Source organism: Streptomyces sp. NPDC085481, from assembly GCF_044541845.1.
GTDB lineage: Bacteria > Actinomycetota > Actinomycetes > Streptomycetales > Streptomycetaceae > Streptomyces.
Map to the genome: position 1 here is coordinate 221,664 of NZ_JBITTJ010000009.1, position 94,099 is coordinate 315,762.

Genomic DNA, 94,099 nt, shown 5'->3' on the forward strand with positions numbered 1-94,099 from the left:
CACCGCTCTGGCTCACCCCCGGCCAGACCACGGGACCGCCACGCCCACACGGCACCCGCGCCCCCTCACCGGCGCACCACGGCCCCGCGCCTCGCTTCCCCCCACAACGGCACCACCGCACAGCCGCCCCCCAAGCCGGCCCGTGCGCCACGGCCGCTCACGACCGACCCACCCACGGAAGCACCAGGGGAAAATTCATGACCACCCGCCGCAACTTCATCGGCACCGCGACCGCGATCGGCGCCGGAACTCTCCTCGCCACCGCGACCGCCACCTCGGCCTCCGCCGAAACCGCGCCCACGACCGACGGCGCTGCCCCCGCCATGACGAAGGACGAGGCGCGCATCGCGATCCTGAACGTCAACGCCGGGATGCGAACCCGCTACAAGTCCCTCAAGGACGAACTCCAGAACAAGCTCTCCCCGGTCATCGTCGTGACCAACGGTCCCGAGGGGGGCACGTACTACCTGGTCGAGAACGGTGTCGTGGCCGAGCAGACCGCGCCGATCGACCAGATCTTCCAGCTGGCGAAGTCGATCGCCCACACCCCGCTCGGCACGTTCTCCGTCCTCGCCCGCTACCTCAACAAGCGCGTCCCCGACTGGCACCTCAAGGCCGGCGACATGGACGCCCACGACCTCGAATCCGTCGCCATGGTCGGCCCCGAGTCCACCGCCTGGGTCGACCCGCTGCGCCAGTGGCGCGACGTCCTGATCAGCGGCCGGAACGCCCTCAAGCCCGCCGGCCTGCCCGATAAGCTGGAGAAGTCCTCCCGCGCGATCCTCAACTCGCTGATCGACTTCTGCTCCAACGCCATCGACAACCGGTCGTTCACGATGAAGCAGTTCGAGGACGCCACCGGCGCCGTCTACGGCGACATACGCACGAACATGTCCTACGCCGCGAAGGTCCAGATCGACGCCGTCAACGCCCTCATGACCCGCTGGAAGAACCAGCTCGGCGCCCGCTGGAACGACGTCTACATAGCCGTTTTCTCCATGTGGACCACGTCGGTCGACAACCAGAACACCATCATCATCCGCCCCCACATGAACCCCGACCGCGCGGCGACGCACCTGATCGACATCATCAGCGACCAGCTGCCCGTCACCGACCCCGTGAACGTGGCGCTGGAGAACATCGCGCGCATCGTCCAGGACAACATCGCCGCGGAGATGGTGTTCTCCGCAGACCAGAAGGTCGCCTCCAGCCTGAAGGGCAAGCAGGACCTGCTGTCCGAGGAGATCTTCGGCCAACTCGGCGGCACCGCCGCCGCCCCCTCTGACACCGGCAGCACCGCGACCGCCGCCGCGTTCCTCACCGGCACCGCCGCCAAGACCGGCGGCTGCCCCCTCGGCCACGACACGGTCAGCCTCTAACCCAAGGACACCGTGTGCGGGCCGGGGACGGCCGGCCCGCACACGGCCCGTGAGACGGCGCCCTCCACACGGCCCACCCCACCCGGGGCAAGGCCCCCTGACGGAGGGCGCCGTCTCCTCGTTTCCGGCCCGTGCCACGACCCTGCACCCGGGCCACCACATGCTTCACACCGGGGGAACACCCGCTATGCCCACCACCACGACCAGACGCCACGCCACCCGCATATGGGTACTGCTCGGCCTCATCCTGCTCACCGTGAACCTTCGGGCCGCGATCACCTGCACCGGCCCGCTGCTCACCGACATCCAGCACACCCGCCACCTCACCGGCCTCCAGCTCAGCATCCTGACCACCCTGCCCGTGCTGTGCCTCGGCGCGTTCGCCGCATGGGTGCCGGCTGTCGCACGGCGTACCGGCACCGAGCCCGCGATCACCGGCGCGCTGCTGCTGATCGCCGTCGGCATCACCCTGCGCGGCCTGCCCTACACCACCGCCCTTTTCGCCGGGACGATCATCGCCGGCGCGGGGATCGCCACCGGCAACGTTCTCGTCCCCGCCGTCGTCAAGGAACGCTTCGCCCACCAGATCGGGCGGGCGACCGGCCTGGCGATGACCCTCATGGCGTCAAGCGGCGCAGTAGCCGCAGGCATAGCCGTGCCCGTCGGACGCCTCGCCGGATGGCAAGCGGCAATGGCCGTCTGGGCGGCGCCCGCCGCCGCCGGTGCCGCACTGTGGGCCGTCCTGGCCACACGCCACCACGGCCCCGGCTCCGGCACCCAGCGCCCCGCAGCGGGCCGCCACGAAGGCAGCCTGCTGCGGTCCCCGCTGGCGTGGGCGGTCGCCACCTTCCTCGGGATCGTCTCCCTCATGTTCTACGCGCTCGCCGCATGGCTGCCCGAGATCATGCAGGCCGACGGCTATAGCAAGACCACCGCCGGCGCGATGGTCTCCGTGATGCTCACCCTCGGCATCCCCATGGGCTACGTCATGCCGGTGATCGCCGCCCGCCTCCCACAACAGCAGCCCCTCGTCCTCGCACTGGCCGCCATCAAGATCACCAGCCTCGCCGGGATCCTCACCATGCCCTCGCTCGCGTGGATGTGGGTATGCATCCTCGGCCTCGCCACCGGCAGCGCCTTCCCCCTCGCCATGACCCTCCTCACCCTGCGCTCACCCAACCCGGCCGTCGCCGCACGCCTGTCGGGCATGGCGCAGACCTTCGGCTACCTCCTCGCCGGCACCGGCCCCGCCACCCTCGGACTCCTCCACACCCTCACCGACACCTGGCAGATCCCCCTCCTGCTGCTCCTCGCGCTCGTCGTCCCCGAAACCGCGGCCGGCCTGGTCGCGGCCCGACCACTCCTCGTCGACGAGCCCACGCCCGCAGCAGCAGAACCGGCCCGGGAGAAGACCCGCGTCAGCTGAACCGACCGCGTACCGGCCGTCGCCGAAGGTCTTGTCGGTGGCGGCCGGTACGGTCGGCGCCACACCCGCCCCACCACACCGTCCGGGTGTCGAGCATGCTGGAGTATGACAAGGTGGAGGGGTACGAGCGCGGTCTTCCGCCCATCTGACGAGACGCGACGCGGCGCCCGGAGAACCGGGCGCCGCGTCGGCGTTTGCGCTGCTCCCCAAGAGATCGACAGCCGCAGGCGGCCTTCGGTTGATCGGACCCTCGATTCGCGGGTGTCAGTTTCTGGAGACTGCTTGGCCTGGTGAGCGGGTGAATCAGGGGCTGTTTCCTGGGCAGCATCGAGGGAGACGGGAATGGCCCGTAATGCTGTGGCGAGCAAGCAGCTCGGCCAGGGCGGAACGACCGGCTGAGCGGTCTCGGCTGCGGGCACGCTGCCACCCCGCTGGGCTTCACCCTTGCCTCTCCGCCCGCCGTCCGATGCCGCGGAGGCTGCGACGCCGGGTCCGGGGCAACGTAGGCTCGGGGTTGTCCTAGCGGAGGTTGGTGGACACCAACAAGGACAACCCGCAGCGGCAGGTGCGGTTGTCGTTCCTGGGATAGCCCCGATGTGGTCAGGACTGTAGGACTGATTTCCGGCCGCACCCAACGGCCCCTGAGGCGGGCGGTACCGGCTGTGACCCACCATGAGCGGGGAGGGCCGCTCGCGCCGCAGCCACGGGGGCTAGGGCGAGGAGGCCCTTGTTGCCGTCGCCGTTCTGGTCGCCGACGGCGAGGTTGGCCCTGGATCCACGACATCTCGACCGCCGTCGACCGGCTCGTCCACCTACCGAACCCGGGCTGACCAGCAGCTCTCCCCGTACACGCGACAGCGCCACGCGGCCCGGAGCAGTGGAACCCGGCTCCCACCCCCCGACGCGACAGACGGGCCACCAGCCTGCCCACCACCAACCACAGAACGTGAAACGGCCCGCCGACTCCGTCGGCAGACCGAAACGAAAGACCGAGGCTAGCGGCCGATCTTGTAGACCGGCGGCTGCGGGGCGGGACGGGTCCGGGAAAGCTTCGCGGCCGTGCCGCGGGCCGTTTCGAAGGCCATGACCGGGTTCCCGTCCTTGCGCCAGGGCTGGGCGCCGCACCACGGTCCGATCAGGCGGAACTGCTCCAAGGCGGGCGCGTACATCATCGACCGGAGCATGTAGTGGGCCAGCAGGTGGCGCAGGACCGGCAGCCGCTCGTCGTCGGGGGCGACCCGATCGAACGAGGCGGCAATCTGCTTCAGCACGCTCCTCGCCATCGGCGTGACGGCCAGCGCGCCGGTGGCGGACCGCTCGGTGAGCTCGTTCAGCGCGTGGAGATAGATCCCGGCCAGCGGGCTGCCGGGCGGGGCCTTGCGGACCGCTTGGCGGGCAAACCGCATCATCCGCCGGTCGCTGCCGAACCACTTTGCGCACCAGTACTGGAGGGCCTGCCAGTGCCCCTCATAGTGGTGGGGAGCGCGGGCGATGAGCCCTTCCCACAGCGGCTTGAACTGTGCGCGGGGGTACTGCGCTCCGCGCGCCGCCGTGACCATCACGACCCAGGGGCTCGGGTTCGCGGGGTCGAGCAGCGCGGCCTGCCGCGCCTCCTCGATCGCGGCCGGGAGCATGGCGCGGAAGCGGTTCATGTCCGAGGTCATGACCTCGTGGGCATACCCACTGCCCCGGATCTCCCAGGCGCGATGGACCATGATGCTCGCGTGGAGGGTGGCTGCGTCGCAGTTCCGGGGCTCGGCCGCGCGCCAGGCGTCGAGCCAGGCGTCGTCCTCCCAGGCGATCTGTTGCAGGAGCTCCAGCCGGTTCCAGCGCTCGTCCCAGTCCTCGCCCGCCGCCCGGACGTACCGCTCGGCGGACTGCCAATCCCCTCCCCACGCAGCGTCGGCGACGGCCTGCCGCTCCTCCGTGCGGTGTGCCGGCGGGGGCGGGCCGGGGCGCCGCGAGTCGAGCTGCTCGCGGGGCGGAAGGCCGTAGTCGGACGCCACGAAGTGCTCTCCGACGCGGCGGGGGGTGATGAAGAGCCGGTAGAGCACGACGAGGAACACGCCGAATACGACGGTGAGGAAGATGGTCACACCGGTGGATCATTCCCGAACCCGTTACCCTCCGCAACAGTCAAGGCCAACGATAAGGCGAGGTCAAGGGGAGCACGGGGCCACGCCATGGTCGGGCTCGCGGACCGGTGACCGTCAGCGATTGGACCGGCAACGGACACGGGACCGGGCGCCGTGCCACGGAGCTCCCACGAACCCCGGCATGGTCCGGGGGACGCGGAGGTTGCACACCACGGCTGCGGGGGCAGCGGTGTCTCGTGGGAGCGGCTGGACATCGGTGCCGGCGCTCCGGGTGCCGGCCATGGCCGGATCGGCAGCGAGTGCACTGCAATCGATCGGTGACGGGCGTGTGGGCGTCGGCGATGTTGATCGCAATGGTGCTTGTGGCTGGTGGATGCGGCGGCAGGGGAACGGCTCCGTCAGGCAGGAGGCATGACACTCCCGCGGCGACTCCTGACCTTGCGGCGCCGCCCAGCGTGTCCCCACTCAAAGTCGGTTCTGGACCTGGAGAGCATGCCCGCGGGCTGGAAGGTCGGCGCGACACCGCTCGGCGGCCGGGACGTGCTGATGGACGCAGGTGCCGCATGCCTCCAGGTGATACGCAGGGATGCAGAGCAGCGCGCGGGCCCAGCTCTGCCGGATCCAGAACGCCAAGACGACGCCGGCCTCGACCGACATCGTCACCTGGTGCCGCGTCTGCAAGACCGCCGGCCTCGTCACCCTCTCCCGCGACGGGAAACCATGCACCAGGAGTCACGCAGGCGCGCCCGCACGGGTCTGCTCCCGACTTCAGTCCAGCTACCTCCCCCTTTCCAGGCGACCAGCCTGTTCCGGGTCTACTCGCCCACCCTCCTCGCGGAACTCTCCTGGCTGGCGGCGGGACGGAGCGGGGAACCACCCGCGCAACCGGGCCCGGTTCATCCTGTCCGGAATGGCGGTCGGCGTGGGGCCGGCCTGCGCCGACACACTCCTCAGCACCGCCGGCATCGCGCCGACCGCAGACGTGGTGGCCCATGGCACAAGCGTCCCGCTGGGTTTCCTCGGCGCCGGCCACCTCGTCTGGATCGGGCGCGCGGCCAGGCGGCACTAAGCGGATGTGCGGATGTCAGTCGCGCGTGATAGTCACTACCTCCACGAGGGGGGTGATCACTTGCCTCCCTGTGAGAGACACCAAGGGGTGGGGAGAATGGCGTTGCTCCGTGATTGGGGGCTCGCGCTGGGACGATGGACCGGCCGGCCCGGGGCGCGGCTGGAGAAGGACTCCAACGATGCGGACGTGGCGCGGGTGCGGGAGGCGGCCGCCGCGACGGACTGGGCCACCGTGCGGGGCCTGTTGGAGGCGCGACCGGAGAGCCAGGACCGTACGGGGCTCCTGTGGGCCGTCGGCGACACGGCCGGCGTCGAGCGGTGGATCGGCGACGTGCTGAAGACGGAGCCCGAGTCGGCGCTGGCGCTGACCGTCGCGGGCATCCGCTACGTCAGCTGGGGCTGGGAGGCCCGGACCTCGGCGCGCGCGAAGGACGTCTCGCGCGAGCAGTTCGAGGTCTTCCACTCCCGGCTGCGCCAGGCCGAAGAGTGGCTGTACGAGGCCGCCGAGCTCGAGCCGGGCTGGACCTCGCCCTGGTACGTCCTCCAGGTCACCGGCCGCGGTCTGCAGATCGGGCAGGTCACGGCACGCCGCCGGTTCGAGGCGACCATGCGCCGGGACCCGTACCACCTGGGGGCGCACACGCAGCAGTTGCAGCAGATCTGCAAGAAGTGGGGTGGGTCGCACGAGGAGATGCACGCGTTCGCCCACGAGTCCGTATTCAGGGCTCCCGGCGGCACGCCGCTGGGCCGGCTGGTGCCGGACGCGCACATCGAGGAGTGGCTGTCGCTCGACCCGGGCCCTGACGCCGCGTACATGCGCCGGCCCGAGGTGACGGAGTCGCTGCGGCAGGCGGCGGACCACTCGTACCGGCATCCGGACTTCGTGCACGAGGGCTCATGGCTGGGGCAGCTGAACAGCTTCGCGATGGCGTTCTCGCTGGCCGGGGACCGAGCCTCCGCGCGGGAGTGCTTCCAGCTCACGCAGGGGCGTGTCACGGAGTCCCCGTGGGACTACCTGAACGGCTCCGACCCCGTCGCGGCGTACCGCAAGCACCGCGCGGCCGCCGGGCGCTGACCCGCAAGGCGTGCACGCCGAGACGTGCGCCGCGCCCGCCCCTGCTCCCATTCGCCCGTCTTTCCGTCCATGCCGTCCGCCGGCGCGGACGCGCCAGTGAAGGATTCCGTTCGGTGTCCCCTTCCGAGACCGCCCACACCTTCCAGGTCGACCTACGCGGCCTGGTCGACCTGCTCTCCCACCACCTCTACTCGAGTCCCCGCGTCTATCTGCGCGAGCTGCTGCAGAACGCCGTGGATGCCATCACCGCCCGTCAGGCCGTCGCCCCGGACGCGCCCGGCACGATCACCGTGCGCACCGGTGACACGCTCACCGTCACGGACACCGGCATCGGACTGACCGAGGCCGACGTCCACCGTTTCCTCGCCACCATCGGCCGCAGCTCCAAGCGGACCGCCGAAGGCGCCCTGGACGGCGCCGGTCTCGAGTCCGCCCGCGGCGAGTTCATCGGCCAGTTCGGCATCGGTCTGCTGGCGTGCTTCGTCGTCGCCGACGAGATCACCGTGCTCAGCCGGTCCGCGGCCGACCCTGCGGCGCCCGCGGTCGAATGGCGCGGCCACTCCGACGGCCGGTACACGATCCGTACGCTGCCGTCCTCGACCGTGCCGGAGCCGGGCACCACCGTGCGGCTCGTCCCCCGGGCCGACAACGCCGAGTGGACCAGCCCGCGGCAGGTCGTCGACCTGGCCCGGCACTACGGCAGCCTGCTGCGGCACGAGGTCACCGTCGTGGACCCGCACGGCGGGAAGGAGCGGGTCAACGACACACCGCCGTGGGAGCGGACCCACCGCTCCCCGCTCGCCCGCCGCGAGGCGCTGAGCGCGTACTGCCGCGACCGGTTCGACTTCACCCCGCTCGACACCATCGAGCTTGACCTTCCGGCGGCCGGGCTGCGCGGAGTCGCGTACGTGCTTCCGACGTCCGTGAGCCCGGCGCAGCGCGCCGGTCACCGGGTGCACCTGAAGGGCATGCTGCTCACCGACCAGGCGCCCGAACTGCTGCCGGACTGGGCGTTCTTCGTGCGGTGCGTGGTCGACACCACGAGCCTGCGGCCGACGGCGTCGCGCGAGTCGCTGTACGAGGACGGCACGCTGTCCGCCGTACGGGACGCCCTGGGTGACCGGATCCGGGACTGGCTCACCGGGCTCGCGGCCAGCGACCCGGCGCTGCTGCACCGGTTCATCGACACCCACCACCTCGCGGTGAAGGCGCTGGCGCGCTACGACGACGAGCTGCTGCGGGTGGTGCTGCCGTGGCTGCCGTTCGAGACCACCGACGGTAACGTCACGCTGGAGGAGTTCGCACGCACGCACCCGACGCTGCTGGTCACCCGCAGTGTGGAGGAGTTCCGGCAGGTCGCCCCGATCGCCGCGGCGGCCGGCCTGGGCGTGGTCAACGGCGGCTACACGTACGACCGCGATCTCGTGCACCGGCTGCCGGAGATCCGTCCCGGCACCGCCGTGAGCGACCTCGACCCGGCCACCGTCACCGCCCACCTGGACGCGGTGGACCCGACGGCCGAACTGCGAGCGGCGGCATTCCTGGCCGTCGCCCGGGAGACGATCGGCGTGCACGACTGCGACGTCGTGCTGCGCGACTTCCAGCCGGTGACCGCCCCGGCCTTGCTGCTCGACAACCGGGAGGCGCGCCACGAGCGGACCCGGTCGAGCCTGGCCGCCGAGAGCGATGGTCTGTGGGCCGACATCCTGGGCTCTCTGCGGCACGAGACGCCGCGCGCCCAGCTGGTCCTGAACCACCTCAACCCGCTGGTGCGCCAGGCGATCACGATCCCCGAGCGCGGTCTGGCCGTCACCACCGCCGAGGCGCTGTACGGGCAGGCTCTGCTGCTCAGCCGCCGCCCGCTGAAGGCGAGCGAGAGCGCCCTGCTGAACCGGGCCTTCATCGGCCTGCTCACCCACGCCATGCACAACCCCGGCACGGACGCGGACGGCTCCGGGCCCCGGAAGGACATCTGATGCTGGACACCCCCGAGGCCGTGATCGGTGCACTGCGTGAGAACCACGACCGCCCGCACGGTCCGCAGCGCACCGTCACCGCCGAAGAACTCGTCGAAGTGGCCGGTCAGTTCGAGAAGCCGGACGTGCTGGTCACCGCTCTGCTGGAGCTCATGTCGGCGTACGAGTTCACCGGCGAGTACCGCAAGTCGCCGGTCGTCTTCGGCCGACTGCTGAAGCTGTGGGACGAGTCCCCCGAGGAGTTCAGCGAGTGGGAGGCCCACCAGGTCTACTGGAGGTTCAAGTGGGTGGCGACCTCGCTGCTCGACGTGCCCGAGGTATCGCTGGCCTCGATCCGCGGCTGGATCGACGAGATGCGGCGCCGGTACGAGAAGGCCGGGCACGGCATGCAGCCCGTGGCGGCGATGCGCTACCACGTCGCGGCCCACACGGGCGCGGGGGTCGCCGACGCCTACGACCTGTGGGTCACCCGGCCGCGTACCGAGCTGAGCGACTGCGAGGCGTGCGAGACCCGGCACCTGGCCGCGCACCGGATGAACGGGGGCGACGACGCCGGGGCGCTCGACACGCTGCGGCCGGTGCTCGACGAGGCGATCGGCTGCGACGAGGAGCCGCAGATGAGCCAGGCGCTGGCGCTCGCGGCGCTCCTGCGCTCCGGCCGCCTCGACGAGGCCCGCTCGCACCACCTGACCGGCTACCGCCGGGTCCGCGGCAACACCGGAATGCAGGCATGGGTCGGCCGGCACCTGGAGTTCTGCGTGCTGTCCCGCAACGAGGGCCGCGGCCTGGAGATCCTCGCCGAGAACCGGCCGCTGTTCGAGGCGACCGGCGCTCCGCTGGCCCATCTGGACTTCCTGACCGGCGTCGAACTGCTCCTCGCCCGGATCGTCGAGGACGGGCACGCCGACACGGTCGTCGCGGGCCCGCCGGGACGGAACTGGACGGCGGACGAGCTGCTCGCGCACGTCCGCGCCGAGGCGGACCGGCTGACAGCGGCGTTCGACGCCCGCAACGGCACGACGGGGGTCGGGGACCGTCGTCGGGAGCGTCTGGCGCAGCGTCCGCTGCTCGACGCGCCGCTGCCGCTGGGCCTGCGGACGTCCGTCGCCCGCCCGGCGACGGCCGCGGCCGCGCCGGTGACGGCGCCCGCCACCGCGGCTCCCGCCGTCGTCGCGATCCCCGAGGACTTCGTGACCCTGGTGCGCGCGGCACGGCGGATGGCGAACGCGGGTCACCCCGGGGACACCCGGCTGTGGACCCGGATCACCGAGCGCCTGGCCGACGGCAGCGCGGTGCACGACGACGTGCTCGGCCCGGAGGAGCTGCTGCGGGCCGAGCTCGCCGAGCAGCGGGCGGGCGAGCTGGCGATGGCGGACCATGACGACAAGGCAGGCGCGGAGATGCGCCGGGCCGCAGAGCTGTACGAGCGGCTCGGTATGCCGTGGCAGGCGCTGGCCACGAGGGCCCGCGCCCTCGCCTGGACGAGCCCCTCGGCTGACGGGACGAGCCCCTCGGCCGACGGGAACGCGGAGCCGGACGGGGGCGCGGAGCCGGACGGGGGAGCCGAGCGGCTGGACTCCGACGGACTCCGGGACGCCCTCGACGAACTCCTGCGCGAGGCCGAACGACTCTGCACCGAGGCCCCGTTCACGGGCGAGGCCCTCGGGGCTGCGGAGGCGGCGGCCTGCGACGACCTGGAGCAGGAGCGCAAACTGGCGTATCTCACGGTGTACTACGCGCGCACGTACGCGGCCTACCGGGAGCTGGGCCGCGGCGGTCCGGAGGCCTCCCCAGGAACCGTCGAGCGCTTCGAAGAGTGCGTCCAGGCCCTGCACGCCGAGGCGGAACGGCTGTCCGTCCCTCACCAGGTCGCCAGCGCACGGCAGTTCGCCGCCGACGTGGCTGCCCGCCACGGCGACCTCGCGCGCGCCGAGGAGGGGCTGCGCGCCGCGCTGAAGGACCTCGAGGCCGCCGACCGGCCGTGGCGCGGTTCGCGCCCGCGCGCCCTGCTCGCCCAGATCCTGATGGCACAGGAGCGACGGCAGGAGGCGGTAGAGCTGCTGCACCAGGCGATCGCGGACGCGGTGCGGTACGACGACGCGGACTTCCCGATGGCGCAGACGTACGCGATGCTCGGCCACGCGGCCTCGCACCTGGGCGACCACGCGGGCGCGGTGCGCCACCTGTCGGAGGCGGCCGCGCGGTTCGATCAGTCCGGAGTGTCCGAGGAGGCGGCGGACGTGCGGCTGCAGCTGGTCGACGTCCTGATGCGGACGGGCCAGCAGGCCGACGCGGTCGCGGTCCTGGAGTCACTGGTCGCCGACGAGGCGGCGGCCGCGCTCGACAAGCGGACGGTCGCGCAGGCTCGGCTGATGCTGGCGCGCGGGTTGCGGGAACTGGAGGAGTTCCTGCCGTCGGCCGAGGAGTTTCTGCGGCTGGCGGACGCCGTCTCCGGCTGGGAAGACGACGCCCCTATCCAGACCATGGTGACCGCTGACACGGCCATCGCGCTGGCTCTGGCGGACCGCTGGGACGCGGCGGGCACGGCGTACGAGCGGGCCTTGGCGGCGCACGCGCAGGCGCCGAACCCGTCCCTGCTCATGCACATGATGTGCGAGTTCGCGCGTCTGGTCATGAACGCGCAGGGCTTGCAGGGCCTGGAGACGGCGCTGAAGCATCTCGCCGAGGCGGACGCGCTGGCGGCATCGGTGCCGGAGGGTACGGAGGGCTTCGTGCCCTGGTTCGAGCGGGGTACCGTGCACTACCGCCGGGGCCGCGTCCTGGCGGACGCGGAGCGGTTCGAGGATGCCCTGGCCGAGGTGGAGGCCGCCGTCGCCGCCTACGAACAGGGCGGCGAGGAGGGCGAGTCGGCGCGTGCCGAGGCGGTCCGGATCGCCGCGCTGATCGAGGGCAACGCGCTGCGCCGGTTCAAGGAGGCCATCGCCCGGCTGACGGCGGCGGCGGCACGCTGCCAGAAGGCTGGCCTCTCGGAGGCAGCGCAGATCCTCGACGCGCTGCGGCAGGACTACATGTCGCGGCTGACGGAAGGCCGTTGAGTCGGCGTCGCCAATCGCTCCCGGGCCCGGGAGCGATTGCGGCAGATGTCAGAGCCCCCGGACAGCGTGCCTTATCCGGTGGATCGATCGCAAACGATCACGAGAGAGATCTGAAGTTCAGATATGGTCTAAATTCTAGACAGGGTCGGAGAAGCAGCCATGGTCGCGCTAGAGTGGCCCACGACCCGATGAATGAAACCTACGGAGGTCGGGCTATGCCTCCCCGCAGGAAGCGGCCCACGCTCGCCCGCTCTACTCGCCGCCCCTACGTGGATGACGCCACGTGGGACAGCGCCGACGACATCGCCGCCGGCGATGCCCTGACCGTCGGCCACCTGCTCACCGTCCTCCTGGACCGGTATGCCGCCGGCGTCGTCGATGTCCCCCTTCCGAAGGAGGACGTTCGCGCGGGTGGACGCAGCGGTCACCTTGCCGCCATCGGAGACGCCGCATGGGCCCGCGCCGACGAGCGCCGGGAACGGGAGGGCATCCAGTCCATGAGCGTCCTGTGCGAACTGCTGCTGCGCGAGACCGTGGCCGGACGCGTCTCGGCCGGACTCGACGCCGCGCCGTGCGCCCGGCAGCAGACCGAACCTCGCGAGGAAGCCGCAGGGGTCGTCACCCCGTCCCTGCTCCACTCCGCCGCCTGAGACCATACGGAGTCCGCCATGACCGAGCGTGCCGCAGAGCCCACCGGCCCCCTCATCCCGATGCCCGAGAAGACCCCTGCCGCACTCCGCGTCGCCGTCGGACGCCTGGACCCGAGTGCCCTCGCCGTGTTCGATCAGCAGTGGGACGCGGCGATGCGCCAGGCCCGCGATGAGTACACCCTCACGCCGCCCCGCGCTTTTGTCGAGCACTGGTGGTCATGGGTCGGGGTCGCACGCTATCCGCAGCGCCTGGCCCGATTCCGTGAGTGCGAGCGCATCGTCAGCGAGTCGGACGACCGCGCCGAGCGCCGCGCGGCCGCGACAGAGCTGGCGTCCATCCTCGCCGAGGCTGTCACTGCGTGAGCGACTGGACCTGGGAGTACGAACCGGACGCCGAGAACGTCGTCGGCGGCCTGGACATGGCTCAGCGGCTGGAGGTCGAAGCGATCGCGCAGCGGATCGCCGATGCCGTGGGAGTCCGTCGCATCGGTAAGCCCTTCGACATCACCGAGTCGGCATCCGGCGTCAGGACGTTTGCCGAGGGCTCCGTGATGGTCTGGTACCAGGAGGACTACCGCGACGACGTCGTCCTGATCCTCCGCGCACAGCACTTCGGAGCGCAGCATCTCGACACCTGACCCCGCACGGAGGGACGCCGCCCGGACGAGCCGGCGCACACACGCTGAGCGTCTCGCTCGACCGCTGCTGTCTGCAGCACCACGACCGCCATCGCGCAGCCGACCCTGGGCGGCCAAGCCTGAGAGGCGCTTGGATCGTGGGAGTCGAGCCCCCGTGAACTATCTTGATCAGGAGGCGGGAAGAGAGGGAGGCATCCGTGCCATCGGATCAGCAGGCGCGTGCGCAGGCGGCCGCGATCACGCCGGGGAGGCGTTCGGCGGAGGTGGACGCGGGGTCTCCCGCCGAGCGGGTGCGGGCGCTTTTCGGTGGGCACCGGCTCTCGCCCGGGCAGCGGCGGATCGCGCAGTTCCTGATCGACCACCTCACCGAGGCCGCGTTCCTGTCGATCACCGAGCTCGCGGAACGGGTGGGGGTCAGTCAGCCGTCCGTGACCCGGTTCGCCGCGTCGCTGGGGTTCAGCGGTTATCCCGCGCTCCGGGAGGCCCTCCAGCCGATCGCGCTCAGCGCCGTCGCCGGCGCGCCCGACGAGGGGGAGGAGCGTGACGGCAACGAGCTGCAGTCGGCGGTGGACGCCGAGATCGAGAACCTGGCGGCCCTGCGGCGCGTCTTCGCCGACCCCGGCGCGATCCTCGACGTCGGCCGTGAGCTGGCCAGGTCCGTGCCCCTGACCGTGCTCGGCCTGCGGATCTCCGTCGCGCTCGCGGAGTACTTCGCGTACGCCGCGCGGCGCATCCACCCCGACGTACGGGTGGTGACGCGCGGCGGCAGCGTGGCGTACGACGCGCTGCTCCAGGCGCGTGAGGCGGGCGGGTCGTGGGTGCTGGCCTTCGCGATGCCGCGGCACGCCAACGAAACCCTGGCCGTCCTGCGCGCCGCGCGCAGCGCCGGGCTGCGCGTCGCGCTGGTCACCGACCTCACGCTCGGGCCGCTCGTCGACGAGGCGGACGCCGTGTTCACGGCGGGCACGGGCTCGCGGCTCGTCTTCGACTCGTACGCGGCGCCCGGGGTGGTGTCGGCCGCGCTCCTCCAGGCCATGGCCGACGCCGATCCGGAGCGCACGCAGACCCGGCTGGAGAAGTACGAGCAGGCGGCCGAACAGCACGACTTCTTCCTGGACGACTGACGGCTTTCAGGACAGCTGGCGCATGTAAATTTTCATGCTCTTGCGTACTCGGCGGTATATATATTTACTGAAGGTGCCCCCACGGGCCCGAACAGAACACCGAAGGTCGCCCCCTCCTCCTCAGACGGCCCTCGTGTGTCTGGCGGCTCCGGTCTACCCCTGGGCCGGAGCCGCCCCACGGATTTCACGGTTCCCCGGAGGTTTCTGTTATCCCCCGCACGTCCTACGGTCTCCCATGCGTTGGGCACCGGCGACAGGCGGGACGAGCAGGATGAATCAGGGCACGGGCGAACCGAACGGCACGGAGCTGGTACGGGCGGCGCAGAGCGGGGACCTGTGGGCGCAGGACCGGCTCATCGTCGCCTACCTGCCCCTGGTCTACAACATCGTGGGCCGGGCCATGAACGGCCACCACGACGTCGACGACGTCGTCCAGGAGACGATGCTGCGGGCCCTCGACGGGCTGCCCGGCCTGCGCTCCCCGGACAGCTTCCGGTCCTGGCTGGTCGCCATCGCCATGAACGGGATCCGCAACCACTGGCACAAGCAGCACTCCGGTCTCCCCACCGGCGTCCTGGACGACGCGCGTGACCTCGCCCACCCCGGCGCGGACTTCGTGGACCTGGCCGTGATCCAGCTGCACCTCTCCGGGCAGCGGCGCGAGACCGCCGAGGCGACCCGCTGGCTCGAGCCGGACGACAGCGCCCTGCTGTCCCTGTGGTGGCTGGAGTGCGCCGGCGAGCTGACCCGCTACGAGGTGGCGGCGGCCCTGGAGCTCTCGCCCCAGCACACCGCCGTCCGGGTGCAGCGGATGAAGGCACAGCTCGACACCGCCCGGGTCGTCGTCCGGGCCCTGACCGGGAACCCCCTCTGCGCCACCCTGCGCTCCGAGCTCGGCACCTGGGACGGACGCCCCTCGGCCCTCTGGCGCAAGCGCATAGCCCGGCACGCCCGCGACTGCGCCCACTGCGCCGGTCTGTGGAGCAACCTCGTCCCCCCGGAGGGGCTGCTCGCCGGGCTGCTCCTGGTTCCCCCGTCCGCGCTGCTGTTCGCGGCCGTCCGCGACGGCGCCGGCTTCGGCCTCACCGCCGCCGCGACCGCCACGCTCCCGGCGCAGCAGTACGGGACCCAGGGCTGGTACGAGCCCGAGCCCGCGGGAACGTACGGGACGCCGTACGGGACCCAGCCCTCGTCCTACGAGACGCCCGGCCACTACGAGACGAACGGGGCGTACGGGCAGTCCGGGGCGCAGGGGGAGTACGGGGCGTACGGCACCCCCGCGCCGTACGAGGCGACAGCCCCGTACGGGATACCGGCGCAGACGCCGTACGGGACGGCGGACCCCTACGGGAGCGGTTCGGTCACCTACGGGAACGGTTCGGACCCATACGGGAACGGTTCGGGCCCCCACGGAACCACCGCGGCCCCCTACGGCACCCCGGCCCCGCACGAGGCCCCGGCCCCTTACGACACCTCCGCCCCTTACGACACCTCCACCCCCTACGACACCTCCGCCCCCTACGACACCTCCGCCCCCTACGAGCCGGAGGCCTCCCCGGAGACCCTGCCGGCCGGCAGCGGTTCCCGCGGGGCCCGGCGGCGCCGGGAGCAGGAGCGGCGCCGCGGGCGGCGCAGGGCCGTCGTCGCCGCGGGCATGGCGGTCGTGGCGGTCACCGGAGGGTCGTTCTACCTCGGCGGCGGATCCGACGGGGACGGGGACGCGCTGGACGCGAACCGCGCCGCCGCCCCCGGCCCGGACCTGCCCCTCGCCCAGGAGCCGAACACGCTCCTGGAGACCCCCTCCGCCTCCGCCTCGACCTCCGCCTCGGCGTCGGCGAGCACCGGTCCGCGTGCCTCCGCCACCCCGAGCCGCACGGCGAAGACGACGGCCACCCCCAGCAGGACCACCGCGCCGCGCACCCCGTCGCCCGCGCCCAAGCCGAAGCAGACCACCGCGAGCCCCGGTCCGGGCACGGGATCCAGGGCCGGATCGGGCTCGGACCCGGCCGTCGACCAGGTGATCGGTCTGGTCAACGCCGAACGGGCCAAGGCGGGTTGCGGCCCCCTCACGGCGAACGCGCAGCTCAACCGGGCGGCGCAGGGCCACTCCGACGACATGGCGGCGCGGGACTTCTTCGACCACACCAACCCCGACGGCAAGGGCCCCGGCGAGCGCGTCACTGCCGCCGGGTACCCCTGGTCGACGTACGGCGAGAACATCGCGATGGGGCAGCGCACCCCCGAGCAGGTGATGGAGTCCTGGATGAACAGCCCCGGCCACCGGGCCAACATCCTGAACTGCGACTTCAAGGAGATCGGCGTCGGCATCAACGACGACGGCGGCCCCTACTGGACGCAGGTCTTCGGCGCGCGCTGACGTGAGTCGCCACGGCCCGCGTCTTACGGTGGGCTGATGCGAGCCGTTCCCGGTTGGGCCCTGCTGTCGTCGGGGTGCGCCCCTGTCGTGCTCGTCGCGGGCTGGGCGACCGCGGCGCATCTCGAGGGGCCCACCTACGACGCCGCCAGGCAGACCATCAGTGTCCTGGCGGCCTACGGGGCCGCGGGCTTCTGGGTGATGACCAGCGCGTTCCTCGCCCTGGGCGTGTGCCACCTGCTCACCGCCTGGGGCCTGCGCCCGGCCGCGCGCGCCGGGCGCGTGGCGCTGGCCGCCGGCGGGGTGACCGCGCTGGTGGTGGCCCTGTTGCCGGCGCCGAGCAGCGGCGGGTCCCTGCGGCACGGGGCCGTCGCCGCCGTCGGCTTCATCCTTCTGGCGGCCTGGCCGGTCCTCGCCGCGGTACGCCGTGGCAGCGCGCCCTGGGCGCTGCGGCCGGTGCCCTCGCTCGCGGCGACCGCCCTGATGGGCGTCGCCGCGGTCTGGTTCGTGATCGAGATCAACCGGCACGGTCCCGCAGGCGTCGCCGAACGCCTGGTGACCTGCCTGCAGTCACTGTGGCCCCTGGTGGTCGTCGTCTCCTGCCTGGCGCATCCCGGACCCGGCGAAGGCGCGAAGGAACCGCGGGCCTGACGGCTCAGCCCCGCGGTGTCCGCGGTTCCATTCGGAAGTCGAAGCCCAGGGTGCCCGGGTCGAGGGCGGTCACGCCGCCGTCGACGGTGAGCACCGCGCCGTTGACGAAGGACGCGGCGGGCGAGAGCAGCCAGGCGATCGCCTCGGCCACCTCGCGCGGCTCACCCGGACGCCCGACCGGCAGCACCCGGGTCACCTCCTCGTACGCCGCGTCGACACCGCCCTCGCCGAGGCCCGCCTCGTCGGCGAACCGGCTCATCCGGCGGTCCGCCATGTCGGTACGCACCCAGCTCGGGCACACGGTGTTCGCGCGCAGGCCCGCCGGGCCGTAGTCGACCGCGAGCGAACGGCAGAGCTGGAGCAGCGCCGCCTTGGAGGTGGCGTAGGCGGCATTGCCCACGCCGTTGCGCAGCGCCGACACCGAGGCGACCGCGACCACCGCGCCACGGGCGTCGAGCAGGTGCGGGAGCGCCGCGCGCAGGAGATGGAACGGCCCGGTGAGGTTGGTCCGCATGACCTCCTCCCAGTCCTCGAGGGTCACCTCGCCGACCCCGCCGCCGCGCCCGATCCCGGCGTTGAGGACGAGCCCGTCGAGCCGCCCGTACGCGTCGACGGCCGCGTCCACGAGCGCCCGTACGGCATCGGGGTCCGTCACGTCGGAGGGCACGGCGAGCGCGCCGGTCTCCTCCGCGACGAGCCGCAGCGGCTCGGGCCGGCGCCCGGAGACCACCACGTGATGCCCCGCCTCCCGCAAGAGCCGCGCGGTCGCGGCCCCGATGCCCGTCCCGCCACCGGTCACGAGGTACACCCGCTGATCCGCCATGCCCGTCGAGCCTCCGTCGTGGTCCGTCGCCGCCGTCGTTTTTCTCGTTCTCGTGGATGTCGTCCGGCTGCGCACACGTCTGGTCCCCGTGATCATATGCGCGGCCAGGAAGGCCCGTTCGGCCCGCTGCCACGAGCCGGGCCCGGGGCCGAGCGCCCCGGCTGTCGCCAGCGCGCCCCGGCTATCGCCCGAGCGCCCCGGCTATCGCCCGAGCGCCCCGGCTATCGCCCGAGCGCGCCGGCGATCGCCCGGGCGATCGGCTGGCCCGTGTGCGATTCGAAGAACGTGAAGGCCGGGCTCGGATTGACTTCGAAGCAGTACGTCTCGCCCTCCTCGGTCAGCATCAGGTCGATGCCCGCGAGGGCGAGCCCGAGCCCGTCGGCGAGGTCCAGACACCGCTGGGCCAGTTCGTCCGGCAGGTCCCAGGGAGCCATCTCCAGCTCTCCGCCGAAGCCGGCGGCGTAGCGGTAGTCGACCTGGTCGGCGCGGATCCGGGTGGCGAAGAGCTCCCCTGCCACGGCGTGCACCCTGACGTTGACACCCTGGATACGGCGCTGGAACTGCACCGGGCACGAGCGGATGAGCGGAAGCCGCTCCATGGTGGCGTCGTCGAGGAGCCGGACGATGGACCGCACCGCGCTGATCGACTTGTAGACGACCTGGCCGTGCTGGTCGCGGAACGCGCGTACGAGATCGGGGTCGTCGGTGACCAGGGTCTCCGGGACCAGGAAGCCGGCCCGGCTGATCAACTGGGCCTGGTACGGCTTGGACTGGTTCGACGCCGTCGCCGCGGAACGGTTCATCACGCAACCGGGCGCGACCTCGATCCAGCTCCCGAGCACCTCGTGCCACCACGCGCACCGCCGCACCGTCTCCTCCGGAGCTCCGGTCGTCTCCGGCAGCATGCGCCAGTCCATGAGCCGGGTGTAGACGCCGGTCACGGTGGCACAGTCGATCGCGCGCCGGTCGTCGAGCAGGCGTCCGTGGACGCCGGTGCCGTCGATCTCGAAGTCCAGGGCGATGTCCTGGAACCGCCGCTGATGCAGCACGGTGTAGGGCAGCCCCAGATCCTGGAGGGCGCCGGTGACGCGCGCGATGGGCGGCTCGCTCGCGATGCCGCAGACGACGATCATCACCGGCTCCCCGGCATCCGGCTGAGGTGCTCGTGGAGCCGCTCGACGAGGGCGCCGCCCCCGATGCGCAGATCGGGAAGCGGGGTCGCGCCGGCGAAGCGGGGCCGGTCCCGGTCGTCGGGTTCCAGGTCGATGCCCAGGAGATCGGCGTCGGCCAGCCGCGCCAGCCGTCCGCAGGCCGGGGCGAGGCCGTCGACCGGCTCACGGCCGAAGACGTGCTCGCCGAGGACGACGACGCTGCGCGCACCAGGCGCCGTGGGAGGCACGGGCGACGCCTCCGGGTGCGGCTGTGCGCCGAGCTCACTGGAGAGCGGCAGGGGCGACACCGGCAGTCCCGCCCTGGCCGCGAGCACGGTCCACTCCGCGGCCGAGCGCCACGCCCCGCACAGCCCGCGTGGGCTGGGGCGGTTGATCATGACCGGTGCGAGGCATTCGAGCCAGCTGAGGACGAGCGCGCTCAGCTCCTCCCGGGCGTACAGGCTGTCGTCCGGCGAGGCGAAGACGAGATGCCCGAGGGGCGTGTAGCACAGCCGGTTGAGGACACCGTCGATGTCGTCGCTGACGAGTGTCCGGCCGTCGGGCAGGCCGATCTCGAAGCGGGCACGGCCGTCCCCGACGCGGTGCGCCGAGCGCGTGGCGCGGGTCAGCGACTCCGGGTCGACGAGCTCGACCGGAGCGAGACCGCGGTCCCGCAGGCGATCGCAGGCCCACAGCGCCGAATCGTCCTCGGGCGCGCACAGTACGAGCCACATGGCGGCCGCTACCGTTCACAAGGCTTGTCGAAGTCCTTGGTCGCCTTCTCGACCACGTCCTTGGGCACCTTGCCCTCGTTGGCTTCCTTGCCCTCCTTGACTTCCTTCTCCGGCTTCTCCAGCATCTCCTTCGCTTCCTTGGTGTGCTTGCCGTCCTGGTGCCCCTGGTCCTCGTACGCCAGGGCACTGGTCGCCAGGTCGGGCCGCAGGTCCGGGCGGATGAAGTGGACGAGCTCCGACACCGTCCGTTCGAGCCCGGCCAGACGCTCGGAGACACTGCCCGGCTCGTCACCCTGGATCCGGCCGAAGGGCGGCGGGAAGGTGTCAACGGGCTTCATGACTTCGAGCGGACCGTCCTTGTGGCCCTTTTCCGCACCGTCCTTCTCCTTGTCCTTGTTGTCCTTCTCCTTCTCCTTCGCGGTCTTCTGATAGCGGCCGAGGCTGATCGTCTTGTCCTTCGCGTCGACCACGTCGCACTTCAGCACGTACTCGGTCTCGTATCGGGCGGGCCAGCTGACCGAGGCCCCGATCGGGTCGACCCTGATCTCGATGCTTCCGCAGGCGTTCGGCCGGATGCTCTCCGGCACGCGCACCAGGGTGAAGCCGTTCCCCATGTCCGTGCCCGGGCGGTCCCTGAACTTCATCGTCTTCGTCCCGATGTTCGCGATCGGGGCCACGATGTTCTCGATCGGCTCCCCCAGTCGCGCGGTACGGCCGAGGCCCCGTTGCATGGAGATGCGTGGCTGGCGGGCGTCGTCCGCGTCCTCCGACGTCACCCACACGAAGCCGAGCTCCTCCGGGTCGTTGTTCGTGATCCGCAGCCGCCACAGCCGGGTGTTCTTCTTGCCGATGGTCAGCTCCACCATGAAGATGTCGTCGACCTCGCGGGTCCAGGTGGCGGTGGCCACCTCCGTCTGCGTCTCGTCCCGGATCGTGCCCTCGTCAGGGGAGCGCGGCACGTTCGCGAGCTCGCCCGTACCCGCCCGCAGTTCGATGATCGGGGCCGCCCCGCCGGGCGGCTCACAGCCGCTCCCCAGGGCGATGATGCGGATGAACATCCTCGACGCGTCGTCCGGTACGTCGAACGGAACCTGGCCGCTCGTCGCCCCTGCGGTCCCCCGAGGGCTGAGCCGGAGTGGCTTGTCCGGGGGGTACATGTCGAATACCGGCTCCATGTCCTCATCCTCTCGGCCAGGTCCCCAGGGGGACGATGTCCGCGTAGACCAGCCGCCCCGGCTGCTCGGTGGCCGTGCCCACGTCGTTGGTGGCGGACGGGTGCTTCTCGAATTCCTGGACGACCACGCGCAGCGGGCGGGCTCCCGTGTCGGGAATGTCGAAGTCGCGGACCTGGCCGAGGAGGGCGGTGGTGTGGAAGACGGTGGTCCAGCCGGCGTCCGCGATGTCGCCGGCCCCGGCCGCCCCGGCCGTGTCCCGCACCTGCAGTTCGCTCTCCACGGTGGTGGACCGGGGCCCGGACGGGCCGAGGCCGTCCACGAGCACGGTGCCGTGGCCGGGGGTGCGGCTGACGGTCAGCCGCCGGTGGGGCGGGAGTTGGACGGGCTCGGTGCGGATCGACGGAGACAGGCGGGGCACGCCGTCGATGGTGTGGGGCTGGTAGCGGGCCAGTGCCAGCCGGACGAACGGGAAGTAGGAGCCGGTGACGAGCGGGGACAGGTCGATGTCGGCGTACCAGCGGTCGCCCTCCTCGTCGAAGTGGACGGGGAACGCGAGGGCGCCGAGTGCGCGCTGCAGCTCGGGGAGGTCCTCCCGCAGTGCGGCCCCCGGGGCGTTGACATGGTCGTCGGTGAGGATCGCGGGCGGGGCGCCGGTGTTCCAGATCGGGTCGCGCCCGGCGACGCTGACGTACGCGAGCGTGTCCGCCGGGGCGGAGGGGGAGGGCCAGGTGAGCACCGCGAGCGCCTCGCCGTCCCCGGAGACGTACCAGGGGCGTTCCATGAAGACGCGCAGGCCGCCGCCGTGCCGCCACCGGGTGATCGAGCGCTGGCCGTCGGTCGTCTGCGTCCAGTGGAAGGTCGGCACGGTGTAGAGGAGTTTCGGGGCCGGCGGCCGGGCGGAGCTCGGTACGTCGGTGGTCCGCAGGACCCCCTCGGCGAGGCAGGCGGCGGGGTCCGCGGCGGTGGCCCGGGGGAAGCAGTCCTGGAAGCGGGACACCCCGGTCACCCGGTAGGTGACATGACGACGCCGGGTGTCGCCGAACTCCTGACGGATCGTCGGCAGCGCCTGGTACAGGGGCAGGTGCTGGACGTCGTACGAGCCCACGAACGCCTGCCGCTCGCGCACGACCGGCGCGGCCGGCGGAAGGTCCTCGTGGTCGGTCCACCGGGCCCGTACGTCGATCCGCCCGGTGCTGGGCACGTCGAGCTCAAGCTCCTCGGTGCGCAGGACCGCGCTGGTGTCCCCGCTGGTCCGGGTGGCGTTGAAGACGCCGCCGGGGTCGGACAGCGGCCGCTGGACGGCGTGGACGAGGGTGACCGTACGGGGCGGGGTGATGAGGCGGTTGCGCCCCTGGGCGATCGACGGCGGCGGGTTGGAGGGGTCGATGCCCAGCCAGGCGGCGATGCCGAAGATCTGGACGTCGCGGGTCTTGGGACAGGACGGGATGTCGAAGGTGACCTGCTCGGCGGGGCCGAGCGCGACCGTGACGAGACGGTGGTCCGTGGACCTGGTCACCTTGCAGCCGGAGGGAGCGGCCTCGAGGCGGAACGCGACCGACCTGGTCTCGGGCCAGTCGCCACGCCAGACGGCGATCTTGGGCAGGCCCTCGATGGTGCCGGCATCGCCGGTGTCCGGATCGACCGGCCGGTGCCTGGCGATCAGGCTGATGTGGGTGCTGCCCGGGTCCGGCAGCCAGGGCACGACGACATCGGCCTCGGGCAGGACGACGTACGGGGCGGCCTGGGTGCCGGAGCCGGGTCCGCCCTCGGCGACGACCGCGCCGGGGATGTCGTGGATGTCGCGGTCCGCTCGTCTGGCGGTCTCGAAGAGCCGCTTCACGTCGGCGGTCGGGGCTTCCGGGCCGAGCGCGGCGTCGAACCTGCCCTCGTGCTGGATCGCGAGTTCGAGCGCGCAGTTGGGGGCGAGGAGGTGGCGCAGGTCGTACGCGCGGTGTCCGTGCGCCGCCGCGTAGGCGGTCACCGTCGTGTCGCGGTCGCTGCGGATGACCATCCGGTCCAGTGTCTCGCCGTCGGCCAGTTTCCGGGTCGGTACGAGTTCGGGCGGCAGCAGCGGTTCGTAGCGGTGGTGGGTGAAGACCTCCGTCTGTTCCTCGGCGGGGCCGGCCTCCTCGGAGCGCAGCCCGCCGCCCGCCAGGTCGGCGATCCTGACGCGCAGGCGGTAGTCGCGGCCGAACCGCAGCCGCGGCAGCGAACCGGGATCGCACTCGACCACCGCGTCGAAGGGCATGGCGTCCGTGTCCGGCAGAAACGTCTCGTCGCCGGTGTCGACCACCCGCTCGGGCCGCTGCGCCACCTGATTCCACCCGGTCCAGCGCACCACCGCCTGGTGGATGAACAGCGCGTCGTCGGCGCCGGCGCCCGTGGTGACCGGGTCGGGGCGTACGTACCCCTCCTCGAGGTGCCCGCGCGGCCCGGCAGCGGTGGCCTCCTGCCCGATCGGCACCCCGCCGATCGTGTACCGCACCCGCCGCCGGCAGAGCGAATACCACTGCTTGGTCTGCTCGTCGAAGATGTCCACCCGGTAGCCGCCGAGGAGGGAGTCGGCCGTCAGCGGGACGGAGGTGAGCCCCGCGGGCGTCGCCCGCTCCCGGGCCCGCTGGAGCTGCCTGGCGTGTTCCGCCGCGCGATCGCGCTCGACGAGGGCGAATCCGGTGGAGCGCAGGGCGGGCAGGGCGCCGGTGTCGGCATCGGACTGGGGTCGCGTACGGTCCGATTGGGCGGCGCCGACCATCCGCAGCGCGGCTCCGTCCACGTCGAAGGGCATCACCTCGTAGCGAGCGCTGCCGGACGGGCCCACGCCGACGCCCGTGAGGGGGAGCAGACCCTTGGTGAACAGGGTCGCCGCGGGCCGCTGGACGGACGCGGCCACGAACCGCGTTCCCTCCAGGACGTACGCCGTCCGCGGGGAGAGGTCCTCCTGAACGGCGTTGCCCCAGCCGGAGGTCGCGCCGGTGTCCGGATTCGGCCAGACGGGCACGACCCGCAGGTCCTTCGCGTCGCCCTGGGTGAGCTGGGAGGCCGGTACGGCCAGATCGACCAGCAGCCCGAGCGCCCGAAGGAGCAGGGGATGGTCGGCGAGGCGGGCGACGGTCTCGTGGAACTCGCGCTCCACGGCGGCCGCCGGCGGCTCCGCCAGGGGAGTGAAGTCGGCGGAGTCGCGCCGGTAGTAGGCGTACGCACGGGCCAGCGCGGATCCGGAGGCCGCCGCGCCGTCCGCGCCGGAGGCCGCCGCGCCCGTACCGCCGGCGCCGTAGGCCGCTCCGTCCGTCCCGCCGTAGGCCGCCCCGACCGCCCCGCCCCCGCCCCCGTCGTCGCCGTCGAGCGGCCACAGGCCGGTCTGCCATCCCTCCGTGATGCGCCGGAGTTCCGCGCGGAGCGCGGAGCCGTCCGGGGCGTCCTCGGACGCCTCCGCGTGCCTCAGGTGGGCGAGGGCGGTCGCCGTGTACGCCTGGCGTATCTCCGCCGCGGCTTCGGTGGCCGGGAACTCGCGGGACTCGCGGCCGTCGTAGGTGTTCGCCGTGTAGCCGCGCACCAGCGTGTCGGCCGGGAACAGGGCCCGCCAGGCGTTCAGCCGCTGGGCGACCGTGAAGTCGACCTTCTTGCCCTCGGCGGTGACATAGGGCACCCGGAGCGAGGTGAGCGGCTGCGGCTGCTGGGCACGGCGGACGTCGAGCCGCACCGCGTCGAGCCGCTGGGGCCAGCTCTGCATGCCGAAGTCCGCGACGGTGAGCCTGCCGCTCGAGGGGCCGAGCAGGCGGGGGGTCAGCAGGAGCGACAGCAGGGCCATCGGTTCGGATCCGCCGGTGACCGTCCCGACCCTCCCGGCCGGGAGAACGGTCCAGACGAACTGACGTCGCGCGCCGGTCGCGGCCATGAGCTACTCCCTTGCGAAGGCCTGGCAATAGGTCTGCCACGGGAACGATTCGCCCTGCGGCCCGAGCGCGGTCTCGACCGACGAGGCCCGCAGCCTCTCCGCCTCGGCCGACAGCGACCGCTGTTCGGCGAAGCCGAGGGACGGCCCCTTGAAGCTCTTGTGGCACTCGAGGGTGACGGACGTGGACCAGAAGGTGAGGTCCACGGTGATGACGAGCTTGGCCGAGCCGTGCAGGACGTTGGTCCCGGGGTCGTACGTAAGGCTGATCGTCAGCTCGACGGAGACCCTGATCAGGCCCAGGACGGACACGCTGCCGCCGATCCGCAGATACCCGGTGATCTCGATGGATCCGCCCTGCTTGACGAACACGACGCCGCCGAAGACGTGCACCTCGCCCGAGGCGACGCCGAAGTTCATGGCGACGCTCGCCCCGAACTCGATGCCGCCCACGAACCGTTGCAGGCCGCCGTCGGATCCTCCGGCGCTGATGCCGAGCTCCAGATAGCCGCCTCCGCCGAATCCGGAGACCGTCACGAGGAACGGCTTCTCCCGCGTGGCGAAGGCGAAGTCGATCACGACCGGCCGGTTCTCGAGCGAAAGGGTGAGGCCGATCTCCAGGGCGAGGTTCTGGACGGTGAAGACGCCCATGCCGACGGTGGGTACGGCGATGACGTACGACGCCTTGATCCGCAGCGCCGACACGTCGATGCGCGGTCCGCCGCTCCCCGTCTTCGGGATCTTGTCCGCCAGCGTCCGCACGAAGTTGAGCTTCCCGGCGAGCTCGGCGTCCGCCAGGTCGAAGGTGAGGCTGGGCCGCTCACCGGAGTGGGCGGTGAACGTCACCTTGCGGAAGGTGAGGATGACCAGCGCGGAGCTCCGCTGGGGAATCTCCAGGGTGAAGTCCGTGATCTCCCCCGTGGTGCGCAGCGTGGGCGTGTTGCCGGCCGCCGTCGACACGACTTCCAGGAACACCCACGACGCGGCGCCCGGATGGAAGGGCTCGACGACGCTCGACAGCTTCTCCTTCCAGGTCAGCTTCGCCGAGGCCACGTCGGCCAGCTGCGACCAGGTGATCTCGGGCCGGGTGGTGATCACGGAGATGATCCTGCGCAACGGCACGACGCCGAATATCTTGGCGTCCTCGTCGAACATGTCCTGGGGGCGGGGCGGGAACGGGCCGCCGACGACCGGCCCCATCTTCCGCGAGATCTCGGTGACCGTCATGTTCGGGGCCGCCAGCATCCCGGTGCGCGCTCCGGCCGCGCCGAAGTCCAGCGCCTTCTTCTCCAGCAGCTTGAGCATCGTCTCCGGCGGCTGGGCGCCCGGTCCCGTCGCGAGGAAGGCCTTCGTGAACTCGGCGGGCACCGTCGGGGTCGACCCGAGCAGCTGGCGTACGGCGGGCAGCGCCACCTGGAGCCGGGTCACCTGAGGGTGGAATCCGACGCCGTTGGCGGCCGCTGCCGCTCCGACGGCGCCGAAGGCCATCGACCGCACCTCCTGCACCGCACCGTCCAAAGCCTGCGTCGGCGACTGCATGGCGAGCGCGATCCGGCGTCCGACGTCCGCCGCCGGCCGCCCCGCGTCGGCGCGTATCCCGGAGCGCGGGCCCCGTGCGTAGTCCGCGTCGAGCGCGGCCGCGGCGGACGTGCCCGTCGCCGCGTCGTCCACGAACAGCAGGGGCAGCCGGAGTTCCACCACCTCACGGTCCGCCCGGGCGTGCACGGTGAACTCGACGGTCGTCCCGCCCTGCTCGGGCCAGAACGCCTTGCTGGGCAGCCAGTGGGGCTCGTCGAGGTCCGTGAGCTGGCGTGGCTCGATCGCCACGTGCTGGAAGGGGAACGCCCGCTCGTGCGTGCCGCCTTCGCCGATCCCGTACGAACGGGCCGGCTCGGTCACGATGAGGACGCGCTTCCTGCGCAGGGCGGCCACGGAGTCCGCTGGGTCGAAGCGGCGTTCGGTCGTCTCGACGTATGCCGCGCGGTGCCCGAAGGGGAACAGCGCACCGCGCTTGAGCACCCGGACGTAGAAGTCGCGCCCCATCGAGGCGTCGTGGGTCCACTCCAGCGTCGGCCAGGTCGCCGTCGCCGAGAACCACGCTCCGTACGCGCTCAGGATGAGCCGGTCGACGTCCACCTGCTTCTCGGGGTACTGCGCCCCGAGCGCGGCGATCGACGCCACGTGCGCGCCCAGCGGGGTGTCGAGGCCCGCCTCGACGGGCAGGGCCTTGTGCGGTCGGACCTTGAGGGCCTTGGCGCCGTGGGGGCCGGTGATCCGGCTGTGCCACAGCTCGGTGGTGCCCTCTCCGCTGTCCAGCGGCAGTGTCCGGTGCGCGCAGCCGGCGTCCTGGGGCAGCGCGAGCAGCAGCCGCGACGGCAGTTCGAGTCTGGTCCCGGCGAGTCCGGTGGCGTCCGGGGTGACGACCAGGGGCAGCCGTGTCATCGCCGTCAGCACGCCCTCCACGGTGAGCGGGACGGGTTCCTGGTCGACGGCGAAGTGCAGTCGGGTGGGGCCCGCGATCCGTGCCTGGCTGGACGTGCCGGTGGTCAGGACCGTCTCGGTGACGTGCTGCGGCGGCAGCTCCACGACCAGCCGGGCGCCGGTGCTCTCGGCGAGGACCTCGACCACCCCGTCGGCGCGCACGCGTTCCCGGAGGCCGATGCCCCGGACGCGGAGCGCGGCGAGGTCGGCGGGCCGCACGAGCCGGCGCTCCTGGGGAGCCGCCCAGACGTCGATGAGCCGCCAGTCGGACCACTCCCGTCCGTACGCGTACCAACGGTGCATCAGGGCCACGCCGGCCCACACGGCGATGACGTCGGTACGTCCGTCGCCGGAGGAGACCGCGGCCAGTCGGGTGGGGGTCTCGCCGCCGGGGGTGAGGTCGCCGCCCAGGTCCGTCCAACCCGGCTGCCGGGTCCAGGCGTTGTGCCACAGACCCCTGCCGCCGACGGTGAACAGGTCACGGCCGGTCGCGGCGAAGGCCGGGGACGGGGAGTTCCCGGGCCGCGAGTCCGCGGGCTGCGGGTCCCCGGGCTCTCCGGGCCGGCCGGCGAGCTCGTCCCAGTCGTCCGACCATCCGTAGGCGAAGCGGCGGCGCAGGAAGCGGCGCCGCCGTACGTCGGAGACGAGCAGGTCGAAGCCCTCGTCGCCCCCGGCCACGGCCCGGACCGGGCCGGAGGCGCGCAGCCCGGGGCTGAGCGGGGCGTCGTCGCCGTTCAGCCGCCAGTGCAGGATCTCGCTGTCGCCGTCGTGGAAGAAGACGTGGACGTCGTCCGCGCCGGTCGCGGTCGCGGTGCAACCGTAGGAGGCGGAGCTCCTGGCCAGCGGCCCGTGCGAGGTCCACTCGCCCCAGCAGTCCTCGGCGAAGTGCCGGTGCCGCAGCTCGCGGCCACCGGCGACGGCGAACAGCTCCATGCGGCCGGGACCGGACGAGGTGACGGTCAGCCAGTCGGCGCCGAGCGGGGGCCCGGCGGCGGACGGCCAGGGGCTGCCGAGCGCCTGCCAGGGGCTCCACGCCCCGTCGAACGTGCCGTGCCACACCCCGCCTTCGTCGTCGCCGACGAAGACGTCGAGCCGACCGGGGCGGGAGGAGCAGGCGGCGAGCGCGGTGACAGCGTTGCTCTTCATCGTGCGTGACCTCCGAACGCATGCCGTTCGGCTATGGTCGGATCGCAGGAGGCAGGAAGGGGCGCCGCGCGGCGGCGCTGTTCCCGATGAGGATGTCTCTGCTTCCATCGTCGTACGTCACCCCGCCGGGCTCAACTTCTACGGCCGCTACGGCGCTCCCACCGCGCGCGGCGGCGCCCCCGCTCCCTGCAGCAGCACGCGGGGCGTGCCGGTGCCGTCGGCGGGGACGGTCCAGACGTCGTCGGTGCTCGCGCCGACCTCGGCGGGCAGCGCGTAGGCGACGGTGCGGTCGTCGAGCCAGACGGCCTGGTCGTCGACGCTGCGGCGCTCGGCGAGCGCGGTCGACTTCAGGGTGCGCAGGTCGAGGACGTGCTCGCGCCACAGGGCGGCCTTGCCGAGGACGCGCTTCTTGTAGACGACGCGGGTGCCGTCGGGGGAGAGCGAGGGGCACTCCACGTTCCGCGTCAGCGTGGTGACGGTACGGGCCGCGAGGGAGCCGCGGACCAGGTAGGTCTGGTCGCGGGTGCTGAGGGTGGCGTAGAAGGTGTCGTCGTCGGTCGCGAAGGTGACGCCCCAGAAGTTGACGTCGGCGTTGCGGTAGGGGGAGCCGTCGAGGACGACCTTGAACTCCTCGAGGTTCGCGCTGAGTTGCCAGCCCCGGGTGTCGAGGATCGCGGTGCGGGTGGAGAAGAACGCGGAGCCGTACGACTCGCCCTTCACGAACACGGTCCAGGCGGCGAGACGGCCGCTGGGCGAGACGCGGGCGCGGCTCGGGAGGCCCGCGAGGGGGTAGGTCCTCAGGGCCCGGAGGTTCGCGTCGAGGACCTGGGCGCGATAGGCGGGGCGGCCGAGCGCGGTCGTGGACTGGAGGCAGACGCCGGTGCCGCCCGCCGCGTGGAAGCGCAGGCAGGAGAGGCCGGACGCGGTGCGGGTGGCGCCCGTCGGGGCGTCCGCCGGGACCGAGACGAGGTGGTCGCGGTACGGGCCCGCGGCCATGTTGCGGAAGACCAGCCGGCCCGGCTGCTTCAGATCCACCTTTCCGCCCGCGAACGCCGGGCCGCCCGCGCGGGGCTTGTTCTCCTCGGCCGCCCGGCCGGCGGCGGACAGGACCGACCAGGCGCCGACGCCCGCGAGGAGAAGCACCCCGACGGCGAGGATCAGCAGGCGGCGCAGTGGAGTGAGGGTCATCGGGCGTCTCCCGTCGGGCGCAGCGCGACACCGGCGACGGCCGCGCAGCAGGCGAGGCCGACGGCGGCCGCGGCGAGCGCGGGGCCGTCGCCCCACGCGGCCCACGCGGCGCCGAAGGCCAGGGAACAGCACAGGCGGGCCAGCGCCTGACCGGTGCCGACCAGGGCGATACCGCTGGCCCGCAGCCGCTCCGGCACCACCGCGGCGACGGCCGCGGGCAGTACCCCGTCCGTGGCGGCGTAGAACGCGCCGTGCAGCGCGAGCACCAGGTACGGCAGCGCCGGTACCTGGGGCGCCCAGAGCAGCAGGGCGTACGCGAGGAGCAGCCCGGCGTGCCCGCCGAGGAACACCCAGCGCCGCCCGATCCGGTCCGCGAGCCGCCCGGCCGGCAGCGCGAGCAGCAGGAAGACGGCGGCCGTGCCCAGCGGAAGCAGCGGGAAGAACTGCTCCGCCACCCCCGTACGCCTTTGCACCAGCAGATACAGAAAGGCGTCGCTCACCGTGGTCAGGCCGAGCAGCACCGCGCAGCCGAACAGCATCCGCAGCCGCCGGGCCCGCAGCAGACCGAACGCGGCCCGCAGATCGGCCCGCCCCTCCTGGGGCGGAACCGGGGCGTTCCTCCCGCCCGGTACGAAGAGCAGCAGGACCAGCACGCCGAGCGCCGCCACGCACCCGCTGACGGCGAACACCGCGTCGTAACCCCCGGCCGCCACGCCCAGGATGAGGAACGCGACGATCGGGCCGAGTAGCGCGCCCGTGGTGTCCATCGCCCGGTGCAGGCCGAAGGCCCGGCCCTGCCGCTCGGGCGGTACGGACAGCGAGATCAGCGCGTCGCGCGGCGCGGTGCGCAGGCCCTTTCCGGTGCGGTCGAGGGCCAGGGCGGCGCCCAGGGCGCCGAGGTTGCCGACCAGGAGCAGTGGTTTGACGAGCGCCGACAGGCCGTAACCGATGCCGGCGATCAGCTTGTGGTCGCGCACCCGGTCCGCCAGGTGGCCGCCGGTGAGCTGCACCAGGGCGCTCACCCCGTTCTGCACCCCGTCGAGCATGCCGAAGCCCAGCGGGCTCAGGCCGAGACCCATGACGAGGTAGAGCGGCAGCACGGCCGTGACCATCTCCGTGGAGACGTCGGTGACCAGGCTGACCGTGCCGAGCGCGAGGACGGTCGGGGAGACCGCGCGGGCCGTGCCGCGCAGGCGCTCCTGCGCCGTGGTCGTCCCCTGCGGTGCGGAGCGGTCGGCCAGATACACGGTCAAGGACTCCCATGAGCGGTCAAGGACGCCAACTGCCGTAAGCGGGTGGGGCCGCGCGATCACTCTAACCGCAGCGCCCCGCGCGAAGGGCACGATCGGTGCGGCTTAGCGACTGCTTGCCACCAATTCCTCGAAAGGCCTCATCGTCACCGTGTTGTGCGCCTATCTTCCCGTTGTACGCTGCGAGTTGAGCACAGCGTTCGCGCTGTGCGCTGGGGGTGTTCGTGGGGGGTTTCACCGGCAGGAGGCCGAAGCGCCGTCGCTTCGACGCCGACTGTCCTTCTCGTCGTGCCCGGGACCGCCAGGCCCGGGTCAGGTCGCGCGCCGGTAGGGGACCGGCCGCATAGACGCGCCGACGCGCAGGAGCAGCGTCCCCCGGTGTTCCCCGGCATGCCTCGGGGGATCCGCGATTCCGTCCTGCGCGGCGCCGGGCGCCCCACGCCGCATTCCACCGCAAGCCTGCTGACAGCCAAGCCGATCCGGACCAGCCGCCCTGGTCCGGGACCGACCCGAGGGGGGTGGGTGTGTCCGATCGTCCTGCCAACACACCCGACATTCCACGCAGTTCACGGATGACGGAACTGGCCCGAGCGGACCGTCCGCTCCACGACCTCGCCACCCGGCTGCTCGCGGTGGCCGAGCAGGGACTCCCGCGGATGCTCCTGCCGGAGGGGAACGGCTTCGTCTTCACCCGGGCCGCCGTCCGGACCGCGGGCGACGGCCCGTGGAGCCTGGAGCAGCGCGGCACCAGCCTGCGCTACGCGGCCATCACCGCACTCGGCGCCCGTTTCCTGCCCGCCGACCGCCAGCGGGTCGTGCTCGGCGGTCATACCGCCGAGGAGTTCACCGGACTCCTCGTCGAGCGACTGCCCGGCGTACGCAACCTCGGCGACGCCGCCCTCGTCGCCTGGGCCGCCGCCGAGACCGGCCACCCCAAGCTCTCCGACGCCCTCGACCGGGTCGCCGCCCTCGACGAGCCCGGCCGCCCCCAGTACACCGTCGAGGCCGCCTGGGTGCTCTCCGCGCTCGCCGCGGCCCGGGCCACCCTGGACGTGGAGGACCGCCTGGCGGCCGCCCGGGACCGGCTGCTGCACGCCCGGATCGGCGACAGCCCGCTCTTCCCGCACGCCACCGGACCCGGCCTCAACCCCTGGTACCGCTCGCACATCGGCTGCTTCGCCGACCAGACCTACCCGCTGCAGGCCCTCGCCCGCGCCCACGCGAGCGGCGACGACCCCGAGGCACTCGCCGCGGCCGACGCCTGCGCCACCCGGATCTGCGCGCTCCAGGGCGACGGCGGCCAGTGGTGGTGGCACTACGACGCCCGCCGCGGCAGCGTCGTCGAGGGCTACCCCGTCTACAGCGTGCACCAGCACGCCATGGCCCCCACCGCCCTGCTCGACCTCGCCGAGGCCGGCGGAACCGACTTCGGCGAAGCGATCCGCCGCGGCCTGCGCTGGATGACCGAGGTGCCCGAACTCGCCGCCGCCGGCGCCTCCGAGCCGCTGATCCTCGACGAGCTCGGGGTGACCTGGCGCAAGGTCCACCGCGGCGACCCGAAGAAGGCCGTACGCGCCGCCCGCGGGCTCACCACCCGCCTCGCGCCCGGTCTCCGGCTCGGGCCGCTCGACGGGATGTTCCGGCCCGCCGCCGTGGACCGCGAGTGCCGGCCGTACGAGTTCGGCTGGATGCTCTTCGCCTGGCTCGGGGGGACCGGAAGATGACGCAGCAGCCGACGAAGCGTCAAACCCTGTTCGGCGTACGCCTCGACGCCCTCACCATGGACGAGACGGTGGAGCACTGCCTCACCGCCGTACGCGCCGGCGAACGCCTGGAGATCGGCGTGGTGAACGCCGCCAAGCTGGTCAACATGCGGCGCGACCCCGCCCTCGCCCGGGCCGTCTCCGGCTGCGACCTCGTCCTCGCCGACGGACAGGCCGTGGTGTGGGCGGGCCGGCTGCTGCGCCGCCCGCTGCCCGAACGCGTCGCCGGAATCGACCTGTTCATGCGCCTGCTCGCCGAGGCCGAGTCCGCCGGACTCTCGGTCTACTTCCTCGGCGCCAGGCAGGACGTCCTGGAACGGATGCTCCGCCAGGTCGCCGTCCGCTTCCCCGGACTGCGCGTGGCCGGCAGCCGCAACGGCTACTTCGACGACGCCGACCAGCCCGGCATCGCCGACGCCATCGCCGCCAGTGGCGCCCACATGCTGTTCCTCGGCATGACCTCCCCGAAGAAGGAGATCTTCACCGCCGGTTACGGCGAGCGCAGCAAGGTGGCGCTCGTGCACGGCGTCGGCGGCTCCTTCGACGTCCTCGCCGGGGTCACCCGGCGCGCCCCCGAGCGCTGGCAGCGGCTCGGCTTCGAATGGCTCTACCGCGCGCTCCAGGAACCGCGCCGGCTCGGCCGCCGCTACCTCACCACCAACGTCTCCTTCGCCCTCATGACGGCCCGGGAGATGTTCCGCCGCACACCGTCGATCAGTACCAACACCGCGACCAGGGGGGAGTCCTGATGCGTGTCGTCGTCGTCGGACAGGGATACGTCGGTCTGCCGCTCGCCATCCGCGCCGCCGAGACCGGTCACGAGGTGATCGGCTACGACGTGGACACCGAGCGGGTCAAGAGCCTCACCGCGGGCGAGTCGTACGTCGAGGACGTCTCCGGCGAGCGGATCCGCGCGGCCGCCGAGGCGGGCACCTACCGGGCCAGCGACTCCGTACGGGACTGCGGCGGTTTCGACGTCGCCGTCGTCACCGTGCCCACCCCGCTGCACGAGGGCGCCCCGGACCTGCGCTACATCGAGGAGTCGGCCCGTTCCCTCGCCCGCTACCTGCGCCCCGGCGCGACCGTGATCCTGGAGTCGACCACGTATCCCGGCACCACCCAGGAGCTGTTCGGCCCCCTCCTCGAAGAGGGTTCGGGTCTTGCCGCCGGAGCCGACTTCCACCTCGGCTACAGCCCGGAGCGCATCGACCCGGGCAACCCGGTGTGGGGCTTCGAGCAGACCCCCAAGGTCGTCTCCGGCGTCGACGCGGCCTCGCTCAGGGCCGTCCAGGAGTTCTACGACGGACTCGTCGACACCACCGTGCCGGTGAGCTCGCCCAAGGAGGCCGAGCTCGCCAAGCTCCTGGAGAACACCTTCCGGCATGTCAACATCGCCCTGGTCAACGAGATAGCGATGTTCGCCCGCCACCTCGACATCGACGTGTGGCAGTCCATCGACGCCGCCTCCAGCAAGCCCTTCGGATTCATGCGCTTCACCCCCGGACCCGGCGTCGGCGGCCACTGCCTGCCCATCGACCCCTCGTACCTCTCCTGGCGGGTGCAGCGCGAACTCGGGCAGAGCTTCCGCTTCGTCGAGCTCGCCAACGACATCAACAACCACATGCCGGACTACGTGACCCGGCGCCTGGTCCAGGCCTTCAACACCCGCAAGCGCGCGGTCAACGGCTCGCGCGTCCTGCTGCTCGGCCTCGCCTACAAGAAGAACACCGGCGACGCCCGTGAGTCGCCCGCCCTGCGCATCTCCCAGCTCCTGCTCGACATGGGCGCCGAGGTCCGGGCCGCCGACCCGCACGTCGTCGAGGGCCACCGGGTCGACACCCGCCTCGTCCGGGTCGACCTCACCAAGGAGGAGCTCGCGGCCGCCGACGCCGTCGTGCTCATCACCGACCACGACGCCTTCGACTACGGGCTCGTCGAGGCCCACGCCGACTACGTACTCGACTGCCGGCGCCGGCTGAGCGGTCCCAGGATCGAGGTGCTCTGAACCGCATGACCGTTCACACGACCGTCAAGAAGGTCATCTGCGTCGCGGGGGCACGCCCCAACTACATGAAGATCAAACCGGTGATGGACGCCCTGGAGGCCCGGGGCGCCGAGGTGCTCCTCGTCCACACCGGACAGCACTACGACCCGGCCATGAACGACGTCTTCTTCGACGACCTCGGCCTGCGCCCGCCCGACCACTTCCTCGGCATCGGCTCCGGCAGCCACGCCGGCCAGACCGGGCGGGTCATGGCCGCCTTCGAGCCGCTCGTCGACGAACTCGCCCCGGACCTCGTGGTGGTGGTCGGCGACGTCAACTCGACGCTCGCCTGCGCCCTGGTCACCGCCAAGGCCGGCCCGCTGCTCGCCCACGTCGAGGCCGGGCTGCGCAGCCGTGACTGGTCCATGCCGGAGGAGGTCAACCGGGTCGCCACCGACCGGGTCAGCGACTACCTCCTCGCCCCCTCCCACGACGCCGCCGAGAACCTGCGCGCCGAGGGCTACCGGGACGACCAGATCCACGTCGTCGGCAACGTCATGATCGACACCCTGCTGGCGAACCTGGAGCGGGCCACCGCGTCCGACGCCCTCGAACGGCACGGCCTCACCCCGGACGGCTACGGTCTCGTCACCCTGCACCGGCCCGCCAACGTGGACGACCCCGAGGTCCTCGCCGGCCTCCTCAAGGCCCTCGGCGAGGTCGCCGGCCACTGCCCGCTCGTGCTGCCCGTGCACCCGCGGGCCGCCGAACGGCTCGGCGCGCTCGGCGTGCCCGGCGGGATCCGGCTGATCCCGCCCGCCGGCTACCTGGACTTCATCGCCCTGCAGGCCGGGGCCCGGATCGTGCTCACCGACTCCGGCGGAGTCCAGGAGGAGACCACCGCCCTCGGGGTGCCGTGCGTGACCCTCCGGGACAACACCGAACGCCCGATCACGGTCGAGCAGGGCACCAACGTCGTCGCCGGCCGCGACCCGGAACGGATCGTCGCCACCGCGCTCCGGCTCCTCGCCGACCCGCCGCCGCCCCGCCGCCCCGAGCTGTGGGACGGGCACGCGGGCGACCGCATCGCCCGGGTCCTCCTGGAGGGAGGCACCGCCGGCAGCCGCCCCCGGCCCACGGACCGCCGCTGACCGCAGACAATGGTGATCGCGAAGGGCTCACACCTTGTCGCGATCCCACCTATCCTCATCAGCGGTACGGCAGTTGAGCAGCCGCCACACAGGGGGCGCAAGGGGGAACGCCATGGACCTCGCAGAGATCTTCCGGGTCATGTGCCGGCGGTGGTACGTCCTCGTGCCCGGGCTCGTGCTCACGGCTGCCCTGACCGTGGGGGCCTGGCTGCTCGTCCCCGTGAGTTACGAGTCCCAGAGCACGGTGGCGCTGCTCAACTCCCGCAAGGGCGCGGAGGCCGACGGCAACCCCTTCCTCAGCATGGAGCCCTCGCTCACCGGCATGGCCGACAGCCTCGCCCGCAATGTCAACTCCGACGCGTCCGTGGCCGATTTGACGTCCCAGGGCCTCACCGCGAAGTACGAGGCGAAGATCGCGGACAACGCGCAGGGGCCGCTGCTCTGGCTCACCGTGACCGGCGAGGACCGGGCCGCGGTGCTCAGGGGCAACCGGCTCCTGATGAGCTTCACCGAGAAGCGGCTGAAGGACCTCCAGGCGGAGCAGAAGGTCGCGCCGGAGTCCATGATCCGGATGACCACGATCGTGCCGCCGCAGGATCCCGAGGCCAAGCTCAAGTCCAAGATCCAGTACCTGGTCATGGCCGCGGGCCTCGGGATCGTCCTCAGCCTGGTCGGCACTTTCTTCGCCGAGGCGCGCGGCCGCCGGCGGGCGCCGGCCCGGGAGCCGCACGATGAGGGCCCCGGGATCGGCGAGGCCCTCGATGAGGCGGACGTACGCACGGACGACGTACGCGAAGACCACGCACACGCGGAAGACGTGCACGCGGAAGACGTGCACGCGGAAGACGTGCACGCGGAAGACGTGCACGCGGACGACGCGCACGAAGACGACCAGGCCGCCGGCGCAACGACCCGGCCGGCCGAGCCGCCCACCGACCAGCCCACCGTCCAGCTGCCCGTGCTGCCGGCCGCCGAGCGGCGCCCCGCCAAGCGCCCGCCGTCCTGGGTGAAGTGACGACGAGGAGCCGTCCGATGGATACCGCGCCCGCCGCCGACCAGGCGTCCCTGGGGACCAAGGTCCGTTCGGCGACCCGGTGGAGCCTGATCAACACCATGGTCATGCGGCTCGGCAACTTCGCCACCGGCATCGTGCTCGTCCGCTACGTCCTCGACCCCGCCGCCTGGGGCGTGTACGGGGTCGCGCAGACCGTCCTCATGGTCCTGCTCTCCGCCAACGAACTCGGGGTCACGCTCGCCGTGGTGCGCTGGGAGGGGGACGTACGGCGGTTCGCGCCCACCGTCCTCACTCTCAGCGCCCTGTCCAGCGGGCTGCTCTACCTGAGCCTGTTCGCCGCCGCCCCCGCCGTCGCCGCCCTCCTCGGTTCCACCGAGGCGACCGCCGTGCTGCGGGTGATGTGCGTCTGCCTCGTCCTCGACGGCCTGTCCCAGGTCCCCGCCGGCGTCCTCACCCGCGAGTTCCGCCAAGGCCGCCGGATGATCATCGACGCGCTCAACTTCGTCGTGAGCACCTCGGTGACCCTGGTCCTCGCCCTGAAGGGCTGGGGCGCGATGAGCTTCGCCTGCGGAGCCGTCGCAGGAAACCTCGTGGCCCTGGCCGGCTGCTCGCTCGCCGCCCCCGGCATGCTCAGGTTCGGCTGGGACACCGCGCAGGCGCGGGCGCTGCTGCGTTTCGGGCTGCCGCTCGCGGGCGCCAGCATGCTGGCCCTCGCCGTGGTCAACGCCGACGCGATGATCGTCGGCGCGGTCCTCGGCAATGTCGCCCTCGGCTTCTACATGCTCGCCTTCAACATGGCCGGCTGGCCGGTCCGGGTCATCTCCGAGACCGCCCGGCGGGTCTCCTTCGCGGGCTTCTCGCGCCTCGCGGACGACCCGAAGGCGCTGTCCCAGGGCTTCGCCGGCGCCCTGGGCGTCCTGATGACCGCGACGGTTCCCGCGTGCGTCCTGCTCGGCGCCCTCGCCGGGCCGCTCGTGGAGCTCGTCTACGGTGCCAGGTGGCGGCCCGCCGCCGAGGCGCTGCCCTGGCTGATGGCCCTCGGTCTCGCCAGGATCGCCGCCGAGCTCACGTACGACTGCCTGGTCGCGATCGGCCGGCGCCGCTCGCTCCTGCTCATCCAGGGCCTCTGGCTGGTCACCCTGGTCCCCGTGCTCGTGCTCGCCGCGCGCTCCGGGGGCATCGGGACGGTCGCCGCCGGCCATGTGCTGGTCGCGGGCGTCGTCGTGCTGCCCGTCTTCGTCGTCGCCCTGCGCCGGGGCGGGATCGCCGCCCGCGCCCTGGTCCGGGTCTGTGTCCGGCCGGTCGTCGGCGGGGCCGTGATGGGCGTGGTCCTGGTCCTGTCGCGCCAGTGGCTGGGGGAGCGGCTCGTGGCCCTCTGCGCCACGAGTGTCATCGGACTCGCGTGTTACGGCGTCTGCGTGCTGCCGGGCCGCAGACTGGTGCGCGGCGCGCTCCCGCGTCTTCGGCGTGGCCGGGCGGAGAAGCGGGAGGGCGCCGCCCCGGCCGCCCCGGCCGCGCCCGCCGTCCCCGCCGTCCCCGCCGTCCCGGCGCAGAAGCAGCCGGCCACCCCGGCACCTGAGCGATGAGGTGAGACCCCTGGTCCGAACCGGCCGCCGCAGGCTCCTCGGAGCGGCGGTGCTGACCGCCGTCCTGCTCTTCTCCCTGATCACCTTCACCGGCCTCGGCGGCGAGGCGGTCTGCCTGGGCGGTGCGGCGCGCTGCGACTCCCGCGCCATCACCGCCCCCGGAGCCACCGCCTCCGCACCGACCAGGAACGGCCCCGGCGCCGCGGACGGCAAGCCGCCCGCGCCCAAGGGCTGCCCGAGCCCCCGCGCCTGCGGTTACCCCGACGCCACCACCACCGGCCCCCGGATCGCCACCCTGACCCCGCAGAGCACCGGCAACGCGGCCATCCGCACCGACGGCACCGTCATCAAGGGCTGGGACATCACCGGTTCCCTCGACATCTACGCGAACGACGTCACCGTCATCGACAGCCGCATCACCTCCACCAACTGGTGGGGGATCAACCTGCGCCCCGGCTTCTCCGGCCTGCGGATCCTGCACACCACGATCACCGCCGTGCCCGGCAAGGGGCCTGACAACGGCGGTGCGGACTACGCCGTCTCCAACATGAGCACCAGCTCGATCGAGGTCGGCCACTGCGACATCTCCGTCTTCGGTGACGCCCTCTCCATGGGTCAGGGCAACCTGCACGACAACTACGTGCACGACATCACGCCCTTCCGGAACCTCGACGGCGAGTGGCAGCACACCAACGCCGTCATCAGCAACGGCGGCGGCAAGGGCAAACTGATCATCCGTCACAACACCCTGCTCAACGCGACCCCCGTCGAACAGGGCGCCTCGGCCGCCATCGGCCTCTTCGCCGACAGCGCGCCCGTCACCCACACCGTCGTCGACGACAACTGGCTGGCCGGCGGGGCCTACGCGCTCTACGCCGGGGGCGCGGACTCGGCCGGCATCGAGGTCACCGACAACGTCTTCTCACCCCAGTTCTACCCGGCGGGCGGCAAGTACGGCGCCGTCGCCTACTGGAACCCGACGGGCCGGGGGAACGTGTGGCGCGGCAACCGCATGGCGGACGGGAGGACCGTGGTCCCGGTACAGCCGTGAGATCATGAGATCTGCTGATAAATCCCGACTCTCCGACTACGGTTGACCGGGACCCCACCCTGCCGACCGACCTCAGGTGGTTGATGCGATGTCCGGCATCCGTGCCCTCCGCAACCGTTTCGTCGACGCGCCCGACTCGCTCGGCGAACGATTCCGTGCGGCCCGATGGGAGCGGTTCCGCAACTGCTTCCCGGGCATCGAGGACATGCGCGTGGTGGACCTGGGCGGTACGGCGGAGAACTGGCTGCGCTCGCCGCTGCGCCCCAAGCACGTGCACCTGGTGAACCTGGAGGCGCACCCCGCCGAGCTGCCCGAGTGGATCAGCGCGGAGATCGCCGACGTGACCGACCCCGCAATCCCCGCCTCCCTCGGCGAGTTCGACCTGGTGGTCTCCAACTCCACCATCGAGCACGTGGGCGGCTACAGCCAGCGCCGCCGCTTCGTCACCGCCATCGAGAAGCTGGCCCCGCTGCACTGGGTGCAGACCCCGTACCGCTACTTCCCGGTGGAGCCGCACTTCCTCGCCCCCGGCTTCCAGTTCCTGCCGCTGGCCGCCCAGGCCAAGCTGGTCCGGCACTGGCCGCTCACCCACAGCCGCCCCGGCACTCCGGAGGAGGGCATGGACGCGGTCATCAACATCGAGCTGCTCAGCCGCACCGAGCTGCGCCACCTCTTCCCCCGGTCCGTGATCCTCAGCGAGCGGGTGGCCGGGCTCACCAAGTCGCTGACGGCCGTGCGTACGCGGGTCTGATGGGCCAGGTCGTCAGGGCCGGGCTCAGAGCACCCTGGGAGCTGCTCAAGCGGCTCTTCGGCTGGCTGGTGCTGTATGAGCTGCGCAACAAGGTCCTCCTCGCGCCGAGCGCCCTGCGGCTGCGGCGCTTCGAGGACGCCGAGACCGCCCGGCTCGCCCGGGTCCTGGGGCGCCGCCCCACCGCCCGGGTCGCCACGGTCATCGCCACCCACCGGCGCCCCGAGCCGCTGCTGCGGGCGGTGCGCTCGGCCCTGGAGCAGTCCGTGCGCGACCAGGTCGTCATCGTCGTGGACGACGGCGCCGGACTCCCCGAACTCCCCGACGACCCCCGGCTGTTCGCGGTCTCGCTCGCTCGCAACACCGGCGTGGCGGGCGTGGTGCGCAACATCGGCATCCGGCTGACCGCCTCGCGGTACGTCGCCTTCCTCGACGACGACAACCTGTGGGAGCCCGAGCACCTCCAGGAGGCGCTCTCCGCCCTGGAGGCCCCCGGCGGCCCCGACGGCGTCTACACCGCACTGCGCCGGGTACGGCCGGACGGCGCCGACATGGACGTCCTGTCCGTGCCGTACGACCGGCGCAGGGCCGCCCACGAAGCCTTCCTCGACACCAACGCCTTCGTCGCCCGCCGCGCCCCGGCCCTGCACTTCAGCCGGCTGCGGCGCACCCCCGAGGTGCTGCCCCGCGAGGACTGGGAGCTGATCCGCCGCTACAGCCGCGGCCGGCGGGTCGAGCACCTGCCCCGGCCCACCGTCCGCTACCTGGTGAACCCCGGGAGCTTCTACACCTCGTGGCGGGACTGAGGGGCGCCCAGGAGCGCGCCCACGGCCGCCCTGGCCGGCCTCCGGCCGAGCGCGGCCCGTGAGAGCTCCCTCAGCAGGACGGCCGAGCGGAACGCCACCGTGGCCGCCAGGCCGTGCCGGCGCCGGAACAGCCGTACGCGGTTCACGACGAGCAGCGACCACAGCCGCGGCGAGACCCGCGAGTCGCCGCCGAGGTGCGTGGCCCGCGCCGCCGGCTCGAGGCGGGTGCGCAGGCCGAGGTCACGGGCGCGCAGGCAGTACTCCGTCTCCTCCGAGTAGAGGAAGAAGGACTCGTCCCACGGCCCGCAGGCCGCCACGCACTCCCGGGACAGTGCCATCAGCGCCCCGGTCGCCCAGTCCGCCGGGGTCTGCTCCGCATAGGCGGAGGGGTCGGTGACCAGCTCGCTCAGGGCGGGGAAGCGGCCGGCCCTGCGGTTGCCGAGCACGGCCTCGCCCAGCGCCCTGCTCACAGTGGACTCGCGGCGCAGCGAGTGGATGAGCCGCTTGTCCTCCTCGTAGAGCAGCGGCACGCTGATGCCGACCCTGGTGCCGTCCGGCAGGGGCGTGCCCAGCGCCTCCACCAGGGTCATGGCGCAGCCCTCCGCCATCCGGATGTCCGGGTTGCAGATCAGCACCGCGCGGTAGCCGCCGCCCTCCAGGGCCGCGGCGGCGCGCAGGGCCGCGTTGACGCCGAAGGCGTAGCCGCCGTTGCGGCCGGTCTCGACGACCGTGGCCTCGGGGGCGTGCTTGCGGACCACGGCGACGGTGTCGTCGGAGGAGTCGTTGTCGGCGACCACCAGGTGCCAGTCCAGGCCCGCCATCCCCGCCGGGAGCGAGTCGAGGAAACCGGGCAGCACGGCCGCGCTGTTCCAGGTGACGACGAGGACGGCCACAGGACCCTGCTGCTGGGGCATCAGATCTCCACGAGGTGCGGTGAGTCGGGCGTGCGCTGCCGAAGGACCCGGGCGGCTTCGGGCGGGCCGGCCGCCTCGCGCCGTACGAAGCCGAGACAGCTGCCTCCCAGGCCGAGGAGCAGGAAGAACACGCCCGCGAACATGGGGAAGCTGAGGGTGTCGAAGGTGGCGCTGATCACCAGGGCGACCAGCGCCGAGGCGAAGAAGGCCTGGCCGAGCTCCCGGTCCGGCTCGCTGCGGGCGAGCCGGCGGATCGATCCGCCCTGGTGCACCCCGGTGAGCCCGAGGACGAGCAGGACGAGGACCCCGAGGGCGCCCAGCTCGGCGACGGTCAGCAGGTACTGGTTGTCGGTGAAGAAGTAACGCTCGGGCGTGAAGGTGCCGAAGCCCCGGCCGAAGAGCGGGTCCTGCACGAAGTACTCGGCGATCTTGGGGTACTTGATGGTACGGGCCTGGGTGCTGCTGTCGGCGTTGTTGAGGCTGCCGGAGAACAGCCCCGTGATGGTGCCGATCAGCCCCGGCACCAGGACCTTGAACACGGCCACCGCGCCGAACAGGATGCCGATCGCGGTCCACCGGCGCTGCGGCCTCCAGCGCGGCACCATGACCAGGACGACGACCAGCAGGCCGATGATCGAGGTCCGGGACACCGTGAGGGGCAGCCCGCCGCCGAGCAGCACGACCGGCGCCCACCGCTTGAACCGGCTCAGCCGGGCCCGCGCCGGGTCGAAGGCCTGCGCGATGGCGAAGGGCAGCAGGATCGCCAGCATCCCGCTGAACTCCAGCGGATGGGCGGTGAGCGAACGCGGCCGCGTGAACGAGCCGCGGTCGAGGACGGCCACGTTCGCCACGCTCGAGTTCAGGCCCGGGATGCGCAGCGAGTCGGCGATGTTGGTGCCGGTGAAGAAGTCGTACAGGCCGAGCGCGGCCACCACCGAACCCATCACCACGAGCCGGCGCAGCAGCACGTCCAGCCGCTCACGGTCCTGGATCCCGGCCGTGCCGAGCACCACCAGGGACACCCACACCAGGAGCACGATCAGCCCCCGGTCCGCCGCCAGGATCTCCTTCTGGGAGCTGATCCGGTCCTGGTTGGCGACGTACGAGAGCAGCACGGCGAGCGAGAGGACCAGCACCACCGTCCGCATGGTGCGCGTGCCGGGCGCGGGGGCGATCCGGCCGCTGCACCAGGTCGCCAGGTACCAGAACAGGCCCAGCAGGGCGAAGACGTTCGCCGGGGTGCCGGCGCCCCCGAGCGCCGGGAGCGCCAGGTTCGAGGGGAGGAACAGCGCGAGCGCCAGATAGCCGGTGAGGATCGCGGTCGCGTCCCACGGACGGGTCAGCAGCCTGCGCAGCCGGCCCGCGCCGGGCCGGGGCACCGGGGGAGCACCGAAGGCGTCCGGCAGTCCGCGGGTGCGGCGCCGGGCCGCGGCCCAGGTCTCCACCACGAAGGAGAGCAGGAAGGCCCCGGTGACGCCGAAGACGAGGACGGCGGCCGTCTTCTGGTAGCGGGACTTGGGCTGCGAGACCGGCTTCTGCGGCGGCACGATCCGCGCCGACTGCACGTAGTAGCCCGGCGGCACCCGGGCCTCGGACTGCAGGGCCTGGAGCTGCTCCGAGGCGTAGTCCGTGATCGCCCGGGTCTCCTGGAGCACCCGGGCCGGGACCTCGCCCTTGACCGTCACGGTCAGCAGCGGCCCCTCCGCGCCGGCGGCGAAGTCGACCGCGTACTCGTCGGTGACGCCGTGGCCCAGCAGCGTCCGCGCCGCCTCCGGCGACTGCAGCGCCCTGATCAGCACGTCGGCCGTGCTGATCAGCGAACCGCTCGCGTACGCCATCGGATTGCCGTAACTGGGTGCCGGTCTGGCGACACGGCTGGAGTTCAGCAGGGCGAGCTGGCTCTGCGACTCGTACGTGACCGGGACCGTCGAGTAGAGGTAGCCGCCCGCGATCAGACTGAGCAGGGTCAGCGGCACCATCACGTACCACCGTCCGCGCAGGACACGGAAGATCTCGGCGATGCTCACGAACCCTCCCCCGGTTCCTCTTCGTGCTGCCAGTATCGGTGCTGATGGAAAGAGACGTGCTGACTCCCGAGGGACTCGCCCGCGTGCTGCTGCGCCGCTGGTACGTCCTGGTCCTCGCCATGCTGCTGACCGCGGCCGCCTGTTACCCCGCGCTCCGGCCCGAGCCGCGCTTCCAGAGCTCGGCGGTCCTGGTGGTCAAGCCCCCGCGGACCGACAACCAGCCCAACCAGCTGACCAACCTCCAGCCCTCGCTGGCCATGGTCTCCTACGCGGTCGTCCAGCAGCTCCAGTCGCCCGCCGGGCGCGCGGAGTTGCGGGCGGCCGGGGTGCACGGCACCTACCGGCTGACCCCCCGCAACAGCGGCACCAGCGCCACCCCGTACTACGCGATCCCCACCCTGCAGGTCGAGTCGGAGCAGTCCCGTGCCGAGGAGGCCGACCGCGTCGTGCAGGTGATCATCGGCGTCTACGGCCGGCACCTGAACACCCTCCAGGCCGAGCAGCGGGTGCCCGCCGCCACGCTGCTCACCGTCGACCTGGTGAACCGCCCCGGCACCGTCGCGCTGCCCCCCAACCGGACCCGCGCCGTGGCCGGCGTGGGGGCGCTCGGCACCCTCGCCGGCGTCATGGCGGCGCTGTGGGCGGAGCGGTACGCGACGGCACGGCGCGGGCGGCGGCTCAGTGAGCCGCACCGTACTCCGTGAGCCGCCCGTCCCGCTCCTCGTACAGCTCGCCCGTCTCCGGGCACTCCCACACCCCCGGGCGCTCCGGGTGCGCCGTCAGCCGGACGCCCGCCTTGCCGACCCACCCGGTGCGGCGCGCCGGCACCCCCATCACCAGGGCGAAGTCGGGCACGTCCGCGGTCACCACCGAACCGGCCGCGACCAGCGCCCAGCGGCCGATGGTGACCGGGGCGACGCACACCGAGCGGGCCCCGACGGCGGCGCCGTCGCCGATCCGGACGGCGACCGGCTCCCAGTCGCCGCCGCGCTTCAGCTTCCCGTCCGGGTCCACGGCGCGCGGGTTGTGGTCGTTGGTGAGGACCACGGACGGGCCGATGAACACGCCGTCGCCGAGGACCGCGGGCTCGTAGACCAGGGCGTAGTTCTGCAACTTGCAGTTGTCGCCGATGGTCACGCCGGGGCCGACGTACGCGCCGCGCCCCACCACGCAGTTCTCGCCGAGGCGGGCGTCCTCGCGGATCTGGGCGAGCTCCCACACGCTGCTGCCGTCGCCGACGACGGCTCTCTCGTCGACCTGCGCGGTCGGCTGGACCCGGTGGTTCACTGACGTGCCTTTCCTCGATGGGGGCGCTCTTCGACGCTGGTCGACAGGGCGCTGTCCGACAGGGGGTGGCTAGATGCCGCGGCGCTTCCAGGACTGCCACCAGAACCACTCGCGGGTCCGTTCGACGACCGCGGAGAGCACGAGTGGCTGGAGGTACGGCATGGTCCTGGCGCCGATCCTGCGCCGCAGGCGCAGCGCCCGGTACTCCGGCAGCCTCTCGGCATCCGGCCGCCACTCCTTGGCCAGCGCCACCAGCTCGTCCACCGGCACCACGTCGGTGCGCCCCCGGTCGTAGGCCCGGTAGGCCCGCCGCAGCGCGTGGCGGGCGAGCCGGGTGTCCACCAGGGCGGCCAGCCGGTCGGCCTGCGGGAGCAGGTCGGCGCACTTGTCGAGCACCGCGGTGAACGCGGCCCGCCGCTGCCGGAGGTCGTCGAGCTGCCCGCCGAAGTCGGTGGTGGACATGTTGTCGCCGTGGACGCGGTAGTACGCCTGGTCCGCGCCCCGGACGTAGCCCACGTCCGCGTGGGAGGCGAGCCGCATCCACATCTCGATGTCCCCGGCGTGCGGCAGTGCCGGGTCGTAGCCGCCCACCCTCCGCTGGAGGCTGGTGCGGACCACGACCTCGGGCGAGGTGATGCACCCCGTGCCCTCGCGGAAGCGCCGCTCCAGCCACCAGTGGCCGGGGTAGACCACGGAGCCCGTGGACCGGGTGCGGGCCGCCGGCAGTGGTCCGCCGTGCGTGAAGCGCAGCGGCCTGCCGTAGCAGAAGCCCGCCTCCGGGTGGGCGTCGAGCAGTGCGACCGCGCGCACGAGCGCCCCGGGGACCAGCCGGTCGTCGGCGGACAGCAGCACGACGTAGTCGCCGTCCGCCCACTCGAGGAGGCCCTCGTTGTAAGTGGCGATGTGGCCCCGGTTCCGCTCGTGGACGCGCACCTCGATCCTCGGGTCGGAGGCGGCCAGTTTCTGTGCCACCTCCGCCGAGTCGTCGGGGGACGCGTCGTCGATGATCAGCACCCGCACGTCGAGGCCGGGCTGTTCGTCGAGCACGCTGCGCACGCAGTCGGCCAGGAAGTGACCGTACTTGTAGCAGGGAATGACGACGCTGACAGAGCTCATGGTGGTGCGTCCCCGGTTCTCAGGTGGTGCCGGCGGTGAAGATCGGGCCGACCCAGTAGTTCGTCGAGTTGTAGGAGCCGTTCGGGAAGGCGGTCGTGGCGCCGTACCGGTACAGGCCGTTGCGGCTGCCCGCCGTGTCCGCTGGTGCGGAGAGCGGGTAGTCGAGGTGGGCGCCGGTGAAGTAGCCGCCGTCCGAGGCGTAGTTGCCGTTCGGGGCGTGGTACGAGACCACATAGGTGGTGCCCGCGGTGATGGTGACCGGGGTGGTGAAGGTCATCCGCTGCCAGCCGGTGGCCGTCTCGCCCGTGAAGGTGCCCGTCGCGAGGAGGGTGCCGTCGTCGGTCCACAGGCTGCCGGTGTGGGTGCCGGTGTTGGTCGCGCCCTTGTAGAACGTGACGCCGGTGACCTTGCCGTCGAGCGCGGACTGGAACCGGGTGCCCAGCTCCAGGGAGTTGCCGTCACCGGTTTCCGACGCCTTCGCGGGCACCGTGCCGGAGCTCCACAGGGTGCAGGGGCAGGCGGCCGGCGGCGGGGTCGAGCCGGTGGTGAAGGTCCAGGTCACCGGATCGGCCATGGCGTTGCCCCACAGGTCGGCGGCCTGCACGGACGCCGTGTACGTGGTGCCGAGCGCGAGCTGGCTGTCGAGGGTGAAGGCGGCGGTCTTCCCGTCTCCGTCGAGGGTGGCCCGGCCCGGGACGCCGGCGCCGCCGGGACCCTTCACGGAGAACACCAGGGTGCCGCTGTCGATGCTCTGGTTGAAGGTGGCGGACAGCGGGGCGGTGATGGCCACGCCGGTGGCGCCGGGGGCCGGAGTGCGGCCGGTGACGACGGGCGGCGCGGTGCTGGCCGAGCCCGTCTCCACGATCGCGTCCACCCAGTAGTTGCTGCCGGAGGAGGCCTGGTCGGGGAAGCCGCTCGAAGCGCCGTACCGGTAGACGCCGTTGCCGCCGTCCAAGCCGGACTGCAGGGCCGTCAGCGGGGCGAGGCCCGCGCCCTTGTCGGTGAAGTAGTGGGCGTCGTAGGCGTATCCGCCGTTCGGGGCGAAGTACGAGGCCACATAGGTGGTGTTGGCCTTCACCGGCACCGGGGTGGCGAACTTCAGCTCCTGCCAGCCGGACGCGGTCTCACCCGTGAAGGTGCCGGTGGCCAGGAGCTGGCCGGTGGCGGACCACAGGCTGCCCTTGTGGGTGCCGGTGTTGGCGGCGGACTTGTAGAAGCGGACGCCGGTGACGGTGCCGGGCACCGAGGAACGGATCTTCACACCGAGCTCGACGGAGCTGCCGTCGCCGCCGTTGGGCTTGGCGGGGACGGCCGAGGACGGCCAGACGGTGCACGGACACTGCTGCTCCACCACGGTCAGCGGGACGGTGGTGACGGCGCCGATGTTGACGCTGTCGTCGACCGCGCGGACCTTGAGCTGGACCGGACCCTCCGTGATCGGGGTCCACTTGTAGCTCCAGGAGGTGGTGCCGTCGGCCGCCTTCCAGGTGGTGCCGCCGTCGGTGGACACCTCCACCCGGGCGACCACTCCGCCACCCGTCTCGGCGGCCGTGCCGGTCACGGTGATCTGCCGGAGGGCCGGTACGGAGGCGTTGGCGGCCGGGCTGGAGACGGTGACGCCCGGGCCCGTGGTGTCGGCGGAGGCGGTGGCCGTGACGAGTCCGGACTGCAGCGTCTTCGGCTGGAGCCCCATGTCGGCGAGGATGTTCACGGTGGCCTGCTGCATCCGCTTGTCCTCGGTCACCACGCCGCCGTCCGGGTCGGCCGTCGGAACGTTGGTCAGACCCCAGGACCACTGCACGGTGCCGGTTCCGAACACCAGCGCCTTGGATACGGGGTCGCGGAAGGCGACGAGGCTGTGCGTGGCGGTGCCGTTGCCGTAGTTGTTGCCCCAGTCGAGCAGGTAGTTGCCGTCGGTGATGTCGAGCGTGGTCGACGACATCCGGATCTGGCCGGCCGGGCGGCCGGCGTTCTCGACGTCGCTGTTCCACTCGTACCCGAGCGTGCCGGCCGGGAAGGTGGCGACCTGGTTGCCGGTCAGTGCCGCGACCGAGGTGTTCCGCCACAGCCGCATCTTCGAGAAGGCGGCCGGCACGGTGATGGCGTCGTTGCGCGGGCCGTTGACCTGGAACAGCGAGCCGGTGAGCAGGTTCTGCGGCCGGTACGGCTCGCCCTCCTTGGTGCTGTCGGGGTCCATCCACGTCCCGGTCCACACGTTGCTCGGGTCCGGGACGCCGTTCGGCGTCGGGAACTTGAGCTTGGTCTCCTTGTAGCAGACCAGGGTGCGGTTGGCGGTGCCGCTGCCGTCGATGCTCGGCTCCAGCCGGGTCTTCCAGAAGATCTCGTTGCCGGCGAAGTACGTCTGGTGCTGGCCCGCCTTGCGTGCGTTGAGCACGTTGGTGAACTGCTCCTGTGTCCAGTACTCGTCGTGCCCCTGCGACATGAACATCTTGTGGTTCGCGAGCAGCGCGGCGCCCCGGGTGGCGGTGTCCAGGCCGGAGACGTAACTGAGGTCGTAGCCGTTGCGCTCCAGCCAGGCGATCATCTCGTACTCGGAGCCGTAGATGCCGTTCTCGCCGCCGATGTCCATCGGACGGTTGTAACTGACCTTGTACGCCCGGCCGTCGGGCGCGGGGCCCTGGCCGTCGTAGAGGTTGGTGCCGCCCCAGTCGTTGTAGGCCTGCCAGGTCTGGTCGGAGGTCTGCACCACGATCTCGGAGCGGCTGGCGTCGTTGCGCACCACGAAGGGGTACGGCATCAGGCCGTTGCCGTCGGCCTGGTCGAAGTTGGCGACGTACAGCCCCGAGACGGCGTCGCTCGGCACGGTCCAGCTCGCCGTGGTCGCCCAGTTGCCGCAGTCCATGAGGCCGGTCGGCTGGTCCTTCAGACAGCCGGGACGCTGCGAGAAGTAGGTGGCCGGGTAGGTCTGGGCCGCCTGGGCCGGCGTGGACACCAGCCGGGCGCCGTCGCCGCCGTACCAGCCGAGCCGGTAGATCTTCACGTGGTACGAGGACGGGGACTGGATCTTGAACGGCAGGGTCTCGCCGGCCTGGACGCTCATCTTGGTGGGGAATCCCGCGATGTCGCCCCAGGAGCTTCCGGCGAACCACTCCGACATCGGCGTACCGGTCCTGGAGTTCTCGCACACGATGGGATTGCTGCCCGTGCCGCACGGGTCGGCGAGCGCGCTGGCGGTCTCGACCGGTGGCAGGACGATCGACAGCAACGCCGCGGCCAGGGCGAACACGGCGCCTCTGGCCCGACGGATGTGGTTCTGCATCGCTGTACCTTTCACGGGCAGTGCAGTCCTGGCCTCACGGCCGGGGGAGTGGGGGACCATGCCCTTCAGTTCAGGGCGTTCACCAGCGCGTCCACGACCTGATCCTGCTGGCCGGGGGTGATCTGCGGGAACAGCGGCAGCGACAGGATCTCGTCCGCCGCCCGCTCCGCGTGCGGGAAGTCCCCGCGGTGGTAACCGAGATGCCCGTACGCGGGGGTCAGATGGACCGGCGCCGGATAGTGCACGCCCGCCCCGATGCCGCTCGCGTTGAGCTTGCCCACGACCTCGTCGCGGTCCGCCCCGGACACCCGCAGCACGTACAGGTGCCACACGTGCACGTTGCCGCCGGCGGTGACCGGGCGCACCACGCGTCCGGCCGCGGCGAGCGGGGCGAGCAGCTCGTCGTAGCGGGCGGCGGCCGCCCGCCGGGCGTCGTTGCCGGCGGCCAGCCGCCGCAGCTTCGCCCGCAGCACGACGGCCTGGAGCCCGTCGAGCCGGCTGTTGAAGCCCGGCACGTCGTGCCGGTACTTGTGGACCCCGCCGTGATTGGCGATGGCCCGGACCAGGGCCGCGGCCTCGGGGTCGTCGGTGAGCACCGCCCCGGCGTCGCCGTAGGCCCCGAGGTTCTTGCCCGGGTAGAAGCTGGTGGCGGCGATCCCCCCGCTTCCCGGGGTACGGCCGTCCCGGCTCGCGCCCTGGCTCTGCGCGGCGTCCTCGACCACGCGTACCCGCCCAGGCAGCGCGGCAGCGAGAGCCGTCACGTCGGCGCTCTGCCCGTACAGATGCACCGGGACCACCGCCCGGGTGGCCGCGCCCACCGAGGCCAGCGCGGCCTCCGGGTCGATCAGCAGGGTGTCCGGGGCGCAGTCCACCAGAACCGGACGGGCCCCCGCCCGCGCCACCGCGCCCGCGGTGGCGATGAACGTGTTGGCGGGCAGCACCACCTCGTCGCCCGCCCCGACCCCGCTCGCGCGCAGCGCCAGCTCCAGGGCGTCCGTGCCGTTGGCGACCCCCACGCAGTGGGCGACGCCGCCGAACTCCGCGTACTCGCGCTCGAACGCGGCGACCTCCTCGCCGCCGATGAACGCGGTGCCCGCGAGCACCCGGTCGAAGCCGGCGCGTATCTCCTCGGCGACCTCGGCGTGCGCCGCCTTCAGGTCCACCAGGGGAATCTGGTTCATCGGCCGTTCACTCCTCTTGCCAGGGTGGTGTCGTCGTCCGCCGTGAGCTGTTCGAGCGCCGGGGGCGCCGCCGCGCGCAGGCGCCGGGCCGGAGCGCCGACCCACACCTCGCCCGCGGGGACGTCGGCGAGGACCGTGCTGCCCATGCCGACCTGCGACCAGGCGCCGACCGACGTGCCCTCGCGGACCAGGCTGCCCGCGCCGAGGTACGCCCCCCGGCCGATCCGGGCGGCGCCGCCGAGCCGTACGCCGGAGGCGAGGGTGGCGAAGTCCCCGACCTCGTCGTCGTGCGTGAGGACGGTGTGCGGCATCACCGCGACATGGCGGCCCACCCGGACCGCGGCCGTCAGGACGGTGTGCGCCAGGAGGACCGTGCCGGGGCCGAGCACGGAGCTCGCCGAGACCACCGCGGTGGGGTGCACCACGGTGGCGTAGCGGTGTTCGGGCAGCCCGAGCCTGCGGACGACCCGGGCCCGGGACGCGTAGTCCCGGGGGCTGCCGACGCACACCACGAAGGAGGCGTCGGGGAGTTCGTGGATCCGTTCGGTGCCGCCGAGCACGGGCACGCCGTCGACCTCGACGCCGTGCAGCGCCGGGTCGTCGTCGAGATGGCCCGCCAGGGGCAGGCCGGCGGCCCGGACGGCCTGCGCGGTCTCCCGCGCGAAGCCGCCGGCGCCGATGATGACGAGCTCGGTCACGGACGCGCCGCCGCTTCCCGCAGCACCGCGACCACCCGGTCCTGCTGCTCCTCGGTCATGGTGTGGAACAGCGGCAGGATCAGCGAGTCGCGGCTGATCCGCTCGGTGACCGGCAGCGGGGCCACCGGATGACCCTCGTAGGCGGGTTCCAGGTGGCTCGCCATGATGCCCCGGCGGGCCGAGACCCCGGCCTCGGCGAGGATCGCGAGCAGTTCGTCGCGGCCGACGGGGAAGTCCTCGGCGAGCAGCACCCAGTACGACTGGAAGTTGCTCTCCCCGTGCGCCGGGTCCCGCACCGGCTCCAGTCCGGGCAGGTCCGCGAGGAGCTCCGCGTAGCGGGCGGCAAGCTCCCGGCGCCGGGCCACCATCTCGTCGAGCCTGTCGAGCTGGGCCAGACCGACGGCGGCCTGGATGTCCGTCATCCGGTAGTTGAACCCGGTCTCCAGATAGCTTTCCAGGACCGGCTTCCCGCTCGCGTGGCGCTCGGCGGCGGAGACGTTCATCCCGTGCTCGCGCAGCCGCCGCAGCCGCGCCGCCCACTCGGCGTCGTCGGTGGTCACCATGCCGCCCTCGCCGGTGGTGAGCAGCTTGCGGGGATGGAAGGACCAGGCCGCGAGCAGCGCGCCCGCGCCGACGGACTCGCCGTCGACGGTGGAGCCGATCGCGCAGGCCGCGTCCTCCACGAGCGGCAGCCCCGAGGCCTCGCAGGCGGCCCGCAGCGCGGAGACGTCCGCGGGGACACCGCCCTGGTGGACGAGGAGGACGGCCTTGGTGCGCGGGGTGCGCACGGCGTCCACGGTGGCGGCGGTGAGGTTGCCGGTGGCGAGGTCGACGTCCGCGAACACGGGCTCGGCGCCGACGTACCGTACGGCGTTGGCGGTGGCGATGAACGACAGCGACGGGACCACCACCTCGTCCCCCGGCCCGAGCCCGAGCGCGAGCAGGGCCAGGTGCAGGGCCGTGGTGCAGGAGCTGACCGCGACACCGTGCCGCGCGCCGACCCGCTCGGCGAAGGCCCGCTCGAACTCGGCGACCCGCGGGCCCTGGGCGACCCACCCGGAGCGCACCGTGTCGGCGGCCGCCTTCGCCTCCTCCTCGCCCAGCCACGGCACCATGACCGGGATCCGCGCCGGGGCCCGCTCGGCGTCCGTCGCGGTCGCGCCCTTCTCGGTCCGCCACCAGTCGACCAGGTCCTTCAGACCGGTCCGCAGGTCGATCTCCGCCTTGAAGCCGAGCCGTTCCTCGGCCAGCGCGGTGTCCGCCAGCCGCCGGGTCACCCCGTTGACCGCACGGGCCGGGCCGTGCACCGGCTCCAGGTCCGAACCCATCACGTCGAGCAGGGCGTCGGCGAGCTCGCGCAGGGACGTCTCGGTGGCGCTGGCCACGTTGAACACCTCGTCGGTGAGGTCCCCGCGGGCGGCCAGGATGTTGGCCCTGGCGATGTCGCGGACGTCGACGAAGTCCATCGTCTGGGTGCCGTCGCCGAGGATCAGCGGCGGCTCGCCCGCCTCGATCCGCTCCATCCAGCGGATCAGCACCTCGGTGTACAGGCCGTGGATGTCCATCCGGGGCCCGTAGACGTTGAAGTAGCGCAGCGCCACGTAGTCCAGGCCGTACATGGCGTGGAAGCTGCGCAGCATGCCCTCGTTGAAGGCCTTGGCCGCGCCGTAGAACGTGTCGTTGTTGTACGGGTGGTGGCGCTCGGTGGTCGGGAAGGACTCCGCCAGGCCGTAGACGGAGGCCGAGGACGAGGCGATCACCTTGCCGACGCCGGCCGCGGCCGCCGCCTCCAGGACGTTGAACGTCCCGTCGACCATGACCTCGTTGGCCAGCCGCGGCTCCTCCGCGCACTGGGTGATACGGATGGCCGCCAGGTGGAAGACCAGGTCGGCGCCCTCCGTCACCCGGCGCACGGTCGCCGCGTCGCGGATGTCCCCCTCCACCAGCTCGACCGGGCCGCCGGCCATCGCCCGGGCGAGGTTGGCCCGGCGCCCGCGGACGAAGTTGTCGAGCACGACGATCTTGCTCGCGCCCCCCTCCACCAGGAGGTCGGTCACATGGGAGCCGATGGTCCCGGCACCGCCGGTGACCAGGACCCGCTTACCCCGGATATCGCTCAACGCCGTTCTCCCACCGCATCGTTCGCGCTATTCAAGGACCGGTCGGCACCGGTCCGCAGGCCGACGACCGCCCCACGGAACTCCAGGCTCCGCGAGGCCGCCTCCAGAATGTCCAGGACCCGCAGGCCCGCCCGCCCGTCGGTCAGCGGCGCCCGCTTCCCGGTGATCGCGGCCGCGAACTCGTCGACCATGCTGCGCAGCGCCTCCTTCTCCCCGATGGCGGGCGCGACCATGTCGCCGCTGCGGTACGAGATCAGGGCCTCCCGGCGCTCGTCCGCGCCGAGGTCCTGCGGCGTCGCGAGGTCCACCCCGCGGTCGAACACCGCGACGCGCTGCGCCGGGTTCAGGTCGTCCCAGACGAGGGTGCGCTTGGCACCGCCGACCATGGTGGTGCGGACCTTGGTGGGGGAGAGCCAGTTGACGTGCACGTGGGCGATGGCCCCCGTGTTGAGCTGGAGGGTGAGGTACGTGATGCAGTCCTGGCCCGCGCCGATCGGATCCGCGCCGTGCGCGGCGACGGCCACCGGCTCCACGTGCCCGGGCAGGATGAAGTCGAGGATCGACAGGTCGTGCGGGGCGAGGTCCCACAGCACGTCGATGTCCTTCTGCACCAGACCGAGGTTGATCCGGACCGAGTCCACGTAGTGGATGTCGCCGAGCGCCCCCTCGTGCACCAGCTCGCGGATCTTCGCCACGGCCGGGGTGTAGCAGTACGTGTGGTCGCACATCAGGGTCAGGCCGCGCTCCTCGGCCTCGGCGACCAGCCGTGCCCCGTCGGCGTACGTGGTGGCCAGCGGCTTCTCGACGAGGACGTGCTTGCCCGCGCGCAGGGCCGCGAGCGCCACGTCCAGGTGCGTCCCGGCCGGCGTGGCGACGGCGACCGCGTGCACGTCGGGGTCGGCGAGGACCGCCGCGTAGTCGGCGGTCGCCTGGACGGTGGAGTATCCGCCGAGGACCCGCTGGGCGCGCGTGACGTCGAGGTCGCAGAGCCAGCGCAGCCGGAAGCGGTCGCTGGCCTGGAAGTTGCGCACGAGGTTCGGGCCCCAGTAGCCGGCGCCTATGACGGCGACTCCGAGCCGCTCGTCCGGCCGATCGGCGTCGTTCAAGGTGTTCCCCTCCATGTCAGTGGGCATGTCAGTAGGCGCCTGTGCCGCGTACGACGGCGGGGCCGGTGCGCAGCAGGATCACCGCGTCGAGACCGAGAGACCAGTTGTCCACGTACGCCAGGTCGAGGCGCACCGCCTCGTCCCACGGCAGGTCGGAGCGGCCGCTGACCTGCCACAGACCGGTGAGCCCGGGCTTGACGAGCAGGCGGCGGCGGACCTCGTGGCTGTAGCCGGCCACCTCCTCGGGCAGCGGCGGGCGGGGCCCGATGAGCGACATCCGCCCGCTCAGCACGTTGATCAGCTGGGGCAGTTCGTCGATCGAGTAGCGGCGCAGCATCGCGCCCACCCGGGTGACCCGCGGGTCGTCGCGGACCTTGAAGAGCAGGCCGTCGCTGTTGTGGTTGGCGTCCGCGAGCTCCGCCCTGCGGGCCTCGGCGTCGGGCCGCATCGTACGGAACTTCAGCATGGTGAACTGCTTGCCGTGCAGGCCCACCCGCACCTGCCGGAACAGGGCCGGCCCCCGGCTGCCGAGCCGCACCGCGAGCGCGACCCCGCACATCAGCGGGGACAGCGCCAGGAGCAGCAGCGCGGCGATCAGCCGTTCGGCCAGCTCCTTGGGCAGCCGGGCCAGGCGGGAGAGCCGGGGCGCCCGCACATGGAGCAGCGGGACCCCGCCGACCGGCCGTACCTCCAGGCGGGCGGCGGCCACGTCGCCGAGAGCGGGCGCGAGCAGGAAGTCACCCCCGGCCGCGGCCGTGCTCCAGGAGAGACCGCGCAGCAGCGCCGCGTCGATCTCGGGCGACGGCAGCACGACCACGGTGGTGGAACCGCCGAAGGCCCTGATGGCGCGCGGGACTTCGCCGACCCCGCCGAGCACCGGCACGCCCAGCTCGTCGAGCCCGGTGACCTGCGCGTTCATGGGATCGGTCAGACACAGGCCGGCGATGTCCATGCCCTGAAGGCCGGCCCTGGCGGGGCCGTTCTCCCGGCCGTCGCGCCGCAGGGCGGCGAGCAGTTCGGCGACGCCGGCCGACGGGCCGACGAGGACCGCGGTGGTCCGGTTGCTGCCCTGCGCCCAGGTGCGCCGCAGCCAGCGGCGCATCAGGAAGCGGGCGGCCAGGGTGAGGGCGGCCGCGGTCGGCGCCGCCAGGATCGTCTCGTGCACCAGGTCGAGGTCGCCCGCGAGGCCCCAGCCGAGGGCCGCGGCCAGGGCCGGCAGGACCAGGGCTCCGCGCAGCACCCGCCGGTAGACCCCGGTCCCGGAGCCGAGGGCGCTGCGTGCGTAGGCCCGGTGTCCGTACATCAGCGCCACCCAGGCCGGCGGCAGTCCGAGGACGACGGGCCAGTGGCCGACCGCCCCCAGGGCGGCCAGCGCGGCGACGACGGCCGCGGTGGTGTCCGCAGCCAGCAGGACCAGTTGATGTCTCCTCCGCCACCACAGGCGGTGGACGTCGAAGTGTGTGGATTCGACTCGGTGCCGCTCATGCGTGACCGGCAGAACGGTCATCCATTCCCCCCAAGGGCGCTTCGCGCGCACCCCGTCGAACCCCGGCGCCATCCCCCGAATCCCCGCGAGCGCACAACTCGCGGGCAGGGGAAGGGCAGCGACGGTGCGACGAGGGTACGCGGCTCTTCCGCCTGACTGAACGGTGCGGACCGCGGTCGCAAGTCTCCCCAGCCACGGCCGGAGTCCGCACAGGACGCAGAATCCGCCCGGGACGTCTGTCTTCGTGCCCAAGCGGATCCGGCAGCGCTCAATCTAGACCAACTGGGGCAGGCCATCCAGGAGTTGTGTGAAACTCCTACCGATACTTGAAGGAAATGTAAGAGTGGGGCGCCTTGGTCATACTGTCCCCGTGGCCAGCATCGTGATCCCCGCGCACAACGAAGAACGCACCCTCGGCCGCCTCCTGGACGCGCTCCTGGACGGCGTGGCGGACGACGAGTTCGACGTGGTCGTCGTGTGCAACGGATGTACGGACGACACCGCCCGCGTCGCCGCCGAGCGCGGCCCGCGGGTCCGCGTCGTCGAGACCCCCGTCCCCTCCAAACACGAGGCCCTGCGGCTCGGCGACGAGCACGCCCGCGGCTTCCCCCGCCTCTACGTCGACGCCGACGTCGTGCTCGGCGCGCCCGAGGTGCGCGCCCTGGCCGCCGCACTCACCGGACCCGGTGGCGTCCTCGCCACGGCGCCGGAGCGGGAGCTGCCGATGGCCGGCTGCTCCTGGCCGGTCCGCGCGTACTACCGCGTGTGGCAGCGGCTCCCCGCCGTGCGCGAGGGCCTGTTCGGCCGGGGCGTGATCGCCATGTCCGGCGAGGGCCACGCACGCATCGCCGCGCTGCCGCCCCTGATGGCCGACGACCTGGCCGCCTCCCTCGCCTTCGCCCCGGCCGAGCGCAGCGTCGTACGCTCCGCGCGCGTGGTCGTGCGCCCGCCCCGTACCTGGCCGGACCTGATCCGCCGCCGGGTGCGGGCGGCGACCTCGACGGCCCAACTGGAGGACCACCAGGCGGAGCACCGGACCGCGTCGGCCGGCTCCGCCGCACCGCCCACGGCCCGCACCGGCGTCTCCGACCTGCGCGCCCTGGTCCGCGCCGACCCCGCCCTGCTGCCCGCCGTGATCGTCTTCCTGACAGCGGCGCTCGCGGCGCGCAGGGGCGCGCGGAAGGCCATCAGGGCGCGGGACTTCGACACCTGGCTGCGGGACGAGAGCAGCCGGAACGACTGAGCGCTCCGAAGGCCCCGCCGCTACGCTGCTGGTGATCAAGCAACGGGAGGGGCCCTCATGAACCACCGGATACCCGGCGGACGTTCCGCCGCGCTCGCGGCGGCGCTCGCCGCCTGTCTCACCTGGTCCGCCGTCGCCCCGGCGACCGGGGCCGAGGAGCCGGGCGCGGCGCCGGCGGCCGCCACGCGGTTCTACGTCGACCCCGAGAGCGGCGCCGCCCGCCAGGCGCTCATCGACCGGGCCGCGGGCGACACCGAGAACGCGGCGAACATGGCGGCCCTCGCGAGCTTGCCGCAGGCCGCCTGGTTCACCGGAGGCAGCCCCGCCGAGGTCCGTACGGCCGCGGGCGACCTCGTGGACCGGGCCCGGGCGGCCGGGCAGCTGCCCGTGCTCGTCGCGTACAACGTGCCCGGCCGTGACTGCGGCCTCTACTCCAGCGGCGGCGCCGGGAACTCCGCCGCCTACCGCGCGTGGATCTCCGCCCTCGCCGAGGGCGTCGGTGACGCGCCCGCGGTGGTGGTCCTGGAGCCCGACGGCCTGGCCGCCCTGCCCAAGGACTGCGCCGGCTCGGTCGATCCGACCGGCGAGCTCACCACCGCCCGCCTCGCGGACCTCGCCTTCGCCGTGACCACGCTCAAGCAGCGGCCCGCCACCAAGGTCTACCTCGACGCGGGCAACAGCCAGTGGAAGGCCGTGGGCGACATCGCCCAGCGGCTGCTCGACGCCGGAGTGCGGCAGGCCGACGGCTTCGCCCTGAACGTGTCCAACTTCCAGCCGACCGAGCAGCTGAACCAGTACGGCACCTGGGTGTCCAAGTGCGTCTGGTTCGCCTCCCAGGGCCCCGACTGGGCCCGCGGGCACACCGACTGGTGCGCCAACCAGTACTACTCCGCGGCCGCCCCCAACGACGGCGCCCCCGGCAACGCGGTCTCGGCGACCGACCCGTCCACCTGGCACTGGACGGACGCCTGGTACGACCAGGCCGTCGGCAGCCCCGCCGCCACCGCACTGGCCCACTTCGTCGTCGACACCAGCCGCAACGGCCGCGGCCCCTGGACCCCCGCCCCCGGCACGTACAGCGGCGACCCGGAGACCTGGTGCAACCCGCCCGGCCGCGGCATGGGCCCGCGCCCGACCGCCGACACCGGACTCCCGCTGGTCGACGCGTACCTGTACGTGAAGACGATCGGCGAGTCCGACGGCAGCTGCACCCGCTCCACCGGCGGCACCGTCGACCCCGAGTACGGCGTCGTCGACCCGCCCGCGGGCGCCTGGTGGCCCCAGTTCGCCCACACCCTCGCCCGAAACGCCCAGCCGGCGCTCGCCCCGTAGACGTCAGGGGAAAGAGCGGGGGGCCGTGCCTGATCAGGCACGGCCCCCCATCCGTTCCCAGGGTTACGGAGTGACCGTCAGCGTCGGGCACGCCGGGTCGAGGCGCAGCCGGGCCAGGTCGCGGCCGACCAGGGCCCAGGCGTTGAAGCTGCCGGGCTCGAAGGCGAGCTGGGGGTTGGTGTACCAGTCGTCGCCGAGGCCGGTGGCGATCAGCTTCGGGTCGGCGAGGCCGGGGCCGAGCTGGTGGACGTTGCCGCCGCCGAAGTACGTCGAGGCGAACACCTTGTCCTGGGCCACCTCGATCTCGCCGTAACCGGGCAGGGTGCCCTTGTCCAGGACCTGGCGGGTCGTCACGTTCATCGTGAACCAGCCGGCGTTGCGCTTGAAGACGCCGTACAGGATGCCGTTGTGGACCTTGATGTCCTGGATCGTCTGGTTGCCCGCCACCGGATCGAGCGACCACTTGACGGTCCGGGTGGCGAGGTCGAACGCCGAGACGCTGGCCGCGCTGTTCCAGTCCGCCGGGTCGCCCCCGCCGCCGCCCCGGACGTCACCGCCCAGGTAGACGATGCCGTCCGGGCCGAGGCTCAGGCTCATCAGGCTCTCGTTGGGGATGACGTTGAGGTACACGTCCTTCTGCCCGGTCACCGGGTCGATGACGGACAGCGCCCCCTGCGTGCTGGTGCCGAGCGGGGCGCTCGCCACCAGGAGCCGGTCGGTGGCGGGGTCGTACTCGATGTCCCAGGGGCGCGCCTGGCCGTTGCCCAGGTAGCCGAGGGAGCGCAGGGGGGCCTGCGGGTCCGACAGGTCGAGCTCGACGATCTCGCTGCTCGGGTAGATGGCCGCGTAGAGCTTGTCTCCGCGGCGGGTCAGAGCCTTCGGCTCGCCCGGAACCCAGACGGTGGTCTTGGCGCCGGTGGCGGGCGTGTGGACGGTGAAGGAGAAGTGGCCGCCGACCCAGACGTTGCCCCGGTCCTGGTCGAAAAGGATCGACTGGGGGCGCTCCGCGCCGCCGGTGAGCCCGGCGTTCAGGAGGTTGGTGTACTCCGACTGGCCGGTGGTGACGTCCATCGTCCACACCCCGCCGCTGCCAGAGAAGCCGGTCAGCGTGTTGCCGTCCAGGAACAGACCGCGGGTCTCCTCCTGGGAGCGCGGGATGCCCAGCGACTCCAGCGGCTCTGCCGTGCGGTAGCGGAAGATCTCCCCCTTCGGGCGGGTCGAGATGTACGCGGTGTAGTCGGGGGCCAGGCCGAACGAGTCGATGGACGCGCCCACGTTCACCGTGCGCAGGTCGGTGCCGTCGGTCTTCACGTCGTACAGCGTGTTGCCGGCCCCGGCGCGCACCCGGGTGCGCCCGACGGAGACGGTGGAGAAGCCGGCGGTGCTGGTGGCCAGGGTCTTGACCGCGCCGGTGGACCGGTTGATCGACACCAGCTTCTTGGCCTCGGGCAGGGCCGCGTAGATGTAGGTGTCGTCGACGTCCACGCCGCGCACGTAGCGCTCCGCCGCGTCAGGCACCCAGCTGCGCTTGGCCCCGGTGGCGGGGTTGTACTCCCAGACCTTGCCGTCCGGGTAGGTGCCCGCGTAGACCTTGCCGTCCGGCGCGGTGGCGAGGCTCCAGACGAAGCCGCCCTCGACGCCGAACGAGGCCACACGCGTGATGGTGCCGGTGGCCGGGTCGAAGCGGTACAGGTCCGGCACCGGGTAGGTGCCGATGTAGATCTTGCCGCCCGAGACGGTGGTGGCCCACGCGCCCTCCGGCGAGCCGGCCTCCGGTCCGTCGGGTATCGGGGTCTCGCGCACGACCCGGCGCGTCGCCAGGTCGTACTCGGCGAGCACCGGCGGCTTGAAGCCGCGGGTGACGACGTAGGCGCGCCCCTCGTGCACGGTGGCGCCGACGATCGCGCCGGTCAGCGAGGCGGGTCCGAAGCGCTCCACGCCCGCCCCGCCGCAGTCCGCGGCGACGGCCGCCCGCGCCGCGGGCGCGACGGGCGACACGAGGGTGAGGACGAGCGCGAACAGCGACGCGAGCAGCGCCACGGAACGCGCCGGCGGCCGCCGGCGCGGGGCGAGGCCGGCGGTGCGGCCTTGCGAGTGATTCATGGGCAGGTCCGGTGTGATCGGGAAAAGCGGAACGGGTATCGGAAGGACGATACCGATCACGTTCTGGGCCCTCGGAGGCGCTACGACGAAAGGAAGACCCGCCGTGGAATCAGGCAGGAGCGTCGGCTTTGTGCAGTCCTTCGACCGGCACGCCGGGTACGGGTTCGTCGTCCCGGTCGGCTCGGAGGAACCGGTCTACTTCCGCGCCGAGGACATCGAGGGGGGCGCCCGTTCGCTCTCCGAGGGGCAGCAGGTCACCTTCGTCCTCGTCCTGGGGGACGGGCGGTTCGAGGCGAAGGAGCTCCGGCCCTGAGCCGCCGGACCGGACCGGCGGAACCCTGTAGGGGCAAGTCCCGCGTGAGGGAGAAGAGTTACCTGACGTCGAGCGTGGGGTGGTGCCCCCGGGGCCCAACGGCACCTCGACGTGCGGGAGTCGGCGGGCGAAGAGGCGGTGAACGGGGTCCTATCCGTTCCTGCGCGCCGCGAGCCGCGCGCCCACCGCGTCCAGCATCAGCTCAAGGGCGAAGGGATGCCCGCTGTCCCGCATGTCCGCCGCGAGCAGCGGGAACGTCGCCGCGACGTGCGGGTGGGTGGCCGGCGAGAGCTTCCCGTACGCCGCGTGCCACACCTCCTCATCCGCCTTGCGGGCCGGTTCCGGCAGGGCGAGGGCGGCCGCGTCCAGGGCGGCGAAGGCCAGCGCCTGGTCCACGAACGCGTGGTAGATCCGTACCGCCTCCCCGTCCGGGAAGCCCGCCCGGCGCAGCACCCCGAGGATCGACTCCACCGCCCGGGTCTCGTGCTCGCGCCCCGTCGTGCGGTGCGCGGCGAGCGCCGCCACCTGCGGGTGGGCGAGGTAGGCGGCGTGGATGCGCAGCGCGATCGCACGCAGGTCGGCCCGCCACTCGCCGGTGGCCCGCCAGCCCGCCTGGGCCCGGCCGACCATCTCGTCGGCGAGCGCGAGCAACAGGTCGTCGGTGTTGCGGAAGTAGCGGTAGATCGCGCTGGGGTCGGCGCCGAGGGCCGCCCCCAGGCGCCGTACCGAGAGGGCGTCGGCGCCGTGCTGGGCGACGAGCCGGAGTGCCGTCGCGACGATGACCCGCTCCGACAGGACGGTGCCCTGCTTGGTGGGGCGCCTGCGCCGGCGCCGGTTCTCGGGAACCACCCGTTCGGCCATGGCGGGACCTTATGACAACAGCCTTGACGTGTAAACGCCCACGCCGGTTGCATGGCGCTCCTCGTACCGGCGCCCCGCGCCGGTTCTCTCACCCTCCAGGAGTACGTAGATGAGCACGGCCGACCTGGTCTTCACCGGTGGTCCCGTCTTCACCGGCGACCCCGCCCGCACCCGGGCCACCTCCCTCGCCGTGGTCGGCGAGCGGATCACCGCCGTCGGACACGACGAGGTGCGCGCACTCGTCGGCCCGAAGACCGAAGTCGTCGACCTGGCGGGGAAGTTGCTGATCCCCGGCTTCCAGGACTCGCACATCCACGCGGTGTACGGGGGCATGGAACTGGCCCAGTGCGACCTCAGCGGCACCACCGGTGCCGACGCGTACCTGCGGATCGTCGCGGAGTTCGCCGCCGCGCACCCCGAGGACGCCTGGATCACGGGCGGCGGCTGGTCCCTGGAGAGCTTCGAAGGCGGACTTCCCACCCGGCAGTTGCTCGACGGTGTCGTCGCCGACCGGCCCGTCTGCCTGGTCAACCGCGACCACCACGGATCCTGGGCGAACTCCCTCGCCCTGGAGCTCGCCGGGATCACCGCGGACACCCCCGACCCCGCCGACGGCAGGATCGAGCGCGACGCCGACGGCAATCCGACCGGTGTGCTCCAGGAGGGCGCCGCCGACCTGGTCTCCCGGCTCATCCCGCCCAGCACCGCCGCCGACCGTCTCGCCGGTCTGCTGCGCGCCCAGTCCCTGCTGCACGCGCTCGGCATCACCGGCTGGCAGGACGCCCTGCTCGGCGAGTTCAGCGGCAAGCCCGACCCCTCCGACGCCTACGTCGCCGCAGCCCAGGACGGCTCCCTGACGGCGCGGGTCAACGGCGCGCTGTGGTGGGACCGCGCCCGCGGCGCCGAGCAGATCCCCGAACTCGTCGCCCAGCGCGCCCGGTCGAGCCAGGGCCGGTTCCGCGCCGGATCGGTGAAGATCATGCAGGACGGCATCGCGGAGAACTTCACGGCCGCCATGACCGCCCCGTACCTCGACGGCTGCGGCTGCGCGACCGCCAACACCGGCCTGAGCTTCGTCGACCCCGAGGAACTGCGCGGCCACGTCACCGCGCTCGACGCGCTCGACTTCCAGGTCCACTTCCACGCCCTCGGCGACCGCGCCGTCCGCGAGGCCCTGGACGCGGTCGAGGCCGCCGTCCTGGCCAACGGCCGCCGTGGCAACCGCCACCACCTGGCCCACCTCCAGGTCGTCCACCCCGACGACGTCGCCCGCTTCGCCCGGCTCGGGGCGCTGGCCAACATCCAGCCGCTGTGGGCCGCGCACGAGCCGCAGATGGACGAGCTGACCATCCCCTTCCTCGGCCCCGAACGGGCCGCCTGGCAGTACCCGTTCGGCGACCTGGTCCGGGCCGGTGCCACCCTGGTGGCCGGCAGTGACTGGCCGGTCAGCAGCCCCGACCCGCTCGCGGGCCTCCACGTGGCCGTCAACCGCGCCGAGCCCGGCGCCACCGACGGCCGGGTCTTCCTGCCCGGGCAGCGCCTCGACCTCACCACCGCCCTCGCGGCCTACACGGCCGGGTCCGCGCACGTCAACGGCCTCGACGACGCGGGCAGCCTGCGCGTGGGCCACCTCGCCGACCTCGTGGTCCTCGACCGGGACATCCTCACGGCACCGCCCGAGGAGATCGCCGAGGCGCGGGTGGAACAGACCTTCGTCGGCGGGGCCCGCGTCCACGCGGTCTGAGGCGCCGGTGTCAGGACGAGGCGCGCACCTGGAGGTCCGCGGAGAGCAGCACGCCCGGGGGAGTGCCGCCCTCGCCCTCCAGGGCCGAGACCAGCAGCGCGATGCCCTCCTCGGCGATGTCGGCCGGGCGCAGGCTCAGCGTGGTGACCGGAGGGTCGGTGTACGCGGCCGAGCTGTCCTCGCTCACGCACACCACCCGCACGTCCCCGGGCACCGCGAGGCCGAGCCTGCGCGCCGCGTCCAGGACCAGCGGCGGGCTCGCCTCGGCCACGACGAAGAGCCCGTCGGGCCGGGGTTCGGCGCCCAGGGCCCGTTCGACCGCCCCTGCCACCGGACCGTTGCCGATCTCGGGTACCAGGGTGACCAGCTCCTCGGCCCCGTGCCCGGCGCACCAGTCCCGGTAGGCGGCGAGGACCTCGCGGTGGAAGCGGGTCGTGCTGTCGGGCAGGACGAGCGCGGTCCGCCTCGAGCCCCGCTCGCGCAGGTGGTCCAGTGACCCGCGTACCGCCGCATCGGCGTCCACGTCCACCCAGTGGGCGCCGGGCCGGTCCGCGACCGACGCGTCGCTGAAGACCGGGATGCGGGCGGCGAGGAAGTCCTCCACGAGCGGATCGTCCTCGACCGGGTCGGCGACGATCACCGCGTCCAGCGGCAGCTCCGCCCATTCCCGCTGCAGGCTCCCCGCGGGCAGCATCACCAGCGCGTAGCCGTGCCGCAGCGCGGCGGCCGCGGTGGCGCTGGTGAGCCGGGCGAAGTACGGCGAGTCCAGGTAGGTCCAGGGCTCGCCGGCGAACTCGCCCACCACGTAGCCGATCAGCCGGGCCCGCCCGGCGCGCAGCTGCCGTGCGGTGGCGTTGGGCCGGTAGCCCATCCGCCGGGCGGTCTCCCGCGCCCTCTCCCGTACCGCGGGGGAGAGGCGTCCGGTGCCGTTGAGGGCCGCGGAGACGGTCGTCTTCGACAGGCCCGCCTCGCGGGCCACGTCGACGAGCCTGACCCGGGGTCCGGCCGCCCCCGTGGCGGGTCCGCCGGGCCTCTTTCCGGCATGCCCTCCGGGCTGTTCACGTGTGGTCACGGTCTGATGCTGCCACCTCCGTGACCTCTGCAAAACCGTTCCCGCAAAGTCTTGTGCGGGAACGTTCCCGCATCAATACTCGCTCCATCCCCCACCATCCCCAGCGCCCGTCACTACACCCGTAAAGGGGTGGGTCTCCTTGCGCACGCCCAGACTCCTCGCCACCCTCGCCTGCACCGTCGCCCTCGCCGCCACGGCGACCGCCTGCTCCGGCGCCGCCCAGCCCTCGGGCACGGGCGCCGGCGGGTACACCGTCACGCCGACCTCCCCCGCGGCGAAGGGCCCCCTGCCCTCCCTCACCTGGTCGCTGTACGCCGAGCCGTACACCCTCGACTACGCCCAGGCCTACGACTACCCGCCCAACACGGTCCTCGCGAACGTCTGCGAGCAGCTGCTCCGGGTCACCCCCGACCTGAAGATCGAGCCCGGCCTCGCCGTGAAGTGGGAGAACCCCGACCCGCTGGTCTGGGTGTACACCCTGCGGCCCGGGGTCACCTTCCACGACGGCACGGTCATGACCGCCGACGACGTCGTCGCCTCCCTCAGGCGCCAGATGGACCCGGCCACCGGTTCTCCCTGGGGTTCCGCCTTCAAGAACGTGAAGGCGGTCGAGAAGACCGGCCCCCTCCAGGTCACCCTCCGGCTCACCAAGCCCGACGTGCTCCTCAACGAGCTCATGGCCGCCTCCCCGGGCACCATCGAAAGCGCCGCCTTCCTCGCCAGGACGGGCAAGGAGTACGGCGTCCCCGGCGGCAAGGTCAACTGCACCGGCCCGTACGCCCTCGACAGCTGGCAGCAGGGCGAGTCCATCACCCTCAAGAAGCACCCGGCCTACTGGGACAAGAGGCTCACGCCCAAGACCGACGCCGTCCGCTTCACCTTCGTCGAGGACCCCGCCGCCCGGACCAGCGCCTTCCTCTCCGGCACCGCCGACGGCGGCTACATGGTCCCCTCGGCCTCGCTCGCCCAGCTGCGCGCCACCACCAAGGGCAAGGTCTACTTCGGCCCCAACACCGCCGCCGCCAACCTCGCCGTGCTCGACTTCCACGGCACCCTCGGCGACCTGAAGGTCCGCCAGGCCCTGTCGATGGCGCTCGACCGCAAGAACATCGTCAAGGCCGCCGCCGGCGGCATCGGCGTCCCCGCCAAGGCCCCCACCGCCCGCGGCGCCTGGGCCCTCGTGCCCGAGCGGACCGACGGCTACTTCAAGGCCCTGCCCGAGCCCGTCTACGACGTGGCCGCCGCGAAGACGCTCGTCGACGAGGCCGGCGCCACCGGCAAGAAGGTCACCCTCGTGACCAGCACCCTCGCACCGGAGATCAGCATCGTCGCCAACGCCGTCCAGGCGGCCGGCCGCCAGATCGGCCTCGACGTCCGGCTGAAGTCCGTCGCCCCCGAGGCGTACAGCAGCATCTTCGTCGACCCGAACGCCCGCACCGGCCTCGACCTCGTCATCACCAACGGGTACGACAACACGCCCGACCCGCTGGAGTTCTACCAGTACCTGCGCACCGGGGACTTCGGGAACTACGGCAACTGGTCCGACCCCGTCTTCGACGCCGCCTTCGAGCGCGCCAACGCGGCGGCCGACCCCGGCGCCCGCGCCGACCTCACCGCCGAACTCCAGAAGATCGCCGTGCAGGAGCTGCCCGTCATCCCGCTCTACGAGGCCCCGTACTCCGTCTTCCTCGGCAGCCGCGTCACCGGCGCCCCCGCCGGCATCGCCCAGCTCTACTACCCGTGGGCCGCGACGATCGGTGCCGCCGGCCGATGATCCGCTACCTCCTCGGCCGGCTCGCGGGCCTCCTCGGCGTGCTGCTCGTCACCTCCTTCGTCGTCTTCGCCACCGTCCACCTGGCCCCCGGCGACCCCGTCTCCTTCCTGCTGCACGGCCGCCCCGCCACCCCCGAGACGGTGGCCGCGCTCCGCGCGCAGTACCACCTCGACGACCCGCTCACCGTCCAGTACGCCCAGTGGCTCGGCGGCGTGCTGCACGGCGACTTCGGCCGCTCGGCCCAGTACCACCAGGACGTCTCGACGCTCATCGGCTCCCGCCTCACCGGCACCGTGCTGCTCGTCGGCTACGCGGCCGTCCTCGTCGCCGTCCTCGGCGTCGGTGCCGGGATCCTCGCCGCGCTGCGCCCCGGCATCGTCGACCGTGCCGTCCTCGTCGGCACCGGAGTGGCCACCGCCACCCCCTCGTTCGTCAGCGCCATCGCGCTCGTCTCGCTCTTCTCCGTACGGCTCGGCTGGTTCCCCGGCCCCGGCGGCACCCCCGAGGGGCCGGCCGACCGCCTCTACCACCTCACCCTCCCCGCCTTCGCCCTCGCCACCACCTTCGCCGGACTCCTCGCCCGGGTGACCCGCTCCGCGATGCTCGACGAACTCGGCCGCGAACACGTGGACGTCGCCCGCGCCCGCGGTGTCGCCGGCCGGACCGTGGTGCGCCGGCACGTCCTGCGCAACAGCCTCGGCCCCGTCGTCACCGTCGGCGGCACCATGCTCGCCGGACTCCTCGTCACCACGGCCGTCGTCGAGACCGCCTTCGACGTCCCGGGGCTCGGCTCCCTCCTCGTCCAGGCCGTCACCGCCCAGGACTTCGCCGTGGTCCAGGCCCTCACCCTGCTCAGCGTCGCCGCCTTCGTCCTCGTCAACCTCGCCGTCGACCTGCTCGCCCCCCTCATCGACCCCCGGCTCACCCTCCACGGGGAAGGCACCTCATGACCCTCACCGCAAGCCCGGGAGCCGCCGGCCCCCAGGCGGCCGGCCCCGCCGACGGGCTGCGCCGCCGCCCCGGCCTGCGCCGCCTGCGGGCGCTCGGCCAGGGCCCGATGTTCACGGCCGCCGTGCTGATCCTCGCGGCCCTCGTGCTCGTCGCCGCCCTCGCGCCGCTCCTCGCCCCGTACGACCCCGAGGCCATGGACCTGTCCTCCAGCCTGGCCGGCACCGGCGGCGACCACCTCCTCGGCACCGACCAGTCAGGCCGGGACATCCTGTCCCGGCTGGTCCACGGCGCCCGCACCGGACTCCTCGGACCGCTCCTCGTCGTCGCCGTCGCCACCCTGCTCGGCACCGCGCTCGGCGTGACGGCGGCCTGGCGCGGCGGCTGGGCGGACGCCGTCCTCTCCCGCTCCATGGACCTCGTCTTCGCCGTGCCAGGGCTGCTGCTCGCGATCATGCTGGTGGCGGTGCTCGGTTCCGGCATGACCGCACCCGTGATCGCCATGGCCGTCGCCTACACCCCGTACGTCGGACGGCTCGTCCGCGGCATCGCCCGCCAGGAGAAGGCCCGCCCCTACATCGAGTCCTACCGCGTGCAGGGCTGGTCGGGCCTCACCATCTGCCTGCGCCACCTGCTGCCCAACATCACGCCCACCCTGCTCGCCCAGTCCGCGATGAACTTCGGCTACGCGCTGATGGACCTGGCCGCCCTGTCCTTCCTCGGCTTCGGCGTCCAGCCGCCGACGGCAGACTGGGGCGCGATGATCAACGAGGGCCAGTCGGCACTCCAGCAGGGCGCGATGCTGCCGGCGCTCGCGCCGTCCGCGTGCATCGTCCTCGCGGTGGTGGCGTTCGGCATCGTCGGCGAGGGGATCGCCGACCGGATCGCGAAGCGGGAGCGGTGACCGCCATGACCCGCCCTCAGCAGCCCGCCGTGCCCGGGCCCCACCGCGACGCGCGAACCGGGTCCGGCACGACCCGGCCCCGGCGGCCCGCCGTGCCCGGGCATCTCCCCCGTGAAGCGGAAGGCGTGACCGCCATGTCCGGCCCCCACGAGCCCGCAAGGCCCGTCCTCGAGATCGACCGGCTCACCCTGCGCCTGCCCGAAGGGCAGGCCGCGCGTCCGCTGCTCGACGGGGTCTCGCTCACCGTCGCGCCCGGCGAGACCGTGGGCCTCGTCGGCGAGTCCGGCTCCGGCAAGTCCGTGGCCTGCCGCAGCGTCCTCGGCCTGCTGCCGGCCCGTGCCCGCACGACCGGCCAGGTCAGGGTCGCCGGCCGGGACGTGCTGACCATGGACCGCGCCTCCCTGGCCGCCCTGCGCGCCCGCGAGGTCGCGATGGTCTTCCAGGACCCGCGCGCCTGCGTCAACCCGCTGCGCCGCATCGGCGACTTCGTCACCGAGGGCCTGCGCGCCGCCGGCACGCCCGCCGCCCGGGCGACCGCCCGTGCCGAGGAACTCCTCGACGCCGTCGGCATCCGCGACCCGCGTGGCGCCCTGCGCCGCCGCCCCCACGAGTTCTCCGGCGGCATGCTCCAGCGCGTCGTCATCGCCGCCGCCCTCGCCGGCGAACCCGCGCTCCTCGTCGCCGACGAACCGACCACCGCCCTCGACGTCACCACCCAGGCCGAGATCATCGCGATCCTCACCAGCCTGCAGGCAGAACGCGGCACCGGACTCCTCTTCGTCACCCACGACCTGGAACTCGCCGCCGCGATCTGCGACCGCGTGTACGTGATGTACGCCGGTCGCATCGTCGAGACCCGCACCGCGGACGGGCTCTTCGACCGGCCGCGCCACCCCTACACCGCGGGACTCCTCTCCTGCACCCCGCGCATCGGCCCCGACGCCCCCGCTCCCCGGCCCATCGAGGGCCGTCCGGTGTCCGTCGCCGAGGCGCCGCCCGGCTGCGCCTTCGCCGCCCGCTGCGCCCACGCACAGGAGCGCTGCACACAGGAGGTGCCCGCCCTGACCCCGCACGGCGACGGGCTCGCCGCATGCCACCGCGCCGACGAAGGGATCCTGTCGTGACCGTGCCCCCCGGCCTCGTCGTCGAAGGACTGCGCAAGGAGTACGGCGACCACACCGCCGTCGACGACGTGTCCTTCCGCCTCGCCCCCGGCTCCTCCCTCGGCATCGTGGGCGAGTCGGGCAGCGGCAAGACCACCACGGTCCGCATGCTCGTCGGCCTCGAACGCGCCGACGCCGGCACCGTCCGCCTCGACGGCCGCGATCGCTCCGCCCGCCCCCGCGGCCGGGCCGAGCGGCTCGCCAGGGCACGCGAGATCCAGATGGTCTTCCAGGACCCGTACCTCTCCCTCGACCCCCGGATCAGCGCCGGCGGCTGCGTGGACGAGGTGCTGCGCCTCCACTTCCGCCTCGACCCGGCCGCCCGCAGGGCCCGTGTCGCCGAGCTCCTCGACCAGGTCGGCCTCGGCCCGCGCGAGGCCGACGCGCTGCCCCGCCGCCTGTCCGGCGGTCAGCGACAGCGCGTGGCGATCGCACGGGCGCTCGCCGCCGAGCCGCGGATCCTCGTCCTCGACGAGGCGGTGGCCGCCCTGGACGTCTCCATCCAGGCCCAGATCCTCGAACTCCTGGCCGGGATCCGGCGCGAGGCGGGCATCGGTTTCCTCTTCGTCACGCACGACCTGGCGGTCGTCCGGCACATCACCGACGAGGTGGTGGTGCTCCGCGCGGGCCGGATCGTGGAATCCGGCCCGACCACCCGCGTCCTGACCGCGCCGGAACACTCCTACACCCGACTGCTCCTGGATTCCGTCCCGCGGCGTGGCTGGGATCCGGCCGCCCTCGCCGGCGCCCGGTCAGGCGTTCGCTGAGACGGCCCGCCCCGCCCGCAGCTCCAGGCGGGCGCCGCCGAAGGACTCCCGGAAGCGGTCGTCGTGGGAGACGGCCACCACCGCGCCCGCGAAGGCGGCCAGAGCCGACTCCAGTTCCTCGACGAGGGACAGGGCCAGATGGTTGGTCGGCTCGTCGAGTACGAGGAGGTCGGCCGGCCGTGACACGAGCCGCGCCAGCTCCAGACGCCGACGCTGGCCCACGGACAGGGCGCGCACCGGGACGCCCAGGTCTTCCTCCCTGAACAGCCCGAGCGCGAGCAGCTCCGCCGCGTGGTCCTCGGGCAGCCCGGGACGGCCCTGGGCGTACGCCGTGAGCAGGGGTTCCGGCGTGGCCACCGCGGGCAGTTCCTGGGGGAGGTGGCCGACCCGGGCGGGGAGGCGGACCTGTCCCGCGTCGGGGGCGAGTTCGCCGGCGAGGACCCGCAGCAGGGTGGTCTTGCCGGCGCCGTTGGGACCCGACACGAGGAGCCGGTCGCCGGGCCCGACGCTCAGGCTGTCCAGGGAGAGCCGGTCTCCGACGGCGACCCCGCTCAGCTCGGCCGCCGCGGTGGCGTCGGCACCGGTGAAGTGGGCCTGGAACCGGAGGGGTTCGGGCGGCGGCGGGACGGGATGGGCGCGCAGTTCCTCAAGGCGGGTGCGGGCCGTCCTGACCTGCCCGGAGAGCTTGTTCTCGCTCGACCGGCGGTGCTTGCCGAAGCCCTGCCGAGGATCCCTGCCGGTCGCGGCGAGTCGCTGGCCCGCCCCGGCCACCAGTTCCTCGGTGCGGGCCAGTTCGTCCCGCCACTCCTGGTGTTCCTGGGCCTGCCGGCGACGGGCCGCCGCCTTGGCCGTACGGTATCCGGACCAGCCGTCGCCGTAGCGGGCCACGCTCCGGGTGTCCCGGTCGACCTCCAGGACGGCGGTGGCCGTCGCCTCCAGGAAGCTCCGGTCGTGGGTGACCGCGACGACGGTGCCGCGGTGGGCGCGCAGCCGTTCCTGGAGCCAGCGGACGGCGTCGCGGTCCAGGTGGTTGGTCGGCTCGTCGAGCAGCAGCAGTTCCGCCCCGGACGCCAGGACGCAGGCGAGCGCGAGCCGCGACTGCTCGCCGCCCGACAGGGTGCCGATCCGTCGCTCGTACGGGACGTGGGCGAGCCCGAGCCCGTCGAGCGCGGCGGCCAGATCGGCCTCGGCGCGGTAGCCGCCGCGCTCCTCGAAGCGGTGCAGCAGCTCCCCGTAGGCGGCGAGCTCGTCGGGCCCGGCGGCACCGAGTCCGTTCTCGGCCTCCCGCAACTCCTCCTCCATCAGGCGGAGTTCGGCAAGGGCGGCGTCGACTGTGTCCTGGACGGTGTGCTCGGGTCCGACCGGGTAGGTCCCGGCGAGCGTCTGGGCGAGCCGGGCGACGCCCCCCGGGGAAGCGAACGGTGACCTCACCGTCGTCCGGGGCCTCGGCCCCCGCGATCAGTCGCAGCAGCGTGGACTTCCCGGAGCCGTTCTCGCCGACGACGGCGGCTTTCTCGCCGGGGCGGACGGTGAAGGAGACCTGGTCGAGGACGACACGGTCCCCGTACGACGTGGAGACATGGTGCAGCGTGAGCTGGGCGCGGTCGCGCATGGGTGGTGTCCCTGGGGTGGGTTCGGCTGATTCGGGGCATGCGGGCATGCGGTGATGCGGGCATGCGGTGATGCGGGCATGCGGTGATGCGGGCATGCGGTGATGCGGGACAACGGCGGCGTCGCGCCGCGGTGTCCGTGGCCGGAATCAGCGGAAGAAGTAGTACGAACCCATGCGATCGACGGTAACAGGCCAGGTTCCGTTCCGCCCGCGAATTGTTCCGCGGGCGGTGCGGGCCGGCGTGCGGTCAGGGCAAAGGCGGTGCGGGGCAGAGGTCAGCCCACGTGCACGCGCGGGCGGCGGGCGCGGTCCGGCTCCGCCTCGCGCAGGACCTCTCGGGTCACCGGGGCGACCTCGCCCTGGCCGAAGAGGAAGAAGCGGACGAAGTTGGCGAAGGGGTTGCCCTCGGTCCACTCGAAGTAGATGTGCGGTCGGGTGCCCGTGAGGTCGCGGGAGTGGAGGAGCAGGGCGGCGAGGGCGTTGGGGACCGAGGAGCTCTCCACCGTCAGGACGCGGTACCGGTCGTGGAGGACCTCGCCGCTGACGGTCAGGCCGGCCTCGAACTCGGACGGGTCGGTGACCGTGACCTCGACGAAGACGAAGTCCTCGGTGGTGGGAAGGTCGTTGTCGGTGCGGATCTGCTCGATCTTGTCGCGGTACTCGGCGACGTCCCGCTGGTCCGGCTCGTTGGCGATGAACCGGGGGGTGCGGTGGGAGATGTCGCGGATGAAGCGCTCGGCCATCTCGTCGAGCTCGACGTGCGTGACCCGGAGCTCGAAGGCGCGGCCGAGGCGGGAGAGGAGGGAGATGAGGATGATGCCGGCGATGAAGCAGGCGCCGATCTTCACGCCGTCGGGCCGCTCGATGACGTTCACGACGGTCGTGTAGAGGAAGACCGCGGAGATGACTCCGAAGCCGATGGCCCAGCCGCGCTGGCCGGCCTTGCGGGCCGCGATGGTCACGGCGATGGCCGCCGAGCAGATCAGGACCAGCACACCCGTCGCGTACGCACCGCCCTGGGCGTCGACGTCGGCGTCGAAGATCCAGGTGACGAGGAAGGCGACGAGGGTGAAGACGATGACCATCGGGCGGACGGCGCGCGCCCAGTGCGGGGCCATGCCGTACTTGGGCAGGTAGCGGGGCATCAGGTTGAGCAGACCGGCCATCGCTGACGCGCCGGCGAACCAGAGGATCGCGATCGTGGAGACGTCGTAGACCGTGCCGAAGGTGTTGCCGAGGTACTCGTGGGCGAGGTAGGCGAGCGCGCGGCCGTTGGCGTCGCCGCCGGACTCGAACTCCTCCTGCGGGATCAGCACCGTGGTGATGAAGCTGGTCGAGATCAGGAACACGCTCATGATCAGCGCGGCCGTCGTCAGCAGCTGCTTCGTGCCGCGGATCCGGCCGGCCGGGCGCTCCTCGGTGTCGTCCGGGTCGCCCTTCACATGCGGCATGACCGCCACGCCCGTCTCGAATCCGGAGAGACCGAGGGCCAGCTTCGGGAAGACGAGCAGCGCCACGCCGACCATCGCGAAGACGTTGCCGTGCTCCGCGGTCAGAGCGGTGGACCAGTCCGTCACGACGTGCCCCTCGGTCACCACGTGCCACAGGCCCGAGACGACGACCACCACGTTGAGGGCCAGATAGATCCCGACGAGCGCGACCGCGACGCCGATCGCCTCCAGGAAGCCCTTGAGGAACACCGCGCCGAGCAGCGCGATGAGCACCATCGTGATCACCACCTGCTTGTCGTGCAGGGCCTCGGCCAGATGGGGGTTCTCGACGAGGTGGGTCGAGGCGTCCGCGGCCGAGAGGGTGATGGTGATGAGGAAGTCCGTCGCCGCGAAGCCCAGCAGCGTGAGGACGAACAGTTTGCCCTTCCAGAAGGAGAGCAGCCGCGACAGCATCGCGATCGAGCCCTCGCCGCGGGGGCTCTCCTCGGCCACCCGCCGGTAGACCGGCAGGGCGCCCGCCAGGGTGACGATGACGAGGACGATCGTGGCCACGGGCGAGAGCAGTCCGGCCGCGAGGGCGGCGATGCCGGGCTGGTAGCCGAGTGTCGAGAAGTAGTCCACGCCGGTCAGACACATGACCCGCCACCACGGCTGCCCCTGGTGCTCGGGCTCGTGGGCCTCGCGCTCCAGCGGTCGGGAAGGTTTGCCTTTGCCCATGTCGGAGAGGCCCTCCAGCATCCATGCGCGCAGGCGGCCGGGACGGGTGTCTGGGGGCGTGGCCATGGGGGACTCCTGCTGTCCGGTGCGGCGTAGTGGTCGGTTTCGGCCATCGCGCGGACGGCGGCCGGGTCAGCGTACGCAAAGGACGCGTATGGAGCGCGGCCGGGAGCGTCAGGAACGCGTCAAGATCCCTCCGGTGGGCGTTGCTTGGGTCACATCCGGAGCAGCCTGAGGGCAGAGGCCGCCGGGCAGGGCCGACGGCGGCCGGTCACGCCATACCGTCGTGGTCACGCCACACCGCCGTGGTCACGCCACACCGCCGTGGTCGCGCGACCGTGGTCGCGCCGGCGGACCGAGCAGTCGGAGGTGGATCATGAGGCTTCCGCTCCGGGACGCGGCGGCCCTCGCGGCCGCCGTCCTCGCCCCCTTCCTCGTCGCGCTCGCGCTGCTGCCGCTGCGCACGGGCCTGACGCACACCAACCTCGCGCTGCTGCTCGTCGTCGTGGTCGTCGCCGTCGCCTCGCTCGGCAACCGGTTCGCCGGGGCGCTGGCCGCCGTGTCGGCGGCCGGCTGGTTCGACTTCTTCCACACGGAGCCGTACCAGAGCTTCCACATCCGCGACCGGGCAGACCTCGAGACCGCCGTGCTGCTCCTGCTCGTGGGGCTGATCGTCTCCCAGCTCGCCGCCCGCGCCCGCGTGCTCGGCGCGGTCGCCGTGACCGACGCCGGACACCTGGAGCGCCTGCACGAGGCGACCCGACTGGCCGGCGACACGCGCTCGCCGGACGAGTTCGTACGGCGGGTCCGCGACGAACTGGTCGAACTGCTCGCGCTCGACGCCTGCCGCTTCGAGTACGGGATGCTGACCGGCCGCCCGCCGCGGCTGCGCCCGGACGGCTCGGTCCAGGTCGAGGGCTGGATCTGGGACCTGGACCGGCAGGGCTGGCCGGACGGCGAGATCGAACTGCGGGCCGTCGCCCGCGGCCGCTACCAGGGCCGCTTCATGATGACCCCCGCCCCCGGCTCGGCCCCGCCCCCGCTGGAGTCCCGCCTCGTGGCCGTGGACCTGGCCGGCCGCGCGGCCGCCGCCCTCGACCACGCGGGCGAGCCGGCGGAGCAGGGCTGACGGGCCGGCCCCTGCGCACCCCCGGCCGGTCCGGCCTGGAGCCCGGCGGAGTCCTGGCCGCCCTCCGGCGGCCGCCCGCGCCCGCCACGGCCGGCGCGACGAGCTCGGCCACTCCTACGCTCGCCCGCGCCCGCCACGGCCGGCGCGACGAGCTCCGCCATGCCTACGCCCCGAGGGCCGGCGAGCCCGGCACCGTGACCGTCAGACGCTCCGGCCCGTGGAACACCCAGTCCGGCGCGTACCGCGCCTCGACCCGCGGGCGCGCCCCGGGCCGTAGCGCCGGCAGCCCCTCCAGGAGCGCCGCGAGGCCGGCCTCCGCCTCTGCCCGGGCCAGCCCCGCCCCCGCGCAGTAGTGGATGCCCAGGCCGAAACCGCAGTGGCGCACCGCCTCCCGTCGTACGTCGAGCCGCTCGGGGTCCGCGAAGCGCTCCGGGTCCCGGTTGGCCGAGCCGAGCACCGACACCACACGGTCGCCGCGGCGTATCGCGTGCCCCGCGAGCGCGGTGTCCCGCTGCGCCCACCGGGTGACCATCTGCACCGGCGGGTCGTGGCGCAGGAACTCGTCCACCGCGCCCGGCAGCAGCCCCGGATCCGCGTGCAGTTCGCCGAGCAGCCGCGGCCGGGTGAGCAGCGCCAGGACCGCCTTGGCGAGCAGCCCCGTGGTCGTCTCGTGCCCTGCCGTCAGCAGATGGATGCAGGTGGCGGACTGCTCCGCGGGGCTGAGCGCCGGGTGGGCGCCGGCGGCCCGGACGAGCGCGGAGAGCAGGTCGCCCCGGTCGTTGCCGGGGCCGCGGCGCAGTTCCAGCTCGCGCCGGAAGTACGTGCTGAGCTCGGTCGCCGCCCGCTCGGCCCGCGCCATCCCCTCGCCGCTGCGGTCCAGCCGCGCGCCCCCCGCCCGCTGGAGGTCGAGCGCCTGCTCGCGGAACCACGCCTGCCGCTCCTCCGGCACGCCGAGCACACCGGAGATGACGAGGAGAGGGAAGGGCGCGGCGAAGTCCGCGACGACGTCGACCGTCTCCCGCTCCGCGAGCCGGTCGACGAGCCGCCGGGCGATCCGGCCGACCAGCGGCCGCAGCGCGTCGACCGGCCCGGGGCCGAGCGCGGGGGCGATCAGGGCGCGCAGGCTCGTATGGCGGGGCGGGTCGAGGAACACCAGCCAGTTCTCGACGACCTCGCGCAGTACGGCGTACCCGGGCGGGAGCGGGGCGGTCCCGCCGGTCGCGGGGGAGACCCGGCCGAACTCCCGGCGGGCCAGCACCCGCGCCACCTCGGCGTACCGGAAGACGTACCAGGTGGTCGGCCCCCGAGCCCCGCCCACCGGCCGGACCGCGTGCACCGGATCCGTCTCGCGGTAGCGCCGGTACGCGGGGTAGGGGTCGGCCAGGTCGAGCCGCGCCGGGTCGAAGGGCGGCAGGCCCCGGGGCGCCGGGGCGGCCGCGCTCACGATCCGGCTCCCCGCACCCGGTCGGCCAGGGCGCCCGGATCGGGCGGCGGGGCGGTTCCGCGCCAGGCGACATGGCCGTCCGGGCGGACCAGGACGAGCGGCCGCTCGTACCGCCGCACGGTCTCCTCGTCGGCGCACCGCACGACCCGCAGTGGCACCCGCCGCCCGGCGAACGCCCGTACGGTCCCGTCGAGTTCCACCCCCTTCCCCTCGGCGCCCAGGCACATCAGGACGAACTCCCGGCCGAACAGGTCGAGCGTCGAGCGCCGTCCCCCGTCCCGCCAGGCGTGCGGCGCTCGCGCGCCAGGCAGCGTCGACCGGCACCAGGAGGCGCCCGCCGGCGGCTCGCCCTCCTCGTCGGCGACGAGGGGGGAGGCGTAGCGGTACGCGAAGTGCATCTCGGGGCGGTCGAACTCGCGGCGCACGTCCGAGCCGGCCAGCTCCCGGCCGAGGGCCGCCCTGGCCCGCTCGCCCACCGGTGTGTCGTCGAGCAGCGCGGGCGAGAGCCGCCGGTCCTCGGTGCGGCGCAGGTTCCGGTTGGCCTCCTCGAGCCCGGCCACGGCCACCGGCCGGCGCTCGGTCTCGTACGAGTCGAGCAGCCCAGGACCGGCCCAGCCCGCGAGCGTCGCGGCGAGCTTCCAGCCCAGGTCGGCGGCGTCGCAGATGCCCGTGCTCATGCCGAAGCCACCGGACGGCGACAGGGTGTGCGCCGCGTCCCCGGCCAGGAACACCCGGCCGGACCGGTACCGTTCGGCCACCCGGTGGGTGAGGTGCCACACGCTGTCGGACTCGACCTCCAGCGGGGTGTCGAGCGGCACCGCGCGCCGTACGACGCTCAGGGCGTCCCCGGTGCGGGGCGGGGACGTCAGCCGGTAGAGACCGCGGCCGTCGATCGCGCGCAGCGGATAGCGCAGACCGGTCGGCGAGGTGAGGAAGTGGACGAGCGCCGCGCGCGGGCCGAGCAGCTCGGGCAGTTCGGGCGCCCGGAACACGATGTTGCGCAGCACCCGCGTCTCGTACCGCTCGGGCGCCGCGATCCCGCAGGCCTTGCGCACGGGCGAGGAGGCGCCGTCGCAGCCCACCAGGAACCGGGCCCGCACCGTGGCGCGGGTGCCGTCGCCCCGGGCCACCGTCGCGCTCACCCCGCCGGGGAGCGTGGTGAGGCCGAGCAGCCGGCAGTGCAGCCGCACCGGTCCCTCCGGATGGGGGCCGAGGCGCCCCAGGAGCAGCGGCGCCATCCAGTGCTGGGGGCAGATCGCCTCCGGCTCCGGGGTGTGGTCGGGCAGCGGGCGCGTCCCGGCCGTGCCGAACGCGAGCCGGTGGATCTCGTGACCGCCGACGGCGGTCACCCAGGCGACGTCCAGCGCGTGGTCCTCGGGCCAGCCCGCGCCGCGCAGCGCGTCGGCGACGCCCCAGCGGCGGAACATCTCCATGGCGCGCGGACCGACGGTCGTGATCCGCGGGTCGGTCATCGTGCCGTCGCCCGCCTCCACCAGCGTGAAGTCCACCCCGCGCCAGGCCAGATCGAGCGCGAGCGCGAGCCCGACCGGCCCGCCGCCCACGATGAGGACGTCCGTCTCGTAGCCGTCCATGTGTCAGCGCTCCCCTTCGGCGCGGAACCGCTCGGCGTAGAAGGTCATCAGCTCCGGCACCCGGCCGGGCACCCCGGGACACGCCCGCGCCATGCGCGCCAGGTGCCCGAAGCGCATCGCGAACGCCCGCCGGGCCACGTCGGGCCGCGCGAGCGCCACCGGCGGCTCCTCCAGCTCGAACGAGGGACCCGCCGTGCGGCCCCGCCAGCCGGAGTCGAGCGTGACCAGGAGCTCGGCGAGCGGCCGCATCATCCCCGTCATCACGTCGATCGCCGCGTTCATCAGTCCCGACCGGCGCAGACTCGCGTCCGGGCTCTCCGCGAAGTGCTGCACCATCAGCTGGAGCATCAGGAAGTAGCTCCGGTTGAACAGCCGCATCACCTCACGGGCGTGCGGGTCGCGGACCGCCGCCCGCCCCGGATGCGCCTGGTCCAGCGAGGGGTTGCGCAGCGCCGGGTATGCCGGACTCCATGGCGCGCCCTGCCCGTTCGGCCCGTCGGCCCGCTCGTGCGTGAGCAGTTCCCCGAGGCGTACGAAGGTGTCGTGGTGCGACTCGGGAGCGGGCCCCGGGGCGTCGAGCACCCCGCCCTCGCCCTGCTCGGTCACGAAGTCCACGGCGAACAGGGCGCTGGACAGGTCGTCGACCTCCAGCTGGTAGTCGGGGTGGCGGGCGTCGACCGTCCGGCCGAGGAACAGATGGTGCTCGCCGCCGCCCCGCCCCCGCTCCACCAGGAACAGATCGGGGACCCGGGCCAGGCCCTCACGGATCGCGGCGTACAGCTCGCTCGGCGACCCGAACGGCGCCGCCTCGCCACCGCCCGGACCACCCGGGTGGGTCTCGTCGTCGACACCCGCACCGCCGGCGAGCCGCTCCGGCCGCTCGATCGCGATGAACCGCTGCACACTGCCCGGATGGAGCGGTTCGAGCGCGAAGTCCAGCGGCAGCGGCAGCAGACCGGGAGTGCCGAAGTCGACCGCGGGCACGTGGAACGGCTCGCCCATCGCCATCAGGATGTTGTTGACCACCAGGAAGTGGATCATCTCTTCGCGGGCCACTTCGAAGAGGCTGTCCCGGATCCCCTTGCTCAGGGTCTCCCCGCCGTCGCCGCAGGCCAGCCGCAACTGCCGCGGCGTCCACACCCCGCGCCGCACGTACGCGAAGCCCGCCGCGTGCGTCGGCAGCGAATACCCGGCGTACAGGTACTGCAGCGAGCTCGCCAGCTCCACGGTGACCGCCTGCCACAGCGCCGCCCGCAGCTGCGCCCGCGTGGTGATCCGGGGCACGGTCGCGCCCGGGGAGGGCGCGGTCACCGGAAGGACGGCGTCCGCGGCGCTGCGCGCACGCAGGTACTTCAGGAGCAGCCGCGCCTTCGGCAGCGTGAGGTCCCGCGTGGGCGGCATGTAGTACGTGCGCTCCCGGTTCGCCGGATCGCACATCTGCCAGATGAGCTTCGCGTACGTCTCGACCTTGCACCGGTCCGCGAGGCTGAACACCTCGTCGCGCATGAACGGGAACAGTTGCTCGTAGAAGGCGAACACCTCACGGTGCAGCAGCTCGAAGGTCACGTCCTGCTGGAGGACGGCGTCGAGGTGCCAGTCGTCGGGCAGGACCCGGACGTGCCCGCCGCCCGCGCCCGCCCACCAGCCGAGCGCGTCCCCGTCGTCGTACGCGGCGGCCGCCGAACCCGGGGCGTCCAGCGGGCAGGGCGGCTCGTCGGCGTGCCCCGTGAGCAGCAGCCGTGCCGTACCGGCCCGCGCGCCGCGCACCGTGAACCAGCCGCGCCCGCGCGCGTCGGTCACCAGCCGGCACCAGGGGCCGAAGGAGGGTTCCGGTGGCGGGTCCCGCCGGTCCTGCGCCTGCTTGGGGTCGGTGAGCCGGCCCGCGCGCAGCTCCACGACCGTGAGGTCGTCGGCGCGGGCGCCCGGGTCGGCGGCGACCGGATCGCGCGGCAGGGCGCGCGGGTTGGCGAACTGCCGGACGACGACCGGCTCCAGGGCCGCGGGCCGGCCCCGCACACTCGCCCGTACGGCCACCTCCACCGCATGGTCCTCGCCCCGCTCGCGGTCCGGGTGCTCCAGGATCAGGCAGGCGTCGTCCGCGACCACCACGGTCTCCCGCTCCCGCAGCAGCACCTCGCGGCCACCCGTACCGGAGCCTTCGTCGACGGGTACGAGGCACAGCCCCTCGTCGGCGGCCCACGCGCCGCCGGGACCGGTCACCGGCACCGTCACGACCGCGGCGGTGGCGTCCCCAAGGGTCCCGTCCCCGGGAGTCCCGTCCCGGGGAGTCCCGTCCGCGAGGCCCGCGCCGCCGCCCGGCAGGACCGCGACCAGCTCGTCCGAGACCGCGGTGCGCAGCTCGAGGTCGCCGGGGGCCGGCGGCCCGAACGGCAGGTTGAACACGGCCTCGTCGCGGGTCACCCGGACCGAGCAGACTCCCGCCCGCCGGCGGGTGCCGTCGGAGCCGTACGAGCCGTACGGGACGAGCAGCCGGCCCGCCGGATGTGTGCGGGGCTCCTCGGGCCGCCAGGGGGCGATCACCCCGCGCAGCCGCCACTGCTGCGGGGCGTCTCCGGGTCCGGACGCGGGACTCCCGGCGGCCTCCAGCGCGAACTGGACCACCAGACCGCCGTACTCCTCGGCCGCCGCCCGCAGCGCGCCCGCCAGCGCCGACCCGCAGCCCGGCCCGTCGGGGCCCTCGGGCCAGTCGAGCCCGGGGCCGCTGTCCACCGTGAACTGGTGCAGCACCGAGGGCACGGGGGCGAAGGAGTGCCAGCGCGGCGGCTGGAACCCGGTCACGTCGCCGAGGCACGCGTGGCCGCTGTCGTGCGAGCGGCCCTCCCTGCCCAGGGCGAACCGGCCGATCATCAGCGTCGTCGTCCACGCCGAGGCGGGATCGAGGTCGAAGACCCGGGCCCGGTTGACCGTCGTGCCGAGATACGGGTTGTAGTGCCCCCACAGATCGACGGCCCGGCCCACCAGCGGGTCCTCGGCGCCGATCCGCTCGCCGCCCGGCCCTTCGGCGCCGGTCACGCGCGCGTCGGCGAGGAAGTGGCCGTTGCCGGAGAAGTGCCCGCCCAGTGCGCCCCGTCCGGCCAGGTGCGCGTGGTGTTCGACGGCCGGCCGGTCCGCCGGGAACGGGCCGTCGGGGGTGAGGACGGTGTTGGTCGCGAGGTCCACCACGGCGCCGCGCGGACCGGTGGGCAGCTTGGTGACGGCGGTGCCGGCGAAGTGCAGCCGGGGGGTGTCGAAGACGCTCATGCGGCCTCCAGCCGGGTCGGGGCGGTGCCGCGCCGGGCGGAGGCGCGGCGGTCGATCCCGCGGACCGCGTCGAGGGCGGACTCCACCGCCCCCTCGATCCAGGCGGGTTCGGTCGAGCAGTGTTCGCCCGCGAAGAACAGCCGCCCCTGTGGGCGGGCCGCCCGCCTGCGCTCCTCCTCGCACGCGGCGGCGTCCTGACCCCAGCGGATGGTGCAGCCGCCGCCTGTCCAGGGATGCTCGCCCCAGGCCATGCTGGCCACCCCGCGCACCATGCCGCGGCGCAGTAACTGCGGGTGCATGCGTCCCAGTTCGTCGAGGACGGTGCGGTGCCGCTGCCGGACGGGCATCCGGCCCAGGAGGTCGGCGTCCTCACCGATCGTGTAGCTGGCCAGCAGCGCGGCGCCCTGCGGGCCGGGGCCGCCGCCGTCGCGCCGTGGACCCTCCTCCGCGGGGGCGGGGTAGTAGGTCTGCCGGATCAGGCCGCCGCTGAAGGAGGCGCCGCCGCGGATGCCCTCGCGCTCCCAGAACGGCTCCCGGCAGTGCACGGCCACCTTGGTCGCCGGGCAGTAGTCGACCTCCCGGACCACGGCCAGCTTGTCCTCGTCCAGACCGCGCAGCGTCATGCCGCGCAGCAGCGAGAACGGCACCGTGCACAGCACCAGGTCGGCCCGGCGCACGACGGCGAGCGGGCCGCGCCCGATCCGCAGCCGTACGTGGTCCGGAGCCACGTCCACGCCGGTGACCTCCTGGCCGAGCCAGATCGGCCCGCGGATGCGGGCGGCGAGCCGCTGCACCAGCTGGTCCATGCCGCAGGCGAGCCGGACGAGCCGGGGGCTGGTCTCGGCGAGGATGTCGTCGAGGAAGCTGTTCAGACGGGTGCCGCAGCCGGCCCGGATGCCGGGATGGGCGGCGAAGAGACCGTGCACGTCGATGCGGTCCTTGCCGGCACCGAGCAGATGGGGGGTGAGGTCGAGGCGTTCGACGAGGTCGAGCAGATTGCGGGCGAGGTCGGCCCGCAGCCCCTCGCGCAGCGCGGGCGGGGCGACGGCGTCGACGACGGCGGCCAGCCACGCGCCGAACACGATCGTCTCGTCCCGGTAGTCGGCCGGGGCGAGGGAGGCCCGGACGTCCGCGATCAGCGCCCGGGGCGCGTCGCGCAGCCGGACGTGGCCGGTGCTGGTGGCGAGGAAGGCGTTCTCCTCCGAGAGCAGGGTGGTGAACGGCCGTACCTGGTCGACCAGCCCGAGGTGCTCGATGTAGTGCATGGTGCGGTGGTGGGCGGTGGGCACGCGCATCGCGCCGAGCTCGACGAACGGGGCGCCCTCGTGCGCGCCGAAGCGATGGGTGTGCACGCGGCCGCCGAGCCGGCGGCTGCCTTCCAGGATCTCCACGCGGTGTCCCAGGCGTTCGAGTTCGTACGCGGCGACCAGGCCGGCCATTCCCGCGCCGATGACGGTGACCGTGCCTCGGGTGCGCGTCAGGTGCTTGGGCAAGGGTCTCTGACTCCCGATCACTGTGTGGTGGCCGAAGGGGGCTGCGGGGCGAGTGCGGCGAGATAGGCGGCGAGGACCTCGGGCCGGTCCACGGGGGCGACCAGGCCCACGTAGCCGTCGGGCCGCACGAGCCGCAGCTCGCCGGGCCGCCCGAGGAGCCGGGCCTCCGCCGGGTCCGCCGGGCTGAGCGGCTGGACCCGGACGGGCACGGGCCCGTGCGCACACCGTTCCTCCAGGGCCGCGCGGACGGCTCCTCCGGCGGCCCGCGCCGCGTCGAGGAACAGCGTCCACCGGTCGTACGCGAGGAGGGTGTGCAGGCGTACGGGCATGGTGCCGGGGCCGCCGGTGCGCACCCGGGCGTCGGGCATCCGGTCCCCGGCCCGCGGCCCGCCGCCCCGACGGCATCCCGCGGCGCGCTGCCAGGACAGGGTGCTGGACCGGTGGTTGCGGCCGAGGTCGCTCAGCCGCAGGTCGATGTGCTGCTGGAAGCGGCTCAGCGCGAGGGCGACCGGCACGGCGGCCGAGAAGACCCGGTAGCCGAGCGGCGGCAGCGGCAGCTCCATGAAGTTGAGCCGCATCTCGCGGATGTACCGCAGGGCGAGGGCCCGTTGCTCGGTGCTGTACGTGTCGAGCAGCCGCTCGTCGGCGTCACCGCGGTGGACGGCGGCCAGCTTCCAGGCGAGGTTGTGCGCGCCGAGCATGCCCACGTTCATGCCGTGACCGCCGACCGGGGCCCAGGCGTGTGCGGCGTCCCCGGCGAGCAGTCCGCGCCCGCGGCGGAGGCGGGCGGCGACCCGGTCGCTGAACCGGGCCCGGTTCAGCCACGGCGGTTCGCTGGGCGAGAGCCGCAGGCCGGGCAGCCGCGCGGTGTCCGCGACCAGGTCACGCAGCTCGTCGAGGGTCGGGGGAGCGGTGAGCGTGGGGTCGGGGTCGTCGCGGAAGCAGAAGAAGCGGAAGCCGCCGCCGGGCAGCGGGAAGACGAGCAGTGAGCGGTGCGGGGCGAGGAAGATGTGTCCGTGCCCCGGGCGGTAGCCGTACGGCCAGTCGGCGTGCGCGTTGCCCTGGACGACCTGGAGGCCCGTGCGCCGGCGCCCTTCGAAGGCGATGCCGAGCCGGTCGCGGACCACGCTCGCGGTGCCCTCGCAGCCGACGATCCACGCGGCGGTCGCGGACTCGACGGAGGCGTCGGGGAGACGGAGGACGAACTCGGCCCGGTCGTCGTGGACCTTGACGTCGGTGACCTCCGTGTCCCATTCGACCCCGGTGCCGAGCCGGGCCAGCTCCTCGCACAGCAGCCGTTCGATGTCGTGCTGTTCGATGTTGAGCGGGCGGCCGTGGGCCGAGCGCTGCCAGCCCGTGACCAGTTCGCCGAGCCGCCGGCCGCCGCCGTGGACGGTCACCTCGCCCAGCTCCACCGCGTTGCGCCTGAGCCCGCCCAGGACCCCGAGGGCCTCCAGGGCCTCTGCTGCCCGGGGCCACACCACGAGGGCGCGCGCCTCGCGTTTGGCGGCGGGGGCGCGGTCGACCACCCGTACCGCCAGGCCGAGCCGGCGCAGGGCGATCGCCAGCGTCAGCCCGACCGGCCCCGCACCGACCACGCACACGTCCACACCCGTCATACGCCCCCCAACTCCCCACCCGCTCCGGACCTCTCCGGACCCTCTCCGGACCTTCTGCCGGAACCAGCCGCTCCGGCATGTTCTTCAGAGTGCTCGCGGATGATCACCTCTCGCCAGGGCGTGCGGCACGGCGCGAGGAGCATTCGACCTGCCGATATGACTCCCTGTGCATCATCTTGTCGGTTTGGGTGACGAATGTGACCAAAGGCGTATGGAGAAAGCTTGAAGATCATTTGGGCGGCCGCTTCCTTGTGTGCCGGAGCGGCCGGGGCCTACCTTGCGGTTACCGCACTGATCATGACCACCCAGGGGGAACCATGTCCGCAGCACAGCCAGAACCAGGCGCGCAGGCACAACCGGCCGCGCCGGCCCGCTCGGGGGCGGCCACCGCCATCGGCTGGGCGCTCACCATCGGCCTCAACGTCGTGGCCCCGATCCTCACTTACGGCGCGCTCACCGACCGCGGCTGGAGCGAGTTCGCCGCGCTCCTGCTCAGCGGTGCCTGGCCGGTCCTCGACACCGTCATCCACCTCGTTTGGCACCGCAAGATGGACGAGTTCGCCGTCGTCACCCTCTTCTTCCTCGCCCTCACCGCGTTCGTGTCGCTCGTCGGCACCCACTCCACCCGCGCGCTGCTCGTCAAGGACTCGGCGGTGACCGGCCTGTTCGGCGTGCTGTGCCTGGCCACGCTGCTCGCGCCGAAGCCGCTCATGTTCTACTTCGGCCGCCGCTTCTCCACCGACGGCACCCCCGAAAGCCACGCCTGGTGGAACGGCCTGTGGCAGTTCCCGCAGTTCCGCGCGGTCATGCGCCGCATGACGATCGTCTGGGGCCTGGGCTACCTCGCCGAGGCGGCCGTCCGCGTCGTCCTCTCCTACACCCTCTCCACCGAGGCGATGGTCGCCGTCAACCCCGTCCTGATCTACGGCTGCCTCGGCCTGCTCGTCCTGTGGACCATCCGCACCGGCAAGCGGTCCCGCGCCGAGGGCGAGGCCCGCGCAGCGGCGGCGGCGCAGGAGGCCGCGGCACAGGCCTGACCCTCCCCCGACCCGAGGGGGGCGACTCCCAGCGCCCCCCTCGCCCCACACCCGACCCACCCGTTCCGGAGACGCCGCACACCGCCGCCCGCCCGCCGAGACCGGGGCGAGGGCGACAGTGTCAGCCGCGTGCCGTACAACGGGGGTGGGGAACGAGGTCCGTGGGGTACTGGGAATGAACACAATCACAGGGGAAGGGTGCGTCGACCGCGCCCCCTTCGCCGGCCGGCGAGCCGAACTCGCCCTTCTGGAAGAGCTCCTGGGCGACCTGGGGCGCCACCGTCCGGGCGGCCCGGCGGCCGTCGACATCACCGGAGAGCCGGGCATCGGCAAGAGCCGACTCCTCGCCGAACTCACCACCCGCGCCCGCCGCGCCGGCCTCACGGTCCTGCACGGCCGCGCGACGCAACGCGAACGGAACACGCCCTTCCAGGTGTTCGCGGACGCGTTCGCGGATCTGGGCGTGACGGGGGCGGGCGGCGCGGAGTTGACGAACCTGTGGGATTCGGGGGAGCCGTTCCCCCGCGGGGGCGGCTCGGGGGACCGGCTCGCCCCGGCGGACCGGATCCGTCAGGCCGAGCTCCCTGACCAGCGCTGCCCCGCCGCGGCCCCGCCCTGCCCATGGGGCGAAGGCCGCTCCGCAAGCGGGACGTACCCCGCCGGCGGCACCTGGACCGCGTCCCCCGGGCCGCATCCGCTCGCGGCGCCGCCGCGGGCGTGGCCGGAGCCGTACGGCTTCTTCCGGCGGACCGCGGAGGCGTTGGCGCGGGTCGCGGAGCCGGGGCTGCTCGTGGTGCTGGACGACCTGCACGGGGCGGACCGCGCCTCGCTCGACCTGCTCGACCATCTGCTGCGCCACCCCGTCGCCGCGCCCGTGCTCCTCGTGCTCGCCCGGCGCGAGCAGCGGACCCCGCCCGCCCTGGCCTCCCTGCTCGCCCGGGCGGCCGAGTGCGGCACCCTGGCCCGGATGGTCCTGGGCCCGCTCGACCCGGCCGACTGCGCCGACGACCTCGCCCCCGGCCTCCCCGGCGACCGCGCGGCCGCGCTGCACACCGCGAGCGGCGGCAACCCCGCCTACTTCCTGGCGCTCGCGGCAGGCCCCGGGAGCGGCGGCGCGCTCGCCGTGCTGTTCGACGAGCTGGCCCCGCTGGAGCCGCTGCCCCGCGCCGTCGTCGACGCCGTCGCCCTGCTCGGGGACGAGGCCCGTACCGATCTGCTGCCCGCCGTGACGGCCTCGGGCCCCGAGGAGTTCGGCGCGGCCGTACGCGAACTCGTACGGCTCGATCTCGTACGCCCGCACGCCGACGGCCGGACGCTGGCGCTGCGCCACCCGGCCCTGGCCGAACTGGTCCGCCGGGCCATGGACCCGCTGCGGCGCCGGGACTACCACCGGCGGGCGGCCGACGGGCTCGCCCGGGCGGGCGCCCCCGTGACCGTACGCGCCGGCCACGTCGAGCAGTACCTCACCCACTGGGAGCCCGCGGCGGCCGCCACCCTGGTCGACGCGGCCGAACGCACCGAGGCCACCGACCCCGCCCTCAGCGCCCGCCGGCTCGGCGCCGTCCTCGCCGTCCTGCCCGACACCCCCGAACACCACGACGCCCGCGTGGAACTGAAGCTGCGGCGGGCCCGCGCGCTCGGCGACGCAGGCCGCGTCGAGGAGAGCCGGGACCTGCTGCACCGGCTCCTCGGCCGGTGCGGCGCGAACGGCCGCGGCCGCGACGGCGGACAGTGTCACGCCGCCGCGGGCGAGGAGGAGCCCCGCACCGCGGCCGTGCTGCTGTGCGCCTTCATGGAGCGCCACCTCGGCCGCTACCGCGAGGCCGACGCCCTCATCCGCCGCGAACTGCGCCGCCACCCCGGCCCCAGCCCCTCGCTGCGGCTCCGGCTCGTCGTCGAATGGGGCTGCCGCGCCCTGTTCGAGCGCCGCTTCCCCGAGGTCCGCACCGAACTCTCCGCCATCCTCGCCGACGCCCGCGCCCGCGGTGACGACGCCGGCCGGGCCGAGGCCCTGACGCTCGGCGCCCTCGGCGAGGCGTACGAGGGACGGACCGCCGCGGCCCTCACGTACGTCGAGGAGGCGGCCGCCCTCATCGACGCGATGACCGACGGCGAACTCACCGAGTGCTGCGAGGCGCTGGTCCGGCTCGGCTGGAGCGAGATCTTCCTCGACGACCGCGCCGCCGCCGAACGCCACACCACCCGCGGCATCACCCTCGCCCGCCGCGCCGGACGCCCCTTCGCCCTCTCCCAGCTGCTGCTCTGCGCCGCGTACGTGCACTCCCTCACCGGACGGGTGGAGACCGCGCTCGGCTTCGCCGACGAGGCGCTGAGCGTCGCCGAGACGCTGGGCGGGGCCGAGGTGACCGGCTTCAGCCGGGCGATCAGGGCCTCGATCCTCCTCCACGCCCGCCCCCTCGGCGACCCCGAACCGCTGGCCGCCGCCGAGGAGGCCGTCGCGGTCGTCGGCACGGCGGCCGGCTGGTGGGGCGTCCTGGCCCGCAGCCTGCTCGCCCCCGCGATCCCGCCGGCCACGGACCCGCACCGGGTGCGGGACGTGCTGCTCACCGCGGGCGGCGGCCCCGGTCTGCCCCGTATCCAGGCTTCCGTACGGCCCACCTTCCTCGAACTCCTCGTCACCGCCTGCCTCGCCGCCGGCGACGAGACCGCGGCGCACCGCGCGGCCCGGCTCGCAGAGGAGGAGGCCGAGCGCCTGGGCCTGGCCGTACAGCGCGCCGCCGCCCTGCGCGGCCTGGCCCGCCTGCGCGGCCACGCGGGCGAACCGGCCGCGGCGGCCGAGCTGTTCGTGCGGTCGGCGCAGGAGTACGCCCGTACCGGCGTGACCCTGCGCGAGGCGCACACCCTCCTGCTCGGCGCCCCAGCGGCCCGGGCGGCGGGCGACGAGGACGGCGCCGCCGCGATGTGGCGCCGGGCCCGGCGCCTGGCCGAGGCCGGCGGCGCCCGGCTCCTAGTCGACCTGGCGGACCGGACCCGTACCGCCGCCCTGGGGCCCGGCCCGGAGGCGACGGCCGCACCGGAGGCGGACGGTCCGCTCGCCGCGCTCACCCCGCGCGAACGCGAGATATCCGCCCTGGTCGCCGAAGGCCTCACCAACCAGGCCGTGGCCGACCGGCTCTGCCTCAGCCCGCGAACGGTCGAGAGCCACGTGGCCCGCGTCTACCGCAAGACGGGCGTGATGACCCGAGCAGGCCTCGCCTCCCTGGTGGCCCGCGCGACGAGTTGATCGCAGGGCTCAGTGGGCCTCGGCCGTCCCCAGCAGGGCCTCGCACTCGGTGGCGACCTCGGTGAGGGAGCCGTCCGGGTCGGGCAGGTCCTGCACGCCGTCGCGGACCCGCCGGGCCCGCTCGACGGCGGTTCCGACCCGGCCGAGCCGCCACTCCAGGCGCACGGCGAGGAGCTGGGCGAGCCACAGTTCGGAACGGCCGGCCTCACCGCACCCGCGCAAGGCTTCGATCGCGCGTTCCGTGTGGTCGAGGGCCCGCTCGAAGTACCCGGGCGCCGGACCGTCGGCGGCCTCGACGAGGAGATGCGCGAACTGCTGGTGGGTGCGGCCGAGTTCCACGGCGTACGTCTCGCGCTCCGCGTCGCCCACCGCGCCGGCCGGCGCACGCGCGCTCTCCCGCAGTGCCTCCTCCATGGCCGCCTCCCCGGCGCCCGGCCCCCACGCCTGCAGCTCCTCCCACGCCCGGGCCCGCAACGCGCGCACCACCCCGCCGTGGTCGCCGAGCACCCGCCACAGGCCGGCCGCCCGCTCGTACGCGCGGGCCGACTCCTCCGGCAGCCCGGCCGCGGCCAGGGCCGCCGCCGCCTGGTGGGAGAGCATCGCGTGAGGACGGGGATCCACCCAGTCGCGGGTGTCGGCGGCGGCCAGCCCGTAGTGCTCGGCGGCCTGCCGGGGCTCGCCGAGCCCCACCGCCGCCTGCGCGAGCCACACCCGCGCCTGCACCAGGTCCGCCACCTCGTGGCCGGTACGCAGGTCGGGCAGCGCGGTCTCGAGGGCGGTGGCCGCCTCGTGGAACCGGTCGAGCGCGCAGTACACCCCGCCGAGCCTCAACCGCACCAGCGCCCCGAGCCCGGCCCCCTCACCCGCCGCGTCGGCGAACCGCGAGGCGTCCACGAGGAGCGCCTCCATCTCCCGCGTCGGCCCGTCGAGCTCGGCCACCGCCTGGGCGAGCGCCAGACAGAACCGGGCCCGGTCGCCCGGGTCCAGCAGCGCCACCCGCCCGGCGTCGTCGAGCACACCCCGCACCACGGCCGCCGCCCGCTGATGCTCCCCGGCGGCCGACAGCAGGCTGGTGAGCAGGAGTTCGGCGGGCGTGGCCAGCCAGGGCCGTCCCGCCTCGTGGTGATCGGCGACGGCGGCCGTCGCGAGCCGGACGGCGGCCCGCGGGTCCTGCGGCGCGGTGCTCCGCGCGAGCAGTTCCACGGCGGAGGCGATCCGACTCAGCAACCCCGGATCCTCCCGCCGGTCCCGCCCCTCCCGCGCCTCCTCGGCGAAGGAGAGCAGCCGGTGGATCTCCTCACGCAGACGTACGGCGTCGGCCGCGCGATCGGCCCCGGGCTCGGCCCTGGCCCCGACGCCGACCCCGACGCCGACCCCGACGCCGGCCCCGACGCCGGCCCCGACGCCGGCCCCGACGCCGGCCCCGACGCCGGCCCCGACGCCGGCCCCGACGCCGGCCCCGACGCCGGCCCCGGCCCGGGGCTCGGCCCCGGCCCCGGGCTCGGCCCCAGCCCCCGCCCCGGGATCGGCCCTGGTGTCGGTCGCGCCACCGCCCCCGAGCCCCGCGGCCAGTGCCCGGCAGCGCAGGAGCAGGACCGTCACCGTTTCCGCCGGCGTCGCACGTCCCTCCGCGTGCCGCTTCTCGGCCTGTACGCAGAGCTCGTCGAGCCCCTCGACGACCCGGCCCCCGGGCCCGACGATCAGCGCCCGCGCCCGTGCCACCAGGGCCCGGCCACCCCGCCCGGCCCGCTCGTGGAGGTCGGCGGCCTGCGCGAACAGCGTCGCCGCGTCGCCGGGCTCCGCCCCGGGGCCGGGTCCGCGCTGTAGGTCGAGCGCCGCGGCGTCGAGGGCGTCGGCCGCGTCGGCCGGGGCGAGGGTGCCGCCGTGCTGTTCGACGGCGACGCGGGCCCGGCGCCATGCGGCGCCCGCCGAGGGGTGCCCGGTCGAGGTCAACCCCCGTGCCCGGCCCAACAGTTCCTCCAGGTCATCCGCCCCGGCGGCCGCCCCCGACGGGGGAGCGACCACGCCGGCCGCGCCGAGCGGGAGGGCCTCGACGAGAGGCTCCGCCGTCATGCGGGCCCGCAGCAGGGCGGAGATCCGGTCGTCGCCGTTGCGGGCGTCGAAGCGGGCCGCCTGGGCCAGGGCCTGCTCGGTCGCGTACGCATGGAGCGCGGCCGCCGTCCACCGCGTACCGGCGGGTCCCGGCACCGGCCGGTCGCCCAGGCCCAGGGCCACCAACCGCCCCATGAGCAGGGCCGCGCAGGCCAGCCACTCCATGTACGGCCGGACGTCGCCGAGTTGTTCCCAGCGCGCCGACTGCTCGGCCATGATCTCCAGGCCACGCGGCTCGTTCCCGGTCAGCGCGCAGAACTCGACATGGGCGGCGACCGCGGCGCCGAGCCCCTCCTCCGCCCGGGCCAGGCGATAGCCACGCAGATGGTGGGAGCGGGCCTCGTCGAGCCGGCCGAGCCGGACCAGGGGGAGCAACGACAGCGCGAGCACGGCGTGCGGCTCGTGCAGGCAGCCCGCCCGCCCGTCGAACACCGGCCGCCACACGCCGAGGGCACGGGCGTCCTCACCCCGCTCGGTCTCCCACCGCCCCCGCTCGTGCAGTTCACAGGCGTGGCAGTCGGCCATCTCGTCCCGTTCGGCGGCGAGCATGGCCGCCAGCGCGCGCTCCGCCCGCGGGATGTCCCCCAGATGCCGGGCCACCTCGAAGTCGCGGGCGTGCACGGCCCGTTCGGAGTGTCCGGCGAGCCGGTAGCGGTGCCGCATCTCCGCGAGCCAGCGTTCTATGGAGTCGAGCGGGACCCCGGGCTGGTCGAGCGCGCTCCCGCTGACCCACTTGAACATCCAGAACAGCTCATGGGTGTCGTCCTCGTCGAAGTCCGCCGGGTCGTCGTCCCACATCCGCAGCAGCCGCGCGAACGGCACGAACATCCGGTCGCTCTCGGCGCTCGACGTGTACGAGACGGTGAGCGCCGTCAGCGCCTCGACGAGCAGCGACCGGTCGCCGTTCGCCTCCGCCTCGGCGACCAGCCGCTCGGCCCGGGCGTTGCGGGCGGCGCCGTACGGCTCCTGGCTGTTCCGGTACACATCGCGGCGGATCTCGTCGCGTGAGCGGCTGCTCATCGGTGCTCTCCGGTGGGGCTGTCGGGGGCCGGATCGGTTGGCCTGGTCGGCTTGCTCGGACTGCTCGGACTGCTCGGACTGCTCGGACTGCTCGGACTGCTCGGACCGCTCGGACTGGTCGGACCGGTCGGCTCCGGCCGCCCGGCCTGCCCGGTCGCCTCGGGAGGCCCGGCCAGGTCCTTCGGTTCGGCCCCGCAGGCCGTCCCCGCGCGGTCCGGGCACCCCCCGTCCCCCGCCCGCACGGCCCGGTCGAGCAGCCCCACGAACGAGCGGTGGAGCAGGGCGGTGTCGGCGAGCCGCAGCGGCCGCTGGGCCATGAGGAGGGCCTGCCCGTAGAGCCCTTCGACGGCGGTGGCGATGAGCGGGGCGTCGTCGAGGGCCGCGATGCGGCGGATCAGGGGGCTGTCGTGGTTGAGGACCAGGCGGGCGCGGGGTGCGGTGCCGCGCAGGGCGCCGAGGATCCCGGTCCACAGGTCGTCGGCCCGCTCCTCGGCCTCCGTACGGGCCTGCTCGTGCCGCCCGTCGCGGTCGTCGAGCAGCAGGGCGGGCAGGGCCGGCGGCCGGTACGCGCGGACCACGACATCGCAGTCGAGGGCGTCGAGGGTGGTCCGGGCGACGGACAGGAAGCGGGTGAGCGCGAGCGCCCGCTCCGGGGCGACGGCGTCGAGCCGGTCGGTCACGGTGTCCGCGTCCAGTTCGGCGACCACCGTCCCCGGGCGCACCCGCGGCAGTCGCTCCACGAGCGCGCAGTCGTAGGTGTAGCCGCCGTTGACGAGGGCGATGCCCTGGGCGGCGGCGATGGCGGCGACCTGGCGGAACTCCTCGACGGTGCGGGTGAAGTGGACGACGGGGTGGCGGCGGGCGAACGCGTCGAGGGAGAGCTGTCCGTCGGTGGTCTCGAAGGGCAGCCAGGGCAGCATCGCCGAGAGGATCTCGTCGTCGTGCCGGGCCAGCGACTTCACGCCCAGGTGGTGGACCGCGAGTAGCCGGGCGAGCCGTTCCGGTTCGCTCGCCGCCAGTTGGGCGAGCCAGTCGCGCAGGGCGCGGCCGAGGGCCTCGCGCACCGCCGCCAGGGTCTCGTCGTCGTAGAGGGACTCGCGGGAGGCGGTCGCGCGCAGGGTGTCGGTGTCCAGGACGCAGCGTACGAAGAAGGCCCAGTCGGGCAGCAGCCCGTCGGCCTTGTCCGTGAGCAGCATGCCCTTCAGATGCACCCGGTGGCCCGCCCTGTGCGCCGGGCTGACCTGCGACGGCAGGACGTAGGCGACACCGCGCAGCCCCGCGAGCGGCAGGTCGAGATCGACGACGTCCAGGGGCGTGAAGCCGAGGGTCGTGCGGCAGTACCCGGCCAGTGCCTCCCGCCGGGCGGCGGCGCTCCAGTGGTCCCGGTTCCAGGGGGCGGGCAGGTCGGTGACGGGGTGGTCGCCGACGTGGATGTCGTAGGGCAGCAGGGAGCCGTAGTCGCGGGCGAGGGT

General features: G+C 73.4%; 63 protein-coding genes and 1 pseudogene. 33 read left to right on the forward strand and 31 right to left on the reverse strand.

All coding sequences use genetic code 11. The features are described from left to right. Positions 1–197 precede the first annotated feature (197 nt). Positions 198–1,379 carry a hypothetical protein gene (locus ACIGEZ_RS20865; protein ID WP_399833124.1) on the forward strand — a complete coding sequence of 394 codons (1,182 nt, stop codon included), beginning with the start codon at positions 198–200 and terminating at the stop codon, positions 1,377–1,379. 187 nt (positions 1,380–1,566) lie between these two features. Then, the gene (locus ACIGEZ_RS20870; protein WP_399833126.1) at positions 1,567–2,805 is read left to right on the forward strand and encodes an MFS transporter; all 1,239 of its coding nucleotides are present in this window, start codon (positions 1,567–1,569) and stop codon (positions 2,803–2,805) included. A gap of 995 nt (positions 2,806–3,800) precedes the next feature. On the opposite strand, the gene ACIGEZ_RS20875 is transcribed toward ACIGEZ_RS20870, so the two are convergent. Continuing rightward, complete coding sequence (locus tag ACIGEZ_RS20875) at positions 3,801–4,901, reverse strand: hypothetical protein (protein WP_399833128.1); 1,101 nt, start codon at positions 4,899–4,901, stop codon at positions 3,801–3,803. Between the two features lie 1,165 nt (positions 4,902–6,066). Between ACIGEZ_RS20875 and ACIGEZ_RS20880 the strand changes: the two genes are divergently transcribed. The 9 genes from ACIGEZ_RS20880 (at position 6,067) to ACIGEZ_RS20920 (ending at position 17,513) form a co-directional block, all read left to right on the forward strand. Then, positions 6,067–7,044 carry a hypothetical protein gene (locus ACIGEZ_RS20880; protein ID WP_399833130.1) on the forward strand — a complete coding sequence of 326 codons (978 nt, stop codon included), beginning with the start codon at positions 6,067–6,069 and terminating at the stop codon, positions 7,042–7,044. A gap of 113 nt (positions 7,045–7,157) precedes the next feature. Continuing rightward, on the forward strand, positions 7,158–9,020 hold the full coding sequence (locus ACIGEZ_RS20885) for an HSP90 family protein (protein WP_399833132.1): 1,863 nt from the start codon (positions 7,158–7,160) through the stop codon (positions 9,018–9,020). After that, positions 9,020–12,076 carry a tetratricopeptide repeat protein gene (locus ACIGEZ_RS20890; RefSeq protein ID WP_399833134.1) on the forward strand — a complete coding sequence of 1,019 codons (3,057 nt, stop codon included), beginning with the start codon at positions 9,020–9,022 and terminating at the stop codon, positions 12,074–12,076. Before ACIGEZ_RS20885 ends, ACIGEZ_RS20890 begins: the two co-directional genes overlap by 1 nt. 215 nt (positions 12,077–12,291) lie before the next feature. Further along, positions 12,292–12,726: a hypothetical protein gene (locus ACIGEZ_RS20895; protein WP_399833136.1), complete on the forward strand. Its 435-nt coding sequence runs from the start codon at positions 12,292–12,294 to the stop codon at positions 12,724–12,726. Positions 12,727–12,744: 18 nt separating this feature from the next. Next, positions 12,745–13,089 carry a DUF6247 family protein gene (locus ACIGEZ_RS20900; RefSeq protein ID WP_399833138.1) on the forward strand — a complete coding sequence of 115 codons (345 nt, stop codon included), beginning with the start codon at positions 12,745–12,747 and terminating at the stop codon, positions 13,087–13,089. Continuing rightward, on the forward strand, positions 13,086–13,364 hold the full coding sequence (locus ACIGEZ_RS20905; protein ID WP_399833140.1) for a hypothetical protein: 279 nt from the start codon (positions 13,086–13,088) through the stop codon (positions 13,362–13,364). Before ACIGEZ_RS20900 ends, ACIGEZ_RS20905 begins: the two co-directional genes overlap by 4 nt. Positions 13,365–13,561: 197 nt before the next feature. Continuing rightward, the gene (locus ACIGEZ_RS20910) at positions 13,562–14,488 is read left to right on the forward strand and encodes a MurR/RpiR family transcriptional regulator (RefSeq protein ID WP_399833142.1); all 927 of its coding nucleotides are present in this window, start codon (positions 13,562–13,564) and stop codon (positions 14,486–14,488) included. Positions 14,489–14,759: 271 nt separating this feature from the next. Then, on the forward strand, positions 14,760–16,865 hold the full coding sequence (locus ACIGEZ_RS20915) for a sigma-70 family RNA polymerase sigma factor (protein WP_399833144.1): 2,106 nt from the start codon (positions 14,760–14,762) through the stop codon (positions 16,863–16,865). A gap of 36 nt (positions 16,866–16,901) precedes the next feature. Then, entirely contained in the window at positions 16,902–17,513 is a 612-nt protein-coding gene (locus ACIGEZ_RS20920; RefSeq protein WP_399833146.1) for a DUF998 domain-containing protein, read from the forward strand. Between the two features lie 4 nt (positions 17,514–17,517). Here the strand turns inward: ACIGEZ_RS20920 and ACIGEZ_RS20925 are convergent, their stop codons facing one another. The 8 genes from ACIGEZ_RS20925 to ACIGEZ_RS20960 all read right to left on the reverse strand — a co-directional run bounded on the left by ACIGEZ_RS20925 (position 17,518) and on the right by ACIGEZ_RS20960 (position 31,350). After that, entirely contained in the window at positions 17,518–18,336 is an 819-nt protein-coding gene (locus tag ACIGEZ_RS20925) for an SDR family NAD(P)-dependent oxidoreductase (RefSeq protein ID WP_399833148.1), read from the reverse strand. A 221-nt stretch (positions 18,337–18,557) separates the two neighbouring features. Then, the gene (locus tag ACIGEZ_RS20930) at positions 18,558–19,469 is read right to left on the reverse strand and encodes a RimK family alpha-L-glutamate ligase (protein WP_399833150.1); all 912 of its coding nucleotides are present in this window, start codon (positions 19,467–19,469) and stop codon (positions 18,558–18,560) included. Further along, entirely contained in the window at positions 19,469–20,221 is a 753-nt protein-coding gene (locus ACIGEZ_RS20935; RefSeq protein ID WP_399833152.1) for a hypothetical protein, read from the reverse strand. Before ACIGEZ_RS20935 ends, ACIGEZ_RS20930 begins: the two co-directional genes overlap by 1 nt. Positions 20,222–20,229: 8 nt before the next feature. Beyond that, entirely contained in the window at positions 20,230–21,279 is a 1,050-nt protein-coding gene (locus tag ACIGEZ_RS20940) for a hypothetical protein (protein ID WP_399833154.1), read from the reverse strand. Positions 21,280–21,400: 121 nt separating this feature from the next. Then, a complete protein-coding gene (locus tag ACIGEZ_RS20945) occupies positions 21,401–25,291 on the reverse strand; it encodes a hypothetical protein (protein WP_399833156.1) in 3,891 nt (1,296 codons plus the stop codon). Between the two features lie 3 nt (positions 25,292–25,294). After that, the gene (locus ACIGEZ_RS20950) at positions 25,295–28,915 is read right to left on the reverse strand and encodes a hypothetical protein (RefSeq protein ID WP_399833157.1); all 3,621 of its coding nucleotides are present in this window, start codon (positions 28,913–28,915) and stop codon (positions 25,295–25,297) included. A gap of 147 nt (positions 28,916–29,062) precedes the next feature. Further along, a complete protein-coding gene (locus ACIGEZ_RS20955) occupies positions 29,063–30,103 on the reverse strand; it encodes a TolB-like translocation protein (RefSeq protein ID WP_399833159.1) in 1,041 nt (346 codons plus the stop codon). Next, positions 30,100–31,350, reverse strand: a complete 1,251-nt coding sequence (locus ACIGEZ_RS20960; RefSeq protein ID WP_399833255.1) for an MFS transporter — start codon at positions 31,348–31,350, stop codon at positions 30,100–30,102. The genes ACIGEZ_RS20955 and ACIGEZ_RS20960 overlap by 4 nt, the downstream gene beginning before the upstream one ends. A 575-nt stretch (positions 31,351–31,925) precedes the next feature. Between ACIGEZ_RS20960 and ACIGEZ_RS20965 the strand changes: the two genes are divergently transcribed. The 9 genes from ACIGEZ_RS20965 (at position 31,926) to ACIGEZ_RS21005 (ending at position 41,457) form a co-directional block, all read left to right on the forward strand. Continuing rightward, positions 31,926–33,077: a hypothetical protein gene (locus ACIGEZ_RS20965; protein WP_399833161.1), complete on the forward strand. Its 1,152-nt coding sequence runs from the start codon at positions 31,926–31,928 to the stop codon at positions 33,075–33,077. Continuing rightward, positions 33,074–33,865, forward strand: coding sequence for a WecB/TagA/CpsF family glycosyltransferase (locus ACIGEZ_RS20970; protein WP_399833163.1), 792 nt, complete (start codon positions 33,074–33,076; stop codon positions 33,863–33,865). Before ACIGEZ_RS20965 ends, ACIGEZ_RS20970 begins: the two co-directional genes overlap by 4 nt. Beyond that, the gene (locus tag ACIGEZ_RS20975) at positions 33,865–35,121 is read left to right on the forward strand and encodes a nucleotide sugar dehydrogenase (RefSeq protein WP_399833165.1); all 1,257 of its coding nucleotides are present in this window, start codon (positions 33,865–33,867) and stop codon (positions 35,119–35,121) included. Before ACIGEZ_RS20970 ends, ACIGEZ_RS20975 begins: the two co-directional genes overlap by 1 nt. Before the next feature lie 5 nt (positions 35,122–35,126). Continuing rightward, complete coding sequence (gene wecB / locus ACIGEZ_RS20980) at positions 35,127–36,251, forward strand: non-hydrolyzing UDP-N-acetylglucosamine 2-epimerase (protein WP_399833167.1); 1,125 nt, start codon at positions 35,127–35,129, stop codon at positions 36,249–36,251. Between the two features lie 112 nt (positions 36,252–36,363). Next, positions 36,364–37,266 (forward strand): chain length determinant protein, encoded by a 903-nt coding sequence (locus ACIGEZ_RS20985; RefSeq protein ID WP_399833169.1) that lies wholly within the window; start codon positions 36,364–36,366, stop codon positions 37,264–37,266. A gap of 17 nt (positions 37,267–37,283) precedes the next feature. Further along, positions 37,284–38,852: an oligosaccharide flippase family protein gene (locus tag ACIGEZ_RS20990; protein ID WP_399833171.1), complete on the forward strand. Its 1,569-nt coding sequence runs from the start codon at positions 37,284–37,286 to the stop codon at positions 38,850–38,852. Positions 38,853–38,901: 49 nt separating this feature from the next. Further along, positions 38,902–39,903 carry a hypothetical protein gene (locus ACIGEZ_RS20995; RefSeq protein ID WP_399833173.1) on the forward strand — a complete coding sequence of 334 codons (1,002 nt, stop codon included), beginning with the start codon at positions 38,902–38,904 and terminating at the stop codon, positions 39,901–39,903. An 88-nt stretch (positions 39,904–39,991) separates the two neighbouring features. Next, positions 39,992–40,654: a class I SAM-dependent methyltransferase gene (locus ACIGEZ_RS21000; protein WP_399833175.1), complete on the forward strand. Its 663-nt coding sequence runs from the start codon at positions 39,992–39,994 to the stop codon at positions 40,652–40,654. Continuing rightward, positions 40,654–41,457 (forward strand): glycosyltransferase family 2 protein, encoded by an 804-nt coding sequence (locus tag ACIGEZ_RS21005; RefSeq protein ID WP_399833177.1) that lies wholly within the window; start codon positions 40,654–40,656, stop codon positions 41,455–41,457. Before ACIGEZ_RS21000 ends, ACIGEZ_RS21005 begins: the two co-directional genes overlap by 1 nt. Here the strand turns inward: ACIGEZ_RS21005 and ACIGEZ_RS21010 are convergent. Next, positions 41,436–42,371, reverse strand: coding sequence for a glycosyltransferase family 2 protein (locus ACIGEZ_RS21010; protein WP_399833179.1), 936 nt, complete (start codon positions 42,369–42,371; stop codon positions 41,436–41,438). The genes ACIGEZ_RS21005 and ACIGEZ_RS21010 overlap by 22 nt on opposite strands. Next, the gene (locus ACIGEZ_RS21015; protein ID WP_399833181.1) at positions 42,371–44,398 is read right to left on the reverse strand and encodes an O-antigen ligase family protein; all 2,028 of its coding nucleotides are present in this window, start codon (positions 44,396–44,398) and stop codon (positions 42,371–42,373) included. The genes ACIGEZ_RS21010 and ACIGEZ_RS21015 overlap by 1 nt, the downstream gene beginning before the upstream one ends. A 56-nt stretch (positions 44,399–44,454) precedes the next feature. On the opposite strand from ACIGEZ_RS21015, the gene ACIGEZ_RS21020 reads away from it, so the two are divergent. Further along, positions 44,455–45,102 carry a hypothetical protein gene (locus ACIGEZ_RS21020; RefSeq protein WP_399833183.1) on the forward strand — a complete coding sequence of 216 codons (648 nt, stop codon included), beginning with the start codon at positions 44,455–44,457 and terminating at the stop codon, positions 45,100–45,102. Here the strand turns inward: ACIGEZ_RS21020 and ACIGEZ_RS21025 are convergent. The 8 genes from ACIGEZ_RS21025 to ACIGEZ_RS21060 form a co-directional block, all read right to left on the reverse strand. Beyond that, positions 45,077–45,685, reverse strand: coding sequence for an acyltransferase (locus ACIGEZ_RS21025; protein ID WP_399833185.1), 609 nt, complete (start codon positions 45,683–45,685; stop codon positions 45,077–45,079). The genes ACIGEZ_RS21020 and ACIGEZ_RS21025 overlap by 26 nt on opposite strands. Before the next feature lie 69 nt (positions 45,686–45,754). Next, positions 45,755–46,801: a glycosyltransferase family 2 protein gene (locus ACIGEZ_RS21030; protein WP_399833187.1), complete on the reverse strand. Its 1,047-nt coding sequence runs from the start codon at positions 46,799–46,801 to the stop codon at positions 45,755–45,757. A 19-nt stretch (positions 46,802–46,820) separates the two neighbouring features. Further along, positions 46,821–50,081 carry a DUF4082 domain-containing protein gene (locus ACIGEZ_RS21035; protein ID WP_399833189.1) on the reverse strand — a complete coding sequence of 1,087 codons (3,261 nt, stop codon included), beginning with the start codon at positions 50,079–50,081 and terminating at the stop codon, positions 46,821–46,823. A gap of 65 nt (positions 50,082–50,146) precedes the next feature. Continuing rightward, a complete protein-coding gene (locus ACIGEZ_RS21040) occupies positions 50,147–51,262 on the reverse strand; it encodes a DegT/DnrJ/EryC1/StrS family aminotransferase (RefSeq protein WP_399833191.1) in 1,116 nt (371 codons plus the stop codon). Continuing rightward, entirely contained in the window at positions 51,259–51,960 is a 702-nt protein-coding gene (locus ACIGEZ_RS21045; RefSeq protein WP_399833192.1) for an acetyltransferase, read from the reverse strand. The genes ACIGEZ_RS21040 and ACIGEZ_RS21045 overlap by 4 nt, the downstream gene beginning before the upstream one ends. Further along, positions 51,957–54,080, reverse strand: coding sequence for an aminotransferase class I/II-fold pyridoxal phosphate-dependent enzyme (locus ACIGEZ_RS21050; protein WP_399833194.1), 2,124 nt, complete (start codon positions 54,078–54,080; stop codon positions 51,957–51,959). The genes ACIGEZ_RS21045 and ACIGEZ_RS21050 overlap by 4 nt, the downstream gene beginning before the upstream one ends. Then, positions 54,077–55,186, reverse strand: coding sequence for a Gfo/Idh/MocA family protein (locus tag ACIGEZ_RS21055; protein WP_399833196.1), 1,110 nt, complete (start codon positions 55,184–55,186; stop codon positions 54,077–54,079). The genes ACIGEZ_RS21050 and ACIGEZ_RS21055 overlap by 4 nt, the downstream gene beginning before the upstream one ends. Positions 55,187–55,214: 28 nt before the next feature. Then, positions 55,215–56,693, reverse strand: coding sequence for a sugar transferase (locus tag ACIGEZ_RS21060; RefSeq protein ID WP_399833199.1), 1,479 nt, complete (start codon positions 56,691–56,693; stop codon positions 55,215–55,217). A 349-nt stretch (positions 56,694–57,042) separates the two neighbouring features. Between ACIGEZ_RS21060 and ACIGEZ_RS21065 the strand changes: the two genes are divergently transcribed. Continuing rightward, positions 57,043–57,915, forward strand: a complete 873-nt coding sequence (locus tag ACIGEZ_RS21065; protein ID WP_399833201.1) for a glycosyltransferase family 2 protein — start codon at positions 57,043–57,045, stop codon at positions 57,913–57,915. Positions 57,916–57,972: 57 nt separating this feature from the next. Beyond that, entirely contained in the window at positions 57,973–59,247 is a 1,275-nt protein-coding gene (locus ACIGEZ_RS21070) for a glycoside hydrolase family 6 protein (protein WP_399833202.1), read from the forward strand. 63 nt (positions 59,248–59,310) lie between these two features. On the opposite strand, the gene ACIGEZ_RS21075 is transcribed toward ACIGEZ_RS21070, so the two are convergent. Next, a complete protein-coding gene (locus ACIGEZ_RS21075) occupies positions 59,311–61,350 on the reverse strand; it encodes a PQQ-binding-like beta-propeller repeat protein (RefSeq protein ID WP_399833204.1) in 2,040 nt (679 codons plus the stop codon). 103 nt (positions 61,351–61,453) lie between these two features. On the opposite strand from ACIGEZ_RS21075, the gene ACIGEZ_RS21080 reads away from it, so the two are divergent. After that, positions 61,454–61,663 carry a cold-shock protein gene (locus tag ACIGEZ_RS21080; RefSeq protein ID WP_399833206.1) on the forward strand — a complete coding sequence of 70 codons (210 nt, stop codon included), beginning with the start codon at positions 61,454–61,456 and terminating at the stop codon, positions 61,661–61,663. Between the two features lie 150 nt (positions 61,664–61,813). On the opposite strand, the gene ACIGEZ_RS21085 is transcribed toward ACIGEZ_RS21080, so the two are convergent. After that, the gene (locus tag ACIGEZ_RS21085; RefSeq protein ID WP_399833208.1) at positions 61,814–62,524 is read right to left on the reverse strand and encodes a TetR/AcrR family transcriptional regulator; all 711 of its coding nucleotides are present in this window, start codon (positions 62,522–62,524) and stop codon (positions 61,814–61,816) included. A gap of 109 nt (positions 62,525–62,633) precedes the next feature. Here ACIGEZ_RS21085 and ACIGEZ_RS21090 point away from each other — a divergent pair, with 109 nt between their 5' ends. After that, positions 62,634–64,268 carry an amidohydrolase gene (locus ACIGEZ_RS21090; protein WP_399833210.1) on the forward strand — a complete coding sequence of 545 codons (1,635 nt, stop codon included), beginning with the start codon at positions 62,634–62,636 and terminating at the stop codon, positions 64,266–64,268. Between the two features lie 10 nt (positions 64,269–64,278). Here the strand turns inward: ACIGEZ_RS21090 and ACIGEZ_RS21095 are convergent, their stop codons facing one another. Next, positions 64,279–65,340: a LacI family DNA-binding transcriptional regulator gene (locus ACIGEZ_RS21095; protein WP_399833212.1), complete on the reverse strand. Its 1,062-nt coding sequence runs from the start codon at positions 65,338–65,340 to the stop codon at positions 64,279–64,281. Positions 65,341–65,479: 139 nt separating this feature from the next. On the opposite strand from ACIGEZ_RS21095, the gene ACIGEZ_RS21100 reads away from it, so the two are divergent. The 5 genes from ACIGEZ_RS21100 (at position 65,480) to ACIGEZ_RS21120 (ending at position 70,896) form a co-directional block, all read left to right on the forward strand. After that, a complete protein-coding gene (locus tag ACIGEZ_RS21100; RefSeq protein WP_399833214.1) occupies positions 65,480–67,114 on the forward strand; it encodes an ABC transporter substrate-binding protein in 1,635 nt (544 codons plus the stop codon). Then, a complete protein-coding gene (locus tag ACIGEZ_RS21105) occupies positions 67,111–68,064 on the forward strand; it encodes an ABC transporter permease (protein ID WP_399833216.1) in 954 nt (317 codons plus the stop codon). Before ACIGEZ_RS21100 ends, ACIGEZ_RS21105 begins: the two co-directional genes overlap by 4 nt. Next, positions 68,061–68,966 carry an ABC transporter permease gene (locus ACIGEZ_RS21110; RefSeq protein ID WP_399833217.1) on the forward strand — a complete coding sequence of 302 codons (906 nt, stop codon included), beginning with the start codon at positions 68,061–68,063 and terminating at the stop codon, positions 68,964–68,966. Before ACIGEZ_RS21105 ends, ACIGEZ_RS21110 begins: the two co-directional genes overlap by 4 nt. 134 nt (positions 68,967–69,100) lie before the next feature. Then, on the forward strand, positions 69,101–70,090 hold the full coding sequence (locus ACIGEZ_RS21115) for an ABC transporter ATP-binding protein (RefSeq protein WP_399833219.1): 990 nt from the start codon (positions 69,101–69,103) through the stop codon (positions 70,088–70,090). After that, positions 70,057–70,896, forward strand: a complete 840-nt coding sequence (locus tag ACIGEZ_RS21120) for an ABC transporter ATP-binding protein (protein ID WP_399833221.1) — start codon at positions 70,057–70,059, stop codon at positions 70,894–70,896. Before ACIGEZ_RS21115 ends, ACIGEZ_RS21120 begins: the two co-directional genes overlap by 34 nt. On the opposite strand, the pseudogene abc-f reads toward ACIGEZ_RS21120, so the two are convergent. Both abc-f and ACIGEZ_RS21130 read right to left on the reverse strand, forming a co-directional pair. Continuing rightward, a pseudogene (gene abc-f, locus ACIGEZ_RS21125) lies at positions 70,882–72,508 on the reverse strand (ribosomal protection-like ABC-F family protein). The gene ACIGEZ_RS21120 and the pseudogene abc-f sit on opposite strands and share 15 nt — an antisense overlap. A gap of 275 nt (positions 72,509–72,783) precedes the next feature. Then, complete coding sequence (locus tag ACIGEZ_RS21130; RefSeq protein ID WP_399833223.1) at positions 72,784–74,742, reverse strand: amino acid transporter; 1,959 nt, start codon at positions 74,740–74,742, stop codon at positions 72,784–72,786. 310 nt (positions 74,743–75,052) lie between these two features. On the opposite strand from ACIGEZ_RS21130, the gene ACIGEZ_RS21135 reads away from it, so the two are divergent. Then, a complete protein-coding gene (locus tag ACIGEZ_RS21135; protein ID WP_399833225.1) occupies positions 75,053–75,805 on the forward strand; it encodes a DUF4118 domain-containing protein in 753 nt (250 codons plus the stop codon). Between the two features lie 163 nt (positions 75,806–75,968). Here ACIGEZ_RS21135 and ACIGEZ_RS21140 read toward each other — a convergent pair whose 3' ends face one another. The 5 genes from ACIGEZ_RS21140 to ACIGEZ_RS21160 are packed head-to-tail and all read right to left on the reverse strand — an operon-like array spanning position 75,969 to position 85,214. Further along, positions 75,969–77,249, reverse strand: coding sequence for a cytochrome P450 (locus ACIGEZ_RS21140; protein ID WP_399833227.1), 1,281 nt, complete (start codon positions 77,247–77,249; stop codon positions 75,969–75,971). Beyond that, complete coding sequence (locus ACIGEZ_RS21145; protein WP_399833229.1) at positions 77,246–78,841, reverse strand: FAD-dependent monooxygenase; 1,596 nt, start codon at positions 78,839–78,841, stop codon at positions 77,246–77,248. The genes ACIGEZ_RS21140 and ACIGEZ_RS21145 overlap by 4 nt, the downstream gene beginning before the upstream one ends. A 3-nt stretch (positions 78,842–78,844) precedes the next feature. Beyond that, positions 78,845–82,102: a ferritin-like domain-containing protein gene (locus ACIGEZ_RS21150; protein WP_399833231.1), complete on the reverse strand. Its 3,258-nt coding sequence runs from the start codon at positions 82,100–82,102 to the stop codon at positions 78,845–78,847. Next, positions 82,099–83,595 carry a flavin monoamine oxidase family protein gene (locus tag ACIGEZ_RS21155; protein ID WP_399833233.1) on the reverse strand — a complete coding sequence of 499 codons (1,497 nt, stop codon included), beginning with the start codon at positions 83,593–83,595 and terminating at the stop codon, positions 82,099–82,101. Before ACIGEZ_RS21155 ends, ACIGEZ_RS21150 begins: the two co-directional genes overlap by 4 nt. A gap of 17 nt (positions 83,596–83,612) precedes the next feature. Then, a complete protein-coding gene (locus tag ACIGEZ_RS21160; protein ID WP_399833235.1) occupies positions 83,613–85,214 on the reverse strand; it encodes an FAD-dependent monooxygenase in 1,602 nt (533 codons plus the stop codon). Positions 85,215–85,531: 317 nt separating this feature from the next. Between ACIGEZ_RS21160 and ACIGEZ_RS21165 the strand changes: the two genes are divergently transcribed. Beyond that, the gene (locus ACIGEZ_RS21165) at positions 85,532–86,251 is read left to right on the forward strand and encodes a VC0807 family protein (RefSeq protein WP_399833237.1); all 720 of its coding nucleotides are present in this window, start codon (positions 85,532–85,534) and stop codon (positions 86,249–86,251) included. A 175-nt stretch (positions 86,252–86,426) separates the two neighbouring features. Continuing rightward, complete coding sequence (locus ACIGEZ_RS21170) at positions 86,427–89,495, forward strand: AAA family ATPase (protein ID WP_399833239.1); 3,069 nt, start codon at positions 86,427–86,429, stop codon at positions 89,493–89,495. A gap of 9 nt (positions 89,496–89,504) precedes the next feature. Here the strand turns inward: ACIGEZ_RS21170 and ACIGEZ_RS21175 are convergent, their stop codons facing one another. After that, a complete protein-coding gene (locus ACIGEZ_RS21175; protein ID WP_399833241.1) occupies positions 89,505–92,627 on the reverse strand; it encodes a tetratricopeptide repeat protein in 3,123 nt (1,040 codons plus the stop codon). Next, a partial coding sequence (locus ACIGEZ_RS21180; RefSeq protein ID WP_399833243.1) for an HSP90 family protein occupies positions 92,624–94,099 on the reverse strand: 1,476 nt, incomplete at its 5' end. The genes ACIGEZ_RS21175 and ACIGEZ_RS21180, both read right to left, overlap by 4 nt.

What these genes read in the sequence shown, in the direction of transcription:
- ACIGEZ_RS20865 (WP_399833124.1), top strand. Translation starts at nt 198, where the DNA reads ATGACCACCCGCCGCAACTTCATCGGCACCGCGACCGCGATCGGCGCC.
- ACIGEZ_RS20870 (WP_399833126.1), top strand. Translation starts at nt 1,567, where the DNA reads ATGCCCACCACCACGACCAGACGCCACGCCACCCGCATATGGGTACTG.
- ACIGEZ_RS20880 (WP_399833130.1), top strand. Translation starts at nt 6,067, where the DNA reads ATGGCGTTGCTCCGTGATTGGGGGCTCGCGCTGGGACGATGGACCGGC.
- ACIGEZ_RS20890 (WP_399833134.1), top strand. Translation starts at nt 9,020, where the DNA reads ATGCTGGACACCCCCGAGGCCGTGATCGGTGCACTGCGTGAGAACCAC.
- ACIGEZ_RS20895 (WP_399833136.1), top strand. Translation starts at nt 12,292, where the DNA reads ATGCCTCCCCGCAGGAAGCGGCCCACGCTCGCCCGCTCTACTCGCCGC.
- ACIGEZ_RS20900 (WP_399833138.1), top strand. Translation starts at nt 12,745, where the DNA reads ATGACCGAGCGTGCCGCAGAGCCCACCGGCCCCCTCATCCCGATGCCC.
- ACIGEZ_RS20915 (WP_399833144.1), top strand. Translation starts at nt 14,760, where the DNA reads ATGAATCAGGGCACGGGCGAACCGAACGGCACGGAGCTGGTACGGGCG.
- ACIGEZ_RS20920 (WP_399833146.1), top strand. Translation starts at nt 16,902, where the DNA reads ATGCGAGCCGTTCCCGGTTGGGCCCTGCTGTCGTCGGGGTGCGCCCCT.
- ACIGEZ_RS20925 (WP_399833148.1), bottom strand. Translation starts at nt 18,336, where the DNA reads ATGGCGGATCAGCGGGTGTACCTCGTGACCGGTGGCGGGACGGGCATC.
- ACIGEZ_RS20930 (WP_399833150.1), bottom strand. Translation starts at nt 19,469, where the DNA reads ATGATCGTCGTCTGCGGCATCGCGAGCGAGCCGCCCATCGCGCGCGTC.
- ACIGEZ_RS20935 (WP_399833152.1), bottom strand. Translation starts at nt 20,221, where the DNA reads ATGTGGCTCGTACTGTGCGCGCCCGAGGACGATTCGGCGCTGTGGGCC.
- ACIGEZ_RS20940 (WP_399833154.1), bottom strand. Translation starts at nt 21,279, where the DNA reads ATGTTCATCCGCATCATCGCCCTGGGGAGCGGCTGTGAGCCGCCCGGC.
- ACIGEZ_RS20945 (WP_399833156.1), bottom strand. Translation starts at nt 25,291, where the DNA reads ATGGCCGCGACCGGCGCGCGACGTCAGTTCGTCTGGACCGTTCTCCCG.
- ACIGEZ_RS20950 (WP_399833157.1), bottom strand. Translation starts at nt 28,915, where the DNA reads ATGAAGAGCAACGCTGTCACCGCGCTCGCCGCCTGCTCCTCCCGCCCC.
- ACIGEZ_RS20955 (WP_399833159.1), bottom strand. Translation starts at nt 30,103, where the DNA reads ATGACCCTCACTCCACTGCGCCGCCTGCTGATCCTCGCCGTCGGGGTG.
- ACIGEZ_RS20965 (WP_399833161.1), top strand. Translation starts at nt 31,926, where the DNA reads ATGACGGAACTGGCCCGAGCGGACCGTCCGCTCCACGACCTCGCCACC.
- ACIGEZ_RS20970 (WP_399833163.1), top strand. Translation starts at nt 33,074, where the DNA reads ATGACGCAGCAGCCGACGAAGCGTCAAACCCTGTTCGGCGTACGCCTC.
- ACIGEZ_RS20975 (WP_399833165.1), top strand. Translation starts at nt 33,865, where the DNA reads ATGCGTGTCGTCGTCGTCGGACAGGGATACGTCGGTCTGCCGCTCGCC.
- wecB (WP_399833167.1), top strand. Translation starts at nt 35,127, where the DNA reads ATGACCGTTCACACGACCGTCAAGAAGGTCATCTGCGTCGCGGGGGCA.
- ACIGEZ_RS20985 (WP_399833169.1), top strand. Translation starts at nt 36,364, where the DNA reads ATGGACCTCGCAGAGATCTTCCGGGTCATGTGCCGGCGGTGGTACGTC.
- ACIGEZ_RS20990 (WP_399833171.1), top strand. Translation starts at nt 37,284, where the DNA reads ATGGATACCGCGCCCGCCGCCGACCAGGCGTCCCTGGGGACCAAGGTC.
- ACIGEZ_RS21000 (WP_399833175.1), top strand. Translation starts at nt 39,992, where the DNA reads ATGTCCGGCATCCGTGCCCTCCGCAACCGTTTCGTCGACGCGCCCGAC.
- ACIGEZ_RS21005 (WP_399833177.1), top strand. Translation starts at nt 40,654, where the DNA reads ATGGGCCAGGTCGTCAGGGCCGGGCTCAGAGCACCCTGGGAGCTGCTC.
- ACIGEZ_RS21010 (WP_399833179.1), bottom strand. Translation starts at nt 42,371, where the DNA reads ATGCCCCAGCAGCAGGGTCCTGTGGCCGTCCTCGTCGTCACCTGGAAC.
- ACIGEZ_RS21030 (WP_399833187.1), bottom strand. Translation starts at nt 46,801, where the DNA reads ATGAGCTCTGTCAGCGTCGTCATTCCCTGCTACAAGTACGGTCACTTC.
- ACIGEZ_RS21035 (WP_399833189.1), bottom strand. Translation starts at nt 50,081, where the DNA reads ATGCAGAACCACATCCGTCGGGCCAGAGGCGCCGTGTTCGCCCTGGCC.
- ACIGEZ_RS21040 (WP_399833191.1), bottom strand. Translation starts at nt 51,262, where the DNA reads ATGAACCAGATTCCCCTGGTGGACCTGAAGGCGGCGCACGCCGAGGTC.
- ACIGEZ_RS21060 (WP_399833199.1), bottom strand. Translation starts at nt 56,693, where the DNA reads ATGACCGTTCTGCCGGTCACGCATGAGCGGCACCGAGTCGAATCCACA.
- ACIGEZ_RS21070 (WP_399833202.1), top strand. Translation starts at nt 57,973, where the DNA reads ATGAACCACCGGATACCCGGCGGACGTTCCGCCGCGCTCGCGGCGGCG.
- ACIGEZ_RS21075 (WP_399833204.1), bottom strand. Translation starts at nt 61,350, where the DNA reads ATGAATCACTCGCAAGGCCGCACCGCCGGCCTCGCCCCGCGCCGGCGG.
- ACIGEZ_RS21085 (WP_399833208.1), bottom strand. Translation starts at nt 62,524, where the DNA reads ATGGCCGAACGGGTGGTTCCCGAGAACCGGCGCCGGCGCAGGCGCCCC.
- ACIGEZ_RS21090 (WP_399833210.1), top strand. Translation starts at nt 62,634, where the DNA reads ATGAGCACGGCCGACCTGGTCTTCACCGGTGGTCCCGTCTTCACCGGC.
- ACIGEZ_RS21105 (WP_399833216.1), top strand. Translation starts at nt 67,111, where the DNA reads ATGATCCGCTACCTCCTCGGCCGGCTCGCGGGCCTCCTCGGCGTGCTG.
- ACIGEZ_RS21110 (WP_399833217.1), top strand. Translation starts at nt 68,061, where the DNA reads ATGACCCTCACCGCAAGCCCGGGAGCCGCCGGCCCCCAGGCGGCCGGC.
- ACIGEZ_RS21115 (WP_399833219.1), top strand. Translation starts at nt 69,101, where the DNA reads ATGTCCGGCCCCCACGAGCCCGCAAGGCCCGTCCTCGAGATCGACCGG.
- ACIGEZ_RS21120 (WP_399833221.1), top strand. Translation starts at nt 70,057, where the DNA reads ATGCCACCGCGCCGACGAAGGGATCCTGTCGTGACCGTGCCCCCCGGC.
- ACIGEZ_RS21130 (WP_399833223.1), bottom strand. Translation starts at nt 74,742, where the DNA reads ATGGCCACGCCCCCAGACACCCGTCCCGGCCGCCTGCGCGCATGGATG.
- ACIGEZ_RS21135 (WP_399833225.1), top strand. Translation starts at nt 75,053, where the DNA reads ATGAGGCTTCCGCTCCGGGACGCGGCGGCCCTCGCGGCCGCCGTCCTC.
- ACIGEZ_RS21145 (WP_399833229.1), bottom strand. Translation starts at nt 78,841, where the DNA reads ATGGACGGCTACGAGACGGACGTCCTCATCGTGGGCGGCGGGCCGGTC.
- ACIGEZ_RS21150 (WP_399833231.1), bottom strand. Translation starts at nt 82,102, where the DNA reads ATGAGCGTCTTCGACACCCCCCGGCTGCACTTCGCCGGCACCGCCGTC.
- ACIGEZ_RS21160 (WP_399833235.1), bottom strand. Translation starts at nt 85,214, where the DNA reads ATGACGGGTGTGGACGTGTGCGTGGTCGGTGCGGGGCCGGTCGGGCTG.
- ACIGEZ_RS21165 (WP_399833237.1), top strand. Translation starts at nt 85,532, where the DNA reads ATGTCCGCAGCACAGCCAGAACCAGGCGCGCAGGCACAACCGGCCGCG.
- ACIGEZ_RS21170 (WP_399833239.1), top strand. Translation starts at nt 86,427, where the DNA reads ATGAACACAATCACAGGGGAAGGGTGCGTCGACCGCGCCCCCTTCGCC.
- ACIGEZ_RS21175 (WP_399833241.1), bottom strand. Translation starts at nt 92,627, where the DNA reads ATGAGCAGCCGCTCACGCGACGAGATCCGCCGCGATGTGTACCGGAAC.